This is a genomic window from Paenirhizobium cremeum, from assembly GCF_047553425.1.
Classification (GTDB): domain Bacteria; phylum Pseudomonadota; class Alphaproteobacteria; order Rhizobiales; family Rhizobiaceae; genus Allorhizobium; species Allorhizobium cremeum.
The window spans coordinates 56110-171452 of sequence record NZ_CP180218.1 but is presented as its reverse complement, the minus strand read 5'-3'; the positions used below and the strand labels follow the sequence as shown (position 1 = coordinate 171452).

General features: G+C 63.0%; 103 protein-coding genes (2 of these 103 only partly in view). 48 read left to right on the top strand and 55 right to left on the bottom strand.

Annotated features, from left to right (window positions below; genetic code table 11):
- Positions 1–759, top strand: the end of a protein-coding gene (locus tag ACLBKR_RS21050; RefSeq protein WP_113426352.1) for a cache domain-containing protein. The gene continues 1266 nt to the left of window position 1, outside the view; 759 of the gene's 2025 nt are visible here — the last part of the coding sequence; its start codon lies off the left edge, out of view; its stop codon occupies positions 757–759.
- 181 nt (positions 760–940) lie between these two features.
- Entirely contained in the window at positions 941–2596 is a 1656-nt protein-coding gene (locus ACLBKR_RS21045; RefSeq protein ID WP_112827089.1) for an OFA family MFS transporter, read from the top strand.
- A 150-nt stretch (positions 2597–2746) separates the two neighbouring features.
- Here ACLBKR_RS21045 and ACLBKR_RS21040 read toward each other — a convergent pair whose 3' ends face one another.
- From ACLBKR_RS21040 to ACLBKR_RS21030, 3 genes are read right to left on the bottom strand one after another with little or no spacing between them, the layout of a single operon-like run.
- On the bottom strand, positions 2747–3151 hold the full coding sequence (locus ACLBKR_RS21040) for a DUF2177 family protein (protein ID WP_113466229.1): 405 nt from the start codon (positions 3149–3151) through the stop codon (positions 2747–2749).
- A gap of 12 nt (positions 3152–3163) precedes the next feature.
- Positions 3164–3829, bottom strand: a complete 666-nt coding sequence (locus tag ACLBKR_RS21035) for a ChrR family anti-sigma-E factor (RefSeq protein WP_113487021.1) — start codon at positions 3827–3829, stop codon at positions 3164–3166.
- Entirely contained in the window at positions 3826–4359 is a 534-nt protein-coding gene (locus tag ACLBKR_RS21030) for a sigma-70 family RNA polymerase sigma factor (RefSeq protein WP_113442588.1), read from the bottom strand. Before ACLBKR_RS21030 ends, ACLBKR_RS21035 begins: the two co-directional genes overlap by 4 nt.
- 262 nt (positions 4360–4621) lie before the next feature.
- Between ACLBKR_RS21030 and ACLBKR_RS21025 the strand changes: the two genes are divergently transcribed.
- The 3 genes from ACLBKR_RS21025 to ACLBKR_RS21015 are packed head-to-tail and all read left to right on the top strand — an operon-like array spanning position 4622 to position 8000.
- Entirely contained in the window at positions 4622–5980 is a 1359-nt protein-coding gene (locus ACLBKR_RS21025; RefSeq protein ID WP_113487023.1) for an NAD(P)/FAD-dependent oxidoreductase, read from the top strand.
- On the top strand, positions 5977–6789 hold the full coding sequence (locus tag ACLBKR_RS21020; RefSeq protein WP_113487025.1) for a DUF1365 family protein: 813 nt from the start codon (positions 5977–5979) through the stop codon (positions 6787–6789). Before ACLBKR_RS21025 ends, ACLBKR_RS21020 begins: the two co-directional genes overlap by 4 nt.
- On the top strand, positions 6786–8000 hold the full coding sequence (locus tag ACLBKR_RS21015) for a class I SAM-dependent methyltransferase (RefSeq protein WP_414901885.1): 1215 nt from the start codon (positions 6786–6788) through the stop codon (positions 7998–8000). Before ACLBKR_RS21020 ends, ACLBKR_RS21015 begins: the two co-directional genes overlap by 4 nt.
- 5 nt (positions 8001–8005) lie before the next feature.
- Here ACLBKR_RS21015 and ACLBKR_RS21010 read toward each other — a convergent pair whose 3' ends face one another.
- From ACLBKR_RS21010 to groES, 4 genes are all read right to left on the bottom strand, one after another.
- Positions 8006–8776, bottom strand: a complete 771-nt coding sequence (locus tag ACLBKR_RS21010; protein WP_414901883.1) for an SDR family NAD(P)-dependent oxidoreductase — start codon at positions 8774–8776, stop codon at positions 8006–8008.
- A 285-nt stretch (positions 8777–9061) separates the two neighbouring features.
- Positions 9062–9289 carry a hypothetical protein gene (locus tag ACLBKR_RS21005; protein ID WP_414901881.1) on the bottom strand — a complete coding sequence of 76 codons (228 nt, stop codon included), beginning with the start codon at positions 9287–9289 and terminating at the stop codon, positions 9062–9064.
- 259 nt (positions 9290–9548) lie between these two features.
- A complete protein-coding gene (gene groL, locus ACLBKR_RS21000; protein WP_113439192.1) occupies positions 9549–11177 on the bottom strand; it encodes a chaperonin GroEL in 1629 nt (542 codons plus the stop codon).
- Between the two features lie 51 nt (positions 11178–11228).
- On the bottom strand, positions 11229–11543 hold the full coding sequence (gene groES / locus ACLBKR_RS20995) for a co-chaperone GroES (RefSeq protein WP_112827149.1): 315 nt from the start codon (positions 11541–11543) through the stop codon (positions 11229–11231).
- Between the two features lie 280 nt (positions 11544–11823).
- Between groES and ACLBKR_RS20990 the strand changes: the two genes are divergently transcribed.
- Together ACLBKR_RS20990 and ACLBKR_RS20985 are read left to right on the top strand one after the other, a co-directional pair.
- Positions 11824–12096: an usg protein gene (locus tag ACLBKR_RS20990; protein ID WP_112827080.1), complete on the top strand. Its 273-nt coding sequence runs from the start codon at positions 11824–11826 to the stop codon at positions 12094–12096.
- Between the two features lie 422 nt (positions 12097–12518).
- Positions 12519–13910 carry an NAD-dependent succinate-semialdehyde dehydrogenase gene (locus tag ACLBKR_RS20985; protein WP_113426347.1) on the top strand — a complete coding sequence of 464 codons (1392 nt, stop codon included), beginning with the start codon at positions 12519–12521 and terminating at the stop codon, positions 13908–13910.
- A gap of 132 nt (positions 13911–14042) precedes the next feature.
- On the opposite strand, the gene ACLBKR_RS20980 is transcribed toward ACLBKR_RS20985, so the two are convergent.
- Positions 14043–15968: a PhoX family protein gene (locus tag ACLBKR_RS20980; RefSeq protein WP_113339858.1), complete on the bottom strand. Its 1926-nt coding sequence runs from the start codon at positions 15966–15968 to the stop codon at positions 14043–14045.
- A 236-nt stretch (positions 15969–16204) separates the two neighbouring features.
- On the bottom strand, positions 16205–17920 hold the full coding sequence (locus ACLBKR_RS20975; RefSeq protein WP_113438332.1) for a GMC family oxidoreductase: 1716 nt from the start codon (positions 17918–17920) through the stop codon (positions 16205–16207).
- 492 nt (positions 17921–18412) lie between these two features.
- Here ACLBKR_RS20975 and ACLBKR_RS20970 point away from each other — a divergent pair, with 492 nt between their 5' ends.
- Positions 18413–19612, top strand: coding sequence for an ROK family transcriptional regulator (locus ACLBKR_RS20970; RefSeq protein WP_414901877.1), 1200 nt, complete (start codon positions 18413–18415; stop codon positions 19610–19612).
- A gap of 126 nt (positions 19613–19738) precedes the next feature.
- On the opposite strand, the gene ACLBKR_RS20965 is transcribed toward ACLBKR_RS20970, so the two are convergent.
- Genes ACLBKR_RS20965 through ACLBKR_RS20955 form a run of 3 tightly spaced genes read right to left on the bottom strand, consistent with a single transcriptional unit; the run spans position 19739 to position 22739 of the window.
- Positions 19739–20557: a carbohydrate ABC transporter permease gene (locus ACLBKR_RS20965; RefSeq protein WP_112827076.1), complete on the bottom strand. Its 819-nt coding sequence runs from the start codon at positions 20555–20557 to the stop codon at positions 19739–19741.
- On the bottom strand, positions 20554–21501 hold the full coding sequence (locus ACLBKR_RS20960; protein WP_244711346.1) for a carbohydrate ABC transporter permease: 948 nt from the start codon (positions 21499–21501) through the stop codon (positions 20554–20556). The genes ACLBKR_RS20965 and ACLBKR_RS20960 overlap by 4 nt, the downstream gene beginning before the upstream one ends.
- Entirely contained in the window at positions 21498–22739 is a 1242-nt protein-coding gene (locus tag ACLBKR_RS20955; RefSeq protein WP_112827075.1) for an extracellular solute-binding protein, read from the bottom strand. The genes ACLBKR_RS20960 and ACLBKR_RS20955 overlap by 4 nt, the downstream gene beginning before the upstream one ends.
- Positions 22740–23072: 333 nt before the next feature.
- Between ACLBKR_RS20955 and ACLBKR_RS20950 the strand changes: the two genes are divergently transcribed.
- The gene (locus ACLBKR_RS20950) at positions 23073–24203 is read left to right on the top strand and encodes a sn-glycerol-3-phosphate ABC transporter ATP-binding protein UgpC (RefSeq protein WP_112827074.1); all 1131 of its coding nucleotides are present in this window, start codon (positions 23073–23075) and stop codon (positions 24201–24203) included.
- An 82-nt stretch (positions 24204–24285) separates the two neighbouring features.
- On the top strand, positions 24286–25050 hold the full coding sequence (nagB, locus tag ACLBKR_RS20945; protein WP_113339856.1) for a glucosamine-6-phosphate deaminase: 765 nt from the start codon (positions 24286–24288) through the stop codon (positions 25048–25050).
- Positions 25051–25160: 110 nt separating this feature from the next.
- Here the strand turns inward: nagB and ACLBKR_RS20940 are convergent, their stop codons facing one another.
- The 11 genes from ACLBKR_RS20940 to ACLBKR_RS20890 form a co-directional block, all read right to left on the bottom strand.
- Positions 25161–26918, bottom strand: coding sequence for a GH116 family glycosyl hydrolase (locus ACLBKR_RS20940; RefSeq protein ID WP_113448062.1), 1758 nt, complete (start codon positions 26916–26918; stop codon positions 25161–25163).
- Positions 26919–26953: 35 nt separating this feature from the next.
- The gene (locus tag ACLBKR_RS20935) at positions 26954–27943 is read right to left on the bottom strand and encodes an ROK family protein (RefSeq protein WP_414901872.1); all 990 of its coding nucleotides are present in this window, start codon (positions 27941–27943) and stop codon (positions 26954–26956) included.
- Positions 27944–28033: 90 nt separating this feature from the next.
- Complete coding sequence (locus ACLBKR_RS20930) at positions 28034–28906, bottom strand: DMT family transporter (protein ID WP_162758878.1); 873 nt, start codon at positions 28904–28906, stop codon at positions 28034–28036.
- 443 nt (positions 28907–29349) lie between these two features.
- Positions 29350–29859, bottom strand: coding sequence for a hypothetical protein (locus tag ACLBKR_RS20925; protein ID WP_112827069.1), 510 nt, complete (start codon positions 29857–29859; stop codon positions 29350–29352).
- Positions 29852–31162: a hypothetical protein gene (locus tag ACLBKR_RS20920; protein ID WP_414902059.1), complete on the bottom strand. Its 1311-nt coding sequence runs from the start codon at positions 31160–31162 to the stop codon at positions 29852–29854. The genes ACLBKR_RS20925 and ACLBKR_RS20920 overlap by 8 nt, the downstream gene beginning before the upstream one ends.
- The gene (locus ACLBKR_RS20915) at positions 31159–31917 is read right to left on the bottom strand and encodes an ABC transporter ATP-binding protein (protein WP_414902057.1); all 759 of its coding nucleotides are present in this window, start codon (positions 31915–31917) and stop codon (positions 31159–31161) included. Before ACLBKR_RS20915 ends, ACLBKR_RS20920 begins: the two co-directional genes overlap by 4 nt.
- A complete protein-coding gene (locus ACLBKR_RS20910; RefSeq protein ID WP_113448059.1) occupies positions 31914–32966 on the bottom strand; it encodes an iron ABC transporter permease in 1053 nt (350 codons plus the stop codon). The genes ACLBKR_RS20915 and ACLBKR_RS20910 overlap by 4 nt, the downstream gene beginning before the upstream one ends.
- Before the next feature lies 1 nt (position 32967).
- On the bottom strand, positions 32968–34053 hold the full coding sequence (locus tag ACLBKR_RS20905) for an ABC transporter substrate-binding protein (protein ID WP_113339850.1): 1086 nt from the start codon (positions 34051–34053) through the stop codon (positions 32968–32970).
- Positions 34054–34343: 290 nt separating this feature from the next.
- Positions 34344–35843, bottom strand: coding sequence for an AMP-binding protein (locus tag ACLBKR_RS20900; RefSeq protein WP_113426337.1), 1500 nt, complete (start codon positions 35841–35843; stop codon positions 34344–34346).
- 30 nt (positions 35844–35873) lie between these two features.
- Positions 35874–36704 carry a p-hydroxycinnamoyl CoA hydratase/lyase gene (locus ACLBKR_RS20895; protein WP_244711362.1) on the bottom strand — a complete coding sequence of 277 codons (831 nt, stop codon included), beginning with the start codon at positions 36702–36704 and terminating at the stop codon, positions 35874–35876.
- A 91-nt stretch (positions 36705–36795) separates the two neighbouring features.
- The gene (locus tag ACLBKR_RS20890; protein WP_113466220.1) at positions 36796–38247 is read right to left on the bottom strand and encodes an aldehyde dehydrogenase; all 1452 of its coding nucleotides are present in this window, start codon (positions 38245–38247) and stop codon (positions 36796–36798) included.
- A gap of 118 nt (positions 38248–38365) precedes the next feature.
- Here ACLBKR_RS20890 and ACLBKR_RS20885 point away from each other — a divergent pair, with 118 nt between their 5' ends.
- The 5 genes from ACLBKR_RS20885 to ACLBKR_RS20865 all read left to right on the top strand — a co-directional run bounded on the left by ACLBKR_RS20885 (position 38366) and on the right by ACLBKR_RS20865 (position 43824).
- Entirely contained in the window at positions 38366–38860 is a 495-nt protein-coding gene (locus ACLBKR_RS20885; protein ID WP_112827061.1) for a MarR family winged helix-turn-helix transcriptional regulator, read from the top strand.
- Positions 38861–38904: 44 nt separating this feature from the next.
- Positions 38905–40113, top strand: a complete 1209-nt coding sequence (gene mhpT / locus ACLBKR_RS20880; protein WP_113438323.1) for a 3-(3-hydroxy-phenyl)propionate transporter MhpT — start codon at positions 38905–38907, stop codon at positions 40111–40113.
- Between the two features lie 16 nt (positions 40114–40129).
- Positions 40130–41029: an amidohydrolase family protein gene (locus ACLBKR_RS20875; RefSeq protein ID WP_414902052.1), complete on the top strand. Its 900-nt coding sequence runs from the start codon at positions 40130–40132 to the stop codon at positions 41027–41029.
- On the top strand, positions 41026–42696 hold the full coding sequence (locus ACLBKR_RS20870) for an acyl-CoA dehydrogenase family protein (protein WP_414902050.1): 1671 nt from the start codon (positions 41026–41028) through the stop codon (positions 42694–42696). The genes ACLBKR_RS20875 and ACLBKR_RS20870 overlap by 4 nt, the downstream gene beginning before the upstream one ends.
- Positions 42697–42810: 114 nt before the next feature.
- Complete coding sequence (locus ACLBKR_RS20865; RefSeq protein ID WP_113487053.1) at positions 42811–43824, top strand: aldo/keto reductase; 1014 nt, start codon at positions 42811–42813, stop codon at positions 43822–43824.
- Between the two features lie 59 nt (positions 43825–43883).
- On the opposite strand, the gene ACLBKR_RS20860 is transcribed toward ACLBKR_RS20865, so the two are convergent.
- Together ACLBKR_RS20860 and ACLBKR_RS20855 are read right to left on the bottom strand one after the other, a co-directional pair.
- Positions 43884–44789: a LysR family transcriptional regulator gene (locus ACLBKR_RS20860; RefSeq protein WP_113487055.1), complete on the bottom strand. Its 906-nt coding sequence runs from the start codon at positions 44787–44789 to the stop codon at positions 43884–43886.
- 179 nt (positions 44790–44968) lie between these two features.
- Positions 44969–45832: a MurR/RpiR family transcriptional regulator gene (locus tag ACLBKR_RS20855; RefSeq protein WP_113487057.1), complete on the bottom strand. Its 864-nt coding sequence runs from the start codon at positions 45830–45832 to the stop codon at positions 44969–44971.
- 192 nt (positions 45833–46024) lie between these two features.
- Here ACLBKR_RS20855 and ACLBKR_RS20850 point away from each other — a divergent pair, with 192 nt between their 5' ends.
- The 12 genes from ACLBKR_RS20850 to ACLBKR_RS20795 all read left to right on the top strand — a co-directional run bounded on the left by ACLBKR_RS20850 (position 46025) and on the right by ACLBKR_RS20795 (position 61401).
- Positions 46025–47113 carry a D-TA family PLP-dependent enzyme gene (locus tag ACLBKR_RS20850; RefSeq protein WP_113448053.1) on the top strand — a complete coding sequence of 363 codons (1089 nt, stop codon included), beginning with the start codon at positions 46025–46027 and terminating at the stop codon, positions 47111–47113.
- A 530-nt stretch (positions 47114–47643) separates the two neighbouring features.
- Entirely contained in the window at positions 47644–49125 is a 1482-nt protein-coding gene (locus ACLBKR_RS20845) for a M81 family metallopeptidase (protein ID WP_414902046.1), read from the top strand.
- A 65-nt stretch (positions 49126–49190) separates the two neighbouring features.
- The gene (locus ACLBKR_RS20840; protein ID WP_414902044.1) at positions 49191–50708 is read left to right on the top strand and encodes an ABC transporter substrate-binding protein; all 1518 of its coding nucleotides are present in this window, start codon (positions 49191–49193) and stop codon (positions 50706–50708) included.
- A 25-nt stretch (positions 50709–50733) separates the two neighbouring features.
- Positions 50734–51684, top strand: a complete 951-nt coding sequence (locus ACLBKR_RS20835) for an ABC transporter permease (protein ID WP_113339838.1) — start codon at positions 50734–50736, stop codon at positions 51682–51684.
- A gap of 5 nt (positions 51685–51689) precedes the next feature.
- On the top strand, positions 51690–52544 hold the full coding sequence (locus ACLBKR_RS20830; RefSeq protein WP_113426410.1) for an ABC transporter permease: 855 nt from the start codon (positions 51690–51692) through the stop codon (positions 52542–52544).
- Between the two features lie 2 nt (positions 52545–52546).
- Entirely contained in the window at positions 52547–54352 is a 1806-nt protein-coding gene (locus ACLBKR_RS20825; protein ID WP_414902042.1) for a dipeptide ABC transporter ATP-binding protein, read from the top strand.
- A gap of 49 nt (positions 54353–54401) precedes the next feature.
- Entirely contained in the window at positions 54402–54797 is a 396-nt protein-coding gene (locus ACLBKR_RS20820; RefSeq protein WP_112827049.1) for a RidA family protein, read from the top strand.
- 122 nt (positions 54798–54919) lie between these two features.
- Positions 54920–56761, top strand: a complete 1842-nt coding sequence (locus ACLBKR_RS20815) for a sensor histidine kinase (RefSeq protein ID WP_113457496.1) — start codon at positions 54920–54922, stop codon at positions 56759–56761.
- Entirely contained in the window at positions 56758–58116 is a 1359-nt protein-coding gene (locus ACLBKR_RS20810; RefSeq protein ID WP_112827047.1) for a sigma-54-dependent transcriptional regulator, read from the top strand. Before ACLBKR_RS20815 ends, ACLBKR_RS20810 begins: the two co-directional genes overlap by 4 nt.
- A gap of 239 nt (positions 58117–58355) precedes the next feature.
- Positions 58356–59291 (top strand): tripartite tricarboxylate transporter substrate-binding protein, encoded by a 936-nt coding sequence (locus tag ACLBKR_RS20805; protein ID WP_414902069.1) that lies wholly within the window; start codon positions 58356–58358, stop codon positions 59289–59291.
- A gap of 132 nt (positions 59292–59423) precedes the next feature.
- The gene (locus ACLBKR_RS20800; protein ID WP_113448049.1) at positions 59424–59885 is read left to right on the top strand and encodes a tripartite tricarboxylate transporter TctB family protein; all 462 of its coding nucleotides are present in this window, start codon (positions 59424–59426) and stop codon (positions 59883–59885) included.
- Between the two features lie 10 nt (positions 59886–59895).
- On the top strand, positions 59896–61401 hold the full coding sequence (locus ACLBKR_RS20795) for a tripartite tricarboxylate transporter permease (RefSeq protein WP_112827044.1): 1506 nt from the start codon (positions 59896–59898) through the stop codon (positions 61399–61401).
- A gap of 183 nt (positions 61402–61584) precedes the next feature.
- On the opposite strand, the gene ACLBKR_RS20790 is transcribed toward ACLBKR_RS20795, so the two are convergent.
- Together ACLBKR_RS20790 and ACLBKR_RS20785 are read right to left on the bottom strand one after the other, a co-directional pair.
- Positions 61585–62268, bottom strand: a complete 684-nt coding sequence (locus tag ACLBKR_RS20790; protein ID WP_113448048.1) for a glutathione S-transferase family protein — start codon at positions 62266–62268, stop codon at positions 61585–61587.
- Between the two features lie 6 nt (positions 62269–62274).
- Positions 62275–62991 carry a class I SAM-dependent methyltransferase gene (locus tag ACLBKR_RS20785; protein ID WP_113487063.1) on the bottom strand — a complete coding sequence of 239 codons (717 nt, stop codon included), beginning with the start codon at positions 62989–62991 and terminating at the stop codon, positions 62275–62277.
- Positions 62992–63108: 117 nt separating this feature from the next.
- Between ACLBKR_RS20785 and ACLBKR_RS20780 the strand changes: the two genes are divergently transcribed.
- On the top strand, positions 63109–63555 hold the full coding sequence (locus ACLBKR_RS20780) for an Rrf2 family transcriptional regulator (protein WP_113339830.1): 447 nt from the start codon (positions 63109–63111) through the stop codon (positions 63553–63555).
- Between the two features lie 96 nt (positions 63556–63651).
- Here ACLBKR_RS20780 and ACLBKR_RS20775 read toward each other — a convergent pair whose 3' ends face one another.
- Positions 63652–64977 carry an ATP-binding protein gene (locus ACLBKR_RS20775; RefSeq protein WP_414902037.1) on the bottom strand — a complete coding sequence of 442 codons (1326 nt, stop codon included), beginning with the start codon at positions 64975–64977 and terminating at the stop codon, positions 63652–63654.
- A 336-nt stretch (positions 64978–65313) separates the two neighbouring features.
- Between ACLBKR_RS20775 and ACLBKR_RS20770 the strand changes: the two genes are divergently transcribed.
- Complete coding sequence (locus tag ACLBKR_RS20770) at positions 65314–66162, top strand: MipA/OmpV family protein (RefSeq protein WP_414902035.1); 849 nt, start codon at positions 65314–65316, stop codon at positions 66160–66162.
- A 57-nt stretch (positions 66163–66219) separates the two neighbouring features.
- Here ACLBKR_RS20770 and ACLBKR_RS20765 read toward each other — a convergent pair whose 3' ends face one another.
- The 3 genes from ACLBKR_RS20765 to ACLBKR_RS20755 form a co-directional block, all read right to left on the bottom strand.
- Entirely contained in the window at positions 66220–66942 is a 723-nt protein-coding gene (locus ACLBKR_RS20765) for a response regulator transcription factor (protein WP_112827040.1), read from the bottom strand.
- Between the two features lie 164 nt (positions 66943–67106).
- The gene (locus tag ACLBKR_RS20760; protein ID WP_113487065.1) at positions 67107–70169 is read right to left on the bottom strand and encodes an efflux RND transporter permease subunit; all 3063 of its coding nucleotides are present in this window, start codon (positions 70167–70169) and stop codon (positions 67107–67109) included.
- The gene (locus ACLBKR_RS20755) at positions 70166–71410 is read right to left on the bottom strand and encodes an efflux RND transporter periplasmic adaptor subunit (RefSeq protein ID WP_113466210.1); all 1245 of its coding nucleotides are present in this window, start codon (positions 71408–71410) and stop codon (positions 70166–70168) included. Before ACLBKR_RS20755 ends, ACLBKR_RS20760 begins: the two co-directional genes overlap by 4 nt.
- Before the next feature lie 406 nt (positions 71411–71816).
- On the opposite strand from ACLBKR_RS20755, the gene ACLBKR_RS20750 reads away from it, so the two are divergent.
- Positions 71817–72701, top strand: a complete 885-nt coding sequence (locus tag ACLBKR_RS20750) for a hypothetical protein (protein WP_414902031.1) — start codon at positions 71817–71819, stop codon at positions 72699–72701.
- Between the two features lie 117 nt (positions 72702–72818).
- Here the strand turns inward: ACLBKR_RS20750 and ACLBKR_RS20745 are convergent, their stop codons facing one another.
- Positions 72819–73550, bottom strand: a complete 732-nt coding sequence (locus ACLBKR_RS20745; protein ID WP_414902029.1) for an SDR family oxidoreductase — start codon at positions 73548–73550, stop codon at positions 72819–72821.
- 72 nt (positions 73551–73622) lie between these two features.
- Here ACLBKR_RS20745 and ACLBKR_RS20740 point away from each other — a divergent pair, with 72 nt between their 5' ends.
- From ACLBKR_RS20740 to ACLBKR_RS20730, 3 genes are all read left to right on the top strand, one after another.
- The gene (locus ACLBKR_RS20740; protein WP_414902027.1) at positions 73623–74252 is read left to right on the top strand and encodes a TetR/AcrR family transcriptional regulator; all 630 of its coding nucleotides are present in this window, start codon (positions 73623–73625) and stop codon (positions 74250–74252) included.
- Positions 74253–74362: 110 nt separating this feature from the next.
- The gene (locus ACLBKR_RS20735) at positions 74363–75277 is read left to right on the top strand and encodes a LysR family transcriptional regulator (RefSeq protein WP_414902025.1); all 915 of its coding nucleotides are present in this window, start codon (positions 74363–74365) and stop codon (positions 75275–75277) included.
- Positions 75278–75437: 160 nt separating this feature from the next.
- The gene (locus ACLBKR_RS20730) at positions 75438–76430 is read left to right on the top strand and encodes an MBL fold metallo-hydrolase (protein WP_414902023.1); all 993 of its coding nucleotides are present in this window, start codon (positions 75438–75440) and stop codon (positions 76428–76430) included.
- A 154-nt stretch (positions 76431–76584) separates the two neighbouring features.
- Here ACLBKR_RS20730 and ACLBKR_RS20725 read toward each other — a convergent pair whose 3' ends face one another.
- Entirely contained in the window at positions 76585–77328 is a 744-nt protein-coding gene (locus ACLBKR_RS20725; protein WP_113457495.1) for a glucose 1-dehydrogenase, read from the bottom strand.
- 91 nt (positions 77329–77419) lie between these two features.
- Between ACLBKR_RS20725 and ACLBKR_RS20720 the strand changes: the two genes are divergently transcribed.
- Positions 77420–77998, top strand: a complete 579-nt coding sequence (locus tag ACLBKR_RS20720; RefSeq protein ID WP_112827032.1) for a TetR/AcrR family transcriptional regulator — start codon at positions 77420–77422, stop codon at positions 77996–77998.
- Here ACLBKR_RS20720 and ACLBKR_RS20715 read toward each other — a convergent pair.
- Genes ACLBKR_RS20715 through ACLBKR_RS20665 form a run of 11 tightly spaced genes read right to left on the bottom strand, consistent with a single transcriptional unit; the run spans position 77949 to position 92138 of the window.
- Complete coding sequence (locus ACLBKR_RS20715; RefSeq protein WP_414902020.1) at positions 77949–78737, bottom strand: 4'-phosphopantetheinyl transferase family protein; 789 nt, start codon at positions 78735–78737, stop codon at positions 77949–77951. The two genes, ACLBKR_RS20720 and ACLBKR_RS20715, sit on opposite strands and share 50 nt — an antisense overlap.
- A gap of 58 nt (positions 78738–78795) precedes the next feature.
- Positions 78796–79701, bottom strand: a complete 906-nt coding sequence (locus tag ACLBKR_RS20710) for an alpha/beta hydrolase (protein ID WP_414902018.1) — start codon at positions 79699–79701, stop codon at positions 78796–78798.
- Complete coding sequence (locus ACLBKR_RS20705; RefSeq protein ID WP_414902016.1) at positions 79694–80461, bottom strand: 2,3-dihydro-2,3-dihydroxybenzoate dehydrogenase; 768 nt, start codon at positions 80459–80461, stop codon at positions 79694–79696. The genes ACLBKR_RS20710 and ACLBKR_RS20705 overlap by 8 nt, the downstream gene beginning before the upstream one ends.
- Positions 80452–84363, bottom strand: a complete 3912-nt coding sequence (locus ACLBKR_RS20700; protein ID WP_414902014.1) for an amino acid adenylation domain-containing protein — start codon at positions 84361–84363, stop codon at positions 80452–80454. Before ACLBKR_RS20700 ends, ACLBKR_RS20705 begins: the two co-directional genes overlap by 10 nt.
- 3 nt (positions 84364–84366) lie before the next feature.
- Complete coding sequence (locus ACLBKR_RS20695) at positions 84367–84612, bottom strand: phosphopantetheine-binding protein (protein ID WP_112827027.1); 246 nt, start codon at positions 84610–84612, stop codon at positions 84367–84369.
- 3 nt (positions 84613–84615) lie between these two features.
- Positions 84616–85257 carry an isochorismatase family protein gene (locus ACLBKR_RS20690; protein ID WP_414902011.1) on the bottom strand — a complete coding sequence of 214 codons (642 nt, stop codon included), beginning with the start codon at positions 85255–85257 and terminating at the stop codon, positions 84616–84618.
- Position 85258: 1 nt separating this feature from the next.
- A complete protein-coding gene (locus tag ACLBKR_RS20685; protein ID WP_112827025.1) occupies positions 85259–86887 on the bottom strand; it encodes an AMP-binding protein in 1629 nt (542 codons plus the stop codon).
- Between the two features lies 1 nt (position 86888).
- A complete protein-coding gene (locus tag ACLBKR_RS20680) occupies positions 86889–88082 on the bottom strand; it encodes an isochorismate synthase (RefSeq protein ID WP_112827024.1) in 1194 nt (397 codons plus the stop codon).
- A gap of 54 nt (positions 88083–88136) precedes the next feature.
- The gene (locus tag ACLBKR_RS20675; protein WP_112827023.1) at positions 88137–89264 is read right to left on the bottom strand and encodes an ABC transporter substrate-binding protein; all 1128 of its coding nucleotides are present in this window, start codon (positions 89262–89264) and stop codon (positions 88137–88139) included.
- An 11-nt stretch (positions 89265–89275) separates the two neighbouring features.
- On the bottom strand, positions 89276–89971 hold the full coding sequence (locus ACLBKR_RS20670) for an O-methyltransferase (protein WP_244711391.1): 696 nt from the start codon (positions 89969–89971) through the stop codon (positions 89276–89278).
- A gap of 31 nt (positions 89972–90002) precedes the next feature.
- Positions 90003–92138, bottom strand: a complete 2136-nt coding sequence (locus tag ACLBKR_RS20665) for a TonB-dependent siderophore receptor (RefSeq protein ID WP_162759194.1) — start codon at positions 92136–92138, stop codon at positions 90003–90005.
- A gap of 184 nt (positions 92139–92322) precedes the next feature.
- Between ACLBKR_RS20665 and ACLBKR_RS20660 the strand changes: the two genes are divergently transcribed.
- On the top strand, positions 92323–93312 hold the full coding sequence (locus ACLBKR_RS20660; RefSeq protein WP_113487085.1) for a helix-turn-helix domain-containing protein: 990 nt from the start codon (positions 92323–92325) through the stop codon (positions 93310–93312).
- A gap of 254 nt (positions 93313–93566) precedes the next feature.
- Here the strand turns inward: ACLBKR_RS20660 and rnk are convergent, their stop codons facing one another.
- From rnk to glgX, 4 genes are all read right to left on the bottom strand, one after another.
- On the bottom strand, positions 93567–94007 hold the full coding sequence (gene rnk, locus ACLBKR_RS20655; protein ID WP_112827019.1) for a nucleoside diphosphate kinase regulator: 441 nt from the start codon (positions 94005–94007) through the stop codon (positions 93567–93569).
- A 334-nt stretch (positions 94008–94341) separates the two neighbouring features.
- Positions 94342–95121 carry an SDR family oxidoreductase gene (locus ACLBKR_RS20650; RefSeq protein ID WP_113339811.1) on the bottom strand — a complete coding sequence of 260 codons (780 nt, stop codon included), beginning with the start codon at positions 95119–95121 and terminating at the stop codon, positions 94342–94344.
- Between the two features lie 100 nt (positions 95122–95221).
- Positions 95222–95452 (bottom strand): hypothetical protein, encoded by a 231-nt coding sequence (locus ACLBKR_RS20645; protein WP_112827017.1) that lies wholly within the window; start codon positions 95450–95452, stop codon positions 95222–95224.
- 31 nt (positions 95453–95483) lie between these two features.
- Positions 95484–97613, bottom strand: a complete 2130-nt coding sequence (gene glgX, locus ACLBKR_RS20640; RefSeq protein ID WP_113487087.1) for a glycogen debranching protein GlgX — start codon at positions 97611–97613, stop codon at positions 95484–95486.
- Between the two features lie 164 nt (positions 97614–97777).
- On the opposite strand from glgX, the gene ACLBKR_RS20635 reads away from it, so the two are divergent.
- Positions 97778–98065 carry a hypothetical protein gene (locus tag ACLBKR_RS20635; protein WP_113339809.1) on the top strand — a complete coding sequence of 96 codons (288 nt, stop codon included), beginning with the start codon at positions 97778–97780 and terminating at the stop codon, positions 98063–98065.
- A gap of 30 nt (positions 98066–98095) precedes the next feature.
- Here ACLBKR_RS20635 and ACLBKR_RS20630 read toward each other — a convergent pair whose 3' ends face one another.
- A complete protein-coding gene (locus tag ACLBKR_RS20630; RefSeq protein ID WP_113339808.1) occupies positions 98096–98446 on the bottom strand; it encodes a hypothetical protein in 351 nt (116 codons plus the stop codon).
- A gap of 6 nt (positions 98447–98452) precedes the next feature.
- Complete coding sequence (locus ACLBKR_RS20625) at positions 98453–98668, bottom strand: hypothetical protein (protein ID WP_113339807.1); 216 nt, start codon at positions 98666–98668, stop codon at positions 98453–98455.
- 251 nt (positions 98669–98919) lie between these two features.
- Between ACLBKR_RS20625 and ACLBKR_RS20620 the strand changes: the two genes are divergently transcribed.
- Positions 98920–99219: a DUF982 domain-containing protein gene (locus tag ACLBKR_RS20620; RefSeq protein WP_112827013.1), complete on the top strand. Its 300-nt coding sequence runs from the start codon at positions 98920–98922 to the stop codon at positions 99217–99219.
- Positions 99220–99260: 41 nt separating this feature from the next.
- Here ACLBKR_RS20620 and ACLBKR_RS20615 read toward each other — a convergent pair whose 3' ends face one another.
- Positions 99261–99464 carry a hypothetical protein gene (locus tag ACLBKR_RS20615; protein WP_112827012.1) on the bottom strand — a complete coding sequence of 68 codons (204 nt, stop codon included), beginning with the start codon at positions 99462–99464 and terminating at the stop codon, positions 99261–99263.
- A gap of 777 nt (positions 99465–100241) precedes the next feature.
- Between ACLBKR_RS20615 and glgA the strand changes: the two genes are divergently transcribed.
- Together glgA and ACLBKR_RS20605 are read left to right on the top strand one after the other, a co-directional pair.
- On the top strand, positions 100242–101717 hold the full coding sequence (gene glgA / locus ACLBKR_RS20610; RefSeq protein WP_113426408.1) for a glycogen synthase GlgA: 1476 nt from the start codon (positions 100242–100244) through the stop codon (positions 101715–101717).
- 73 nt (positions 101718–101790) lie between these two features.
- A complete protein-coding gene (locus ACLBKR_RS20605) occupies positions 101791–102648 on the top strand; it encodes an SDR family oxidoreductase (RefSeq protein WP_113339929.1) in 858 nt (285 codons plus the stop codon).
- A gap of 185 nt (positions 102649–102833) precedes the next feature.
- Here the strand turns inward: ACLBKR_RS20605 and ACLBKR_RS20600 are convergent, their stop codons facing one another.
- Positions 102834–103061 carry a DUF2934 domain-containing protein gene (locus ACLBKR_RS20600; RefSeq protein ID WP_113426302.1) on the bottom strand — a complete coding sequence of 76 codons (228 nt, stop codon included), beginning with the start codon at positions 103059–103061 and terminating at the stop codon, positions 102834–102836.
- A 165-nt stretch (positions 103062–103226) separates the two neighbouring features.
- Between ACLBKR_RS20600 and ACLBKR_RS20595 the strand changes: the two genes are divergently transcribed.
- Positions 103227–103559, top strand: a complete 333-nt coding sequence (locus ACLBKR_RS20595; protein ID WP_113426301.1) for a four-helix bundle copper-binding protein — start codon at positions 103227–103229, stop codon at positions 103557–103559.
- A gap of 34 nt (positions 103560–103593) precedes the next feature.
- Here ACLBKR_RS20595 and treZ read toward each other — a convergent pair whose 3' ends face one another.
- The gene (gene treZ / locus ACLBKR_RS20590; protein WP_113490167.1) at positions 103594–105444 is read right to left on the bottom strand and encodes a malto-oligosyltrehalose trehalohydrolase; all 1851 of its coding nucleotides are present in this window, start codon (positions 105442–105444) and stop codon (positions 103594–103596) included.
- A 275-nt stretch (positions 105445–105719) separates the two neighbouring features.
- On the bottom strand, positions 105720–106283 hold the full coding sequence (locus ACLBKR_RS20585) for an MgtC/SapB family protein (protein ID WP_414902001.1): 564 nt from the start codon (positions 106281–106283) through the stop codon (positions 105720–105722).
- Between the two features lie 448 nt (positions 106284–106731).
- Here ACLBKR_RS20585 and ACLBKR_RS20580 point away from each other — a divergent pair, with 448 nt between their 5' ends.
- The 6 genes from ACLBKR_RS20580 to ACLBKR_RS20555 all read left to right on the top strand — a co-directional run bounded on the left by ACLBKR_RS20580 (position 106732) and on the right by ACLBKR_RS20555 (position 112114).
- A complete protein-coding gene (locus ACLBKR_RS20580) occupies positions 106732–107514 on the top strand; it encodes a ThuA domain-containing protein (RefSeq protein WP_414901999.1) in 783 nt (260 codons plus the stop codon).
- A 1-nt stretch (position 107515) separates the two neighbouring features.
- Positions 107516–108568 carry a Gfo/Idh/MocA family protein gene (locus ACLBKR_RS20575; protein ID WP_113448029.1) on the top strand — a complete coding sequence of 351 codons (1053 nt, stop codon included), beginning with the start codon at positions 107516–107518 and terminating at the stop codon, positions 108566–108568.
- Between the two features lie 111 nt (positions 108569–108679).
- Entirely contained in the window at positions 108680–109513 is an 834-nt protein-coding gene (locus tag ACLBKR_RS20570) for a class I SAM-dependent methyltransferase (RefSeq protein ID WP_414901997.1), read from the top strand.
- On the top strand, positions 109506–110702 hold the full coding sequence (locus ACLBKR_RS20565; protein ID WP_113339799.1) for an MFS transporter: 1197 nt from the start codon (positions 109506–109508) through the stop codon (positions 110700–110702). Before ACLBKR_RS20570 ends, ACLBKR_RS20565 begins: the two co-directional genes overlap by 8 nt.
- Positions 110686–111621: an aspartate carbamoyltransferase gene (locus tag ACLBKR_RS20560; RefSeq protein ID WP_113448028.1), complete on the top strand. Its 936-nt coding sequence runs from the start codon at positions 110686–110688 to the stop codon at positions 111619–111621. Before ACLBKR_RS20565 ends, ACLBKR_RS20560 begins: the two co-directional genes overlap by 17 nt.
- 31 nt (positions 111622–111652) lie before the next feature.
- Positions 111653–112114: a hypothetical protein gene (locus tag ACLBKR_RS20555; RefSeq protein ID WP_113448027.1), complete on the top strand. Its 462-nt coding sequence runs from the start codon at positions 111653–111655 to the stop codon at positions 112112–112114.
- A 161-nt stretch (positions 112115–112275) separates the two neighbouring features.
- Here ACLBKR_RS20555 and ACLBKR_RS20550 read toward each other — a convergent pair whose 3' ends face one another.
- Positions 112276–113175, bottom strand: a complete 900-nt coding sequence (locus tag ACLBKR_RS20550; protein ID WP_112827002.1) for a LysR family transcriptional regulator — start codon at positions 113173–113175, stop codon at positions 112276–112278.
- Positions 113176–113289: 114 nt separating this feature from the next.
- Here ACLBKR_RS20550 and ACLBKR_RS20545 point away from each other — a divergent pair, with 114 nt between their 5' ends.
- Positions 113290–114372: a 4-oxalomesaconate tautomerase gene (locus ACLBKR_RS20545; protein ID WP_113448026.1), complete on the top strand. Its 1083-nt coding sequence runs from the start codon at positions 113290–113292 to the stop codon at positions 114370–114372.
- A gap of 45 nt (positions 114373–114417) precedes the next feature.
- On the top strand, positions 114418–115343 hold the 5' portion of the coding sequence (locus ACLBKR_RS20540) for an ABC transporter substrate-binding protein (RefSeq protein WP_414901993.1). It continues 76 nt past the right edge of the window; the window shows 926 of its 1002 coding nt (coding positions 1–926); its start codon is at positions 114418–114420; the stop codon falls past the right edge of the window.

Sequence of the window (115343 nt, the reverse complement as noted above, 5' to 3'; positions counted from 1 at the left end):
CGCGTCGCCGAGCGCACGCGGGAGCTGGAACTCGCCAACCAGCAGCTCGAGGCGACCACCAAACAGCTCATCATGTCGGAGAAGCTTGCGGCAATCGGGGAAATCACCGCCGGGGTGGCGCATGAAATGAACAACCCGATTGCGGTGATGCAGGGCAATCTCGAAGTCGTTCGCAGCGTGCTGGACGACCGGGCGACGGAAGTCGCAACCGAACTTCGGCTGATCGACGAACAGATCCACCGCATGACGTTGATCGTCAACAAGCTGCTGCAATTCGCGAGGCCGGAGGAATATGCCGGCTTCCTGGAACGCCACGCCGCCGCCGAAGTCATCTCCGATTGCCTGCCGCTCGTCCAGTATCTGCTCAACAAGGCGGATATCCGGGTCGAGCGCGAGGACACCGCGACACGGCTCCTCTTGATGAACCGAACGGAGCTGCAGCAGGTGCTCGTCAACCTCATCGTCAACGCGATCCATGCGATGCCGAACGGCGGCACTCTGCGCCTCGCCAGCCGCGATGAGCAGCGCGACAGCAGGCCCGGCGTGACGATCGAGGTTTCCGACACGGGCATCGGCATGGCGCCCGATCTCATAGAACGCATCTTCGACCCGTTCTTCACGACGAAACGCAGCGAGGGAACGGGCCTCGGCCTGTCGATCAGCCAGACGCTGATCGACCGCCAGGGCGGCGCATTGTCCGTCGAAAGCACCGTCGGCGCGGGAACGACCTTCTTACTCTGGCTACCCGAAGCGGACTGATTGTCCGGACATTTTGTCCAGGCGAAGGACATTTTGTCCCCGAAAAACAACCCGCCCTACCCTTAACTCCTTGATAACAAAGGAATCGCCGGCTGGCACGGCGCTTGCTGTTTATCAATTGCCTGCGAGCCGGAAGCTTTTTCGGCCGGGCGCGGCATCGACAAGAGGGAGGAAAATTCGAATGTCTGTGACCACGGAACAACTTTCGGGCGGCTATCAAGGCGCTGGGCTGCTCGATCGCGAACGGATCATCGCCAAACCCGGCTTTAACCGCTGGCTCGTGCCGCCGGCCGCGCTCGCCATCCATCTCTGCATCGGCATGGCCTATGGCTTCTCCGTCTTCTGGCTGCCGCTCACCAAGGCGCTCGGCAGCACGCCGGACAGTTGCTCTTCCCTGACGCTTGCCGGCGCGCTGTTCACCACGGAGTGCAACTGGCGCGTTGCCGATCTCGGCTGGATCTACACGCTCTTCTTCGTTCTTCTCGGCTGTTCCGCGGCCATATGGGGCGGCTGGCTGGAGCGCGTCGGCCCGCGCAAGGCCGGTTTCGTCTCGGCCTGCTGCTGGTGCGGCGGCATCCTGATCGCCGCGCTCGGCGTCATGTTCCACCAGCTCTGGCTGATGTGGCTCGGCGCCGGCGTGATCGGCGGCATCGGGCTCGGGCTCGGCTACATCTCCCCCGTGTCCACGCTGATTAAGTGGTTTCCCGACCGTCGCGGCATGGCGACCGGCATGGCCATCATGGGCTTCGGCGGCGGCGCGATGATCGGCGCTCCGCTCGCAAACCTGCTGATGAACACCTTCAAGACGGACACCTCCGTCGGCGTGCTGCAGACCTTCGTCGTCATGGCCGCCGTCTACTTCGTCTTCATGATGGGCGGCGCCTTCGGCTACCGTATCCCGCCCGCCGGATGGCGGCCGGATGGCTGGACGCCCGCCGCCACCGGCAAGGCCATGATTACGACCCGCCATGTGCACCTGCGCGATGCGCACAAGACGCCGCAGTTCTGGCTGATCTGGGCCGTGCTCTGCCTGAATGTGTCGGCAGGCATCGGCGTGATCGGCATGGCCTCCCCCATGCTGCAGGAAATCTTTGCCGGCTCGCTGATCGGGCTTCCGGACCTCACCTTCTCCCAACTCGATGCGGCGCAGAAAACCCAGATCGCGGCAATCGCCGCCGGCTTCACCGGCCTGCTTTCGCTGTTCAACATCGGCGGCCGGTTCTTCTGGGCGTCGCTTTCCGACAAGATCGGCCGCAAGAATACCTACTTCACCTTCTTCATCCTCGGCATCCTGCTCTATGCGACCGCACCGACGCTGGCCGACATGGGCAACAAGGCGCTGTTCGTGCTCGCATTCGCCATCATCCTGTCGATGTATGGCGGCGGCTTCGCGACGATCCCGGCCTATCTCGCCGATATCTTCGGCACACAGTTCGTCGGCGCGATCCATGGACGTCTGCTGACGGCCTGGGCAACCGCCGGCATCGTCGGCCCGGTCGTGGTGAACTACATCCGCGAAGCACAGGTCGCGGCGGGCGTCGCGCCGGGGCCGGCCCTTTATTCCGGCACCATGTATATCCTCGCCGGCATGCTGGCCCTCGGTCTCGTCGCCAACCTTTTCGTCCGCCCCCTTTCGGACAAATGGTTCATGTCGGACGAGGAAGTCGCTTCCCTGCAGGCCAAATCCGCCGCGGCCTCGGCCGGCCCGACGGGCTCGTTCGGCATCGGCAAGGGCGGCCTCGACGGCAAGGCCGCGCTTGCCTGGCTGGTTGTCGGCATTCCGCTGCTCTGGGGTGTCTGGGTCACGCTGAAGAGCAGCCTGGCTCTGTTCGGCTGACGCAGAAAGGGCGGCATGTCGTTTTTTCGGACGCGCATGCCGCCGCTCTCGTTCGTCGATTGCGACGAAGCGCAGCCCCTCCGCATTTTGCGGCCTGCCTGAGAAACGACGATCCGGCCGGGGAGCGTCTCCCCGGTCATTCCTTATCCGTCATGCCTTGAGAAGCGCGACCGCCGCATAGCCGGCACCGGCAGCAACCGAGGTCAGCGCCGCGCCCCACGCCATGTCGACAAGGCTGATCTGCAGGGACCAGTTTTTCAACGTGGCCAGATTGGTCATGTCGTAGGTACCGTAGGCGATCAGGCCGAGAAGCGCGCCGTTGGCGAGCGCAGTGGCCATGCTTGCCTTGTTCAAGCCGGGCATGACGGCGAAATAGACGATACCGACGATGTAAAAGAGATAAAACAGCGCGGCCGCCGTCATGTTCGGACGATCACGCAGGATGTCGCCGATCTGCGAGCGATAAAAGGCGCCGGCGACGCGGCTCAGCCAAACATAATCGAGACCGAACAGCACAATCGCTGACGAGAGATAGGCAATCAGATAGGTACGCATGACAAGGTGTCCCTAGATCCCGAGAACAGGCTGGATAAGGCGCAAGAACCGGCTCTTGAAACGGAGCGGCGCATCCGTGACGGCAAGACAGATGCAATCCTCTTCCACCCCGGCAACCGGCTGGTGTTCGAGCATTTCGTCTGCCTCCTCGATGTCGCCGCGCCCGAAACGACCGGTGCGGTCGCTAAAGCTTCCGGAAAGCACGAGCGTCAGTTCACGCCCGCCATGGCTGTGCTCCGGCACCGGCTTGCCGGCGGGGATGCGCAACAGGCGCGCGGTCGTTTCGTCGTCCAGCGTCGGGATCAGAACGTGATGAGCGCCGCGTCCGAGGGGCTTCCATCTGAGTTCATGCGCATCTCCGCCAAGGTATGAGCGCAGCGGCGCGGGAAGGACGGCGCCGTCCAGGCGCTCGGTGGGTCGGGATATGACCGGCCTCGGGAGCACGTCCGTGTTCGTCAAGCGCTCGCGCACCTGCGCCCAGGAATCTTCCATGTCGGCCCGATCCCCCTGAAGTTCGTCCAGCATTTCTCCCGCGGCGGCCTCGAAACGGCGAAGTCTTGAACGGCATTCGGGGCAAAGTGCGAGATGCGTCGCAACGGCCAGGCTCCAGCCCTCGGCCAGTTCGCCGGTCGCATAGGCCGCGAGCAATCTGTCGCTCAAATGATGGCGGACGGTCATGACCGTTCTCCCAGGCTCTTCCGGAGTTTGGCGACCGCCATGCGGATGCGGGATTTCACCGTTCCGAGAGGCAGGCCGTACTCTTGTGCAAGTGTGGCGTGCGGCACCTCGCCGAAGAAGGAGCGCTGCACGAGTTCAAGCTGTTCGGGCGGCAGGCGCCCCATCGCCGCAAGAAGCCTGTCTGCCTCCTGCCGGTTCTGCAACTCGACATCGGCGGGCTCGATGGCGACCGGGACAAAGGCGGGATCGTCAGGATCGAATTCGGGCCGGTTCTGCTTGCGGAAGGCGGAAATCACCAGATTGCGCGCTATCGTAAAGATCCAGGCGGAAACCGCGCCTTTTTCCGGATCGAACAGGGCGGCCTTGTTCCAGACCGACATCATCGCTTCCTGCATCAATTCCTCGGCCAATTGCCTGTCCCTGATCTTCCTCATCATGTAGGTCTTCACCCTGGGCCCGAAATGGCGAAACAGTATCTCGAAGGCCGCCACATCGCGGTCGCGCGCGACGGCCTCGACAAGGCTCGACATGTCTTGCGGACTTTCATTCATAACCGTCGTGCGCGCCTTCCTCGCCGCGGTTTCGCCACCCCTCCGCGCGATTTTCCCGCCAGGGGCGGTCTGTCCAAAATGACAACGGTCGAAAGTCGGCGGAACGAGTATCGTCATGTTCCCCTCTACGCCGCACGTTCGAGCATGGATCACGTCGTCTCGAAAAATTCGCACTCCACCAATCCGACTGCGTCCTCATCACGTAATACCTGTCGAAAACCAGAGAGACGGAAGCGTTGTCATGAGCAGTCACGCCAAACAAGGGCCATTCGACAGCCGCAGGAAGATTGCCGTGATCGGCTCCGGCATCTCCGGACTTTCCGCGGCATGGCTTCTTTCGCGCACCGCAGATGTTACCCTCTACGATCGGGAGGCCCGCCCCGGCGGACATTCGAACACCGTCGAGGTCGCGGGCCCCGATGGAACCGTTGCGGTGGACACCGGCTTTATTGTCTACAACGAACGGAACTACCCCAATCTTGCCGCCCTCTTCCGGGAACTCGATGTGCCGACGCAAGAGTCGGACATGTCCTTTTCCGCGTCTCTCGATAACGGCTCCTTCGAATATTCCGGATCGGGAATCTCGGGGCTGCTCGGCAAGAGGATCAACGTGCTGCGCCCGCGCTTCTGGTCGATGGTGAAGGATATCCTGCGCTTCTACCGGGAGGCGCCCCTTATGCTCGACCGCCCGGAAACCGGCGGCATGACGCTCGGCGAATTTCTGGAACGGGAAAACTACAGCCGGCGCTTCGTCGAAGACCATCTTTTGCCCATGGGGGCCGCGATCTGGTCGACGAAGGCCAGCGACATGCGGGCATATCCGCTCGAGGCCTTTCTGCGCTTCTTCGTCAATCACGGCCTCCTGCTTCTGAAGGATCGGCCGAAATGGCGGACGGTCCGGGGCGGAAGCCGCGAATATGTGAAGCGCATGCTGGATGATTTTCGCGGCGAGATACGCCTCGGCTCGCCGGTCGCCGACGTGCGTCGCGACGATCTCGGCGCGACGGTGGTGTGTGCCGACGGACAATCGGACCGCTTCAACCATGTCGTGATCGCCACGCATGCCGATCAGGCGCTCGCGATGTTGTCGGACGCCGATGAACGGGAACGTCGCATTCTCGGTGCATTCGACTACACGCAGAATATCGCCGTTCTTCATTCCGATCCCGGCCTGATGCCGAGACGCAGGTCGGTCTGGGCAAGCTGGAATTACCTTTCAGGGACCGGTCGCGACGAGAGCAGGGCATTGAGCGTGACCTACTGGATGAACCGCCTTCAAAACCTCGACCCACGCCTGCCGCTCTTTCTGACGCTCAATCCCCCGAAAGAGATCGAGGAGGAAAAATTCCACCATACGATAGGCTACACGCACCCTCTTTTCGACGCCAAGGCCATCGCCGCGCAGAAGCAACTCTGGCAATTGCAGGGCCGTCGTCACACATGGTTCTGCGGCGCGCATTTCGGCAGCGGTTTCCATGAAGATGGCCTGCAATCCGGCCTTGCCGTCGCCGAACAGCTTGGCGGCGCGCGCAGGCCCTGGACGGTGGAGGATGAATCGGGTCGCATATTCCTCGACGAGCAGCGGATGGCGGCGGAATGAACCAGGCATCCGCGCTCTTCTTCGGTTCAGTCGTGCACTCTCGCCACCGGCCTGCGGAGCACAGCCTCCGCTACCGGGTGTTTTCGCTGCTGATCGATCTCGACGAGATCGAAACGCTCGGCCGGAGCCTCAGGCTGTTCGGCTATAACAGGCGCGCCGTCTTCAGTTTTCACGATGCCGACCACGGCCTTGGCGACACCGGCGGCCTTCGACGCTGGATCGAGGAAAATCTTCGTCAGGCAGGAATAACAGCCAGCGGCATTCGAATTGCGGTGCTCTGTTATCCCAGGATACTGGGATATGTCTTCAACCCGCTCACCGTCTATTTCTGCCGCTCGTCCGACGGCACGTTGCAGGCCATTCTCTACGAGGTATGCAACACGTTCCATGAGCGGCATACCTATGTGATCCCGGTGTGTGAAGGCCGTGCAGGCAATGACGGCTCGGTCCGCCATGACTGCGCCAAGCAGATGTATGTCTCGCCATTCGTGCCGATGAATTGCCGCTATCGGTTCCGCATCATGCCGCCCGATGAGACCGTGCTCGTCTCGATCAACGAATACGACAGCGAAGGCGCCTTGCTGCACGCCTCCTTCGCCGGCAGGCGTGCGCCTCTCACGGATGGAATGCTTCTGAGAGCCTTCGCGACCTACCCTCTCATGACCTTGAAGGTGACGGCGGCAATCCACTGGGAAGCCTTCAAACTCTGGCTGAAGGGCATACCCGTTCACCGTCATCGCCGGTCGGACGAGCGCGTAGCACGCACCATCGTCAAACCCGACACCCGCACGGGGGGAGAGCGAATATGAGTCACGCAGACGGCACCACGCGGCTGATGCCGGGTCGCAGCCAGGCGCTCTGGCAACGTATGATCCGTGGCTGGGCGAACCGCATCTCCCGCGGAAGGCTGACAATCGTCTTTCCGGATGGTGACGAGTTTCACACATCGGGCCCGGAGCCGGGCCCGGCGGCGACCATGCGGCTCAACAATGCGCGGCCGGTCTGGAAGCTGATCGCCGGCGGCAGCCTCGGCTTCTCGCAAGCCTATCTGGACGGCGGCTGGGAAAGTCCCGATGTGGCGGCGCTGCTCGAATTGGCAATCGTCAATGAAGACCGGTTAAGCGAAATATTGTCACCGAGCGTCCTTAGCCGCTGGTTTGCGCGCTTCCGCCACGCGCTGAGGGCCAATACCCGCGCCGGCAGCCGACGGAACATCGCTTTCCACTACGACCTCGGCAACGACTTCTATGCGTTATGGCTCGACCCGACGATGACCTATTCCTCCGCGCTTTTTTCGTCGGAGAACCAGACGCTGGAGGAGGCGCAGGTTGCAAAATACCGTCGGATCATCGACGCGCTCGAGATCTCACCGACCGACCACGTCCTGGAAATCGGCTGCGGCTGGGGCGGCTTCGCAGAACAGGCCATCCGTCAAACCGGCTGCCGGGTGACAGGATTGACGCTCTCGAGGGAGCAGGCCGAATTCTCGCGCCGGCGCCTGGCCCTTGCGGGACTTGGCGGAAATGCCGACATTCGCCTCGAGGACTATCGCGACGTCCAGGGACGGTTTTCAAAGATTGTTTCCATCGAGATGTTCGAGGCCGTGGGCGAAGAGAACTGGCCGGTCTATTTCCGTCGCATTCGCGACCTTCTTGCGGATGGCGGGAAGGCCATGGTGCAGGTCATCACCATCGATGAGGCGCGTTTCGACCGCTATCGCCGCAATGCGGACTTCATCCAGACCTTCATTTTCCCGGGGGGAATGCTGCCATCCGTTACCGCTTTCGAGCGTTGCGCCCGGCAGGCAGGTCTGACCGTCGAGGACCGGCTGCGTTTTGGTGGCGACTACGAACGGACGCTGCTCGCCTGGGATCGCGCCTTCGACACCCACTGGCCACGCATCCAGCCGCTCGGCTTCGATGAACGCTTCCGGCGAATGTGGCACTACTATCTGAATTACTGCGCCGCAGGTTTTCGAACGGGCAGGCTCGATGTCGTGCAGTTCACATTGGGGCGCTGAAAGGCTCAAGTCTTTCGAAGCATCCTGCCCGTCACGGCGAAGAAAAGCGGATAGGGCAAAATCCGAAGCAGCTTGAGCAGAAGAACCATGCGCCGGGGAAAGGCGATTTCGAACCTGCCGGCTTTCAGCCCGCTGACGATCCGCTTCGCAGCCTCCTCCGCCGAGATGATGAACGGCATGGGAAAGTCGTTGACGTCGGTCAGCGGTGTCCGGACGAAGCCGGGATTGACGACACGGATGTCCACACCCCTTTGCCGCAATTCCGGATACATTCCTTCCGCGAGCGTCATCAGCGCGGATTTCGTTGCGCCGTAAAAGGCACCACCCGGCAATCCGGCATATCCCGAAACGGAGCCGACAAGCGCAATCCTGCCGGAACCTCTTGCGACCATGACCTCGATGGCGGCTTCCAGGCAATGACTGGTTCCGACCAGATTCAAATCTATCAGGCGGCGGAAAGTCTCGCTGTCGTACCGGCTGGGTGTATCCCGCACATATGTGCCGGCGACGAATACGGCAAGCGCAATCGGCCCCATCGCCTCTTCGATCGAGGCAACCGTCTCATGCACGGCCTGGCGATTGCGGATATCGAGCGGGAAGCTCCGGATCGCACCTTCCGACCGGCGCGCAAGCTCTTCCAATTCTTCGGAACGCCGGGCAGACGCAGCGACGCGATAACCGGTCCGCGACAGTTCAAGCGCAAGGGCCCGGCCGATGCCGGAACTTGCGCCAACGATCCAGGCGAGCTTTTGAGCGTTCTGTTCTCTCCGAGCCACGACTTGCCACCCTCCAGGAACCGGTTCAGCCACATCAGTCGCTGCATGCCTATCTACGCAACGAACGGTCCTCCGGATCGCATCGGACATCTCACGTCGCGGAAAAGGAGAGGCGGAAACGGCATTCGCCCCGCCGAGTGGGCAGGGGTGCTGCGCAATCGCGGCCATGTGTGCAGGGACCGTGCGCGCAAGGCTTCGACGGAAGGGGATTTCAGGAGATGCGACCGGTCATCCGCTTGACAAGGCGCGGTGGCAAAACCGTTCCCCTTGGCCGGGAACGAAGGCTCAGGAAAAGGAGCCTCCCGCGCCGGGCGTGTGCAATCGGGTGCCGGCCAACCTGGCCTCAATCCCCGAAACGAGGTCGGTTTCGCTGTCGGCGCCGTTCTGGAAAAGCCCGATAAGCGTCGTCGCCAACTCGACCGGATCGATGTTTGGAACATCGACATAACGGTCGTAGACGTTCTGGAGTCGTTTCAAATCCTCAGGAGAAAGTATGGCGTCATTCGGCAACATGCTGAACCCTCCCACCGAAAACCTATCACGGCAAACCGGGCGCCGAAACCCTCAGACTTGATGGATTACGCCACATTGCAGGCGACAACTTTCCCCGCGAAACAGCAATCCCTGCATTGCTTCCACGGATGAGGGTTTGCGGATTTTCCGCTTTCTCATGCTTCGGCTTTCTCCGGAGCCGGAGCGGCGGACCGCATTCGCCGGCCTGGAGGGAAGGCCCGCCCCGCGAGGGTCGGGCGGGCCTTCGGTCGCGACGGCCTTAGAAATCCATGCCGGCGCCGGCGGGCATGGCCGGAGCGGCTTCCTTCTTGGGCTTCTCGGCGATCATGGCTTCCGTCGTCACCAGAAGACCGGCGACGGAGGCCGCATCCTGCAGCGCGGTGCGGACGACCTTGACCGGGTCGATCACGCCCTGAAGGTAAAGGTCGCCATATTCACCGGTCTGAGCGTTCCAGCCATAGGAAAACTCGGACTTCTCGCGCAGTTTGCCAACGATGACCGAACCTTCGGCGCCGGCGTTCTCGGCAATCTGGCGGACAGGCGCCTCAATCGCCCGGCGTACGATATCGACGCCGACACGCTGATCGTCATTGGCGGTCTTGAGACCGTCGAGTGCCTTGACGGCGCGCAAGAGGGCGACACCCCCGCCCGGCAGGATGCCTTCCTCGACGGCGGCGCGGGTGGCATGCAGCGCATCGTCCACCCGGTCCTTCTTTTCCTTCACTTCGATTTCAGTCGCACCGCCGACGCGGATGACGGCAACGCCGCCAGCGAGCTTGGCAAGACGTTCCTGCAGCTTTTCGCGGTCGTAGTCGGAGGTGGTTTCCTCGATCTGCGCACGGATTTGCGCCGTGCGTCCCTCGATCTCGGCCTTGGAACCGGCGCCGTCGATGATGGTGGTGTTTTCCTTCTCGATGGCAACCTTCTTGGCGCGGCCGAGCATGTTCAACGTCACATTCTCGAGCTTGATGCCGAGGTCCTCGGAGATGACGGTGCCGCCGGTCAGGATGGCGATGTCTTCCAGCATGGCCTTGCGGCGGTCGCCGAAGCCCGGAGCCTTGACGGCAGCGATCTTGAGGCCGCCGCGCAGCTTGTTGACGACGAGCGTTGCAAGGGCTTCGCCTTCGACGTCTTCAGCAATGATGAGGAGCGGCTTGCCGGACTGAACGACGGCTTCGAGAACCGGCAGCATGGCCTGCAGGTTAGACAGCTTCTTCTCGTGGATCAGGACATAGGGGTCCTCGAGTTCGACGCGCATCTTCTCCTGATTGGTGACGAAATAGGGCGAGAGATAGCCGCGGTCGAACTGCATGCCTTCGACGACTTCGAGTTCGGTTTCGGCGGTCTTGGCTTCCTCGACGGTGATGACGCCTTCGTTGCCGACCTTCTGCATGGCTTCGGCGAGATAGCGGCCGATTTCGGCATCACCATTGGCCGAGATCGTGCCGACCTGGGCAATCTCGGAATTGCTGGTGATCTTGCGGGCATTGGCCTTGAGTTCCCCGACCACGGCGTCAACGGCGAGATCGATGCCGCGCTTCAGGTCCATCGGGTTCATTCCGGAAGCGACGGCCTTGGCGCCCTCCTTGACGATGGCCTGGGCAAGAACGGTTGCGGTGGTGGTGCCGTCACCGGCGAGGTCATTGGTCTTGGAGGCGACTTCGCGCAGCATCTGCGCGCCCATGTTCTCGAACTTGTCTTCCAGTTCGATTTCCTTGGCGACGGAAACGCCGTCCTTGGTGATGCGCGGAGCGCCGAACGATTTGTCGATCACGACATTGCGGCCCTTCGGCCCGAGGGTGACCTTTACGGCATTGGCCAGCACATCGACCCCGCGCAGCATGCGTTCACGGGCATCGCTGTGGAACTTGACTTCTTTTGCAGCCATTTTTTCACTCCTTAGTTAGGCAGATCTAATTTGACTGATGACGCGAGGGCCTCAGGCGGCCTTCTTCTGATCGGCCTGGGCTTCGATGATGCCCATGACATCGCTTTCCTTCATAATCAGTAGGTCTTCCCCGTTGATCTTGATCTCGGTGCCAGACCACTTGCCGAAGAGAATGCGATCGCCGACCCGGACGTCGAGGGCCTGGATCTGGCCGGCATCGTTGCGCGCGCCGGGACCTACGGCGACAACCTCGCCTTCCTGCGGTTTTTCCTTGGCAGTGTCGGGAATGATGATGCCGCCCTTGGTCTTTTCTTCCGATTCGACCCGGCGGACGAGAATGCGATCATGAAGCGGTCGGAACGACATGTTTTCCTCCATGGACAAACAATGATGACGTTGTTCCCCCAATGCCGGACCGGATGACCAGTCCGGGCGGGTACAAAACCTCGATCGAGCGTTTTGCGCGTAAAATCTGGTTTTGCATTTTTTCGTTTTCAAGAGGCGAAAAAGAAAAAATCAGCACTCATCAATTCTTGCTGCTAACATACTGGAAAGAAACAATAAACCGTCTTCCATCGTTGAAAAATCCGTTGATCGTCCGGCAGTTTTCCGGCAGCCTTCAACTGTCACACAACGGAGATAAAGCATGCAATTTTCATCGGATCTGGAGCGCCAGTTGAACGGTTACGGTCTGACGACGGCGCATATTCTCTATCGTATTCCCGATTTCGAATCCGTACTGCAGAGCTATGTCTGGCAGGATTACGACCTGGCGCCGGATTTCCCCGAAATGCATCGGTTCCTGGAGTTCTGGCGGTCCAATCTCGATGGACCGCTGCATTCCGTGCGCTATACCCATCAGCGACTGATCGGACCGAACGAATGGCGCCGCGTCGAGGGTGAGTTCAAGCTGCACTGAAGGCCGAGGGCGCCATTATCCTTTCCCCATTCGCGGAGCGTGGCTTTGCGGCCGGCGCTCCCGTAACGGCGAAGCCCCGAAACCATGGCCGATATCGAGGCGCATCGGCGCCGGCCGGCCCCGGCTGTCGCGATGTTGCGACACAGGCCGAACCTATATCCCGCGCTCTACTGACGGCCGGCCAACCTGCCATCTATATGAAAGCCAGCTCCAGCCAAATCAAGGAGTTGCATTGGCCGTCAAGAGCAGGATCGCAGCCATCCGCGATGCCTCCCCTCCGTCTTCCACGGACGAGAGGTCAGGAATATGCAGCGCCTTGAGACGCTTCATAGAACGCCTGTCGCGCGCTTTCACCCTTCGATCCTTCTCCCGCTTTCCCGGCCGGTGGTTTTACGGATTAATCTCATGAAAGGTGATCCATCATGGCCTACGCCACAATCAATCCCTACACGGGCGAAACCCTGAAGACATTTCCCGACGCCACCGATGACGAAGTCCGCGACGCCATCGGCAAGGCGCACGACGCCTTTCTCTCCTGGAAGGAAGCGCCGTTTGCCGAACGCGGCCGCATTCTTCAGAAGGCGGCCGATCTCCTGCGCCGGAACAGCGACGCCTATGCGAGACTGCTGACGCTCGAGATGGGCAAGCTTTTCACCGAAGCGAAGGCCGAGGTCGAGCTTTCCGCCAGGATCTTCGAATACTATGTCCGCAATGCCGAGGAACTGCTCAAGCCGGAAAAGCTGCCCGTGCTCGATCCGGCCGAGGGAGAAGCGGTCCTCGTTCACGAACCGCTGGGCGTCCTTCTCGCGATCGAGCCGTGGAATTTCCCCTACTACCAGATCGCCCGCATCATCGCGCCGCAGCTTTCGGCGGGAAACACCGTCCTGCTGAAACACGCCTCGAACGTGCCGCAGAGCGCCGCAGCCTTCGAAGGGCTGATGAAGGAAGCCGGACTTCCCGAGGGCGCTTTCCGCAACCTTTACGCGACGCGTTCCCAGATCGAGCTCATCCTCAATGACGACCGGGTGCATGGCGTGGCGCTGACGGGCTCGGAAGGCGCGGGGTCCGTTGTCGCCGCGCAGGCCGGCAAGGCCCTGAAGAAATCGACGCTGGAGCTTGGCGGCGCCGACGCCTTCGTGGTGCTGGCGGACGCCGATCTCGAAAAGACCGTCAGGTGGGGCGTCTTCGGCCGGCATTGGAACGGCGGCCAGGTCTGCGTTTCCTCAAAGCGCATGATTATCGTCGACAAGGTCTATGACGAGTTCCTCACTCGATACCGCGAAGGCGTGGCCGGCCTCGTCGCCGGCGATCCCTTCGCTCCCGAAACGACACTTGCGCCGCTTTCGTCGCAGGGCGCCGCGGACGAAGTGAAGGAGAAGATCCGCGAGGCCGTCAGATTGGGTGCAAAGGCCGAGGAAGTCGGCCCGCCCGTGCCCAATCGGGGCGCGTTTGTGCAGCCCACCATCCTCACCGATCTCGCCGAGGACAACCCGGCCCGCTATTGGGAATTCTTCGGACCGGTCTCGATGCTGTTCCGGGCACGGGACGAAGCCGATGCGGTGCGTATCGCCAACGATTCGCCTTTCGGCCTCGGCGGCTCCGTCTTCACCTCCAATCCGGCGCATGGTGCGGAAGTCGCCCGGAAGATCTCGACCGGCATGGTCTTCGTCAACCACCCGACCAAGGTGGAAGCCGACCTGCCATTCGGCGGCATCAGGCGTTCCGGCTACGGCCGGGAGTTGATCGGACTGGGGCTGAAGGAATTCGTCAATCACAAGCTGATCGGCGTGGTCGATATCGACGCACGCTTCTGAGACATGCGCCGGCCCTTCCCCATGGAAGGAGGAGCCGAGCGCGGGCAGGCCTGGACAAGCGCGTTTGCGCGACACCGGAAATGGAAGGGGCGCCGAAACCGGCGCCCCCGACTTTATCAAGACACCTGGCGATCAACCGACCAACGCATTGTCGTTGCGCTTGATCGCAATCACCGTCGAGCGCGGCAGCTTGCCTTCGCCGTCCGGGAACGGGGCATCGGGGTGCTGGATGCCGACGAAGTGGGTGCGCTTGTCGGCAGACCAGGTCTGGCCCGTCACTTCCGCACCCTTCGGCGCGGTCAGGAAGCGTTCGATGCGACCGGTGGCCGGATCGCCGGCGAGCATCTGGTTGTTGCCCTGGCCAAGGAACTCGCCTTCATTGGTGTCTTCGCCATCGGTCTGGATCCAAAGAAGACCGGTGCTGTCGAACATCATGCCATCGGGCGAGTTGAACATGTTGCCGGAGTTGATGTTGGAGGAACCGGCATAGGCATCGCCCTTGTGAACGTCCGGATTGCCGGCCATGACGAACAGGTCCCACTTGAACTTGCCGTCGGCATGATCGTCGTTTTCCGGATACCAGCGGATGATCTGGCCGTATTCGTTCTTCTCGCGCGGGTTGGCGGCGTTGAGCGCCATGACGTCGCCGCCGGCGTTCGTCCGCATCTTGCCGTCCTTGAGAACGGCGCGGTTCGAGTTGTTGGTCAGCGCGCAATAAGCCTCGATGGCAACCGGGTTGATCGCCACCCATTCCGGGCGGTCCATCGTCGTGGCGCCGACCTTGGAGGCGGCCTGGCGGGTGAAGACGCAGATTTCGTCCATCTTCATACCGGTGGTTTCCGGCGTCAGAGCCAGCCATTCGCCGGTGCCGTCGTCGGCGAACTTGGCGACGTAGAGCGTGCCCTCGTCGAGCAGCTTCGAGGTATCGCCGCCCGGAACGTAGATGCCGTTCGAGACATACTTGTAAAGGAATTCGCCACGCTCGTCATCGCCCATATAGACGACCACGCGGCCATCGCGCGCGACCACCACGGCGGCGTTTTCATGCTTGATGCGGCCGAGCGCGGTGCGCTTGACCGGGGTCGAGGAGGCATCCGACGGATCGATCTCGACGACATAGCCGGCGCGGCGCGGTTCGTTCGGGTTCTTGGCCACATCGAAGCGCTCATCGAACTTCTCATAGGCATAACGCGTCTCGGCGGCGATGCCGTAGCGCTTGTAGTCGTCAGGCATCTTGAACTCGGCATTGGTGGTGCCGAAATAGCCGTTGAAGTTTTCCTCGCAGGTCAGGTAGGTGCCCCACGGCGTACGGCCGGCGCCGCAGTTGTTGAAGGTCCCGAGACAGTCGGTGCCGTTCGGATCGGCTGCGGTCTTGATGAGGTCAGAGCCGGCGGCGGGGCCGGAAAGCTTCATCGGCGTGTTGTGGTGGATGCGGCGGTTGAACGGGCTATCGAGCACGATTTCCCAGCCATTTTCACCCTCGGCCACTTCCATGACCGTCACGCCCTGCATGTTCTGCAGGATGCGCACTTCGTCCGCATTCTCCGGATTGCCCTTTTCACGATGCGGCAGGTTGATCTCGGGGTTCACATATTCGTGGTTGACGGCGATGATCTGATGGCCGCCGACAACGAAAAGTTCCATTCCGTCAGTGTTTTCGCCGAAAACCTTGTCGGAATGCTCGACCGCCACACCCTTGACCGGGTCGACGTCCGGAACGTTGGAGAACAGCGGCTGGCCCCACTTTGCAAGCGGCTTCCAGCTATAACCTTCCGGAACGTGGATGGTGTTGTCGGTCGCGGCCGGCACCGGCTTGAACGGGAAGCGCGAAGCGGCGGCTTCCTGTGCCTCGGCCGAGGTGGACGACATCAGGTTGGCGGCAGTGCCGAGCGTGCCCATGGCGGCGGCGGCCGAACCGAGGGCCAGAACACCGCCGAGGAAGCCGCGGCGAGAAAGAGCCGATTCGACGACGCGGTCGAAATCGGTTTCGGCCGGCGGCGGATTTTGCAGCTCGTCCCATTCGTCCCAGGACAATTTACTGGTGTCGATATTAGCCATAGCGCTTCTCCTTTGTTGCGTCTTGAAACAGGTCCAACAGAGGCTCTATCGCTGCAAGATCACAGAGATATGACTGAAAAAGACGATCGTCGCGGCGGCCGAACGGACCCGGCAGACGGCGGTTCGATGAAGACTTCGAGGCAGCACCCCGAACCAGCCCGATCTGCGGAACAGGTATAAGGCCGGCAACGTCGGCCAGGGCAAAAAGCCGAGAGCGGACAGGCGACCGCTCTGCCTCAGCCGGCCCTCAGTTGCGCGCTCAGATGATCGGCCAGTCTGATCGCAAAGGCGACGATCATCAGGGTGGGATTGGCATGGCCGCTGGTCGGGAAGACGGAACCGCCGGCGACATAGAGGTTGGGCAGCGCGTGGACCTTGCAGTTCCTGTCGACGACACCGGTCTTCGGGTCGTTCGACATCCGTGTCGTGCCGAGCGTATGCGCCATGTCGATGATGACGATATCTTCAGGCCGGCGTTCGCGCGCCCATTCCTCCAGCGTGGGAGCGGGTAGTCCCTGGCTTACAAGCGCTGCGCGCGAGAGTTCGGCGATCCGCAGCAGCGTATGCCGCTCGGCCGCGTTGATGCGCCAGTCCACCCTTGCGAGAGGCGTGCCGAACCGGTCCTTCCGCGAACTGAGGCTGATCCTGCTTTGGGGATTGGGCATCTGCTCGCAAATGGCTTCGATGCGCAGGCCGGAAAGCTTGTGGGGCAAGCCGCGGCTCTGGAATTCGTCTGCGACCATGTTCGGCGACAGCCGGATCGCGGCATTGATGACGAGGTCCTTGACGGCCTGGGGCGTGCGGTGGTCCGACAGGACCCTCATGCCGATCCCCCTCGCAAGAAACCCCGATCCCGTCACCACCGACAACAGGTCGCGGCTGATGTTCGCGCTTTTCCAGCGCAACAGTTTTTTCAGCGCGTCCCACGGATCGTCGGGCGCCCGTTCCGTCGAGAAATAGACCGCGGCGTTGAGCAGTTGTTCCTGTTCCTGCACGCGCTCGGTCAGTGCCAGCCCATGCATGAACATATGCGAACGGCTCTTGTGGTGAACCCCGAAGAAGCCGAAAAGCTTAGCAGGCACGGCCATGTCATCGGCCGAGAAACGGCCGACACGCGCGGCGGCATGATCTATCAGATAGCGTCCCACCACATCGTAGCGATTGCCGATACCGTTGGTGTGAACGTCGTTGGATGCCAAGAGCAGGCGGGCGTTTTCAATGCCGCTTGCGGCAAGGACGCAGAGCTTCGCTTCGATGCGCGCGCGCCTGCCCTCCATGCTGGCGACGTCGAGATACGAAAAATGCGTCCCCTCGGCGTTCAGGCCGACATGCGTCACGGATGCATCGAGCAGAATGCGGACATTGGCGGGCCGCCGCGCCATCACCTCGCTGCCGAAACGCATGACGTCGAGCTTGTCGACGCGGGAACGGGCGAATTGCCAATAGAAGGAATGCAGCCCCTCCGCATCGAACCGTCGGGGCGGCGCCTTGGGGCTCAGGTTCAGAACCTCTGTCGCGCGTAGCAGGTAAGGCGCGATCTCACCGTGATCGACCGGCCAACCGGAATAAGGGACCCAGGGGCGCGGCTTGAAGTCGATGGCATCGAAGGGGGCCGATTTGCCGGCCCATGCATGCGTCGATCCGCCGAGGGCCCGACATCGGACCCCGAAGGGCTGGACCTGCGGAGACCAGAACTGGGCTTGAGAGCCGTGGAATTCTATCCGTTTTTTCACCTGCGCTTCCGACTGAAGCTCGCCGATGTTCTCGACCGCATTGAGTTCAGCATGCTGTGCGGTTTCCACTTCGAGCCCGCTTTCGACGACGAGCACCTTCCTGCCCGTAGCCGCGCATTCGCTGGCGATCGTCAGGCCCACGGGACCGGCGCCCACGATCACGAGATCCGCCGCGATCGTGGAGCTCTCATCAAGATCCGCCAGACGTTCGATTTTCATGGGATGCCAGCTTCCCTTACGCACACAGCACACACGCTTTACCCAGGCTGGATCAGACCGGTTATTGCCGGCGTTTTCAATTCTCAGGAGGGCTGAGACCGATGCCTCCGGCCCATATAATCAGACAGTCCACCCCCTTCATAAGACGATATTGACACGACAAACCTGCCTCGCCGGGCCATTGCCCGAACGAGTTTACCCACCGGGGATGGACGGGGATCTTCCACGTCTCATCCAACGACAGGAAGGAAGACCTGTCACTCGCCGACAGGATTTTTCGGAGCGGAAAGCGCCCTGCGGATGGAAAAGGATGCCCGCAGCATCCCGCGCCGGGGAGAGGGCGCCGATTGCGCCATCCGCCTGTGAATAGATCAAATTCCGCGTAGGGATTAAGTTCGTCAGGTCGGCGAACGCTTTCAAAAGCTTCCCGCTTGAGGTAATCATTCCGAGCATCGTTCGCAGCCCGTTCACAACCCAAGAGGCCCGCCGCCCATGAATCTCAGAGCGCCCCCCGCGCCCGTTCTGCGACAGATCTCCGTTCGCGCGGCCATGGATATCCTTCTCAACGAGGGCCCGACCTCGCGCGCCACGCTCGCCAAGAAAACCGGACTTTCCAAGCAGACCATGTCGGAGGTCATCCGCACCCTGGAGGAATCCGGCTGGGTGCGCGTCAAGGGTGTCGTGAGCGGCAAGGTCGGGCGAAGCGCCATCACATATGAAGTCGCCCCCGATGGCGGCTACGCGCTCGGCGTCGACATCGGCGCCAACACTGTTCGCCTGGCGCTGGTCAGCCTCACGGGCACCATCGTCCATGAAATCGAACATGCCACCGGCGGCAAGACGGGCCTTGCCCAGTTCGAACAGGTGCATGACCTCGTCGAGGCCGGGCTTGCGCGTTCCAATATACGGCCGGAGAAAATGCTCTTCGCCGCAGTCGCCACCCCCGGCGTGGTCGATCCGGAGACGGGCCATCTGGCGCTCGCCCCCAACATGGGCGACGTCGGCAGCCTCGATGTGGTGAGGGGGCTGCGACAGGCGCTGGGTTGCGACGTGACGATCGAGAACGACGTCAATGCCGCAATGATCGGCGAAGCCTGGAAGGGCTGCTCCACCGGCATCGACAGCGGCGCATTCATTTCGCTCGGAACCGGCATCGGCCTCGGCATGATGATTAACGGCAAGCTCATAAGAGGAGCCCGGGGCGCGGCGGGCGAAATCTCCTATCTTCCTTTCGGCGCCGATCCTTATGCGGCCGACAGCCTCGAGCGCGGCGCCCTGGAATGCGCAATCGGCGCCCGCGGAATCGTCGAGCGCCACAAGGCTGCCGGCGGCCTCGGCACATCGGTGCGCGAGGTGCTGGAGCGGGCCGAAGCCGGCGAGACACCCGCACTGGCAACGATCCGCGAGACGGCCCGCCTCGCAGCGCTGCTCGTCGTCTCGGTCGATGCGATGATCGATCCGGAAAAGATCGTGCTCGGCGGCAATGTCGGCCGCCATCCGCTGATGGTAAAGCTCATCCGCGAGGCCCTGCCGGCCTGCACGCGCCGGCCGATCGCGGTCGAGGCAAGCCTGCTCGGTTCGCGCGCCACCCTGATCGGCGCCGTCGCCATTGCCCTCAACCACCTGCACAACAGCCTCTTTTCGCCGCAGGACCTGCCGAGCGAAATGCGCCTGCCGCAGCAGCATCCGTAGTCGCGGACGCGACTGCCGCGACAGAGCCTGCACCGGCGGGAGGCACTCTCCGCAAAAGAAAACGCCGGCTGGCGAAGCTCTCGCCAACCGGCGTTTCCGTCGTCCTTCCTTGGGAGGAAAGCTCGGTTATTCCTTCGTCGCACCCGCCATAATGCCGCCCATCAGCAGTCTCTGCAGCGCCGAGAAGACGACCAGCACCGGCAGCACGGAAAGGACGGACATCGACAGCAACCGGGGCCAGTCGATGCCGAAACGGCCGACCGAATTGGCGATCGCCATCTGCACCGTCCACATGTCCTGGTCGTTGACGATCAGGAATGGCCAGAGATAGTCGTTCCAGCGCCAGACCAGGTTGAAGGCCATCAGCGTCCCGATCGCGGGAATGGACAGTGGAACGATGATCCGCAGGAGGATGCGCCATTCCGGCGTGCCGTCGAGACGGGCGGCCTCGAGCAGGCTGTCGGGGATGTTGACGATATACTGCCGCATCAGGAAGACGCCGGTCGGCGTCGCGGCCGGTGCGATAATCAGACCGGCCAGCGTGTTGAGAAGGCCGAGGTCCCGCAGCACCAGGAAGACCGGAATGAGCACGATCTGCAGCGGCACCATCAGCGATGACATAATCAGCATGAAGAGTACGGTGTCGCCCTTGAAGCGGAACTTGGCCAGCGCATAGCCGGCCATGACGCTGATGGTCACGGACAGCATGGCGGAGAGAATGGCGACGATCGCCGAATTCTGGAAAAACAGCAGGAAGCGCGCCTTCGAGATTGCATTTGCAAAGTTCTCGAAAGTCGGGTTCACCGGCAACAGCGTCGGCGGCCACTGGAAAATCTCAGCCTGCGGCTTGAGAGCCGACAAAAGCAACCAGCCCGGCGGCAGCATGAAGACGAGGAGGACCAGCGCGACGAGCGTCAGGCGAAGGGGGGAATAGGGAGAGCTCATTCCTTGCTCCTCGAAACGCGCAACTGCACGATGGTCAGCGTAATCAGGATGATGAACAGAACCGCCGACTGGGCAGCGGCGATGCCGGCCTGCATCGGTTTCTGGAATGCGGTCTCGTAGATCGTCTGGATGAGATAGACGGTCGCCTTGCCCGGGCCGCCGCCGGTGAGAGAGACGACAAGTTCATAGACCTTGAAAGCCTCGATACAGGACAGCACCACAACCACGGCCATGGTGGGCTTCAGCAGCGGCAGGGTGATGTGGGTGAACTGCCGCCATTTCGGCGTGCCGTCAATCGAGGCTGCCTCGTAGTAATCCGGCGAGATCGCGGTCAGGCCCGAAAGGAAGATCATCATGTTCACGCCCGCCTGCCACCAGATCCAGGCGACCATGACGGCAATCTGCGCCATGGTATCCTGCTCGAGCCACGGAACCGGCGCGATCTCGACAAGCGACAGCAGGTAATTGACAAGGCCGTTGTTCAAGCCGAACAGCCAGCGCCAGGTGACGCCGATGATGAGAAGGCTAATCATCGAGGGAAAGAAGACGACGGTCCTGACAAAGGAGAAAAGCCTCGTCTGCGGCTGCAGCAGAAGCGCAAGTCCAAGCGAAAAGGCGATGTTCAGCGGCACGGCGCAGACCACGAAGACCACCGTCTTGAACAGCGACGTCCTGAATTCGCCGTTTCCGAGCAGGCTGACGAAGTTGTCGAAGCCGACGAAGGTCGGCAACGTCTGGGGTACCTGCGGCAGGACCACGACCCCGCGCTTGAAAAAGGCCATGACGAGGCCTTGCGCCAGGGGGTAGAGCGTGAAGGCGACGAGCAGCGCCACCGTCGGCAGCATCAGGAGATAAGGCCAGGCGAAGCGAAAGGCCGCCTTGGCCGGGGATGCGGCGGACGGGCTTGCGCCCGTCCCCGCTGCCTGGGTGACGACCGCACTCACCGGCCAGCCTCGATAGCTTCCTGCGCGGCCTGGCGGATCTGCTTGACGGCCTCGGCCGTGCTGATCTGACCGGCGACGGCCTGCGTCACGGCCGGCTTGATGACGGCCCAGACCGGCTGCATTTCCGGCCATGCCTGGTCGGTCGCGGCATAGGCCGGGCTGGCGTCAAGCTCGGACTGCATGGTCTTGACCGCGGCGGAGGCCGCCTCGTTGCCATATTCGACCTTGGCGGCCTTCAGGTTCGCCGGAATGACGCCGAAGGTCTTGGCATAATCCGCCTGCACGTCCGCAGAGGTGATCCACTTGATGAAATCCACCGCTTCCTTGAGGTTCGGGCTGGTATTGAAGGCGACCAGATAATCGCCGCCGTAGATCGACGAGCGCACTGTGCCCGCCGGTGTCGGGCCGGCCTGCCAGGCAAAGCCCGCCTTGCCTGCAAGCGTCGGGATCTGCCAGCTGCCGGACATATAGGCGACCGCCTGTCCTCCGACGAAGAGTTCCTTCGGATTGTCAGAGCTTGCACCGGTCCACAAGCCTGGCGGCATGGCGTCCTTGGTGATGGCGATGAAGTCGTCGAGGCTCTTTTCCCACTTGGCATCGTCCATAACGACCTGGATCGGCTCCTTCTCGGAGAAGATGTGGTTGCCATACTGGAACTGGTGAACGATGAAGCGGCTTGCCGACACGTCCCAGACCAGCGGATAGCGCGTGCCGGATTTTTCGGCGACTTCCTTGATCTTCGGAATGAATTCTTCCCAGGTCCAGCCCTTGTCCTGGGCCGGGATCTCGACGCCGGCCTTCTTGAAGGCGTCGACGTTGAGGAAGATACCGGTCGAGGTCACGTTCAGCGGCGCGGCGATGACCTTGTCGCCGAGACGGGCTCCATCGGCCCAGCCCTTGACGAAGTCGTTGATCCATTCCGGCCCGATCTCCTTGTTGAGGTCGGCGAGGAACGGCCGGATGACCGGCTCCATGGACGATGTCAGAGACAGGTCAGGCATGATGCCGGAGGCCGCATACTGCTGGAATTTCTGCAGCATGCCGTCATAGGGCGTGATCTGCAGATCGAAGGTCGTGTCCGGATGCGATGCGGTGTACTTGTCGAGAATGGTACGCAGCGCGGCTTCCTGGCTGTCGTCCTCGACGTACCAGACGAGCTTGAGTTCCGCCGCCGCAGCGCCGGACAGCGACATGAGCGTTGCCAGCGCTGCCGCGCCGGTGAGTTTCAGGACATTCATCACGTTCCCCTTTCATCTGCCCGACCATGGCCGGTGCGATGTTCTTGTTTGGCACCCGGCGCGACAAGCAGGTCGAGCCGGAATTCGACGAAAATAATTTGTTCGGTACCAAGACGAATTAAATATGCCTTTCGTTTGGAGTCAAGCCGAATCCTCGGAAAGTCAGCCACACGCGCGTTTCACCGCCTTTGCGGTTGATATCTTCTCGGGTCGATCAATAAAATATGTTCGTTACCTTGACGAACTATAATGAATTGGTCACACTGGCGACGAATTGGGCTTATAGGGTTCCGCGCGAAGGTGACGCCCTTCCGGGCGAAAGAGGACGAAACAATGGCGGGTCTGACATTGACAGGGGTGGTCAAGCTTTATGGCACCCATCCGGTTATCCACGGCATCGATCTCGACGTGAAGGACGGAGAATTCGTCGTCCTGGTCGGTCCGTCCGGCTGCGGCAAGTCCACTCTTCTCCGTTCGATTGCCGGTCTTGAGGCGACAAGCGCCGGCACCATCCGCATCGGCGAGGACGACGTTACCCGCCTGCCCCCCGGCGACCGCGGCATTGCCATGGTGTTTCAGTCCTATGCGCTCTACCCGCACATGACCGTGCGCAAGAACCTGTCGTTCGGACTTGAGAACCTCAAGATGAGCCGGGAGGAAATCGACGCGCGCGTTGCAGAGGCGGCGCGGATGCTGGCGATCGAGCCGCTGCTCGACCGGCGGCCGAAGCAGCTCTCGGGTGGCCAGCGGCAGCGCGTGGCAATCGGCCGGGCCATCGTGCGCCAGCCGAAGATCTTCCTTTTCGACGAGCCGCTCTCCAATCTCGATGCCGCCTTGCGCGTGCAGACCCGTGGCGAAATCAGCAGGCTGCACAAGCGGCTCGGCTCCACCATGATCTACGTGACCCACGACCAGATCGAGGCCATGACCATGGCCGACCGCATCGCCGTGCTGAATGGCGGCCGGCTGGAGCAGTTCGGCGCGCCGCTCGAGCTTTTCGATTATCCCGCCAACAAATTCGTCGCCGGCTTCATCGGTTCGCCCCGGATGAATTTCTTCGAGGGGACCATTCTCGACGCCCAGTCGGAGCGCGTGACCGTGGACGTTCCCGGATTCGGCGCGCTCTCGCTGCCGGTCGAAGGGGCCTCCGGAAAAGTCGGCGAGAAAGCGACGCTGGGCGCGCGGCCCAATCATTTCCAGTTGCGCCGCACAGCATCGGGCGAAGGCCATGCCGTGCGCTTCGAGACGAACTATGCCGAAAGCGTCGGCACGGAAACCTATGTCTATGGAAAGCTGGAGGGCAACGAGGCGGATGTGGTGCTGCACCTTCCCGACCATGTGCCGGCCCAGGAGGGCGACATTCTGGAACTGGTGATCGAGTCGGCCCGCCTGCACCTCTTTCATGCCGAAACGGGCGTATCGTTTCCCAAGCGGCGCGCCGACGGCACCCGCGTCGCCGCCTGAAGCCTTTAGGCCCGAACCTTCTCGAACGACCGGCCGCCTGACGGGCGGACGGCATGATCCACCCTGCCTTCACGAGAAAACCATGCAGACCAACAGCGCCCGCCTGCCTGCCAGACGTTCCGGCGTCACGGTGGCTCCCGATGCGAGGGAAGCCGCGCGGCTTGTCGCAGCCCGCATCGTCGCGTTCATGAAGGAAAAGCCCGATGCCGTACTGGGGCTTGCCACCGGCGCCACGATGGAACCGGTCTATGCGGAGCTGGTTGCAGCCTATCGCGCCGGCAACGTCAGCTTCGCATCGGCCTCAACCTTCAATCTCGACGAATATGTCGGCCTGGCGAGCGAGCATCCGGCCGCTTATCGATCGACGATGAACCGGCTGCTGTTCGACCATGTCGATATCGACAAGACGCGTACCCATGTGCCCGATGGTCATGCAAGCGATCCTTCCGCCGCCGCTGCGCGCTACGAAGCCGCCATCGCCGCGACCGGGCCGATCGACCTGCAGTTGCTCGGGATAGGCCGCAACGGCCATATCGGGTTCAACGAACCCGGCTCCCCCCTCGACAGCCGCACCCGCGTCGTGGAGTTGCATTCCTCCACGCTCGATGCCAACCGCGCCTTCTTTCCCGATGGGAGAATGCCCCATTTCGCCATTACCATGGGAATCGCGACAATCCTCCAGGCCCGCCGCATCCTGCTGCTCGCAACGGGTCCGGCCAAGCGCGACGCCGTTGTACGGGCGCATGCGGGCGGTTTCGACATCGATTGCCCTGCATCGGCGCTCAGCGGCCACGCAAACGTCGAGTGGATCGTTGACGCCGAGGCGGCCGCCGGCCTGTCCGGCTAAGCGGTAGCGCTCGCCTTTAACACCGCCCAAAAAGAGAAGCGATCCCCGCTCTTTCGAACGGGGATCGCTTCAGCGTGTCCGCAAAGCCCGAACCTGGGACCGGCGGCCGTCTATTCGACGACCGCTCCCTTGGCGATCGCCGCCTCGATCGCCTCCCTGTATTCGAGAATTGCGGCCGCATGCATGCCCGTCCATCCCTGCAGCAGGGACCCTCGACCGAAAGGCGGGGCAAAATATTCGACGGAACCGATCCACCCGTTTTCAAGGCATGTCTTCCACCATCGCAGCATCGGATAATCCCAACCGTCAAGGCCGAAACGAAGCCGCTGCTCGGCATAGAGGCCGGAGAGATACGGCCAGTCGGAGCCGTTGTGATAACGATAGGCGAAAGCCGACTTGGCGCGTGTATCCGCAACGCGCTTGAACGGCGGCCATGCGCACATCACCCCCCAGTCGCCATAGGGCTGGCGGTCGTTGTTACGGGTCTCGAGAAGCGCCTGCACGTGCCCCAGAACCGTTCGGGCACGCTCTGCCGGGACCGCGTCGAAGCGCAACAGGGTGAGGCTATCGAGCGTGAGGTGATCCTCGACGAAATCGCCCTTGATCCCGTAATCGGCATACCAGCCCGAAGGCTGGAGCAGCGCGCCGTCGAGCGAATTGCGCGCCTGGACGGCGAGTTCCGAAGCCTCCTGCGCCACGGAGGCGTCGCAGGTCGCGCCATGGCGCGCGATCACGTCCAGCGCACCGATCCACAAGCCGACGTCGTAGGACACATAGCCGTGCCGATAGACATTGTCGGCCCAGTCCCGGTCGTGTCGCGGCTTGACCGGCAGGCCGGTTCCATGGCTGTCGAAGCCGATGTAACGACGGAAGATTGCCTCGACGACCGGCCAGTGCCTTCGCATGACGTCCGTATCGCCGGTGGTGCAGATATAGTCGCCGATGGTGAGGACAAAGAATAGCGGGCTATCGAAATGATCGCTCCACCAGTCCGTCGGGCGCAGATGCTCCATGCGATATTCCGGCGCGGTGGTTCGGTATTTCTCCCATTCGAGCCCCTGTGCGGGACCGGTCAGAATGACGCCGCTCGGCGCCTCGCCATCCGGCTGGATGCCGGTCGCCAGAAGGTCGATCTGCTCGCGCACCGCATCCGGTTCAAGGAAAAGCAGGGCCTGGAGCGTCCAGTAGCCGTCACGGTAGTAGGTCCGGGTCGGCGCGCTGTAGGCCTGGCCGGCGGCAAGGCCTAAAAACCGGCCGTCTTCGGCTCGCCGGATCGAAGAGAGGGAGGCATGGGCGCTCTGGAGCGCCATGCTGCGCAGCAGGGGCGGCGCCGACGGCAGCAGATCGCATCGTTCGACATGCGCCTGGCACTCGGCGACGATCTGTTCGGTGGTGAGCGACAGGCCACGCTCGGCCTCTTCCATGCCCGCGCCGACGGCGACGGCTATGACGCCATCCCCCCGGTCCTCGACGATCGTCACGCCCCAGGGCGTTTTGGCAATGCGCCGCCTGCCGCGGTGAACCACCTTTTCAGGCCGCACCAGCGAACCCCACCATGCGCAGCGCCGCGCCGGCTGCACAGAGCGCAGCACACTGTTGGTCAGCACCAGAACGGGCTGGGACTGAGCGACATGGAGACCCTGCCGATCCGCGCTCAGGCGATTGGGGGCATAGACGAACGGGCTGGTCCAGGGTTCCAGGAAGATATTGGCCATCCGGCCACAGCCCCAGAGCGAGACTTCCAGCCTGCCCTCGGGATAGAAGTCACCTTGCAGTCTCGGCGCCATGAAGGCGAGTTGGAGGGCCTCGCGGCTCGCCACCTGTCCGTCCGGTCTTGCTTTAGCGAGAGGCTGTTTCGTCTCGGTCATTGCTGTTTCCTTCCGTGCGATTGGCGAAAGCCGGGTTAGGCCGGGCGACGGTGCGCGTCCCCGGTGAGATGCAGGCCAAGCATGACGGCGCCGATCATGCCCGCCTGGGAACCGAACCGGCTTGGCTCGATACGGCAGTCGAAAGGCAGAAGCGGCCGCAAATAAGTCTTCAGCAGATCGAAGAAGCGGGCCTGGCTGCCAATGCCGCCACCGATGACCGTCAGCGTGGGATCGATCAGGCTATGGATGGCGGCTATGCCGACAGAGGCCGTCCGCGCGATATCGTCGATCACGCCTTCGGCCTCGCGGTCGCCCTGGGCGGCCTTCTCGAAAATGTCGGCAACCGTCTCGCCGTTTTCGGAATAGCGGCGGCGGATGCCGAGGGTGCCGACCTCATCCTCGAACAGGCCGTTCACGGATTTCGGCGCACGCGCATGGGGCTCCGCCCCCACCGGAAGATAACCGATCTCCCCTGCCCGGCCGAATTCGCCGCGGATCAGTTCTCCGGACAGGACGAGACCCATGCCGACGCCTGTGCCGAAGGAGACGAAGGCAAGCGACCGCTCTCCGCGACCGGCGCCGGCGCTGGCCTCGGCATAGGCCGCGAGATTGACGTCGTTCTCGACGATGACGGGACAAGGCAGCCGCTCGGCCATCAATGCGGCCAGCGGGCGCCCCTCCGGCAGCTCCAGATTGGGCGAAAGCGAAGCAAGGCCGGTGCTGGGCGAAACGGCGCCGGGTACGCCAATGACCACCTGCCGGACGTCCGAGACGGCAATACCTGCCCTGGCGGCCAGATCTTGCACGAGACGCGCCATCTGGGCCAGAACCGGGGCTCCCTGTCCATGCGCAGTCGGTTCGTTGAGGGTCGCCAGAACCTCGCCGCTTCCATCCGCAATGCCGCCAAGGATCTTCGTGCCGCCAAGGTCGATGCCGACCACATGGCTTCCGTCCGCAGGGCGACGGGCATTGGCCGCCAGCGACAGGGCATTCTCGGAGGCGGCAGGCGTCGAAATGGCTGACACAGCACTGTCCTTATATTTGTTCGGCATGTTGACGAATTTATTATGCGGCGAGCGATATCGGTGTCAAGGACGATACTGTCGGCGAGGGATCTATTCGCCGAGTGCCGTCGCTTCCGATTGCGCAGTTGAGGTTTCCTTCGCCAGGCGGCGCTCGCGATACCAGATGAACAGACCCGACGCGATGAGGATAGCAGCGCCCGCAAAGGTCCACATGGTCGGAACGTCGCCGAAGATCACGTAGCCGAGGAGCAGAACGGCGAGGAACTGGAAATATTGCAGCGGCGCCAGGAAGGACGCCGGCGCATAGCGATGCGCATGGATGTAGAAATAATGGCTGAGGGCCCCGAAAAAACCCGCGCCGATCAATGCAGCCCAAAGGCGCGGCTCGCCCGGCGAGACCCAGACGAAAGGCATGAGCGGCGTCAGGATCGCCGCCGGCAACCCCGCCATAATCAAGAGCATGCTGCCCGGGGAATCCGTTCCAGCCAGACGCCGCGTCATGATGCTGTAGCTCGCACCGACCAGCACCGACAGCAGAATGATGCCGAACGCCGGTTCGAAGCTGCCCGGCGTCGGCCGCGTGATGACCAGAACGCCAAGAAAGCCGACGAGGATCGCGCCCCAGCGGTAGCGTCCGACGGTCTCCCCGAGAAACACCACCGAGAGCAGCGTGACAAAGATCGGCCCCATGAACTGGATCGACAGCGTCTGGGCGATCTGCAGGTAGCTCAGCGCCAGAAAGTTCAGGCCCGTGCAGACGATCTGCACCGAAGCGCGCGCCAGTTGCAGCCTGGGGCTCGCCGTTCTCCAGGCCGAAGGCGTGTTCCAGGGATTGAAGACGACGGCCACCAGCGCGAAGTGAATGGCGAAGCGAAACCACACGACCTCGATGGCCGGAAGATCCTGCGAAGCGATCTTGGCGCAACTGTCGAGAAAGGCGAACAGGGTGACTGCGATCAGCATGTATGCCGCCGCCCTGGCCTTGTTTGTGGGGAATGCGGTCGCGGATTGACCCATCTGTCGGTTGGCGGTGGCCGGCGATGCCATGTCTGCCCTCGAAAACGAATTGCACTATCGTCTTCTATAGCAGCGAAATAAACATTCGTCACCATGACGAACTATTAATTTGCGACGTGAACGCCGGATAAAAAACGGAAGCTTGGCTCCCGTGGGCACAGCAAGGCCGAGGGGTCCGCAAACCCTCGTTACGGACCTTAATAACGACCGCTTGTCGGTTAATGGCGAAACTTCCGGCGCGCGCCGCACGCCGATCTTCGTTGCGGGGTCGTCCGCCGGATCGCCCGTGCCACGGCAACAAAGATAAGCGCTGACCGCGCGATCCGGCGGCATGGCCGGCTGCCTCCGCTTTGCAACGGGCAGTTTGCCCGGTCTAAGGCCGGAACCCGTCAGTACAGGCTGACGGCGTAAACCTCTTGCGGAGCAAGCGGCAGCAAACGGTAGGCCATCTCGGCCTTCAATTCCTCGTGACGGGCAATCTCATCGGGCGTCTTGTCCTTCTTGGCGCCGAGGGTGACGAATTCTTCCTTCACATGGCCGGGCCGGATCACAGCCTGTACCGTGCGGCCGCGATAGCTGAAGCGGAACACGTAGGGTCCGGGCGGGTCGGTGATGACGTCCTTGCCGCCGATCGACTTGTCGACGGTCAACCGCCCCTCGGTGAGCGCCCGGGTCACCATTTCCAGCGCATCGCGTCCGCCGGGGCCGGAAAAGGCGGTCACGATCGTCACCTCGCGCCGTTCCAAGGGCGTGTCGGACAGCAGCGGAAACGCCGCCTGCATGGCTTTGAGCGCATGAGCCACGCCGCCCGGAAAGCCGCCGCCGTGATAGGCGTTGATGCTGTCGAAGGTGAAGCTGATCGGGTGGCCGTTGTCGAGCACGGTAATGGCATTAGACATCTGCAAGGGCTTTCAGGTTGGGAACGAAGCGGTCGAGGAAACGGGTCGTGGCCGGCATGAAATGCGAGCCGTGATGGAACATCGGGTCGAGCGAGGAAAGGATCATCGTTCCCTTCGTCGAAACCCTGTCCTCGTAGAGGATCGCCCGGCCCTCGCCGTCACGGGCGAGCACCGTGGCGCCGTCCGGCGGAACAAACCAGCCATGCAGGTGCCAGGTCGCTTCCCGGTCGCCGATGTCGGCCATCAGCGGATGGCGGGCCGCAGCTTCGGTGACGCGCACGCCGAGATCGGCTGCCGGATCGAGCCACCACCACCAGTTCGTCGGAGTGCCGGTGAAGTCGACATGCGGCAGCCAAAGGTCGGACCGGCTCTCGCCGAGCGCGACCACAGTACCGCCCGCCGCCAGATGACGGGCAAGCACGGCTTTCTGCGCGATCATGCGCTGCACCGGCGTGCGGCAGGGAACCCACAGAATATCGTCGGGGCGCAGGATATCGGCGAGTTGTTCGGGCGCGCAGATCACGTCGAACGCTTCGGTATAGCGCGGTCCTTCCAGGCTGCGGATATGGTAGTAGGTACCACAGGACGGTGCGACAATGCGCCTCCCGGTCCGGCTCGACATGCGCATGCCGCCGTAGGTTTCGGGCTCGGCAAGCAATTCTTCGGCCGCCGACGATGACGACGCGGTCGGCCAAGGGTCGAGGCAGGCGCCGCCAAGGGTCCAGTCAATCATGCGGCGCGTCAGCTCGCCCGAAAGGTTCCATTCCAGCCCCATGGAACCGAGATCGTTGCCGGCATGGGAAAAGATGCGTCCGCCCCCAGGCCGGTCCCAGACCCAATCGACCGGCACCTTCGCCGACCCCAGACCGTTCACCGCCACGGCGCCTTCCGGCAGCGGATTGCAGCCCCGGCCGTAAAAGCCCGCCACGCCCTTGTTGGTCTCGAGCTTCGAAAGGTCGATGCCGGAAAACAACGGATGCGGGTTGACGGAGGAAAGGTCGAAATCGGCGCGCTTCGGCGCCTCGATCGGCCGGTACTGGGCCATGCCGTCGACCAGCGGCCGCACCATATGGCCGTTGAAAAACCAGCGTCCGCCGGCGTCGAGGAAGGCGGCAAGCACGTCGCGCATCAGGACCATGGCATTCTGGTCGAGCTGGTTGCCGGTAATCAGGCCCCTGTGGGCCAGAAGCATATCCGCCGTCAGCGCCGACTGCTCGACGATCGTCACCACGCCCTCGGCTGCGGCCGCCTTCACCGTCTCAGACGGGTCATCGTAGGCGGATTTCAGATAGATCGTGGTCATGCTGCCTCTATTCCGGCGAAGGCGGGCAGGATCGCCCGGCGCGTCTCGCCCGTCGGTCCGGTGACGTCCACCCAGCGCATCGCCACGCCGTAGAGTTCGGACAGCTTGTCGGGCTCGATCATGTCGGCGACGGTACCGTGGATTTCGCGCCCGCCGGGCATCATCAGCAACACGTCGTCGGCCGCCGCCAGCGCATGGTTGGGGTCGTGGGTGGTGAACAGGATCGCCTTGTCGCGGCGAAGCCTGAGCGTGTTCAAGAGTTCCAGCGTGCGCGACTGGTTGCCGAGATCGAGCGCAGAGGTCGGTTCGTCGAAGACCAGAGCCGGCGATCCGGTGGCGATGGCACGGGCGATCAGCACCATCTGCCGCTGGCCGCCGGACATGCGGTCGTAGCGAAGCTCGGCCAGATGGCAGGCGCCGACCTCGACCAGCGCCTCCTCGGCCGCCGCGCGGTCGTCCGCCGAGGGCTGGCCGAACAGGCCGAGCCTGGCCGCCCGACCCATGATGACCACGTCGAGGCCGGAAAGCTTGGCCTGCGAGGCGCCGTGCTGCGGCACGTAGCCGGCAATTTTCGGGGCGCTGCGGCGACCCTTCGCCAGCGGCTGGAAACCGAGCAGGGCGCGCAGCAGCGTGGTCTTGCCGCGACCATTGGGGCCGAGTACCGCCATGGAACGGCCGACCGGCACGGTGAAACTGATGCCGGAAAACAGGGTGCGGGCGCCGAAGGAAACGGAAGCGTCTTCAAGACCGATCATGTGCGGTTCGTCTCCTTGAAGTGACGGCGCAGCAGGTAGCCGAACACCGGCGCGCCGACCAGCGCAGTCAGGACGCCAAGCGGGATCTCGGCCGCCGTCAGCGTGCGCGCCATGGTGTCGATCAACGTCAGATAGGCGGCGCCCAGCAGGGCCGAGGCCGGGATCAGCGCACGGTGATCCTCGCCAACCAGGATGCGCGCAGCATGCGGCACGACAAGGCCGATCCAGCCGATGATACCGGCCACCGCCACCGAGGTTCCGGTCATCAGCGAAATGGCGATGAAGATGTACCAGCGCTCGCGGTCGGGATTGACGCCGAGCGAACGGGCCTCCTGCTCCTCGAGCGCCAGAAGGTTGAGCCGGTAGCGCAACAGCCAGACGGCAAGAAGACCAAGCCCCATGCCCGGCACGGCGAGCCACAGCCGGGGCCAGGTGGCGGTCGAGAAGGACCCCATCAGCCAGTAGACGATGGCGGGCAGCGAGGTATTGGGATCGGCGACGAACTGCACCACGGAGACCAGCGCGGCAAACAGCGCGCCGACGATCATGCCGGCCAGGATCACGGTGATGACCTCGGTGCGGCCATTGATGCGGGCAAGAAGCCCGACCAGAACCAACGCCGACAGGCCGAGAATGAAGGCCATTCCAAGCAGGACGAAACCGGAATAGCCGAACAGGATGGCGAGCGCGCCGCCGAAGGCGGCGCCCTGGCTGATGCCGAGCACCTGCGGCGAGACCAGCGGATTGCGGAACACGCCCTGTAGCGCCGCCCCGCCAACGGCGAGCGCTGCACCCGACAGCGCCGCCAGAAGCACGCGCGGCAATCGCACGAGCAGCACGATGCGCTCGTCCATCTGGGTCGGCACGGCATCCGGGTTCAGGATCGCCGCCAGCAGGATCTCGCCGATGCGCGTCACATCGACGGAAAAGCGTCCGGCCCCGATCGAAAACAGCATGGCGGCGGCGAGCGCCAGCCCCATGAGCCCGAACGCGCCAATCCTGAAGCCGATCCGGCTTCGGCGCCTGCTCTCCGTCGCCGCCATCGCCATCTTACTTCGCCTTGAACTGGGCGTAGTTCGTGGCGTCGCCCTGCATGCCGATCCACAGGATGCCGTCGATGTCCTCGTCGGTCAGGTCGTAGTCGTAGAGCGTCTTGTAGGCTTTTTTCATCTCGCCGCGCAGGTCGTACTGGAAGATGTCCGGATGCAGGAGATTGGCGAGCCACATCCAGGTCAGCGGGCTTTCCTGGTTCGGCGGGTCCCAGCGATAACCGCCGAGCGGCATCTTGTAGACGCGCTTTTCCTGGGCGGCCTTGGTCAGCGACAGGATCGGGTCGTCATAGATCCGCTCGACGCCGAGCTTGGCCTCGAAGCTATTGAGGAGGATGACGTCCGGGTTCCACTCGGCGATCTGCTCGGGACTGATCGTCGTGCCCTGGCCTTCAACCTTGGCGGAAGCCGATGTGGCGCCGACCAGATTGATATAAAAGGCGTTGTAGTTGCCCTTGTCGCCGGACGCGGTCAGCCCCTCGAGCGCGCGGCCGAGATAAAGCACCTTCGGCTTCTTCTCCGCCGGAATGTCCTTCGACTTCGCGGCCATTTCGGCGGCCACCTGATCGCGCCAGCCGTTAATCATATCGGCGCGCTCGGGCTTGCCCATCGCGGTCGCCACCATGGCCTGGTACTGCTTGGTCTTTTCCTCCGTGCCGTAGGAAATCAGCAGCGCGGTGAGGCCGGCATTGACGATCGGGTCGACCAGGTCGGGGCCGCGATCGGCCCACTGGATCACCAGTTCCGGATTGGTGGCCGCAAGTTCCTCGACGTTCGGAATGAAGTTCGGCGCGGTGATGTCTGAGGGGATGTCCTTGGCCTCGGGGAAGATCCTGCCGAGCACGCCCTCGACGATCGCCGACTTGGCGGTCGGGTTCATGCCGACGAGCTTCGAGGTACCGCCGTCCATGGCGATGATGGTCGAGGCCATCGGGATCGGGATCGAGGCGATGCGCTCGGCCGGCTTTGCCAGCGTCACGGTGCGCTTTTCATGGTCGATGATGGTGATCGGTTCCGCCAATGAAATGACCGGTTGCGTAACAACGAGCGCAAGAGCGATCGCCAGCTCGTTCCGTCTGGAAAACATGAAACTGTCCCTCAAAATTTAGTGCTATATCTCCATCCTAAATATGATTGATAGTGTCAAGTTTTTTGGAATCTTTGTGTGTCGTGAGGACATCGGGGCGTCCCACAGGGGATACGGCATGCCACGGATCGGCGCCGGTTCCGTGCCGGCATCCGGGTGCGACTCCGACAAGAGATCGGCTTCCCGGTGCTTGCGTCAGCCCCGGCGATCGATCTTCCCGGCTTTTGCGGTCGCAATCGTTCGGTCGAGAGAAGAGCGTTGCCTTGCCAGGGCGAAGGCAACGCCTCGCATCAGAGTTCCACAAGCGCCTCGCGGCGCAGCACGTGTTTCATCACCTTTCCGGAGCCGGTCCGGGGCAGGCTGGTGACGAAGCGAAACTCCTTCGGCACCTTGTAGCGGGCGATCAGCGACTGGCAATGCCGTGCGAGTTCCTCAGGGTCGGGCCGCCGATCCGGGGCCATGACCACATAGGCTCGTCCGACCTCGCCCCAGCGCTCGTCTGGAATGCCGATGACCGCCACCTCGCGGACGCCGGGATGTTCGGCAAGCGCTGCCTCTATCTCGACCGGGTAGACGTTCTCGCCGCCGGAGATGAACATGTCCTTGCGACGGTCCACGATCGAGATGAAACCGTCCTCGTCGCGGCGTCCGACATCGCCGGTTCGAATCCAGCCATCCGCCGTGAAGCTGCGCTGCCGTTCTTCCGGCCGGTTCCAGTAGCCGGTGACGACATTGAGCCCGAAGACCAGGATCTCCCCCGGAGACCCGTCCGGCACGTCGCGGTCGTCTTCATCCACCAGCCTTATGGCTGTCAGCGGTCCCGCAAGGCCGACCGCGCCCGCCTTGGCGCGCAGAAGCTCCTGCGACAGGGGCATGCCGAGAGTGGTCCCGGTTTCGGTCATGCCGTAGCCGTCGACCATGCGCACGCCGTGATCGAGCCACCAGCGGATATGGGCCGGCGGGTTCGGCGCGCCCCCGGTGAAGAGCGCCTTGAGCCTGCTCCACCGTTCGGGCGCGAAGTTCGACGCATGGCGAAGGGCTTCCGCCATCTGGGGCACGCAGAAATAATGCGTGACGCCGAAATCGGGATTGCCCAGCCGCTCATTGGTCAGTTCGGGATCGAAGCCGGGCGAGACGATGAAGGTGCCGCCGCGCAGCATCGGCGGCCAGATCTGCGTGACGATACCGATGACATGGAACATGGGGCTGTCGCAGAGGAACACGCAACCTGTGTCCACCTCGCCCAGGATGTTGAAGTTCACCGCGGTCGCCAGCAGAAACTGCGAGGTCAGCAGCGCACCCTTCGGCACGCCTGAGGTGCCGGAGGTATAGAGAATGATGCAGGTGTCGTGACCGGAGTGCGGCGTGCATCGCGCTCCCGGCTCAGCGACCGCGACCTCGGAGGCGAAATTGCGAAAGCTCTTCGCGCGGCAGCCGGGCGGCAGTTCCGGGATATCCTCGTCGGTATAGAGGATCGACGGCGTGCAGTCCCTCAGCAACTGCCCGAGTTCCTGCTGCGACAGGCGCCAGTTGAGCGGAACGAAGATCGCGCCGAGCCGCATCAGCGCCTGCTGCAGGATGACCTGATGCACGTTGTTGCGGGCAAGCACAGCCACCCGGTCGCCCTTCACGATGCCTTCGGCGCCCAGCACGGTCACGGCGCGCTGGATATCCGTGTCAAGTTCCCGGTAGGTCCACTGCCGATTGCCGGCAAGATCGACGCAGGCCGTCGCCGCCGGCCGGAGGCGCGCGTGAAGCGCCACCGGATCGGGTGAAATGAAGTCCAGCATTTTTCCTCCTCCCTTTCTCCTCCTCGGGCTTCAGCGAACCTTGCGGTCCTTGTCATAGGCCCCAAGGCCCGGCTTGTAGGATTTTTCGTCGATGAACTGACGAATGCCCTCCTTGCGTCCCTCGTTGTCGAAGGAGTTTGCAGCCTCCTGGGCGCGGACGAGATAATCCTCCGCCTCGTCATAGGTCATCACGCCGACGCGGCGGATGGCGTCCTTGGTGGCCTTGAGCGCGACCGGGTTCTTTGCGCGCAGGATCTTCGCCACCTCGCTCACCCGATCCTTGAGCTGGGCAAGCGGCACGCTTTCGTTGACGAGGCCCCACTCGGCAGCCGTCTTTCCGTCGATCGGCTCACCCAGCAGCGCATGATACATGGCCTTGCGGAAGGGCAGCAACTCCACGGCGACCTTGGTCGCTCCGCCGCCCGGCAGGATGCCCCAGTTGATTTCCGAGAGGCCGAACTTCGCTTCATCCGCCGCGAATGCGAGATCGCAGGCAAAGAGCGGACCGTAGCCGCCGCCGAAGCACCAGCCGTTGACCATGGCGATGGTCGGCTTCTGGTACCAGCGCAGCCGGCGCCACCAGCCGTAGCTTTCCCGCTGTGACCGGCGGACCCCCTTGAGCCCTTCGGCCTCCGTTTCCCGGAAATATTCCTTGAGATCCATGCCGGCCGTCCAGGCAGCCCCCTCCCCGGTCAGCACCAGCACGGCGACATCGGAACGGAACTCGAGTTCGTCGAGCACCTCCATCATCGCCCGGTTGAGCGTCGGGCTCATCGCATTGCGTTTGTCGGGACGGTTGAAGCGTACCCATGCGATGCCATCGATGACATCAAATGCGACAGTATCGGTATCGTTGGCCATGTGGCCCTCCTTGGAAATGCATCAATTGGAGCGGGCCGGCGCAGCGTGTCGCCGGCTTCTGATCTTGGCGGCGGGCGCTGTTCCCGTCCCGTCAGAGCGGGAAGTGGCCCGGCTGTGTCTCGACGGTGATCCAGCGCAATTCGGTGAACTCGGCGATACCCGCCTTGCCGCCGAAGCGGCCATACCCGGAGGCCTTGGTCCCGCCGAAAGGCATCTGCGCCTCGTCATGCACGGTCGGGCCATTCACATGGCAGATGCCCGAGCGGATGCGGCGCGCGACCGACAGCGCGCGCGACGTATCGCGGCTGAAGACGGCGGCCGAGAGGCCGTATTCGCTGTCATTGGCAAGACGCACCGCGTCGTCCTCGTCCCTGGCGCGGAGTATGGCGACAACGGGACCAAAGCTCTCCTCGGAATAGAGGCGCATGTCGGAGGTGACCTTGTCGACCACCTGTGCAGGCAAAAGCACGCCATCGGCTGCGCCTGCGCCGGTGACGGTGGCACCCTTGGAAACGGCGTCGGCGATCAGCGCTTCGACTTTTTCAACCGTGCGGGCATCGACTACGGCGCCCAGCGGAGCCTTGCCGTCGCGGGGGTCGCCGGCCTTCAGCGCCTTGGCGCGTTCCGTGAACTTCGCCACGAACTCTTCCGCCACGTCGGGAACGACGATGATGCGTTCGGTCGACATGCAGATCTGGCCCTGGTTGAAGAAGGCCCCGAAGATCGCGGCCTTTACCGCCTCGTCGACATCGGCATCCTTCAGCACGAGAAGAGGAGCCTTGCCGCCGAGTTCGAGCAGGACGGGTTTCAACTGCCGGGCGGCGCGTTCCGCGATGATGCGTCCGACATTGGTCGAGCCGGTGAAGTTGATCCGGCGGATATCGGGGTGATCGATCAAGGCGCCGACGATCTCGGCTGCGTCTTCCGGCGCATTGGTCACAAGGCTGACGACGCCGGCCGGAAGACCGCCCTCCTCCAGCGCTTCGACGATCAGCGCATGGGTGCGCGGGCAGATTTCCGATGCCTTGAAGACGACGCTGTTGCCGCAGGCGAGCGGCGTAGCAATGGCGCGCACACCGAGAATGACCGGCGCGTTCCACGGCGCGATGCCGAGCACGACACCGGCCGGCTCGCGGATCGCCATGGACAGGCAGCCCGGCTTGTCGGAGGGGATCACTTCGCCGGAAACCTGCGTTGTGAGGGCCGCGGCCTCGCGCAGCGTGGAGGAAGCGAGCATGACGTTGAACCGTGCCCAGGCGACCGTCGCTCCGATTTCCGAGGCCATGGCGGCAACGAAGGCGTCGCCCTTGGCTGCCAGCGCATCGGCGGCCTTCAAAAGGATGGCGCGGCGCGCATTGGGACCGAGAGCCGCCCAGGCGGGGAACGCCGCCGCTGCCGCATCGGCCGCCGCAACGGCATCCGCGACGGTGGCTGCCACAGCCTCGCTCGCAACCTCGCCCGTGACGGGATTGAGACGCCGGAAGGTCCGGCCGGTGGTGGCGGCGCGTTCCGCCCCTGCGATACGCATGGAAACAAAAGTCATCTGGCTCCTCCCAGAGCGACCCGGCAGCGGTTACGATCTGCCGGCGGGTTAACCGCTATCCGACATAGCGGATTGACTGCTATGTCGCATAGCATTATGGATATTGCAAGAGGACATCGTGAAGGACGACGAAATGCCACTGGAAATGCCGAAGCGAGAAGAGGACGTCGAGGCTTCGATCGGCCGGCTGGAGGATCTGGTCGGCTATCACCTGCGCCGTGCGTCGGTCTTCGACCTGCAGGGCGCCGTCTCGGCGCTGGAGCCGGCCAACACGCGGCCGGTGCCGATGAGCGTGCTGCTCAGCATCGTCGAGATGCCCGGCATCAGTTCGGCCGATATCTGTCGCGCGCTCGGCATGCAGCGCGCCAATATCGTCTCGATCCTGGCCGATCTCGAGGAACGCGGGCTTTTCCTGCGTGAGGCGGATTCGTCCGACCAGCGAATCCAGCGTCTTTTCCCGACCCGCCGCGGCGAGGAGGAAGCCGCCCGATGGCTGGCGCTGATCGCCGACCATGAGCGCAACATGCTTTGCCGCCTGAGCGCGGCTGAACAGAAGGAACTTCGCCGGCTTCTGGCGAAGATCTGGCAGGAGGATGGGCCGAAGCAGGGCTAGGCTCTAAACCGCGGGGGAGAGGCCCCGCTTTCTGGGAGGAAGTAATGCAAACCAATATCGACCACCGCTCCGGCGGGCGGCGAGCGCTTTCGCTTGCCTTTCTCGCGGCCGTCATCGAAGGCTTCGACCTTCAGGCCGCCGGTGTCGCCGTGCCCAAGCTCGCGCCGGCTTTCGGGCTGACCCCGCAACAAATCGGGTTCTTCTTTTCGGCCGCAACGTTCGGCCTGATCTTCGGGGCGCTCGCCGGCGGCCGCATTGCCGACGGATGGGGAAGGCGCACCGGTCTCGTGCTTTCGCTCGTGACCTTCGGCATCTTTTCCGTTGCAACGGCCTTCGTCTCCAGCTTCGAACAGCTCGTCGTCATGCGCTTCCTGACCGGTGTGGGTCTCGGCGGCGCCTTGCCGAACCTCGTGAACATTGCGGCGGAATCGACCGATCCGGCGCGGCGCGGGCGGGCCGTCGCGATCATGTATGCCGGCGTGCCGCTCGGCGGCGCTGTCGCAAGCGGGGTGGCCATGCTCGGCCTGCATGGCGACGACTGGCACTCGATTTTCGTCGTCGGCGGTGTCATGCCTCTCATTCTCGCACCGTTCATCCATACCCTGCTGCCGCCGCTGCGGGTGCAGAAGAGCGAAGTGAAAACCGTCTCGGGCGCCGTATCGCGCATCTTCGCGCCGCAGACGCTCATCACCACGACGGCGCTCTGGGTGTCCTTCTTCCTCGGGCTGCTGGTGGTCTACCTGCTCCTGAACTGGATGCCGCAACTCCTCGTCGCCCGCGGTCTTGCCCGCAACGAGGCTTCGTTCGTGCAGATCCTGTTCAATCTCGGCGGCGTGGTCGGCAGCCTCATCGGCGGACGCATGCTCGACCAGAAGAACCCGGTCATGCCGGTTGCCCTCGGCTTTGCCGCGGCAGCGGGTGCCCTTCTCATGCTCGGCCTGCTGCCGGCCAATCTCGGCCTGACGCTTGTCGCCGGGGCGCTGGTGGGCGGTGCCATCCTCTGCGTACAGGCCATTCTCTACGGCGTGGCGCCGCAATGCTACCCCTTCGAGATCCGCGGCACGGGCGTCGGCGTTGCGGTCGCGGTCGGACGGCTGGGCTCGATTGCGGGGCCCCTGCTCGCGGGCTTCCTGGTGGCCGGCGGCAGCACACCCTCCGACGTGATGTTCGCTCTCGTGCCGATCACGCTTCTGGCCGGCCTGACGACGGTTCTGCTGCTGGTGCGCCGTGGGCGCAGCCTGCAGATGGCCTGACGGAGAGGGCAGCCGCATGCTCGACCTCTCGACGCTTCGGGCCATCGATTTTCACACCCACGCCGAGGAGCCCTGCGGCTGCCACGCCGACGACGGCTATGACGATCTGCAGGCTGCCATGGCGCGCTATTTCCGCGCGCCGTGGCAGCATCCCCCGACCGTCGACGAGACGGCGGTCCATTACCGGGAGCAGAACATCGCTGCCGTGATTTTTCCCGTCGATGCCGAACGCGAGACCGGCTATCGGCGCTATGCCAACGAGGAGGTCGCGGAGGCGGCCTCCCGACATCCCGACATCCTGATCCCCTTCGCCTCGATCGATCCGGCCCGCGGCCGCATGGGCGCAAGGGAGGCGCGACGCCTCGTCGCCGATTTCGGCATCCGGGGCTTCAAGTTCCATCCGACCATGCAGGGCTTCTATCCCAATGACCGGATGTGCTGGCCGCTCTACGAGGCGATTGCGGAGGCGGGCGTTCCGGCGCTCTTCCACACCGGCCAGACCGGCGTCGGGTCGGGCATGAGGGGCGGCAACGGAATGCGGCTGAAATATTCCAATCCGATGTATCTCGACGACGTGGCCGTCGATTTCCCCGACATGCCGATCGTCATGGCCCATCCCTCTTTTCCCTGGCAGGAAGAGGCGCTCGCCGTCGCCGTGCACAAGCCCAATGTCTGGATCGACCTGTCGGGCTGGCGACCGCGTTATTTCCCGCCGATCCTCATCCAATACGCCAACACCCTGCTGAAGGAGCGCATGCTCTTCGGCTCCGACTGGCCGATGATTGCACCGGAAGGCTGGCTCGAGGAATTTGCCGGCCTGCCGATCCGGGACGCCGTCCGCCCGAAGATCCTCAAGGAAAATGCCATGCGGCTGCTCGGCCTGCCGTCTGCCGATGAGAGAAGAGAAAACCCATGATCTCCTTCGAAGCACCCGTCGAGACCATCCTTTTTTCGCTGCGGCATGTCGCCGGGGCCGGGCGAATTCCAGCCTGGGACGACGATCTCGTGCAGGAGGTTATCAGGCAGTTTTCCCGACTGGCCGAGGGCGTCGTTGCGCCGGCCGATGAAGCCGCCGATCGTGAGGGTTGCCGGCTCGTGGATGGGCGCGTGCATATGCCGGAAGGATTGGTCGCGGCCTATGCCGCGTTCGCCGAACAGGGCTGGCCGGGACTTTCCATTCCGGAAGAGGCGGGCGGCCAGGGCATGCCGGCGCCTGTTCTCGGGGCCGTGACGGAGATTTTCGCCGGGGCGAGCCATGCGCTGCAGATGATTGCCGGCCTCGTTCCCGGCGCCTCGCGAACGCTTGTCGATTATGGCACACCCGATCAGCAGGAGCGCTGGCTGCCGCGTCTCGCCTCGGGCGAGTGGCTGGCCACCATGGCGCTGACGGAACCCGGCGCCGGTTCCGACCTCTCGGGCATCCGGACCCGTGGCGAACAGGGACCAGATGGCTGGCGCATCTCGGGCGAGAAGATCTTCATTTCCGGCGGTGATCAGGATCTGACACCGCGTATCCTCCATCTCGTGCTCGCCCGCACGCAAGGTGCCGCGGGCAGCACACGCGGGCTCAGCCTGTTTCTCGTTCCCTCCCATGACGATGCCGGCGCAAGGCTGCCGGTGACGGTGACGCGGATCGAGGAGAAGATGGGCCTGCATGGCTCGCCGACCTGCCAGATGCTGTTCGATGGCGCACCGGCCGAGCTTGTCGGCAATGAGGGTGAAGGGTTGAAGGCCATGTTCACCATGATGAACCACGCCCGCCTCGACGTTGCCTTGCAGGGGGTTGCCCATGCTACCCGCGCGACGCGGATCGCGACCGAATATGCCCGGGGCCGGCGGCAGGGGAAAATCGCCGGCGAGACGGGTTCGGCGATGCTCGCGAGCCACCCGGACGTGCAGCGGATGCTCGATGAGGCCGAGGCCATCGCGATAGCGGGACGCGCGCTTTGCCATGTCGCCCTGGTCGAACTGGAGTTGCAGGAGGCGCCCGAACTCGTCGATTTCCTCACGCCCGTCTGCAAGTTCGCCTGCACCGAGGGTGGCGTCGCCGCCGCCAATCTCGCGATCCAGGTGCTGGGCGGATACGGCTATCTGCGGGAATACCGGGTCGAGCAGATCCTGCGCGATGTCCGCATCACCGCGATCTACGAGGGTGCGAACGGTATCCACGCGCTTACGCTGGCGACACGGCTGTTGCGCCACGACGGCGGGAACGCCGCGAACGCATTTGCGCGGTTTGTGAGCTCCGCCGGCGCCGATGACGCGCTGTCCTTGTGGCAGCAGGCGCGCACGCGCATGCTTGCCGCGGAAGACCCGGCGCCGGCGGCCGATGCCTTCATGCGATTGACCGTCGAGACGGCCTATGCGGCCATCTGGCGCCGCCTGGCCAAAGTTGCCGATCATGCCCCGGACCCCACCCGGCTCCGCGCTCTGGCCGCACGTCAGGCGATGTTCCTTCCGTCATCGCTGCGGCACAAGGCCGAGATTATCGCCATGATATTGGAGAGGGATGGAGCCGCTTCTGGCTTTGACCCGAAGGCGGAAGGTTACCGCCTGCACGGGATGCTCGCAGCTGACTTGTGAATTGTCTTCCAAAGTTCTGAGATCAGCGTCCGGCTACTGCCGATTGCCCGCGGGGCCTATTTTGAATTCCGACACCGAACGCTGGGTTCGGGATGAAAACGGAAGGCTCCTGCAATGACACTCAAGGATATTCTGCACAGCAAACTCGGTTTTGGCGCTGCCCCGCTCGGCAACATGTTTCGCGATATTCCCGAGGAGGAAGCGCTCGCAACCGTCGAGGCCGCATGGAACGACGGCATCCGCTACTACGACAACGCGCCGTTTTATGGCGCAGGTCTCGCCGAAATCCGCATGGGAAGAGCGCTCGCCGGCAAGCCTCGCGACCAGTATGTGGTCAGCACGAAGGTCGGCCGCCTGATCCTCGACGAGATCGAGGATGTCAGCGCCCGCGATCTCGGAGAGAAGGGCGACGTCTTCAAATATGGCCTCCCCAACAAGATCGTCAACGACTACACCGAGGATGCCACCTACCGCTCGATCGAGGACAGCCTGAAGCGCCTCAAGACCGACTATATCGATATCGTCTGGGTGCATGACATCGCCCAGGATTTCTACGGCGATGAATGGCTCGGCAAATTCGAGGAGGCCAGAAAAGGCGCGTTCCGCGCCCTCGACCGGATGCGCGACGAAGGCGTAATCAAGGCCTGGGGCCTTGGCGTCAACAAGGTCGAGCCGATCGAGTTGCTGCTGGCGCTGGATGAGCCCCGGCCGGACGGTTTCCTGCTGGCCGGGCGGTATTCGCTCCTCGATCACGACCGCGCCCTGCAGCGCGTCATGCCGACGGTGGCAGAACGTGGTCTGGGGATCGTGGTGGGAGGCCCCTACAGTTCAGGCGCACTGGTCGGCGGTCCGAACTTCGAATATGCGCCGGCGACGCCGGAGATCCTCGCCAAGGTCGCCGCGATCAAGGCGATCGCCGATCGCCACGGCATCTCGATGAAGGCTGCGGGCCTGCAGTTTGCGCTTGCCCACCCGGCGGTTGCCGCAGTCATCCCGGGCGCCAGCCGTCCGGCCCGGATCGCCGAGGATGGCGCCGCCCTGCGCGAGGCCATTCCGGCCGGTTTCTGGCGTGAACTGCGCGATGGCGGTCTCGTCAATCCGGCAGCCCCGCTCCCGATCGAAGACTGAACCAAGCCATCAAAGCTCCTGCCGGCCGAGACGCCATAGCGCCTCGGTCGGCTTGGTTTTTAATGCGGCTGCAGAAATTTCTGCATGCGCGGTACGGCGAAATCCAGAAACGCGCGCACGCGAGCGGGGAGGAATTGCGATCCGCGATAAAGGGCGTGAACCTCGTCCACGACGCCGATATCGCTGTCGGCAAGAAGCTCGACAAGTTCTCCGCGCTCGATCGGCCCGCGCAGATGATAATCGGCAAGGCGGATGATCCCGACGCCGGCAATCGCCATCCGCCGTAATGTATCGCCATTGTTGACCAGCAGCGACCCGCTCAGCATGCGCTCCACGATCCGCCCGCCTTCGCGCATCGGCCAGACGGGCATCGCGCGACGGAAATTGAACCCAAGGCAATTGTGATGGACGAGTTCTTCCGGCGTTGTCGGCGTGCCGTGGCGTTCAAGATAGGCGGGCGATGCCACGATGCACCGCTTGGTCTCGCCGAGCTTGCGCGCCATCAGGTTGGAGTCGGGAAGCTTGCCGACGCGGATCGCGATATCCGTGCGGTCGAGATAGAGATCGATCACTTCGTCCGAGAGCGAAAGATCGACGATCACCTTGGGATAGGCCTCGAAAAACGCCGGCAGGATGGGTTCCAGCGCGGTGGTGCCGAAGCTCACCGAGGAGGTGATGCGGACGATCCCTTCGGGCTCTGCTCCTCCGTGTGCGATCTGCTGCTCGGTCTCGTCGAGTTGGGCGAGCAGCGCCTGGCTGCGCTCATAATAGAACTGTCCTTCTTCGGTCAGCGCCAGCCTGCGGGTCGAACGTTCTATGAGTCGAACGCCAAGCCTCGCCTCCAGACGGGCGATCAGCTTGGATACCGTCGACGGCGTCATCAGCATAAGCCGCGCAGCCTCGGAAAAGCTCCCCGCCTCCACGACCCGAACGAATACCATCATTTCGCCTGCGCGGTTGTCCATGCCGAACCTGTGATCTGATTTCACCGAACCGGGCCCGTTCTATCATGTCCACAGGCTTCCGTCCGCAATATGTGAACCGGACGATCAAATGCGGTGAATGCGAGCCTGATCCACCATGCGTCCTTTGTGCGATCCAGGCCAGAAGGGGCAATCGCCCTTGGGAGAAGCCGGTTCTACACTCAGTCGCCGAGAAGCTGCCGGTCGTCGCCGTCGCGATTGCGCACCAGCTCTTCCTTGATCGGACGCAGCGATTTCAGCGCCCTGTTGCGGTCGGCATAGGCGACCATGTTCGCCAGGATGTCGATCGCCGCAAGATAGGCGTAGCGCGTCGAGGTCGGGCGAAAGATGTTCTTGCCCTCCGGCATCTCGATGGCGATCACGAGGTCTGCGGCATTCGCCACCGGCGAGCCGCCCTGGGTCATCACGATTGTCGGGATCGCGTGCTGGCGCAACAGCTCCAGGCAATGGACGAGCCCCATGTCGCGGCCGGTGAACGACGAGCCGAAGACGACCGTTCCGGGCTGCGCGGCGGCCGAGATCATCAGGTTCATGCCATGGTCGTTCGACGAATTGATCCGGCAGCCGAGCCGGAACAGACGATTGTGCAGCTCGTTGACGATCATCGCCGAATTGCCGCTGGAACCGAAGGCCTGGATGAATTCGGCCCCTCGCAGCATCTGCGCCGCCTTTTCGATCGCCCTGAGGTCGAGCTGGCGATGCACTTCGAAAAGAGCGTTCTGCGCCTTCGAGACGATATCGCTGGCGACCTCTTCGGCGGTCGCCGTCGGCGCCTCGGGCTTCAGGTAACGCAGCCCGACATAGGCCATCTTGGCAAGCTGCACCTTGAAGTCGGAATAGCCCTGGCAACCCAGCCGGCGGCAGAAACGGGTAACCGTCGGCGGGGACACCCCCGCGCGTTCCGCCAGTTCGATGATCGACGAATTGACGACGAAATCCACATTCTCCAGGGCAAACTGCGCCAGTTTTGTCTCGAGGCCCGAAAGCCTGCCGTCTTCGTCGGAAAGGGCGTGAAACAGGTCCATCCGGTCTTCTCCTTCAGCGGCATGGGAGAAAAATCATCCATCGGTGAAAATGAATTTCACCATAACGCAATCTGATAGCATAATGCGGACAGGCATCAATGAAACTTGCCATTCCCGTGAAAATAAAAGTAACCTCCCTCGCGCCGCAGTCACTTCATCCGGCGGCGCATCCTGCCCCAACGAGGTCCCATCATGAACTATCCGTGGCCGGAACCCGGCACGCCGCTCGAACAGGTCGCAACGCCCATGCCCGTCATCGACGAGGACCGGCTCGCCGCAAACATCGCCAGGGTGCAGACCTATTGCGACACGCACGGCAAGGCTTTCCGCCCGCATATCAAGACACACAAGATCGCAGCCATCGCCCGCCAGCAGGTGGAAGCCGGCGCAGTCGGCCTCAACTGCCAGAAGGTGACGGAAGCGGAAGTCTTTGCCGATGCGGGTTTTGACGACATCCTGATTACCTACAACATCCTTGGACCGGCCAAGCTCGTCCGCCTGAAAGCGCTGAATGCCCGCGTCACGAAACTCGCCGTGGTCGCCGACAGCGAAACGACGGTCGCCGGTCTCGCCTCGGCCTTCGACGCCGACAGACCGCTTTCCGTTCTGGTCGAATGCGACACGGGCGGAAAGCGCTGCGGCGTGCAGACGCCGGAAGCGGCGGTGGCGCTTGCGGAAAGGATCGCAGCCGCGCCCAGCCTGCGCTTCGGCGGGATCATGACCTATCCCTCCATCGGCGGCGCCGCGCAGGTCGAGGCTTTCATGGCCCGGACGATGGCGCTGCTCGCCGAAAAAGGCATGGAATGCCCGGTCCGCTCCAGCGGTGGATCGCCGGACCTTTTTTCCGCCCATCTGGTGCCATCGGCGAGCGAACATCGCGCCGGCACCTATGTCTACAACGACCGCAGCATGGTGCGCGCCGGCCATTGCACGGAAGATGACCTCGCCATGTACATTCTCGCGACCGTCGTTTCCCGCCCGGCTCCGGATCGCGCCGTGTTGGACAGCGGCTCGAAGGCGCTGACTTCCGATCTGCTCGGCTTTTCGGATTACGGTTCGATCGTCGGCTTCGAGGGCGCCCGTATCGTCTCGCTCTCGGAAGAACATGCCGTCGTGGATATTTCCGGCTGCACCAGGCCGTTCGCGGAAATCGGCGCGATGGTGAAGGTCGTGCCGAACCATACCTGCGTCGTCACCAACCTCTTCGACCGCATGGTCTTCCATCGCAACGGCATCGTCACGCGGGTCGAAAATGTCGATGCGCGGGGTACCGTCTGGTAAGCCGGCTATCCGGAAATTTTTCGTGGTTATCAAGCGACGGCCATCGACCGCACCGGGGCAACCGTCGCAGCACGATGAAAAAAGGGCGCCCCTGGACGGCGCCCTTTTTCATGGCGGCTTCGGCGCGTCAGGCTGACGTTGCGCGGCGCAACCCTGCGGAAATTCTTGATTCCCAAATACATTGTCGGCCCTTCGGCCCGTGCGCTCCATCTTCACCTGATGGCCTCAGGTGAAAATTCTTCCTCGTTTTCGACATTAAAGAAAATAAATTACAGAAATTTGGCGATATCTGGAAAATATATTGACTTCTCACGGATCTGACGCATTATGAAGAAAATAAATTACACCGAAACGGTGAATGGGTGAACTGAGGAAGACTGGCAATCAGACGATCCGAGAGCGCTGAGACTGTCGCCCCGGCGGCTTTTGCGGAAGCGGCTCCGGCAAACTTCAAACCAGGAAAACATGGCGACGGCATCCAGGCCAGCTTTATGGCGGCCTATGGGCCGACGTGTATTCGGAAAGCAGACATGCGCATTTTCACTGCCTCGCTGGCAACTGAAACGAACACCTTCTCCCCCGTGCCGACGGATATGAACGCCTTCAAGGCCGCGTTTTATGCCGGACCGGGCGAGCATCCGGATACGCCGACCCTTTGTTCCTCGGTTGTCCCGATCCTGCGCCGCCGCGGCAAGGCTGAGGGTTTCACGGTCATCGAAGGCACGTCCTGCTGGGCGGAGCCTGCAGGCCTCATCCAGCGGCAGACCTACGAGACGCTGCGCGACCAGATCCTTGCCGAACTGAAGGCGGCCATGCCCGTCGACGGCGTCGTGCTCGGCCTGCATGGCGCAATGGCCGCGCAAGGCTATGACGATCCGGAAGGCGATCTGCTCTCCCGCGTCCGCGACATGGTCGGACCCGACGTTCTGATTGCCGCCGAATTCGATCCGCACAGCCATCTGACGGCGCTGCGCGTCGCCAATCTCGACATCATGGCCGCTTTCCTCGAATTTCCGCATACGGATTTCGAACAGCGCGGCGAGCATGTCGTCGAGCTGGCGCTCCGGGCGCTGCGCGGCGAAATCAGGCCGGTGATCTCCACCTTCGACTGCCGGATGATTACCATCTTCCCGACCAGCCGCGAGCCGATGCGTTCCTTCGTCGACCGCATGCAGGCGATGGAAGGCAAGGACGGCATCCTGTCCGCCTCCGTCATCCACGGCTTCATGGCCGGCGACCTGCCCGACATGGGCACGCGCATCGTCGTCGTCACCGACAACGACAAGGCAAAGGGCGATGAACTGGCGGCAAGGCTCGGGCGTGAGCTCTACAGCCTGCGAAAGACCACCGCGATGCCGATGTTCGATACCGAGGCCGGTCTCGACAAGGCGATTGCGGTTCGTGCCGCGCATCCGGAAAAGCCGGTGACGATCGCCGATGTCTGGGACAATCCCGGCGGTGGCGTGGCGGGCGACGCGACCCATATCCTGCGCCGCATGCTGGAGCGCGGCATGGATGATTTCGCCGTCGCGACCATCTGGGACCCGATTGCGGTCAGCTTCTGCCATGCGGCCGGCGAAGGCGCTGAAATTGCCTTGCGCGTCGGTGGCAAATCGAGCCCCGAAGGCGGAGAACCGCTCGACCTGCGCAGCACCGTGCAGAAGGTTTTCGATACCGGCTGGCAGAGTTTCCGCAACTCCCGCGTGACGCTCGGCAGTGCCGCGGTTATCCGCCCGGTCGGCACCCATATCGACATCGTGCTGATTACCAGCCGGACCCAGACCTACGAGCCCGACATTTTCTCCAACCAGGGCATCGATTTCTCGGGCAAGTCTTATCTGCTCATCAAGTCGACCAACCATTTTTATGCGGGCTTCCAGCCGATCTCCTCCGAGATCGTCTATATCGCCGCGCCGACGTCCTATCCAACCGATCCCGCAACGACGCCCTATCGCAAGGCGAGCCTTGAGCTCTGGCCGCGCGTTGCGGACCCGTTGGGGCTCGACGGCTGAATTCTCGGTCGGAAGGAAAGCCGGCCGAAATCTTTGACTGAACCGAACGCAACAAGGGGAAGACCATGAAAAAGAGTGCGCTTGTTCTCACAACGCTGGCAGCGCTTGCCAGCACTGCCAGCCTGGCATTCGCGCAGGGCGGCGACGGCATTCTGACCGTCGCGACGATCGGTGAACCGCCGACGCTGGACGTCATGCAGACGCCGACCGACATCGTTCTGACCATCGACCAGCACATTTTCGAGACACTCTATACCTACGATGCGGAATGGAAGTCCGTTCCCCTGCTCGCCGCCGGCATGCCTGAGATTTCCGAGGATGGCCTGGCCTACAGGATCCCGCTGCGCGAGGGCGTGAAGTTCCACGACGGCAGCGATTTCGATGCCAAGGACGTCACCGCCTCGCTGAAGCGCTGGATGGCGATCAACTCCAAGGGCAAGCAGGTGGCCGGCATCGTCGACAGCCTGACGGAAGACGGCGACCATGCCGTCGTCATCAAGCTGAAGTCCCGTTACGCGCCGCTCCTCGCCACGCTCTCCCAGGCTTCCGTCATCCTGCCGTCGGAAAAGGTCGCGGACACGCTGACCGAATTCGTCGGCACAGGCCCCTATGCCCTGAAGGAGCGCAAGCCCGACCAGTATACCCAGCTCGTCCGCTTCGACGGCTACAAGTCGCCCGAGGGAACGCCGAGCAATTATGCCGGCAAGCGCGAGGCAATCGCCGGGGAAATCCGCTTCGTCCCGGTTCCCGACGCCAATACCCGTGTCGAAGGGCTCATCTCCGGCCAGTTCGATTATGCCGACTCCCTGCCGGTCAGCGCCTATGAGCGCGTCGAAAAGAGCGGCGTTGCCAAGCCCGTCATCTTCAAGAACGCCGGCTGGGCTTCGATGAACATGAACATGAAGGAAGGCCTGCTCGTCAAAAAGCAGCTCCGTCAGGCCGTGCAGGCAGCGCTCAATGCCAACGACATGATGATGGCCGCCTTCTCCGACGACCGCTTTTTCAGCGTCGACGCCTCGATCTTCCCCGAGGGTTCCTTCTGGCACACCGAGGCCGGCGTCGCCCGTTACGGCGAAGGCGATCCGGAAACGGCCGCCAAGCTCTTGAAGGAAGCCGGCTATGACGGCACGCCGCTGCGCCTGATGACCAGCCGCCAGTACGAATTCCACTACAAGATCGGCGAAGTGGCCAAGGCCTATCTCGAAGCCGCCGGCTTCAAGGTCGACCTGCAGGTCGTCGACTGGGCAACGCTCACCACCCGCCGCGCCGATCCGAAGGAATGGGACATCTTCATCACCCACTCCAACTTCCCGGGCGACCCGACCACGATCAACACCATCACCGACACCTATCCGGGCTGGTACGTATCCGAGCAGAAGGCGAAGGCCGTCGCGGCCTACATGGACGCCACGACCGACGATGCCAAGAAAAAGGCCTGGGAAGGCATCCAGACGGTGATCTACGATGATGCACCGCTCTATAAGGTCGGCAACTTCAATGCCGTTTCCGGCGTTGCCGACGGCGTTTCCGGCTACGAGCCGACTTACTGGCCGCATTTCTGGAACGTGAGCCCGAAGAAGTAAGGCTGAAAGAGACTGGGAACCGACTATGGCAAGGATCGCACTGGCGCTGCTGAAACGGCTGGGGGGCATGGCAATCGTGCTCGCCCTGGTCGTAACGGTGGTCTTCATCATCGTCCGCGTCACGCCCGGCGATCCTGCCGCCGTCATGCTGGGGTCGGATGCGACCCCGGAAGACGTTGCGCAACTGCGCAGCAGGATGGGGCTCGATGCGCCGATGATCGTCCAATATGGCCAGTTCGTCCTCGGCATATTGCAGGGCGATCTGGGCCAGTCGATCTTCCTTGACCAGCCGGTCACGACGGCGCTTGCCGCACGTGCCGAGCCGACCTTCTTCCTCACTCTCTTCTCGATCCTGATCGCGGTCGCGATCGCGCTGCCGGTCGGCATCTTGTCGGCCGTCAAGCGCGGCACGATCTTCGACCAGATCGTCGTGACGCTGACCATGGTCGCGGCAAGCGTGCCGAGCTTCTGGCTCGGCCTGATGCTGATCCAGTTCTTTGCCGTCGGCCAGGGCTGGTTCCCCGCCTCCGGTTATGGCGGGCCGGAAACGCCGTTCCTCGAACGCCTGCACCACCTCGTGCTGCCGGCCGTGGCGCTCGGCATCGTCAACTCGGCCCTCATCACCCGTTTTACCCGCGCCGCGATGCTCGATGTGCTGGGCGACGACTACGTCCGCACCGCCCGCGCCAAGGGCGCCGGCGAAGGCCGTGTCGTCCTCAAGCACGCATTGAAGAACGCGATGATCCCGATCATCACCGTCATCGGCCTGTCGATCGCCATGCTGGTCGCGGGCGCCGTCGTCACCGAAACCGTCTTCGGCCTGCCGGGAGTCGGCAATCTCGTCGTCTCGGCCGTGCTGCGCCGCGACTACCCCGTCATTCAGGGCGCGCTCCTCGTCGTTGCCGCTATTTACGTGCTCATCAACTTCATCGTCGACATGCTCTATATTCTCGTTGATCCGCGGGTGCGCCTATGACCACGATGGCCGCCGTTTCCATGCCCTTCGCTTCGGGCCTGCGCCGCCTGTTCGGCAATCGCGCCATGCTCGTCGGCGCCATCATCCTCACGGTCGTCGTTCTGGCCGCGATCCTCGCGCCCTGGATTGCGCCCTATGCGCCGAACAAGCTGTCCATCGTCAACAAGCTCAAGCCGCCGTCGATGACGAACGTCTTCGGCACGGATGAATTCGGCCGCGACATCTTCTCCCGCGCCATCTTTGCCGGCCGCATCTCGCTTCTCGTCAGCCTCGGCGTCGTCGCCATCTCCACCGTGCTCGGCGTGATCCTCGGCGTTGCCGCCGGCTTCTTCCGCAGCCTCGATGCGCCGATCTCGCGCCTGCTCGACGCCATGATGTCCTTTCCCGACATCCTGCTTGCCATCGCGCTGGTCGCAGCGCTCGGCCCGTCGCTCTCCACCGTCATCCTGGCGCTCGGCATAACCTATGCGCCGCGTCTTGCCCGCATCGTGCGCGGCTCGACGCTGGTGCTGCGCGAACTGCCCTATATCGAAGCGGCCGTCGCCATGGGCCTGCCCACCTGGCAGATCCTCGCGCGCCACGTCCTGCTCAATCTTGCCTCCCCCATCCTCGTGCAATCGACCTTCGTCTTCGCCTCCGCGATGCTGGCGGAAGCGAGCCTCTCCTTCCTCGGCGTCGGCGTTTCCACCGACATGCCGACCTGGGGCACGATGCTGGCGTCTGGCCGCGAATACATGAACAACGCCCCTTGGCTGATGGTGTTTCCGGGGCTGGCCATCGTCTTCTCCGTCCTCTCCCTGCAATTGCTGGGCGACGGCCTGCGCGATCTCGTCGATCCGCGCCTCGCCAAGGAAAGCTGACCATGACCGATACCACCACAACCGCTCGGCCGGTGCTTTCGGTCGAGAACCTGACGACCTCGTTCAAGACGGCGGAAGGCTGGAAGGCCGTCATCCGCGATATCAGCCTGCATGTGGATGCCGGCGAAACCGTCGCCATCGTCGGTGAGAGCGGTTCGGGCAAGAGCGTCACTGCGCTGTCGACGATGCGGCTTCTGCCGCCGGGCCGCTCGCGCTCGCAGGGCCGCATCCTGCTCGAAGGCAGAAATCTGCTTGAGGCCAGCGAAGCGGAAATGCGCTCGGTGCGCGGCGGCGCAATCGGCATGATCTTCCAGGAGCCGATGACCTCGCTCAACCCGGTCTTCACCATCGGCAACCAGATCGCCGAAGCCCTGGTGCTTCACCGCGACATGTCGTGGAAGGAGGCGGAAGCCGAAACGTTGCGACTGATGGAGCGTGTCCGCATTCCCGCGGCGAAAACCCGTCTGCACGAATATCCGCACAAGTTTTCCGGCGGCATGCGCCAGCGCGTGATGATCGCCATGGCGCTTGCCTGCCGCCCGAAGCTCCTGATCGCCGACGAGCCGACAACCGCCCTCGACGTGACGATCCAGGCCGAAATCCTCCACCTCCTGCGCGAACTGCAGCGGGAGGAAAACATGGGCGTGCTGTTCATCACCCACGACATGGGCGTCGTGGCCGAAATCGCCGACCGCACCGTGGTGATGTTCCGTGGCGACATGATCGAGACCGGCAAGACCGCCGAGATCTTTGCCGCACCCAAGGCCGTCTATACCAGGTCGCTGCTCGCATCGATCCCCCGCCTCGGCACGATGGGCGCGGCGGCTGCGCCGAAGCGTTTCCCCGAAGTCGATGCGTCCACGGGCGAAGCCGTCGACGGCCGCGAGATGACGCCGGTCGCGCAGACCGCCGAACCGATCCTGAAGGTCGACAATCTCACCGTTCGCTTCGACCTGCCGAATGGCCGTGTCCACGCGGTGGAGAATGTCTCCTTCGATCTTCGTCCGGGCGAGACCCTGTCGCTGGTCGGCGAGAGCGGCTGCGGCAAGTCGACGACCGGCCGTGCCATCATCCGGCTTCTCACGCCGTCCGCCGGCTCGATCGTCATCGACGGGAAGGACGTGACCAGGGCCGGCATGGGTGAATTGCGGACCATGCGGCGCACCTCGCAGATGATCTTCCAGGACCCGTTCGCCTCGCTGAACCCCCGCATCACGGTCGGCTCCGCCATCGCCGAACCCATGCTCGCCCACGGCCTGCTGAGCCGCAGGAATGCCAAAGAGCGCGTCGCGGAACTCCTGGAGCAGGTCGGCCTTTCGGCTGCGATGGCCGACCGCCATCCGCACGAATTTTCCGGCGGCCAGCGCCAGCGCATCTCGATTGCCCGCGCGCTTGCGCTCAACCCGAAATTCATCGTCGCCGACGAGGCGGTCTCCGCGCTCGACGTCTCGGTCAAGGCGCAGGTCTCCAACCTGCTGCTCGACCTGCAGGAAAAGCACGGCCTCGCCTATCTCTTCATTTCCCACGATATGGCCGTGGTGGAGCGGATGAGCCATCGGGTGGCGGTGATGTTCCTCGGCGAGATCGTCGAAATCGGCCCGCGGGCAGCGATCTTCGACAATCCGCAGCACCCCTATACGCGCCGGCTGATCTCGGCCGTGCCGATCCCCGATCCGTCGCGCCGCGGGCGGACCCCGCCGCCGCTGACCGAAGAGATCAAGAGCCCGGTGCGGCCCTTCGATTACGTCGCGCCGAAGCGGAGCTATCGCGAAGTATCGCCCGGCCATTTCGTGCAGGACGCGCACTGAAAAACCTAGAGACCCCGCACCCACTGCACCGGAACAGAAAGACGAACTCATGAGCTGCAAGAAACTCATCCGTTACGACATTGCCGACCCTCAGGCCGGCGGCCAGCGCCGCCCCTTCGCCAAGGCCGTCCGCGCCGGCGATTTCGTCTATGTGTCGGGCCAGGTTCCGACCGTCGACGGCGAGGTCGTCGTCGGCAATATCGCCGTCCAGACCGAACAGGTGATCGAGAACATCAAATCGGTTCTGGCGCTCGCCGACTGCACGCTCGACCATGTGGTCAAGGTCAATGTCTGGCTCGACGATGCCCGCGATTTCTCGAGCTTCAACGCCGTCTTCCAGAAGCACTTCATCGATCATCCTCCGGCACGTTCCACCGTTCAGTCGCCCATGATGGTCGACGTCAAGGTCGAGATGGACGTCGTCGCCTACAAGCCGCTGGATTGATCCGGTCAGACGGCCCAAAATGCGAGAGCGTCGTGCAACGACGCCTTGTCCGGCGACACCCGGCACGACGATCCTGCACACTCCGCGAGCGCTGCTGCTTGGAATGAAGGCTGCAATCTGCGATGCTGGCCGGCCAATCGCCGTCGGCGGTTTCGCAGTCAGTGGAGGAGACGCTGAGACACGCACATCGAAGCCTTGTGTTGCTGGCGGCGCTGCTGCTTACCGCGGCCGTGGCGGTTATCGGCTGGGGCCTGCCCTTCGTCACGCTCCGCTTCATGAACGAAGCCTCGCTGCAGGCCGGCAGCGCGCTGAGGCTCGCCGTGTCTGCGCTGTCGGGCCAGCTCAAGCGCTATGAGCCCCTGCCGGCGCTGATCGCCGATCACGACGACATCAAGGAACTGCTGACCCGGCCCGCCGACCAGGGGCTCAGGATGGCGGCCAATGTCTATCTCCGGGAAATCAACGCGCTGCTCAGATCCTCCGACATCTATGTGATGACGATGGATGGCGAAACGATCGCCGCGAGCAATTACGACGATCCGGCCACCTTCATCGGACAGAACTTCAGCTACCGCCCCTATTTCCAGGATGCGGCGCAGGGCCGCCAGGCGCGTTTCTATGCGCTGGGCACGACCTCGGCGAAGCGGGGCTATTATTTCGCCTCGCCTGTCAGTGTCGCAGGATCGATCAGGGGCGTCATCGTCTTCAAGGTCGATATCGACGCGATCGAGGACTCCTGGCGCGGCGGTGAATACAAGATCATCGTCAACGACCCCGAAGGCATCATCTTCATGTCGGGCAGCCCGGCCTGGCTCTATTCCAGCGTCCTTCCGCTGACCCGGGAGCGGCTGGCGCGGACCGCGCAATCGCGGCGCTATTCCGACGCCGTGCTCAGGGAATTGCCGATTGAGCGCTCCCGTCTCGCAAGCCATGCACTGATGCGGATCGCCGAGCCGGACGGCGCCCGCGAATATCTGGCGCTCTCGCAATATGTCGCGGAAGCCGACTGGACCGTGAACGTGCTGATGGACACCGGCTCCGTCCATTCCCAGGCCCGCACCGCAATCGCCGCACTCGTGCTTCTCATCTGTGTCGCAGGCCTCGCCGGCGGTGTGCTGATCCAGCGCCGCGCACGGCTCAACGAGCGCATCGAGATGGAAAGCCGCGCCAAGGCCGAGCTCGAACGCCGCGTCGAAGAGCGCACGGCCGACCTTGCCCGCGTCAACCTCGAACTGCGCAAGACGCAGGCTGACCTCATCCAGGCCGGCAAGCTCGCAGGGCTCGGCCAGATGTCGGCAGCCCTGAGCCATGAATTCAACCAGCCGCTCGCCGCCGCAAAGACCTATGCCGACAGCGCGGCCCTGCTGCTCGACCGGGAGCGCTATGACGATGCGCGCGGCAATCTCGCGCGCATATCGAGCCTGATCGACCGCATGGCCTCGATCAGCCGGCATCTGAGGAACTTCGCCCGCAAGCCGAACGAGAAGCTCGCCCCGGTATCGGTCGAAGAGGTGCTCCTCGATACGCTGGAAATCGTCTCCGCCCGTCTGGCGACGGCCCGGGCCGAGGTCGTGAGCGATCTCGGCAGCCCGCCGCCCGTCGTGCGCGCCGGCTCGGTCCGCCTGCAGCAGGTGCTGGTCAACATCATTTCCAACGCCGCCGATGCGGTGGAAGGGCTCGACGACCGGCGCATCCACGTCAACGCCCGCCGCGAGGGCGAGCGCGTGGTGGTCGAGGTTCGCGATCACGGTCCCGGCGTGCAGCCGGCCATCGCCGAGCGCATCTTCGACCCCTTCTTCACCACCAAGGGCGTCGGCAAGGGTCTCGGTCTCGGCCTGTCCATCTCCTACAACATCGTCAAGGATTTCGGCGGCAACCTGACGGTTTCCAATCACCCCGAAGGCGGCGCCGTGTTCCGCATCGAACTCGATGCCGCTGCCGCGCAGCAAGAGGCCGCCGAATGAGCGAGGCGCATATCCTGCTCGTCGACGACGAAGAGGACCTGCGCGTGTCCACCGCCCAGGCCCTCGAACTGCACGACCTGAAGGTAGAGACCTTTTCCGCCGCCGAGGATCTTCTCGCACATGTGAACCCGGGCTTTGCCGGGGTGGTCATCAGCGATATCCGCATGGCGGGCATGGACGGCATGACGCTGCTCCAGCGCGTCCGCGAGATCGACCACGACATACCCGTCATCCTGATTACGGGTCATGGCGACGTGCAGCTCGCGGTCAAGGCGATGCGCGAGGGCGCCTATGATTTCATCGAGAAGCCCTTCGCGATGCCGGTGCTCGCCACGACGATCGGCCGTGCGCTCGATCGCCGCGAACTGGTGCTGGAAAACCGCAGGCTGCGCGCCGCCGCCGGCAAGCGTGACGATATCGAGGCCCGGCTGCCGGGCCGCACCGCCGTCATGGTCGAGCTTCGCCACCGGCTCCGCGCCATCGGCGCAAGCGACGCCGACACGCTTATCATCGGCGATACCGGAGTCGGCAAGGAGGTGGTGGCCCGCGCGCTGCACGATGTCAGCAGCCGGGCGAGCCGTCCCTTCATCGCCATCAATTGCGCAGCCCTGCCGGAGACCCTGATCGAGAGCGAACTGTTCGGCCATGAGGCCGGCGCCTTTCCCGGCGCGCTGCGTGCCCGCTACGGCAAGTTCGAGCATGGCCGCGGCGGCACGATCCTGCTCGACGAGATCGGCTCGATGCCGATAGATCTGCAGGCGAAGTTCCTGCGCGTTCTGCAGGAACGGACCATCACCCGGCTCGGCTCCAACGAGGCGGTGCCGCTCGACGTCCGCTTCATCGCCACCAGCAAGGTCGATCTCGAGGAGGCCGTGGCGAACGGCGCCTTCCGCGCCGACCTTTTCTACCGGCTCAACGTCGCAACGCTGCGCGTGCCCGCGCTCGCACAGCGCCGGCAGGACATCCCCCTGCTCTTTTTCCAGCTCGTCCGCGAAGCCTGGGGACGCTATGGCCGCGAGCCGGTCGATATCCCGCCCGAGGTCGTCACCGAGATTTCCGAACGAGAATGGCCCGGCAATGTCCGCGAGCTGCGCAACGCCGCCGACCGTTTCGTGCTCGGCCTGCCCATGCACGAAGCCATCCCCGACGGTGTCGGGGAACGCGCCGGCACCCGCCTCGCCGACAAGGTCGGCTCATATGAGCGACAGCTGATTGCGAACGCCATCGCCGCCCATGGCGGCAGCCTCAGGCCCGTCTACGAGCAGCTCGGCATTTCCCGAAAGACGCTTTACGAGAAGATGCAGAAATACGGCCTCGGCAAGCGTCTCGCCAACGGCGAAATCGCCGACGACTGAGCGGATGGGTGGAAATCCACCCACGCCCCCACTGCCTTGGGAGGGATTCCACCCATGGTGCGCCGCAAAACTTTTGTAAGCATATCATTTCGGACATGCGTCAGGTTGTTGCTGCGGTGCGAGCCGTGAAAAACCCGTTTTCAGCGCCGGCTTTGGAGGAGCTTTGCCGGCGACTGGACCTGATGACGGGAGGATCGTCCATGATATCGAAATCGCTTTTTGCCGCCACCGCCCTTGCTATGACGCTGCTCGCCGGCGCCGCCCACGCGGAATATCCCGAGCGCACCATCACCATGGTCGTTCCCTTCGCCGCGGGCGGCCCGACCGACACCGTGGCCCGCCTCGTCGCCGAATCCATGTCCAAGGATCTCGGCCAGCAGGTGATCGTCGAGAATGTCGGCGGGGCCGGCGGCACGCTCGGAGCGGGCCGCGTCGCCACCTCCGACCCCGACGGCTACACCCTTCTGCTGCACCATATCGGCATGGCGACATCGGCCACGCTTTATCGCAATCTCGCCTATGACACCCTGAACGCCTTCGATTATGTCGGCCTCGTCACCGAGGTTCCGATGACCATCGTCGCCCGCAAGGATCTCGAGCCGACGGACCTCAAGGGCCTGATCGACTACGTCAAGGCCAATGCCGACAAGGTGACCGTCGCCAATGCCGGCATCGGCGCGGCCTCGCATCTCTGCGGCATGCTGTTCATGAGCGCGATCGAAACGCCGCTCGTCACCGTCCCCTACAAGGGCACCGGTCCAGCCATGACCGACCTGCTCGGCGGCCAGGTGGACATCATGTGCGACCAGACGACCAACACCACCAAGCAGATCCAGGGCGGCACGATCAAGGCTTATGCCGTGACGTCGCCTGCGCGGCTCGACATCTTCCCCGACCTGCCGACGGCAGCCGAGGGTGGGCTCAAGGACTTCCAGGTCGGGATCTGGCATGGCGTCTACGCCCCGAAGGGCACGCCGAAGGAGACGGTCGACAAGCTCAGCGCCTCGCTCAAGAAGGCACTGAAGGACGAGAATGTCGCCGCCCGCTTCAAGGAACTCGGCACGGCGCCCTCACCCGAGGCCGATGCCACGCCCGAAGCGCTGAAGGCCAAGCTCGAAAGCGAGATCGCCCGCTGGAAGCCGATCATCGAAGCGGCCGGCCAATACGCGGACTGAGCCTCGCGGCCTTCGCCTGCATCCCCTCCCCCGGCGCAAGGCACCGGGGGAGGGGCTCGCCTGGATAAAACATCGACCCGCCGGCCATCGTCCCACACAGGCCGACCGCCGGGGGCAACTGCCGGGGACATCATGAACAATCCAACTTTCGATCGCACCAACCTCATCAGCGGGCTGGTTTTCATCGGCGTCGGCCTCTTCTTCACCATCCAGTCGCTGGGGCTGGAGATCGGCACCTCCTTCCGCATGGGACCGGGTTATTTCCCGCTGCTACTGGCGGTGCTGCTCATCCTTCTCGGACTGGTGATCCTCATCCAGTCCTTCCGCAAGCAGGGCGAGCCGATCGGCCCGATCGCCTGGCGCGGCATGCTTTTCATCCTGCCGGCGCCGGTCATCTTCGGCCTGACGGTGCGCGGCCTGGGTTTCGTGCCTTCGCTCTTCCTCTGCGCCTTCTTTGCCTGTTTCGCGTCGCATCGGATGAACGTGATGTGGGCTCTGATCCTGTCGCTCTGCATTACGGTCTTCTCGGTCGCAGTCTTCAGCTACGCGCTTGGACTGCCCTTCGAGCGCTTCGGCCCGTGGACACGCTTCTAGGAGGCTTGCGATGGAACTCTTCGACAATCTCGTTCTCGGCTTCGCCACCGCCGCAACCTGGCAAAACCTGCTCTTCTGCCTGATCGGCGTGCTGCTCGGCACGCTGATCGGCGTGCTCCCCGGCATCGGCGCCACGGCGACCATCGCCATGCTGCTGCCGATCACCTTCCAGCTTTCGCCCGTCTCCTCGCTCATCATGCTCGCCGGCATCTATTACGGCGCGCAATATGGCGGCTCGACCACGGCGATCCTCATCAACATGCCCGGAGAATCCTCCTCGGCGGTGACGGCGATCGACGGCTACCAGATGGCGCGCAAGGGTCGCGCCGGCGCGGCGCTGGCCACGGCCGCGCTCGGCTCTTTCTTCGCCGGCACGGTCTCGACCTTCCTGGTGGCGATCTTCGCCCCGCCGCTCACCGCAGTTGCGCTGCAGTTCGGTTCTGCCGAATATTTCTCGCTGATGGTCGTCGGCCTTGTCATGTCGGTCGCGCTCGCCCACGGCTCGATCGTCAAGGCGCTCGCCATGCTGATCCTCGGCCTGCTGCTGGGCCTGGTCGGCAACGACATCTTCGAGGGCACGCCGCGCTTCACGCTCGGCATCGTCGATTTCGCCGACGGGCTCAACTTCGTCGCGGTCGCGGTCGGCGTCTTCGGCATCGCCGAGATCCTGCGCAATCTCGAAAACGAGAAGTCGCGCTCGGTGCTGATGAGCCGGGTCGAAGGCCTCATGCCGACGCGGGAGGATTTCCGGCGCATGGCGGGGCCCGTCTTGCGCGGCACCGGCATCGGCTCGATCCTCGGCGTACTGCCCGGTGGCGGCGCCATCCTCGCCGCCTTCGCCTCCTATACGGTGGAGAAACGGCTGTCGCGCAATCCGAAGGAGTTCGGCCAGGGCGCCATCGAGGGCGTTGCCGGGCCGGAATCGGCCAACAACGCCGGCGCCCAGACCTCCTTCATCCCGCTTCTGACCCTCGGCATTCCCGCCAATCCGGTCATGGCGCTGATGATCGGCGCGATGATTATCCAGGGCATCGTCCCCGGGCCGAACGTCGCAACCGAACAACCGAGCCTGTTCTGGGGCATCATCGCCTCGATGTGGATCGGCAACCTGATGCTCGTCGTGCTGAACCTGCCGCTGATCGGCCTCTGGGTCCGGCTCCTGAAAGTGCCCTATTACGTGCTCTTTCCCATCATCATGGCCTTCTGTTCCATCGGCGTCTATAGCGTGAAGTCCAACGTCTTCGACCTCTATTCGGTCGCCTTCTTCGGCTTCATCGGCTATGTCCTGGTCAAGCTTCGCTGCGAACCTGCGCCGCTGCTGCTCGGCTTCGTGCTCGGCCCGCTGCTCGAGGAACACCTGCGCCGCGCCATGATCTTCTCGCGCGGCGACCCGACGACCTTCGTCACCCGCCCGATCAGCGCCGGCCTGCTTCTCCTCGCAACCCTCGTGCTCATCGTGGTCTTCATGCCGAACGTGCGGGCCAAGCGCGAGGAGGTATTCCAGGACGAGGAGTGAGCCTTCAGGCTTACTCGGAGAACGAGGCTGCCCCCCAGCCATCGGGACGCCGGTCGTCTGTCCGGACAACCGGCGTCCTGCTGCGGCATACCGGAGAACTCGTCTTACCGCGCGGATGGCTCGGAACCGTCGATCTCTGAGCTTCTGCGATTTTCGCAGACCTCAACCGGTCCGAAGCGCCGTTCAGGCGAAAATTTCCGTCTGCTCCATCAGACCGTATGCCTTGGCCCGCTGTTCCTCGGGATAGGGCGGCCGTGTGGCGCTGGGGCGTAGGCTGAAACGGTCGAACCACTGCTGCAGATCGATGCATCCGGGCGGGATTGGCACCGCATAGAAGTCGTTGGCGTATTGCAGCGTTGCAATCGCGACGCAGTCAGCGATAGTGACCCGCTCCCCGGCAAGGAACAGGCTTCCGGTCATCATTCTGTCGATTTCGCGCAGCCGAGCGAAATACCTGCCTGCGCAGATTTCGGCGACCTCCCGGCTTGAGCGCACCACACCGTGTCCGAGGCGGCTGCCGTGACGCGCCCAGAGCGCGAAAAATGTCAGCGCCTCGTCGAACATATGCATGAACTGGCGGACCTGAGCCCTCTCTGCCGGAGTGTTCCCGCGCATGTCCGGCTCCGGGACACGGTCTTCGATGTATTCGAGGATCGCCAGCGACTGTCCGATGACGGTGCCGTCGGCATCCCGAAGGATCGGCAGAGACCCCATGGGGGTGAGGGTCTTGACCTCGGGCGGGGGCACGCCGGCGAATTTGTCAGGCGCTTCGTATATCGTCACGGCCACATCTTTCGGCCGCTTCTCGGCCAGATAGATGTTCAGCCTTTGCGGATAGGGGCCGAAGGCGAAGTTGAAGAGCTCCATCGGCGATCACCCGGTCTCTTTTCCAGTTGCCTGCGTCATCGAACCGGAAGCGGTCATGACCCAGCCGCGAAACGAAAAGGCGGCATAAAACAGCGCCGGTTCCCGGAAGCCCGCCTGCCGAAAGCATTCTTCTTCCTCATCCGGCGAGAGGAGCGGCAGCCGCTCTGCCATCGCTCTTCCAGATGCTTCGGCCTTTCTGGGGTCCGGGTTTACGCCTCCGGCGAAGGCCGCAGACCGCGCCAGCCAGGCTTCCGCCTGACCGTCGACATTCGCGTGATGGGCCGCGACAAAGACACCGCCCGGCTTCAGACGCTCGCGGATTTCCCGAAGGGTCTGAAGCCGCTCGCCTTTGTCGAGGAAGTGCAAGGTAAGAAGGCAGGCTGCTCCGTCGAAGGGACCGGAAGGCGCGTCAACGGCCGTACCGAGAATGAGATCTACCCGCCCGGCGCAGGCCGAGGTCGTATCTCGGGCAATCTCCAACATGGCCGGGGACGGATCGACGCCGGTAAATCGCCAGGCCGGTCGTGCCCGCGCCATTTCCCGTATCTCCAGCCCGCCGCCAGCGCCGACGACCAGCATATGCGCAGCATCGGGCGCCTGTTCCGCGAGAAGCAGCGTCGTCATTTTGTGCAGGTCTGCGAGACCGGGCACCTTGCCTGGCGTTTCGCGGACGTAGGCGCTCACGGAGGCCGGGTTCAGGAAAGTGCTGAGATTGCCGTTCATGATGCGCCCTCTTATGTATCAGATGAAGATGCATAACATGCGCTGGTATCACGCATCAACAACTGTTACATGACTTCACGACATAGCGAGAGGAGACCGCGTCGGCGGAGGCAGGCGATGAACAAGGACACGAGGCTATCGGACGTACTGCATGTGCTCCTGCATCTGGCGCAGACCGAGGCGCCGTTGACCTCGGAGGTTCTGGCGGTCAGCATGGGCACCAATCCCGCGGTGTTTCGCAGGACTATGGCCGGCTTGCGCAGGGCGGGCTACGTCACGTCCGGCAAAGGGCATGGCGGCGGCTGGCGCCTGGCCCGGCCCCTCAAGGAGATCTCGTTGCTTGCCGTCTACGAAGCGCTAGACCGGCCCACGCTCTTTGCCATCGGTTCTCGCAGCAGGCATCCGGATTGCATGATCGAGAAGAGCGTGAATGCGGCTCTCTCCGATACGATGCTGCGCGCCGAAAGCCTGCTCCTGGAGCGGTTTGGAACGGTCACCCTGGATCAGTTGATGCCGCAGCGTTCAAAGGCTCCGTCGGAAGATTGCGGAAAAAAGGTCCTGTGATCTGAACTCTTCAAACCCCGCCGTTTCGGTCAGAGTTTCCGGTGCATTTTCCGGCTGGAAGGAGCGAACGTAAGAGCCGGTGAACGCAGCGGTCGGTTAGCCGGAGGGTAGTTCCAGGCGAACATGCAGCCCGTGGGGCTGCCGGTCCAGAAGTTGCAGACGACCGCCATGGGCCTGAACGATCTCGGCCACGATCGGCAGGCCGAGCCCGAAGCCGTCATTCGGTCCATTTCGGGCGGCATCGGCCTTGAAAAAGGGCTCCAGCACCCGCTCCTTGTCCTGGCCGGAAATGCCCGGGCCGTCGTCCGATATGTCGATCGCCACGCCGTCCCTTTCCTGCTGGAGCTCGACCGAAACCGAACGACCGAACTTCGTGGCGTTGTCGCAGAGATTGGTTATCGCACGGGTCAGGGCGAGCGGCCGGCAATTGACCGTGAGCCGGTTCGGGCCCCGGTACTCGACATTGAAGCCGACATCGGCAAACTCATTGCAGACGGTCTGGACAAGGCTGGCTATGTCCGTCCGCTCGATGCTCTCCTGGCGGTGATTGTCGCGAAGATAGTCCAGGCTCTCGGTCAGCAGGCCGTCGATGCGACCGATATCCGACAGCATTGCATCCCGGGAGGCGCCTTCCGGCAAGTTTTCCGCGCGCATCCTCAGCCGGGTGAGCGGTGTTCGCAGATCGTGGCTGATCCCCCTCAGCATCCGGGTCCGCGATTCCATCATCACGGATATGCGGTTGTGCATGCTGTTCAGCGCCTTCGCGACGACAACGATTTCCCTGCTGCCGCGCTCCTCGAAAATCGGAGCGTCGTTGCTGAGGTCCGCATTGCCAGCCGCATGCGCGATGCGGCGCAGCGGAAGCAGGATCGACCAGATGGCGAATGAGGAGAAAAGGAACACCAGCGTGAGGATCGCCACGACATAATAGGTCCCCTGGCCGATGAAATCGGTAATCAGCAAGATGTCGTCGGTCGCAACGGTCGAAACAATCATCGACGTATCGTCGACCTGCATGGCAACCACGCGTCTGTCACCGAGAAACGTACGCCAGCCTCCGAGCGGAACTGTCCAGTCATCCGGCGGGAAGAGCCATTCGACGACCCTGTCGGAGAGGCGCTCCCCTTCGGACGCTCCGGCAAATTGCATGCTCAATAACAGCGGCTCGAGCGTCATGTCCCAGCCGGAACGCCGGGCGGCCTCGACAATGGCCTCCCGCTCGGTCGGTGTCGCGACCGCCAGAATATCGGCCACCGCGCGGAGCCGGTCGGCAAGTTGCTCGATGTCGGGCGTATGGTAGTCGTCGCGGAGCCAGCGCTCGACGATGGGTGCGGCCGTGACGACGATCAGAAGCGCCAGAACCACGATCACGGCAATCTGCGCGTGGATCGTCCTGAGGGTGAAGAGCAGGCGCATTTTCATGAAGGCTCCATCCGACTGTCCCCGAGCTGCCACGCTTTTCCCTGATCCGCGGAACTGCGTCGGCCCTTTCTTTTTTCTGCAATTCCGGACGCAGCACCGCGACGCACCTCCAGTGGAACTGCTTTAGCACAGGCAGAGCATATCGGCTTTGCCGGAAATATTACGTTTCATGTCCACCCTCCCGCCCGCGGCCGTCACTCATGGCAAGAGCCGCGCAACAAACCGCAACATAATGACACCCCGCAGAAGCCGCTCCTGTGAAAACTGGTGGTGTCAAACCTCTCGCCTGTCGGCCACCCCAACCTCAGGCTGAATAACCCCAATTCTGGAGCAAACATGTTTCTCGTCCGACAGAACCACCTGCGCGTTTCGTCCTTCGCGCTCTCTACCGCCCTGGGCATAACGGGAATGGCAGCAGGCGCGTTTGCCGCAGATCCCTCCGAGCCGGAGCCGCCGCAGGACATGGCATTCGACAACGCCCGCATGACCAACGAGCCGGTGAAGCCCGACTGGAGCCTTATTGTCGGCGGAGGGGGGATATACGAGCCGGAATACGAGGGCAGCGATGAGTTCAAGATCAGCCCCGTGCCCTTCGTGGTGTTCACCTATGGCGAATGGCTCGAAATCGACCCGAGCGGAGTGACCGTGACCCCCCTTCGCTACGGAGACTTCGCCCTGTCTGCCAATGTCGGCTATGAACCCGGCCGGGACGACAGCGATCATGCCGACCTGCGCGGCTTGGGCGATATCGACTTTGCCGCGACGCTCGGGGCGAAGGCGAGCTATGAATGGGGGCCGGTGGAATTCTATGCCGCCGTCGACCAGACGCTCGGCGGAAGCGAAAGCCTCATCGGCACGGTCGGCATCGGATATTCGGCACCGGTGACGGAACGGCTCATCCTGGAGGCGAATGCCGAAGCCATTCTTGCAAACGACAAACACATGGAAGCCTATTTTGGCGTGAACGCGGCCCAGTCCGCAGCCTCGGGCTTGCCCCAGTACAAGGCCGAAGCAGGCCTCAAGCGCGTCGAAGTTTCCGTCGCCGCGACGTATCTCTTGAGCGAGAACTGGCTGATCCGCGGTCAGGCGGGCCTCGGCATCCTGACCGGCGATGCCGCCGACAGCCCGATCGTCAAGGAAAAGCTCCAGCCATCCGCGCAACTTTTCCTCGGATACAAGTTCTGACGATCGGCATGCCAGGACTGCGCTGTGGCCGGGAGCCCCGCTCCCGGCCATTTTCGTTCATACCTCCTCGACCGCCGCCGTGAATGTGTAGCCTCCGAGCCTCACGGTCTGCAGCAGCGCCGGCTCGCGTGGGTCGACCTCGATCTTCTGGCGCAGACGGCTGATATGGACATCGATGCTGCGCTCGATCGGTCCGGCAAGTCCGGCATGGGTGAGCGACAGCAGTTCCTCGCGGGTGATGACCCGCCCCGGATTGCGGCAGAAGGCCAAAAGCAGATCGAACTCGGTGGTGGTGAGCGCCACACGGGCATTGCTTGGATCGTGCAACTGGCGACGAAGCGGGTCGATCTGCCACCCGTCAAACCGCAGTTTGCGCTGGCTGTTCGTCGAAACCAGGCCGTAGGAGGCGCGTCTCAGAAGGCTTCGCACACGGGCGACGACTTCCCTCGGACTGAAGGGCTTGGTGACATAGTCATCGGCGCCGACTTCGAGGCCGACGATCCTGTCGACCTCTTCGCCGAGCGCCGTCAGCAGAATGATCGGAGTGGTCTTTTCGGCGCGAATTCTCCGGCAGAGCGTCAGGCCATCCTCGCCGGGCAGCATGACGTCGAGAATAATCAGGTCGAAGCTATTGTTGCGCAGAAGCGATTGCATGACATGACCGTCCTCGGCGACCGTCGGTGTCATGCCGTTCTCCCGCATCGTCATGGCAAGAAGCTTGCCGATTTCGGGATCGTCCTCGACGATCAATATCTGTGCGTTTGCCGCTGATGGCTGCATGTCTGACTCCCTCGACTGTCATTACAGCATGCATTCCACGAATGCGTCCATTGTTTCGGTTCGTTACGTTTTGTTGCGACGCATCCACGGAAGAAGGGGCCGGGCCACGCAGGCCCGACCCCTTCCCGTTTGCATTGCCTGCAATCGGCTGCGCGCTTAGCGCCTTAGGCATCGGCCGGCTGGAGGAACGGCCTGACGCTTCGGGCAATGCGATCGCCAAGATTGGAGACAATGAGATGGAGCGAGGGAATGACGATCAGCGACAACAGCGTGGATACGAGCAGTCCGCCAATCACCGCGATTGCCATCGGAGAGCGGAATTCTCCTCCGTCTCCCATCCCGAGGGCGGAAGGCACCATGCCACCCGCCATGGCGAGCGTGGTCATGATAATCGGCCTCACTCTTTCGCTGCAGGCTTCGACGATGGCCTCGAACCGAGGCAAGCCATGGGCCTCCCGCTCAATAGCGAAATCCAGCAGCATGATCGCATTCTTCGTGACGATGCCCATCAGCATCAGGATGCCGATGACAACCGGCAAGGACATGGCATTGCCGGTGAACAGAAGACCCGCCGCAACGCCGCCGATTGAAAGCGGGAGCGATGCAAGAATGGTCCAGGGTGCGAGCAGGCTGCCGAACAGCAGGATCAGGACGACCAGAACCAGCATGATCCCCGATCCCATGGCAACGGCGAAGCTCTCGAAAACGCTGCCCTCGGTGTCGGAATCGCCCGTTGCCTGGATGCGCACCCCATCGGGAAGGTTCTTGACGCTTTCGAGCTGCAAGAGCCGCTCCATGCCTTGTCCTGACGTCGTGCCGGAGGCCATATCGGCACCGATCTCAACGAGGCGGCTGCGATCCGAACGTTCGATTGCGGAAACCGTCTCGTCGAAACTGGCGTTCACGACCGCCGTCAGCGGTATGCGCGTTCCATCCGCACTCGCGACCGTCAGCAGTTCCAGCCTGCCGAGATCGTCGCGCGACTGCCGGTCGATGACGACGCGGATGGGGATCTGTCGGGCGCCGTCGAGCAGGCTTGGCAGACGGCTATCGCTGTCGCCGACGGTCGATACCCGAATGAGGTCGGCGATCTCGGTGGGGGAGACACCGAGCATGGCCGCCTTGTCGGACTGCACCTTGAAGCGGAGTTCCGGCCGCATCGCGGCATTCTCCGCCGCCGGCCCGATGAACATGGGGTCCGTCGCCATTTCGGTGACGATCCTGTCGGCGGCAGCCTGCACCTTGGCGCCGTCGGTCCCGAGCACGGCGAACGACATGTCGCGCCCGCCGCGGCTGTTCAGGAAGCGGAACTTGATATCCGTCATGGAGGCGAGCCGGTTTTCCATGTCGGCCTCGATCTCGAAGGATGACCGCGAACGCTCCGACTTGTGCGTGAGATCGATCAGCACGGTGGCATAGCGAACGTCCTGCTGACCCGACATGCTGGAGCCCGCCTGGACAAATACGCCCTCAACCTCCTCGAAGCCGAAGATACGGCGGGACACGTCGTCGGAGACAGCACGGGTCTCCATGAGGGTCGCACCCGGCGGAAGCTCGATGGTCAAGGTCAGCTGGCCGGTATCCTCCTCCGGCAGGAAGGCCGTTGGAACCGACAGCAGCGCCACCATGGCAAGGGCAAAGGATGCAACCGCGGCTCCGACGGTCATCCATCGCCAGCGCAGACTGAACCGAAGCAGCCGCTCATATGTCGCGACAAAGAATCCCTTGGGCGCCTCGACCGGAGGACTTCCTGTCATGAAATACGCCGCCAGAATAGGGGTGATAAGCCGCGCCACCAACAGGGAAAAGAAGACGGCAATGGCAACCGTCAGGCCGAACTCGCGGAAATACAGACCGACGACGCCGCTCATCATTCCCACCGGCGCGAAGACGGCGATGATCGTGGCCGAAATCGCAATGACCGCCAGACCGATTTCGTCGGAAGCATCGAGAGCGGCCCGATAGGCCGATTTACCCATGTTGCGGTGACGCACGACATTCTCGATTTCGACAATGGCGTCATCGACCAGAATACCTGTGACCAGGGTGATTGCCAGAAGACTGAGAATGTTCAGCGAGAAGCCGAGAAACTCCAGCGCGAAAAAGGTGGGAATGATGGACAGGGGAAGGGCCACCGCGGCAACGACCGTCGCGCGCCAATCCCTGAGAAACAGGAACACGACGACGATGGAAAGGATCGCGCCTTCGACAAGCGTGTGCATCGCCGAACTGTAGTTGCCGGCTGTATAGGCGACATTGTCGTTTACGAGGCGGAACCCGACCTCGACATGGGCAGCCTGGAGGTCTGCGACGGCGGCCGCAACCGCGGCCGCAACGGAAACGTCGCTGGCCCCTTGAGTGCGGTAGACGGAGAAACCGACGACATCGCTGCCATCGAGCGTCGCGAAGGATCGAGCTTCCGCAATGCTGTCCTCCACCTGGCCGAGGTCTCCCAGGCGGACCGATGCGTCGGAGGAAAGGGCAATGCGCTGATCCGCAAGATCGGAAACGGTTCTGGCCGCGGCCATCGTCGTCAGCGCCTGCTCGCGGCCGCTGACGTCGCTGCGACCGCCCGAGGCGTCCACCTGGGACTGAAAAAGGGTGTCGTTGACCGTCTTCGCGGAAAGGGAGAGTGCATGAAGCCTGTCGGCATTGAGCTCGATACGGATTTCGCGATCGGCGCCGCCGACCCGGTCGATGCGTCCGACCCCGGGCAGACCCTGAAGATGCCGGGAGACCACATCGTCCACGAACCAGGAGAGTTCAGCAACGGTCATGTTCCGGCTGGCGACCGCGTAGGTCACCACAGACTGCCCCTCCTCCTCGACCCGTTCAATGATGGGTTCGTCGATGGTTGGCGGCAGATCGGCACGCACCCTGGCAAGTGCATCGCGCACATCGACCATCGCCTGGTCGGGCGTAACCTTGCCCACTTCGAACTCGACCGAGGTGACCGAGCGGCCCTGGTCGATCGTCGACTTGAGCTCTTTCAGCCCCGGCAGGGAAGCGACCGCATCCTCCACCAGCCGCGTAACCTCCGTTTCCAGTTCGGTCGGCGTTGCCCCGGACTGTTCTATGGTGACTTTGACAAGAGGCGTGACGATGGTCGGGAAATAGGTCACCGGCAGGCGCGAGAAACTGTAGAGGCCCACGACCGTCAGGATGACGAACAACAGGATGGAAGGCAGCGGTTTGCGGATTGCCCAGGCCGACAGATTGGCGTTCATCGACGAACTCCTTCCGCATCGGCCGGTACGACGACTTCCGACAGCTCGCGCGGCACACCGCCCTCGACCGAGGCAAGCACGGGGGTCACACGATCGCGATCCCTGAGGAAGCCGCCTGCCTTCAGCACGACCATCTCGCCATCGCCGAGACCGTCCAGGATTTCGACGAGATTGTCCCGCTGCACGCCCACCTTGACGTTGCGCACCGAGACAAGATCGTTCCTGACGACGTAGACGCTGCTTATCCCGCCGGCGCTTTTGACGGCCGTTCCCGGCAGCAGAACATTGGATCGCGTCCCGGTATCGACCTCGCCGCGGGCATAGGCGCCCGGGACCAGCCACTCATCGCTGTCGAGTTCGATCCTGACCGAACCGCTCCTCGTCTTCGGTTCCAGCCGCGCGGCGGTCAGTCTCACCGTGCCGGACACCGGCACATCGAGGCCGGGCACGGCAATCCGGGCCGCCATGCCTTCCTTCAGCCGAACGAAATTGCCGTCCGTCACCTCCGCCACAAACTCGATCGCGCCGTCGCGCGCTATGGTAAAAAGAGGGTCGTCTGAACTGGACGGCACGGCGCCGAGGCGGGCGCGGCGATCGAGTACGACGCCGGCGCTCGGTGCCCGGAGGGTACAGCGCTCCAGCGTCAGCTCGATCTCGCGTCGCTCGCTCGCTATGATCCGCTCATCCGCTTCGGCCAGAGCAAGCGACTGGCGGGCCAGAGCGAGTTCGGCGACCGCGCGGTCATAGGCGTTCTGGTGCTCCTCCAGCGTCTGATCCGAGACGGCTCCCTTGGGCTGAAGGGAGCGGCTTCGCTCAAGCTTCTTCCAAGCCTCCCGCTCGCTCACCAGAGTGATGTCGACCTTGCTTCTTTCCGCGGCGATGGCCACCTTGGCGCGCTGCATGCTGACGGCATTCTTGTCCAGCGCCAACAGGGTATCGGCGGCATCGAGAAGCGCCAGAGGCTTGCCGGCCTCCACCCGCTCACCGACCTCGACCAGAATCTGTTTGATCTCCCGCCCCTCCAGAGAGGAATGGACCTGGATTTCCTCGCGCGCGGCGAGCGTACCGACCACAGCGATCTGCTCTGTCACCGGCGCCTCGCGGGCGACGACCACCGTCACCGGCATTTGCTCTACCGCCCCTGCCGACGCTGCATTCGTACCGGCGACAGCAAAGCAGGCAACCGCGGCGCCGATGGTTCGCCAGGCAACAAGCCGACCCGGCCACGTTTTCCCATGCATGAAACGACCTCTTCGTTGGCCTGCGGAAAAATCACGAGCCGCAGACGATCTCAAACCCGACCCTAAAGATCAGGCCGGGGAATGGCGTTTCATCCTGTTGCTATTTGTTGCGGGCACTTCCCGGGAAAAATACCGGGACATCGGCTTCTGCATGAAGGCGTTCGTGTAGAAGGATGCCGGTGGAAACCGGTTCCATCAGCCGCGGCGGATGTTCCGATGCGACGACGATCATTCGATGAGGGCGGTCCGGGTCACTTTGACGTCATCATCCTCTGGCTAGCTGCCCACTTCGAGGCAATGAGGATCTGACGTGCAAACCCGACTGTGCCTGACCTGTGACGACACCGCTGCCGGATATCTGAAGGCAGTCCATGCGACCTCCTCGCCCCGGCCGGAGATCGTTCCTTTGTCTGCCCGGCTGATCCGCGCGCCGATCGCCTCGGCGCAACCGAAGCACGGCCTTCCTCCGGGAGGCGGGAAGACTTTGCTTCCTCCCGCTGTCGAGCCCGACATCGCGGGCGTCTTCTCTCGATTGGGTGAGGTCGAGCGCTGCGAGTTCTACATCGATCCGGACCCCAACAGCCAGCTTCTGATGACGCTGCTGCTCACCCGGGCGCTTGCCGCCGGCATCGAGCACCGCAGGCTTTTTCTCGTGCATGCGCCTGCTCGATGGGGCCAGGTGGACGCCAGCACCCCACCTGAGCGAGTAGCATCGCCGACACAGGCGGAGGAACGGCATCTGAGCGCGGCGGCGTCTTTTTGGTCAGCCTATTGCGCCCCTACGCCGGAGGCCTGGCTTGGCCTGCGGCACCAGGATATGGCTCTTTTCCCGTTTCTGGAAAACGCAAGGGACGCGCTGCTGGACGACCTGCCTCGACGGGATACGGGGCTCGGAGCATGCGAAAGGCTGGCGCTTGAGACCATCGGCATCGAGGGCGCCAAGGTGAACGAGTTGTTCGGCGCGTTTTACCGGGAGCCGGCAAGGCTCATCGACCTGCCGCAGATCGTCTCCCTGCTCGGCTCGCTGGCGTCCGGCGCGGCTCCGCTCATTGATGGGTTGGAAGGGCGCCTCGGCGCTGACGACGTCCTCGAGGACGCCGATGCGTGTGACAGGTTTCGAGAGAGCCGCGTGCGGTTGACGGATGTCGGCCATAAAATCCTCGCCGGCGAACTGGATTTCGTCAAAACGCACGGCATCGACCGCTGGTGGGGCGGAACACGCCTGACGGGACGTAAATGCTGGCGATGGGATCACCGGACACGATCGCTCGCGCATCCAGCGGAAGACTAGACGGCGGACGCGCCTTCGCCGGGTTGGCGTCTCGCAGCGGAGGGGAGGCTGTTTTCCGCGGCGGTGGCAGCGAGCTGCATCATGTGGGCCGGCAGTGCCAGCCCACATGAACCATCGTCACCAGGCGACGGGACCGTCCGGCGCCACAAACCGGCCGGAGACGGCGTCGGCACCGAGCAATGCGTACTCGACAGGCAGGCGTGCGCCTTCCTCGGGCGTCATGAAGCCATTGCCGCCCGTCAGATCCGTCTTCACATAACCCGGTGCGACCGAGTTGACGACGATGGGGGTGTTCTTCAGCTCTGCCGCCATTTGCACCGTCAGCATGTTGAGCGCCGCCTTGGAGGCGTTGTAGCCCATCAGCCGGGCCTCGTAATAGGGAGACGTCGGATCGCCATTGACGGCCAACGATCCAAGGGTCGTGGACAGGTTGACGATGCGTCCGGCCTTCGATCGGCGCAGCAGCGGCAGCATGGCCTGCGTCACGGCAAGCGTGCCGAGGAAGTTCGTCTCCATCAGCCTTCGCGCCGCAGCAACCGTTGCGACGGTCGGCGGTCCGTCTTCGGCGTCGACGACGCCGGCATTGTTCACGAGGATGTCGAGCCGGCCATGTCTTGAGGAAATCGCGGCGGCGGCGGCTGTGATCGTCGCCTCGTTGTTGAGATCGACCTCGATAGCTTCCACCGCCAGTCCCGCCTGAACCAGCTCGCCGGCGGCAGCCTGTCCGCGTTGCAGGTCGCGGGCACCCATCAGCACGGTCACACCGGCCTTTGCGAGTTGCCGCGCGATTTCAAGCCCAATGCCTTTGTTGGCACCTGTCACAAGCGCAATTCTATTCGTATCAGTCATCGCATGTCCTTCGGATATTGGCGAAACACGCCGCTCAATATATGAAGGATCATTCGTTTTCGGGATTCGCATATGGATGTATCGCCGCCTCGCCATCTGAAGGCCCGCAAAAAGCCGCGTCAGACGCGCGCAATGTCGACGGTCGACGCCATTTTCGAGGCGACCATTCAGGTTTTGATCGGCGAGGGAACGCACCGGCTGACCACCACGCGCGTGGCCGAGCGCGCCGGTGTTTCGGTCGGCACCATGTATCAGTATTTTCCGCACAAGCAGGCTCTGCTCTACGCGCTCAACGAGCGTTATCTCGACCGACTGGCGGAGCGTGTGGAAAAGGCCTGCCTCGCACAACACGGCAAGTCGACGAAGGCGATGATAGAGGCGCTCGTCACCACCTACTGGGAGGCAAAGACCGAGCGAAGCGACGTGACCCGCGCGCTCTACAGCTCTGCGGTCGAACTGGACAACGAAGCGCTGATCGAGGCTTTCGCCAGACGCATGGACGCGGCGACCATAGCCATGCTGCAGAGCGCTCCGACCGCGAATTATGCCGATATCGACCTCGTGAACGTGACGCTGCTGTCTGTCATTTTCGGAACCGTCAGGAACGTTTTCGAACGCAACCTGCCCGCGCCGGAACAGATCGCAATCCGCAAACAGCTCATCGTCATGTGCCTTGCCTATCTCGATATGTCCGGCGGGTAGCCGAGTGCGCTTGCAAGGCGCCGGGACGCATCCTAACAGAAATCAACATTCGGCTCGATCTGAGGTGTCGCAGCATTCGCTGCGGAGCCGTCAAGGCTGAGGAGGCACTGATGCTTCGCGACATGAGCGATACTTTGGCGTTTATCGAGGTGGTCCAGCGAGGAAGTTTTACGGCTGCGGCAGACAGCCTGAGGACGTCCAAGGCGCGCCTGAGCAAGAAGGTTCAGGACCTGGAGCAAAGGCTGGGGGTGAAGCTCCTCCATCGCACGACGCGCAATATCCGTCTGACGGAGGCGGGCTCCATCTATTTCGAGCGTTGCCAGGAACTCGCCCGCCTTATCGGCGACGCCGAGAGCGCCGTCGAACAAGTGCACGGCAAGCCCTCCGGATGGTTGAGAGTGACCGCACCCCACTGGTTGGTCACCAAGGCTATCGCCCCGCTGCTGGTCGGCTTTCGGGAAGCCTATCCCGAGGTCAGGCTCCAGCTGCTGCTCGACCACGAAGTAAAAAACATCGTGCACGAGGACATCGATGTGGCATGCCGCCTCTGGAACGGTCAGATGCCGGATTCCAACCTCGCCGCTCGTCGCCTGGCCGATCTTCAGACAGGTCTCTACGCTTCCAGGCGGTATCTCGAACGGCATGGAGTTCCACAACACCCATCGCAATTGAAAGACCATGATTGCCTCGTGACCCAATTGTTTTATGGCCGCCCCTACCACTCATGGCCACTTGCGACAGAGGGCGAGGTTGTCGATTATCCGATCAATCCGGCGATCGTTGCGACAGATCCGGAAGCATTGTTCGAATTCCTGGTCAGAGGACAAGGGATCCAGCTTACCAATCCTTACCTGGTTCAAGCGGCGGTCGTGTCCGGCGAGGTCGTGCGCATTCTCCCCGAATGGTCCGGGCCCAGCGCCACGTTGTACGCCGTGAGAGCCGGCGGCCGTGTCCAGCCCCTCAAGGTGAGGGCGTTTATCGACTATCTGGCGGAGCATCTCGAGGAGACATTGCAGGCACAATGAGACGGACAGCCGTGCCCTGCCGATTGTAGCCAGATTCTTGACAGCGCGATCCGACTTGGCGACCTAATCACACGGGCCGCTCCAGCCTACTTTCCTTCCGCAAGCGCCGCATCGTTCATTATTGAACTTTTTCGCGGCGGAAATCGATGAAGGAATTGTCATGGACAACATTACAAGACGAAACGTCCTCAAGGCGGCTTCTGCCCTGGCGACCGTCGCCGCCGTTACGGGCGCCCCCTCCCTCACCCTCGCGGCTGCTCCGAAGCAGGGCTTTCAGGCGCCCGGCTTCTACAGGATGGCGCTCGGCGATCTCGAAATTACGGCACTGCTGGACGGCACTCTGCCCCTTCCGCTTCCCGAGATGTACCGTGGCGTCACCGCTCAGGATGCCGCCGAACTGCTGCGCGCGGCTTTCCGCGACATCCCGACGGATACCTCCGTCAACGCCTTCCTGGTCAACGACGGAAAGCGTCTCGTAATGATCGACGCCGGAACCGGGGCCTATCTGGGCAAGGAGGTCGGACATCTGGCGTCCAATCTCGAAGCGTCGGGTTACAGCGCCGCGCAGATCGACCATATCATCCTGACCCATGTCCATACCGACCATTCCGGCGGTCTGGTCCGCGATGGAAAAGTGGTCTTCGAAAACGCAACCGTGCATGTTCCCGAGCGGGAACTGGATTTCTGGTTGAAGACGCCGGCGGATGCGCGACCTGCGGGCCTGAACCAGCAATTGTTCAAGGAAGCGGAAGAGTGTTTGCGCCCATACCTGCAGCGCGGCAAGGTCGAAAGCTTCAAGGACGATCAGGAGGTCATCGCGGGTTTCCGTTCGATCCTGCGCCCCGGACATACCCCCGGCCATAGCTCCATCGTGGTCGAGAGTGGCGGCAAGAAGCTGGTGTTCTGGGGGGATATCACCCACGGCGACATCGTTCAGTTCAAGCAGCCGGAGGTGACGATCGAGTTCGATGTCGACCGCCCCAGCGCGGTAAAGTCCCGCAAACAGGCTTTCGCCGAAGCGATAGCGGAAGGATATCTTGTCGCCGGCGCCCACATCGCGTTCCCCGGCATCGGCAACGTCCTGCAGGATGGCCAGCAATTTGACTGGATGCCGGTGAACTATTCCGATGGAGAAGCCGGGGTTATCAAGTAAACCTCGGCAAGGCCCCGGTTTCGCCCGACACGATCGGCGGCCACCGTGAAAATTCCAGCGTGAAAATTCCGCCGCGAAACTCCGACGCTTACGAGGGAGTTTCGCGGCGAACCCGTTCGAAGGTTTCGCGAGGTCACGAGACCGCTATGCCTTTTCAGACCGCCACGAAGCCGCCATCGACAAACAGCTCCTCCCCGCCGACGAAACTGCTTTCGTCCGATGCCAGAAACAGAACCGCCTTGGCGATCTCCTCGGTCTCGGCGAGCCTGCCGAACGGAATGGCCTGCTGCATCCATTCCTCGGCACCGGCATTGTTGCGAAGATAGGTCTTCATGGCCGGTGTCTGAACCATGCCGGGGGAAACGACGTTCACACGAATGCCCCGGCTCTTGAGATCGGTCGTCCATGTTCGAGCGAAGGAGCGGATCGCCGCCTTCGTGGCACTGTAGACGGACAGGTTTGCGAAGCCCTTGGCTCCCGCCCCCGACCCGGCCAGCACGACGGCGCCACCGGCAGACATCAGCGGCAGAGCCTTTTGAACGGTGAAGACCGTGCCCTTGACGTTGATGCCGAAGACACGGTCGAAATGATCCTCTTCAATGGCGCCGATCGGCGCGGACTCGGACACGCCGGCATTGGCGAAGACCACATCGACACGGCCGTGGTCACGCTTGACCTGCGCATAAAGCCTGTCGAGCGCTGCAGGCTCGCTGACATCGCCCTGAACGCCAACGGCACCGTTGCCGATTTCCTCAAGCGCCTCGTCCAGGCGTTCCTGCCGCCGTCCCGTGACATAGACATGGGCGCCTTCCGCGGCGAACAACCTGGCTGTCGTCAGCCCTATGCCGTCCGTTCCGCCCGTGATCACCACGACCTTGTCCTCAAATCGTTTCGTCATGCCGTTCGCTCGCTTTCGCATTAAGTGGAAGATTGCTCCATTTACTATATGGAGATAAACTCCACTTACAAGTGACAGTGAGGCAGATTTTTTGGCTGAGGAGACCCCATTGCGCGCCGATGCGCAGCTGAACAAGGCAAGAATCCTTGCCGCAGCCGAAGAAGTCTTCATGGAGCGGGGCGCGGGCGTTTCGCTGGATGAGGTCGCAAAGCGCGCCGGGGTCGGGATCGCGACGCTTTATCGCCGCTTCCCGACGCGGGAAGACTTGCTCGCCGCAGCCTATAGCGCCCGATTCCTGGCTTTCGCCGAGGCGAGCCGCGTCCGGGCAGGCGCTCTCGAACCCTTGAACGCCCTGCGCGCCTACCTCGAGGAACTCGTCCGGTATTCGAATGTCTATCGCGGTTTTGCGGCGTCTCTCGGGACGGTTCTGCAGATCGGAACGCCCGGCTGCCGCGCAACCAGCGAGGAAGGTTCCCGACTTCTGCATACGGCGCAGGAGGCGGGCGCCGTTCGGCCAGATATCAGCTTTAACGACATAGTCTGCGTGGCGACCGCGATATCGCTCGCGACCGAGCACGACAGTTCGCCGGAAGCGCGCATCGCACATCTGGTGAGTATATTCATCGATGGGATCGTCGAGCGCCAGGTCTCCCACGATCGCCGGCGATAACGTCCAGGGACACCCGTTCCGCGCTCCGCACCGCAAGCGCGAGCCGATATCCGGCGCAGGGCAGAAACTCGAAAAATCGCCAGATGCCGGAATTGCCTGACACGCCGGGATCACCTTCCTGCGGCAGGAACGTCGCGCGCAGAGGATCGAGCTGGAAGGCGGGAGAGTCGAGACGTCCGGAGAGGCCTTCCCCGGTTGCCTTGAGATAGGCCTCCTTCAGTGTCCAGAGTCGGAAGAATATCGAGCGGTATTCAAGGCCCTCAGCTTTCGCAAGCATTGCGCGTTCGCCTGGCGCGAACCGTGCGGCCACAGCCGGGGGTACGTCGCCGTCGCTCGCCTCGACATCGACGCCGACGGGTACGCCCGCTATCGCGCAGGCGACCAGGCCGCGGGTGTGCGAGATATTGAAGTGAAGCCGCGGTCGACGATGAACGGCCGCAAACGCCGGTTTGCCGGTGGGACCGGTCTCGAATGCCCACGCCCTCGGATCGCCGCCGAGGGCTTCGCTCAGCATCAGGCGCAGCAGCGCGTGGGCGGCAACGTAGGCGGCCCTGTCCGCGCGATGGCGAAAGCGCGTTGCCCGGTCCTGTTCAAAAGCGCTCAGAAGCCCGGACCACCTTTCGATCGGCTGCGTTTCGATATCCTCGGTCCGCAGCCACCGCAGCCGCACGCTCCCCGGATCAAGCGGGGTCGCCGAAGGCGGGCTGTCTTTGCCGATGTGTCCTGCCGTTCGGCGCAAGCGACCCGCCTCCCCTTCCGCTGCCGGCATCGCGGGCGCCCCTTGCACAAACGGCCGTTCAATCGCCTTCGTGAAAGGCAAACCGCAGGGCGCGCGGCAGGCAGGTGATGAGCGAGCTCGAATGCTCGCCGCCGTCCTCGATATCGCAGCGCACGGTCACGCCGTCGCCATAGGCCTCCCCGATGTGCTCGGAAAAGGCCCGTACATTGCCGATCATCGCCCGCCGGCGGCGAAGAGACGTATAAGAGGCGTTCGCCGCGAGGTCGGCCTGCCAGGGGGCCGGCTCCTCTTCCCATTGGCCGACCGTCAGATAGGCCCGAAAGCGGCCGTCGAAGGACGCTTTCCGACCGGCGAGACGGCCAAGCATCGCCTCACGCCCCCACCAGATGGAGGGACTGACCGCCAGGAATGCCCGGAAAGATTGCGGCCGCTGACAGAGCCAGTCGAGCACGAGATATCCGGCAAGCGAATGGCCGAGCAGGGCGGACAGATCTTCCCGGACGGGAAAGGTCGACCGGATGAAGGGCTTCAGCCGGTTTTCGACGAAATCGATAAAGGCCGCCTGCCCGCCGTGGCAGGTGCTCGCCTGCCATCCGGCATCGTCGATTTCGGGAGGACCGCGGGTGAAATCCTCGTAGCGGCGGTCGAGATCATAGTCCGGGCCGTCCGGGTAGCCGATGCCGACCACGACCGCCGGACGGATGCCGCTCGCCTTCGGACGACGCGAGAGCCGTCGCAGCGTCTCCACGACAAGAAGGAAATCGGCGTTCGCATCCAGCAGGTAGAGGACCGGAAAGCCGCCGGGCGGAGGCTCCACCGCCGGCACATGGACATAGATCTCATGGTTCCGGCCATCGGCGCCCGGCAACGGAAAATGCTCGCAATCCGGAACGAAGAGGCTTCTCGCGGCAAGCGCGCCATTTTCGAGCGCCTGGAAGCGCATGTTTTTCTTGTTTTCAGCCACGCAGCGTCGCGCCTCCATCCACATAGAGATCGGCCATGGTGATGTGCCCGGCCTGGTCGGAAAGAAGAAACAGCACCGCGTTTGCGATATCCTCGGGCATGGCGAGTTTCTTCAGCGGAATGCCGGTCCGATAGCTTGCGAGATCGCCCTCGATGACCCGCTCCTGCGAGGCCGGCGTGGTCCACATGCCGGTCTGCATCGGCGTGAGCGTCGAGCCGGGTGCAACGACGTTGCAGCGGACGCCGTGCTCGGCCACTTCCAGACCGAGGCACCGGACGAACATGGTGGCCGCCGCCTTCGAGGCGGCATAGGCCGCCATGTTCTTCCGCGGAATGCCGGCCGCATTCGACCCGACGACGACAATGGAACCCTGCCTGCGTTCCGCCATGCGGGCGGCGAGCGCCTGGCATACGAAAAAGGCGCCGTGGCAGTTGACGTCGAAAACCCGGCGCCAGACGTCACCCTTAAGATCGGCAACGGGCGTCGTATCGAGGATGCCGGCGACGTTCACGCCGAAGTCGAAACCGCCCATCTCCGTCTCCGCCTCGGCAATCACGCGCTGCACGGCACGCTCGTCGCTGATGTCGAGCGCCGAACCCCGCACCGGACCTTCCGCAGCGCTCCAGGTCGGTTCAGCCTGTCTGTCCGTCGCGAAAACCCTTACTCCCGATGCGACCAGTCCATCGACCACGGCACGGCCGATCCCCCCGGCCGCGCCGGTCACGAACGCCGCCTTGCCTGCCAGTCCCGTCAATTGCATCCGCGATCCTCCCGCGCCGCCATTTCCGCGGCAAGAAGCGGTGCGACCGCCTCCACCGCCGCCGCCGCCGTCAGCTCCGCATGGATGAACGGCACCCGGTACTCCCTCACCGCTCCCGCATAAGCTCGCCAATCCGCCGGCGAGAGCGGCCTTTTCCCGGAAGGCGCTGCGGCCACATGCAGAATTGTACCGGGATAGGTTTCGTGAACATGAGCGCGCACGAGGCGGTTGTTGCCACACACCACCCGCACGATGCCGTCGAAGGCCGACTCCGGCAGCGCTGCGAACGGGCTTTCCTCACGACGGAGAAAATCCGCGACCGCATCCCGTGTCATGGGCAGGTCGGCAAGCCGGTCGGGGTCATGGCCTGCGATGGCGAGAAGCGCCTTCAGTCCGGCGTCGGGACCCGGGTCCGGCTCGTTGCGCCAGCAGTCCGCCGGATAGGAATCGAGCATGACGAGGCATCCGACGGTATGGCCCGAGCGGACGAGCGCGTTTGCGACCGCATGGGCGATGATACCTCCGACCGACCAGCCGCAAAGATGCACCGGCCGGGCACCCGCCACCTCCGCTATGCGTCGGGCATAGGCGCGCGCCATGGCCTCGAGGCTTTCCGGTTCGGGATGGCCGGGATCGAGTGCATCGGCCTGGATACCCCAGACCGCACGTTCGGCGGCAAGTGCGCGCGCGTAGCCGCCATAGCACCAGGCAATGCCGCCGGCGGGGTGGATCATGAAGAGCGGCGGCGCGTCGTTGTCGGTGGCGTTGAGCCTGATGAGCGGCTGCAATCCGTTGTCGGCCGCCCTCACCTCGCCGTCGAGGTGGGCGGCAAGCCGCCTCACCGTCGGGTGGCGGAACAGGGTACCGAGCCCGATATCGCGACCGAAGAGGCGACCGAGCTGTTGCACCGCGCGCACCGCCAGCAGCGAATGGCCGCCGATAGCGAAGAAGTCGTCGTCGCGGCTGATCGGTTCATCGGGTTCCAGGAGGGTGGCGAAGAGATCCGCAACGATCTGCTCGGAGCCGGGCAGCGGAGGTTCGCCCTGCCCCGCGGAAAAGTGCGGTGCCGGCAGCGCCTTGCGGTCGAGCTTGCCATTGGCGGAGAGCGGCATGGCGGGAAGGTGGACGAGCACCGCCGGCACCATGTAGTCGGGCAGGAGGTTCTCCAGATGCCGGCGCAATGCCGCCTCCTCGACCGCGGGCGAGGCAACGTAGTAACCGACGATCCGCTTGTCCGCCCCCGCCCGATGCAGGATCACGACGGACTGGGTGACGTGCGGATGGGAGAGGATGGCGGCCTCGATCTCGCCGAGTTCGATCCTGAGGCCGCGCAGCTTGATCTGGTTGTCGAGCCTGCCGAGATAGTCGATGGCGCCGTCCGGTCGCAGCCGCGCCATGTCGCCCGTATCATACATCCGCTCGCCAGCATGGAAGGGGTCCGGCACGAAACGTTCGGCCGTGAGGTCTGCTCGCCCGACATATTCACGGGCAAGCTGCACTCCGGCGATATAGAGCCGTCCTGCGACACCCGGCGGCACCGGCCGCAGGCGGGCGTCGAGGACGTAGAGACGGGTGTTCCAGACGGGCAGGCCGATCGGGACGGGATTGGAACGATCGTCGGCAGACGCCGCCCAGTAGCTGACGTCGACCGCGGCCTCGGTCGGGCCGTAGAGATTGTGGAGTTCGGCGGAAATCTCCCTATGAAAGCGGTCCCGCAGATCCGCCGTCAGTTCCTCGCCGCTTGCGAAGACGCGCCGCAGCGAAAGGCCCTGCGCCTTGGGTTCCGAGAGGAAGGCCGAAAGCATCGACGGCACGAAATGCGCGGTCGTCACGCCGTTCTCCCGGATGAGGCGTGCAAGCCATTCGGGGTCCTTGTGCGCCTCCGGCGGCGCCATCACCAGGGTCCCGCCCGCAAAGAAGGAGAGGAAGAATTCCCAGACTGAAACGTCGAAGGTCATCGGCGTCTTCTGCAGGATGACGTCATCGGTCGAAAATCCATAATGCTCCTTCATCCATTCCAGCCGGTTGACGATCGCGCGGTGTTCGACAAGCACCCCTTTCGGCTCGCCGGTCGAGCCCGAGGTGAAGATCACATAGGCCGCATCACGGGGATCGACGGCCGGCAACAGATCGCTGGATGGCTCGCTTGTCCAGGCGGAAGGGGCAAGCACCGGCACATCTCCCAGCACTGCGCCCTCGGGCGCGAGCGCGAGGACCGGCATGCCGCGGGCGAGCATGCGTTCGATCCGCTCGGCCGGATGGGAAAGATCGACGGGCATGTAGGCGGCGCCACTCCGCAGGATGGCGACGAGCCCGATCAGGAGTTCCGATGAGCGCGGCAATGCCATGGCGACCCGACGGTCGGGACCGGCTCCGGCTGCGATCAATTGCCGGGCGAGTGCTGCCGAGCGGCAGTCCAGTTCGGCGTAGCTCAGGCTTTCGCCGTCGAAACGAAGCGCCTCACGCCCGGCATGCCGGGTGAAGGCTCTTTCGATCACCTCCACGAGCGTTAGGGGCTCCACCGCATGGCCGGTGTCGTTCAGCGTTCCGATCAGCCATGCGGCTTCGGCGTCCGTCACCGTCGGGACATCGGCAAGCGTTCCGTCGGCGAGTGCGGTTTCGACCGCCCGGTCGAGAAAGTGCAGGAAGCGTTCCGCATGCGCACGGACCTCCGCCATGCCGTAGAGGTCCGGATTGGCGTCGATCTCGACCGACAGGTTCGCCCGCATAGGGTCGCCACGGAAGGAGAAGGTGATGTCGTCGACGGGGCCGGTTCCGAGCCGCTCCACAGTGACCGTGGCGCCGTCGAGCCTCAGATCCTCCTCGTAGGGCAGCACGTTGACCAGCGGACCGAACAGCCGCCGCTGGCCACCGCCGAGGCCGAGATCGCGACGGACATGCTCATGGCGATAGCGCCCGTGGCGACGCGCCGCCGCAAGCGTCGCGGCGGCCGCGGCGAGCCAGTCACCGAGGCGCCGGTCCTCGTCGATCTTCAGGCGCACCGGCAGAATGTTCATCAGCATCAGCGGCACGCGCGCCGCCGGCGAACCGAAACGCCCCATGAAAGTCGCGCCGACCGTCACATCCTGCTGCCCGACGAAACGGGCGTAATAGGCCGCTACCAGGGCGGTCGCAATGTCGCTCCAACCCGTTTTCAGAGCGATCGACAGATCGCGCAGCCGGTCAGACAGCGCCACCGGCACGGGCTGCGTCTCATGATGATAGCTGTGGGCGGTGAGAGCCTGTCCCGGCTTGATGCCGGCCACCTCCGGCATGTCCCTCAGGGCGTCGGTCCAGAAGCTGCGATCCTCGGCATATTGCGGCGAGCGCCCGTAAAGCCGGTCCTGCTCCAGCGCGATCTCGAGGGGGGAAAGCGCCGGGCCTGCGTCCGCCGCGCCACGGTTATAAAGCTCGGCCACCCGCGAGAGGACGAGATGGACAGCAAAACCGTCGGCGATGACGTGGTGAAGCCGCACATACCACCAGAAGCGGTTTTCGCCGAACCGATAGAGCCGGAAGAGGGCCGGGCTCTGCCGGGCGAGATCGAGCGGCGTTTCCATGTCGCGCCGGATATCGCTGCGGGCGACGGCGGCCGGATCGGCCTCTTGCGATAGGTCGACGATCGAAAGCGGCGGCTCCGCGCTGGCCTCGACGATCTGCCGGTTGTCGTCAAGAATGCGTAGCGACAGGCTTCCGGCTTCCGCATGGACCTTTCCGACGGCACGGGTGAACCGCTCGACGTCGAGCGCGCCGCAGATCTCCATCACCTGGCCCGTGTTGAAGACGGGATTTTCCGGATCGAGGGCCTGGGCAAACCACAATCCGCGTTGGGCCTCGCCGAGCGGATGGACTTCCGGAGCGGCGGAGTTGTCGGAACGCACGATATCGGCCGAGGATGCCATGGCTCAGGTCCTTTCCATGTCCTGCTGCCGCGCGACGACGGCCCACCAGCCGGCGAGCGTGACGTCGGCTGCGAGTTGGGAGAAGTCGAGCTTGAGGCCCTTCTGTTCCCAGGAGAGGACGAGCGCCATCGCCCTCATGGAGTCGAGCCCGAGGTCCATCAGATTGTCGGCGTCGCCGATCTCGGAAGCATCGACATGGATCATCCGGGCGATGTCCCGGCGAAGCGTCTCCATGGTGAAATCGGTCATGGCTTATGCTCCCCCGATCTCTTGAAGCGCACGGGTAAGCCCAAGCGGCACCGCAAACGTGCTTGCGGCATAGGCGAGCGCCATATCGTGCTTCTCGCGGGAGAAATCCGCGAGGCAATCGGCGACGAGGAAGGGCTCGATGTCCCGCTGGAAGGCATCGGCAGCGGTCAGCGTGCAGCCGATATGGGCGTAGACGCCGCAGATGAGCAACTGGCCCCTGCCCCGAACGCGCATCAGATGGGCGAGATTGCTGTGCTGGAAGGCGCTGTAGCGGTGCTTGACCAGCACCGTGTCCCCCTCCTCGGGTGTAAGGCGCGCGTCGATGTGCTGGTGCTCCGGCGCGCTCGTCATGCCGGGTCCCCAGAGGTCGGCCTGAAGCCCGCGGTCGCGCCGGTCCTGATTGCCGTTCTGTGCCGTGTAGAAGACCGGAATGCCCTTGGCACGGCAGGCGCGCCCGAGAGCCCGGATGTTCTCGACCACCGGCGCGATCGGTGCAGCATCGGCGGCAAAGGCGCCGATGAAGTAGTTCTGCATGTCGTGGATCAGCAGCGCGGCGCGCTGCGGCTCGAGCCGCCACGGCGCACGCGCGGTCGGAAGCTCGTCGTCGCGGGGAAGGTCGTAAGGCGCAATCCTCGGCAGTCCCATCTTACGCCTCCTCTTTCTCGCGCAGCAGAAGTGCGTCCCGCAGTCGCTGGCGCAGCACCTTGCGGCTCACCTTTCCGACCGCCGTGGTCTCGAAGCTCTCGGCAAAGACGATCTGGTCGGGCACCTTGAACTCCGCGAGCCCGCGCCCCCGGATGAAAGCCTTGAGATCGGCGGTGGCGGGCTTCGGCCCGTTCGGAATGACGAAGGCGCAGCTGCGCTCGCCGAGATAGGGATCGGGGATCGCCACCACCGCCGCATCGAACACGCCCGGATGGGCGAGCAGGTGATCCTCGATCTCCTCGGCGGAAATCTTCTCGCCGGCGCGGTTGATGTGGTCGCCGGCACGGCCTTCGACGACGAGGTATCCCTCGGGCGTCATGCGCACGATGTCGCCGGTCCTGTAGTAACCGTCTTCGGTGAAGGCCCGCTGATTGGCGGAGGGATCGTTGTGATAGGCGCGGATCGTATAGGGTCCGCGGGTGAGGAGGAGACCCCGCTCCCCCGCCGGCACCGGCTGCCCCATGTCATCGACGATCAGGATCTCGTCGTCGGGGCTGATTGGCCGCCCCTGGGTTTCCGTCACCAGATCCTCCGGATCGTCGAGCCGGGTATAATTGACAAGACCTTCGGCCATGCCGAAGACCTGCTGCAGCCTGCATCGAAGCGTCGAGGAGACCCGCCGCGCGGCCTCCGGCGCAAACTTGGCGCCACCGACCTGCAGCACGTCGAGGCTGGATATGTCGAAGGCCGTCCGCCCCGCGGCCTGCATCCAGAGCAACGCCAGCGGCGGTACCAGCCCCGTCATCGTCACCCGCTCCGTCTCTATCCACTGGAACGCCGTCTCGGGGCTCGGCGACGGGCACATGACGATACGCGCGCCGGCATATATCGCGCCGAAGACGCCCGGCGAGCTCATCGGAAAGTTGTGGGCGACCGGCAGGCTGGCCATGAAGACGGTGTCGGGGGTCATCCCGCAGATCTCCGCGCTTGCCCGGAAGCTGTAGATATAGTCGTCGTGCGTGCGCGGGATGAGCTTGGAAAGCCCGGTGCTGCCACCGGAAATCTGCAGGAAGGCGACGCTGTCGGGACGCGGCTCGTCCGGAAGCGCCATTTCACCCGCGGGCAGGTCGTCGAGCCCTTGCAACTCCTCCGCCTCTCCGACCACGAAGACGTGGCGGAGCGCCGTTACCTGCTGTCTAACCTTGCGTGCGAGCTCGCGGTAGTCGAAGCCGCCATGCCGGTCCGCGAGAATGTAGCCGACCGCTTCGGCCCGGCGGAGAAAATGGGTGATCTCCGCCTCCCTGTGCGCCGGAAGCGAAAACACCGGAATGAGGCCGGCGCGGAAGAGGCCGAAAACGACGGAAAGAAAGGCCGCGCAATTCGGCAGTTGCACCACCACCCGGTCTCCGGGCGCAAGGCCCGCGGCGATCAGTCCGCGGGCGATCCGTTCGGCCCGCTCGAACAGTTCGCGGTAAGTCCACCGCCCGTCGGTGCCGACGACGGCGAGGTTTTCCGGATAGGCGGCCGCCGTCCTTCTCAGCACCCCGAACATGGTTTCGCCACGCCAGTAGCCTTTTTCCCGATAGCGGTCGGCAAGATGTTGCGGCCAGGTCTGTCGAAGCGGGAGCATCTCACGCCTCTCCGATCTGCGCGGCGGAAAGGCCGAAGGCTTCCAGCATGGCGGAGAACTTGTGGGCGGTCTCGGCCAGTTCTCCTTCCGGAGTAGAGCCCGGCACGATCCCCGCGCCGGCATAGAGGCGGGCATGCCGGCCCTCGATCTCGGCGCAGCGGATCGAAACATACCAGCGGCCGTCGCCGGAAGAATCGCACCAGCCGACCGCGCCCGCGTAGAAACCGCGGTCGTAGCCCTCGAGATCGCGGATGACCGCATCGGCTTCTCTGCGCGGCATGCCGCAAACCGCCGGCGTCGGATGCAGGAGCGCCGCCAGCTCGATACTCGACGTTCCGATATCCTTCAGCACGCCTTTGATCCGCGTGCCGAGATGCCACATGCTGCGCGTGGCCTTGAGCGTCACCCCCTCCGGCGCGGCGAGCTCCGTGCATAGAGGGGAAAGTACGTCCATGATCTGCTCGACCACCAGCGCATGCTCGCGCCGATCCTTCTCCGAGCGCAGCAGCGTATCGGCCGCTTCGCGGTCGCCGGCAGGGTCGGGTCTGCGCCGTGCCGAGCCTGCGAGCGGGTGGGAGAAGACGCGCGATCCCCGTCGCTCGACAAGGAGTTCGGGCGTCGCCCCGACAAGGAAGCGAGGGGTCCCGTCCCGTGGCGGCAGCGGCGTCGCAAACGTCACGACGGCGTCGTCCGCCGCGAGCCTGGCAATGAGAGCGGGAACGGCGATGTCGTTTCCGACGGTGATCCTGAGGCTGCGCGACAGGACGATCTTGCGCAGGCTGTCAGGCGCCTCGCAAAGCCGAGCAAGCCCGCGGGCGACGGCCGCCGAGAAGGCGTCTGGCGACGGGTCCGCCGTCACCTGCATGCCATGGGCATGGGTCTCGATATGGCCGGCCGGCGCGGCGAATTCGTGGCGTCCCATGACCCGGAGCACCTTTTCCGGATGAAGGAGATGGGTCGATGCCTCGCGGGCATAGGGGATTGCGCCGACCAGAATATCGGGACCGGCCGGATTTTCCTCGAAATGGCGCCGGACGCGGCCTGCCAGATCGGCGATGGCACCGCCCGGCAGCTCCCGCGCGACGCCGTAGGCAAGCAGGGTCTCGTCGCCAGACCGGAGCACGTAGGACGGCCGGTTCGCCGGGAAGACCCGATCTTCGGGCAGTACGTCATTCAAGGTCGACGGATGGACCATAGCGGACTCCTGTGTCTGGGTTTCCTACCGACGAACGCCGTGGCGTCCGGCGGGTCATTTCGTCCAGTAGGTGCCTTCGAGCGGCACAGCGGTGTGGGCGTTTAAAACCTGGAGAGCCTCTGCGGCATCGAATTCGCCAAAGGCCTGCGGATAGCACCATGCGGCGATCAGTTGCATGGCCAGGAGGTCAAAGCCGGGCGCCAGCAATTGCGACGACATGCCGTGGACACGGCCGGATGAGACCGCCGGGAGGCTCGAAAAGCCGGGCCGCGAAAGCAGCCTTGCAAGCGAGGCATTCGTCGTGCCGGTGTCGTAGGACGGGCCGATCAGCAGGCCGTTGCGCTTTTCCATGTAGGGACCGCCAGTCGCGACATAGACTTCCGGGCCGGAAGAGATCACGTGCTCCGCACTCACCTGCCCGAACGGCCGCCCCTTCAGGATGTCGCCGACATTCCGCAGCTTGAGGAGGGCGAGCACCCTGCCAAAGTTTTCCGTTCCCGGAGAATTGCAGCAGGCCTCTGTCTCCGAGGCGTGCGTCTCCATGAAAACGGAGGGCGATCCGGCCGCGGCAACCGCGTCCACGCGCGCCACCAGCCTGGCGATTTCCCCGTCGCGGAAGTCGGCAAAGGCGTCTGCCGTGGTCTCGTTCCCCGTCAACCGGCCGAGCAGGCGAATGCTGTCGCCGGTATGGGCGAGCGGATCGAGCGTGAAGTCCACATAGGCGACGGGTATGCCGAGCGCTTCGAGCTGTGCGATCTGTTCCGGGGCAACGTGTGAATAGAGCGAAAGCACGACCAGATCCGGCTTCGCCGCGACGATTTCCTCCACCGCAAGGTTCTGTTGATTGCTGGCAATCTTCGGCAGCCCGTCGATCTGCGGAAAGCGCGCGCGATAGGTCCGGTAGAGATCTTCGCCGATCCGCGCCACATCGTGCGGCCAGGCCGCGACAAGCGCCGGGGCCTCCTTGCCCGTGAACGAGAGGGCGATGATGATGCGGGGATCATCGACGGCCAGCCTGCGGGCAGGCTGCTCCAGGTGGATTTCGCGACCCTTCAGGTCGGTCGCAACGATCTCGGCCTCTGCGGCGTAAGCCGACAGCAGCGTGAAGAGCATGGCTGCGAGCAATGCGGCCAGACGATGGATCGCTCTCGGCCACACGGCAGCATGTCTCGGTCCGGTCATGGCGACGGCCCTCAGGCGGCCACGCCTGCTACCGCCGCCCGTTCGACGGCGCGCGGTCGCGGGCGAATGAAGGTCATGCCGTCACCGAGCGGCACGAGCGACATGTCCACCCGATCGTCGGACTGGATCTTCAGGTTGAGGTCTCGAAGCGCCACCGTTTCCGGGCGCATATCCTCGGGGTCGGCCACCGAGCGTCCCCAGAACATGTTGTCGAAGCAGATCAGGCCGCCCGGCCGCACGAGCTTCAGGCAAAGCTCGTAATAGGCGTCATAACTTTCCTTGTCGGCATCGATAAAGGCAAAGTCGAAGCCGGCGCCACCCTCCTCCGCCAGTATCCCCTCGAGGGTCTGCGTGGCATCCCCGAGCCGCAGGTCGATGCGGTCGTCGACACCGGCCTCCTGCCAGTAGGATCTCGCGATCGCTGTCCATTCCTCGCTGGCGTCGCAAGCGACGAGCATGCCGTCCTCCGGCAGGACGTCCGCGACGCACAGGGCGCTATATCCGGTAAACGTGCCGATTTCGAGCACACGCCTTGCTCCTATGCTCCGGGCGAGAAGCGCGAGCAACTGTCCGGCGGCGGGGGTGGTCATCATGTGACCTTCGGCAAGCGCCAGCGTCTGCTCCCGCAACCGCCTGAGGAGCGGCGTCTGGCGCGTGCCGCAATCGATGACGTACTGGCGGATCTGCTGGTCCGAGATCTTCGGCATTCTGCTCTCCATTCTCGTTCTTGTTTGCCGCTTACCACTTGTATTTCAGCGTGGCGTATACGGTGCGGGTGCTGCCATAGAAGCATGCGATCGTCGAACTGCAGCTCGACACGTATTCCTTGTTGAAGATGTTGCTCGCGCTCACGTTCAGGCTCAGCCCGGCGAGATCGGGATTGCGGCGGCCAAAATCATAGTCGAGGGCCGCGTCGAACAGCGTGAAGGCGGAGACCTTGAAGCTGTTGGCCTCGTCGCCGTAAGTCGAGCCGACATAACGCACGCCGGCGCCGAGTCCGAGGCCTTCGAACGCTCCGTCCTGGACGCTGTAATGGACCCAGAGCGATGCCGTGTCCTCAGGCACGGCATAGGGACGGTTGCCGACATAGGCAGCCGTCGCGTTCTCGGTCATCTCCGCGTCCATATGGGTATAGGCCGCGGTGACATCCCAGCCGGCGTCGAATGCCAGCTTGGCCTCGAGTTCCACACCCGTCGTCGTCACCTCAGCAACCTGCAGGTAGTAGCCGGAATGAGCGGCATCCGAGGTCGTCATGTTGGACTGCACGAGGCGATAGACCGAGGCCGCGAGATAGCTGTCCGAGCCTTCCGGCTGGTATTTGACGCCAGCTTCGATCTGCCGGCCTTCGACGGGATCGAGGGTAACGCCGCCGGCCGCACTATAGCCGAGCCCGCTTGGCGGCTCGAACGAGGTGGCATAGCTCACATAGGGCGCAATGCCCGAATCGAAGAGATAGGCCGCCCCGACCCTGCCGGTGAAGGCGTCGCCGTCCTGCTCCGCCGAGGTGGTGACGTCGGTTGCGAGCGTCGTCGTGTCGGTCTTTATGTCGTAGCTGTCGTAGCGTCCGCCGAACGTCACGTTGAGCTTGCCGAACTCGATCTGGTCCTGTGCATAAAGGCCGGTCTGGTTCGTCAACTGTCGCGTGTCCGAGGTGAAGGCCGGGACGGCGATCGCCCCGCCATAAACCGGATTGAGGTAATTGATCGACGAGGCCGACCCCGTCCCCATCAACCGGTCGGCATCGGCATATTGATAGTCGAGGCCGAAGAGCAGCGTGTGGGCAAACGGCCCGGTGTCAAAATCGGCCTGGAGCTGGTTGTCGACGACGAAGGTGTCGACATCTTCCTCGAGATGCGAGGCGAGCCGGGTAATCGTGGTGCCGCTCATCGAGCGCGCGCTGAGGCCGATATGCTCGCTATCGACATGCATGTAGCGCAGGTTCTGCCTGAAGGTCAGGGTGTCGTTGAATTCATGCTCGAACTCGTAGCCGAGGCGCGTCGTGCGGCGCTCGAAGCTGTCGAAGTCCGGATCGCCGACGTTGAAGTCGTAGGGAATGTCCGGATAGCTGCCGTTCGCATAGGCGGTGCCGGCCGCCGGCATGCCGGCCGGATAGGCGCTGGCCGGATCGTCGGAATAGTTGAACAGAAAAGTGAGGCTGGTGCCCTCCTCCGGTTTGACCATGAGCGAGGGAGAGACCGAGAGCCGCTTCGAGGTCACGTCTTCCATATTGGTCTCGTTGTAGCGGCCAGAGGCCGTCAGCCGGTAGAAGAAGACGTCGCTTCCGGCGACGGGACCGCTGAGATCGAGCGTTCCCTTGACATAACGGTCGGTGCCGACCGTCAGCCCGGTCTCGTGATAGGGCTCCTCGGTCGGATGTTTCGAGACGAGATTGACGAAGCCTCCGGGCGCGATCTGTCCGTAGAGCACCGAGGACGGCCCGCGCACGACGTCGATGCGCTCGACGTCGAAGAGCTCGACGGTCGGCTGCGAGAAGGAAAGCCCGCGCTGCAGGCGCAGGCCGTCGAGATAGCCGATGAAATTCTGGTAGTTGGCCATACCCATGCCGCGCACGGGCACGATGTCGTAGCGGTCGTTGTTGCGGATGTCGGGCGTGACGCCCGGCGTGTAACGCAGGGCCTGAGCCGCCGTCACGGCACCCTGCTGTTCGAACTGCGCCTTCGTCACCACCGAGACCGCCTGCGGCGTCTTGATGAGGGGCGTGCCCGTCTTCGTCGCGGAGCGCGCGCTCTTGGCGAAGAAGGTATCGCCGCTTTTGTCTGTCTGGTCCCCATCCTGGGTGACCACGATTTCCTTGAGAACGGTCGAATCCTGAGCCGCCGCCGCACATGCGGCCAGAACTGCCAGAATGCTCACCGATCCGCTGAACGCAGTTTGCACAACCCGAACTTTCACAAGGCCCCCGCGATTTTCGAATTAATATGATTGCATTACTCATGTTTTCTATATAGCAAGGACCTGTGCCGACCAATGCCGAGGTCTTTTGCGCACCGCAAAATTTCTTTTGCGAATTCGAAACCCATCCTTCCTGGAGGGCGTCATGGGAGACATCATCCGGGCCGGCGACTTCATCGACCGCGTGCGGCGGCAAAATCGAACCATCTCGATGGTCGAAAACGACCCCGGAACCGATTCCTCGATCATGCGCGGGCGGTTCTTCGACATCGAGCTTCGGCGCGGGCTCAGCGTGCACGTCTCGGACGTCGTCAGTCTCTGCGACCTGACCGCCGAAACCGAAATCAGGCCTCACCTGTCGATCAAATTCTTCTTCGAGGGAAAGGTCGATGCTGAGATCGGCAACCGGCGCCTGCCTTCTCCGCAGCGGGTGCCGCCCTCCTCGCGCTGGATCCCGGCGGCCTGCATGCTCGCCAATCGCCAGGGGGAACGTTTCCGCAATCACACCAGCGTCGGCAACCACATCCGCAAGCTGAAGATCAGGATCGAGCCGGAATGGCTGGCGGCCGGCGACATGTTCGCGGATTGCACCGCCGGCGCGATCGAGCGCTTTGCCCGTTCCGAGTTCGAACTGCTGTCATGGCAACCGACGCCCGCGCTCCTGAAACTGGCCAACCGAATCATGTCGCCGCCCGAAGAGGAAACGTGCCTCCGCCGCCTCTTCCTCGAAGCCCAGACCCTCACCGTCATTCACGAGTGCTTCAAGCTGCTTGCCGGCAGCAATGCGGCCATTGCAGCGCCGTCTTCGGCGCTGCGGGCATCGGAAGAAAGAAAACTCGACGAGGCGGAAGACTATATTCTCGGCTGCACGGGCCGGCTGCCGTCCGCCGAGGAGATCGCCGCCCATCTGTCGGTCGGCGTCAACACGCTGCACCGCTTGATCCGGCTCGGTCGAGGCACTGCCACGGCAAGCTTCGTTCGCACGACGAAGCTCAGGCAGGCTCGGCTCGCCATCGAGAGCGAAGGCATGCAGATCGCCCGCGCTGCCTATCTCGCCGGCTATTCGAGCCCCGCGAATTTCTCCACCGCCTTCCGGCGCGAATTCGGCGTTCCGCCGAAAGCCTTGCGCGGCTAGAGCAATTCCAGCAAAAGTGGGAACCGGTTTCGCGTCCGGAATTGCGTGAAACCAAAGAGATAGAGCATTGGAGGCGATTCCGTTTTCGCCGGAAATGCTCTAGTCCTCCGCCAAAACGCGCGAACGGTCTTGGGGAACGCTTTCCCCCGTTTCCCCCGCTTCGTTCCGGTTCAAGCAGAGACGCGCGCCCTCACGTATCGACGCGCGGCGGGGATGCGATAAAGGATCAGCCTCAGGCAGCGGACGGACCCGGATCATCGTGCCACCGCGTGAACGGCTTTCACAAAGCTCGGCTCCAAGGGGCCCACCTGTTCGACATGGAGGCGATGGACACGACCGTCCCGCGCCGTCCAGTCGATGGACTGGCCGGCGGACAGACCGATCAGCGCCGCACCGATAGGCGTGAGGATGGAAATCCTGCCGGCGGCGATATCCGCTTCGCCCGGAAACACCAGCGTGACAGTGCGGTCTTCACCAAGATCGCTGGTAAAGCGGAGGGTGGAACCCATACGCACCACATCGCGGCCGATCTTGTCATCCTGCACGATGCGGGCACGGTCGAGTTCCGCCAGCAGTTCCTCGGAGACTTCGGGATTGCGCGAAGCGTGGGCCTCCGCCAGACGCGACAGCCTCTCGTAGTCAGACCTGGTGACGATGATAGCAGGTTTGCGATGCAGCTTCTTTTCGGGAGCCATTGTTCATTGTCCTGTACAAAAACGCAGCAGGACGCTGGGCGCGCCGCTGTCATTCGAAAATTTTCAAGGGATTGTCGCTTCGTAGCTCAGATTCCCGACTGACGGGAAGCTACCGATGCCCCACGACCGGGTCGCGACGCGACCGGGCCGGGGGTCACATGCCTGCGATAAGGCACACCCGTTGAAGGGCTATATGGAAGCGCTCGGTCGACATGCCCCAAACATGGGTGCGACAGGGGTGGAAGTCAAGCAAGGCTGTCCCGGGCGCTATACCGCCCCAGGCGACGAGCCGCGCCAATTGCGACCTCACCGCACAACGCGACCTCGCTATGCTTCAGCGTAGAAGCCCCTGTCCGCCGTCCACCCATATCGGAGTGCCGGTGATGTGGCGCGCGCCCTCGCCCGCAAGGAAGGCGATGACGTCCGCGACATCCTCCGCCCTGCCGGGGCGTCCCCCGGTGATCGGAACCTGTCCCTCCGGCCATATCACCGGTATCGCGGTTTCGTCTTCGCCGCGCAGCGCGGTATTGTCGTTGATGTTCGTATCGATCTCGCCGGGGCAGACCGCGTTGATGCGTATTTTATGCCTTGCGAGTTCCAGCGCCAGCTGCTGCACCATCGCCATCTGACCCGCCTTCGTCGCGGAATAGGCGGTCGCGCCGGGTGTGGTGAATGTCCGCGTGCCGTTGATCGAGGAAATCACGACGACCGAGCCGCCGCCAGCCGCCTTCAGATAGGGCACGCTATGATGAAGGGTGAGATAGGTTCCGCGCAGATTGACAGCCATGGTCTGGTCCCACTCATGGGGCTGCAGATCCTCTATCGGCGCCCAGGTGCCGTTGATACCGGCATTGGCCACCACCACGTCCAGCCGCCCGAACCTCTCTGCGACCTGGGAAACCGCAAGCCGCATCTCCTCGTCTATGGAAATGTCGGCCACGACGTCAAAGGCACTGGCGCCCTCTTCCGTCAGTTCCCTGGCGACGGCCAGAATCTCCTGCCGGTTTCGACCCAGCGCGGCAACGGCGAAGCCGTCGCGGGAGAGGCGCCGGGCGGCGGCCCTGCCGATGCCCGATCCGGCTCCCGTCACCAATGCCACCTTGCCAGCCTCCATGCCTTTTCTCCCGGTTTGTTCGACAGCCGAACGGGGACCTTCTCCCCGCCAAGGCGTGTACAGGTCTTTCAGAGCCGTTGCGGCCTTTGCCCGACATGCCTCAGGTCTGCAGGATACCGCCCATCCCCAGCACGTGTTTCGCCATATGGTTTCCCGCCGTCTGGACCCTGAAAACGATCTTGCCCTTGAGGCGAAGCTCACGGGCCCTCCTCATCCGCAGCGCCTCCACCGCCAGATGGCAGCTTGGATAGGTATCGTGCTGCACGCCGTCGATGAGCATCGCCCAGCCGTTCTCGTCGGCGACGATCTCGTAAAATTCCTCGCGTTCCATGGCGCCCTCCCTGACAAGCAACAAACGTTTGCTAACCCGTCCGGGTTCCTGCCTCCGCTTCGATTTTCCGGTCGGGCGAACGGAAGAGGGCCAGACTTCGCGGCCAAAGCTTGAAGCCCGTTCCGGCGCGGGCAAGAACGGGCTCTTCGGGAAAAAGCGCGTCCGTGGAGAACGCCAGCTGCCAGCTCTCGCCCCGGACCGGCGGAATGACGAAATCCACCGGGGCATCGCTCGGATTGAAGAGGATGAGGACATCCGGCCAGGCCCCCTCGGCGGCATCGAGATCATCTCGATGGAGATGAACGCCGAGCGTCATGCCGAAGCTTTCCTGCCAATGCTCCGGCAGTTGCTCCCCTCCTCCCGCATTGACCCAGGTAATGGCTGTGCCGTCGCGCCAGTCGTCGCGACGAAGCAGGGGCTGTGCCCGGCGCATGGCGATCAATCGACTTACGGCCTCGGTCAATCGCTTGCCCGAGGCGGGCATCTCCTCCCAATGCAGCCAGCTCAGCTCATTGTCCTGGCAGTAGGCGTTGTTGTTCCCCATCTGGCTGCGGCCGAACTCGTCGCCGGCCGGAAACATCGGCGTGCCGTGAGACAATAGCAGCGTGGCCATGAAGTTCAGCCTCTGGCGTTCGCGCACGGCGTTTATCGACTCGTCGTCCGTCGGGCCTTCGGCACCGTAATTATAGCTGCGATTGTCATTGTGACCGTCGTTGTTGTTTTCGCCGTTCGCCTCGTTGTGCTTGCCGTCATAGGAAACGAGGTCGTGCAGCGTGAAGCCATCATGCGCGGTGATGAAATTGACGCTCGCCCAGATACGCCGGCCCCGCTGGTTGTAGAGATCGCCGGAGCCGAGCACGCGGGTGGCGAAGTCGGGGGCTGTATGAGGAGTGTTTTTCCAGTAGTCCCGAAGCGTATCGCGATACTTGTCGTTCCACTCCGCCCAGCCAGGCGGGAAGCCCCCGACCTGGTAACCGCCCGGACCGATATCCCATGGCTCGCCCACGAGCTTCACCCGGGACAGCACGGGATCCTGGGTCACGGCATCGAAAAATCCGCCGCGCTGGTCGAAGCCCTCGGGCTCCCGGCCCAGGATGGTTCCGAGATCGAAGCGAAAGCCATCGACATGCAGGCATTCGACCCAGTACCGCAGCGAGTCCATCACCATCTGCAGCACACGGGGATGGGAGGTGTTCAGCGTATTCCCGGTGCCGGTATCGTTGATGTAATAGCGGTGCTCGCTGGGCAGGGTGCGATAATAGGAGAAATTGTCGATTCCCCTAAACGACAGTGTCGGCCCAAGCTCATTGCCTTCCGCTGTATGATTGTAGACCACATCCAGAATGACCTCGATATTGGCATCGTGGAATGCCCGTACCATGTCCCGGAAACCCGCAAGGCCACGCGGACCGTAATAGCGCGGAGCCAGCGAAAAGAAGCCGAGCGTGTTGTAGCCCCAATAGTTCCGCAGCCCCTTGTCCAGGAGATAGGATTCGTCGGGAAAGGCATGGACCGGAAGCAGTTCGACCGAGGTAACGCCGAGGCTTTTGACATAATCGACCACGGCGTCATGGGCCATTCCTTCGAAGGTACCGCGCAGTTCGGGCGGCACGGCCGGATGAAGCTGGGTAAAGCCCTTCACATGCGTCTCGTAGAAGATCGTCTGTGACCAGGGAATGTTCGGCTTCCTGTCTCCCGCCCATGTCCAGCCGGAGGGATCGATCACCCGGCATTTCGGCATTCCCGCTGCATTGTCGCGTTTGTCGAAGCTGAGGTCCTTGTCCGGGCTTTCGGTATCGTAACCGAAATGCGCGGCCGACCAGGCGATATCCCCAACAAGCTCCCGCGCATAGGGATCGAGCAGGAGCTTGTTGGGATTGAACCGATGGCCGCCGGCCGGGTCATAAGATCCGTGCACCCGGAAGCCATAAAGGGCATCCGGTTTCAGTCCCGGCACATAGCCATGCCAGATTTCGTGGGTGTATTCGGGCAGGTCCAGCCGCTGGACCTCGTGCTGACCTGTTTCGTCGAACAGGCAGAGTTCCACGCGCTCGGCATGGGCCGAAAAAAGGGCGAAATTCACGCCCTCTCCATCGAAATTCGCGCCGAGCGTTTCCCAGTTTCCGGCGACGATGTGTCTGGAAGTCGTTTCGTTGTTCATGCGGCACACGCTCCTTCGGGGACAACCGCAACAAGAAGACCTCACCGAGGGATTGGTTCCCCGTCGATCGATGGCGCCGGCGTTGCGGCGACCGAAAGGGAACCCGAAACTTTGCCGATGTGTTGGACAGCAAAGATCGAAATCACCGAGAACAGGAGGTTTCCATGAGCAGCACCACCGCCGCCACTGGCCATGACGAGATCCGCAAATGTGCGGGGAACCGGCTCGCATTTCTTCGCCAGGACAAAACGGAAAACGGCAAGACCGGTCGCTTCAAGAAATTCATCGAACGCCAGAGGCCGCCCCCGTTGCCGATCGTCTGGGCTGAGTGCGGCCTTTCCCTGTCGCGCATAGAGAAATGGGGTCTCGGCAGACCGGATGTCTCGCTCGTCGAGACGCGGCCACCTTCTCCCGCCGGATTCTTCAGGCTGGTGAGACCCAGGCTCGATTGAGGCTCCCGCGCGCAAGCGCCGTTCAGCGGGTCAACCCGCGATGGGCCCGTGAGCCGGACGATGTCCGGCAGCAATCACCCCGCGACGCATGTCACCGGCCAGAACACCGCGAGGGCCTTCCGGGGAAAACCGACCGCTATCATCGCGAATGACTGTGAAGAGCTTCTCATTGCGAAATGCCGAAGCCATATCGGTCTGCACACCCTCGGCCGGCTTTGCGTTCACATCCGGAAAGTCAAGCTCGGCCTCCTGCGCAACGATCCTGGCGTCGCCGCTGGAGTGGGCGCGGACCACGATTTCCTCCTGATAGGGATTGTTCTGCCAACGAGGATCGCCGACGGGCGCGGAAGGAACCAGACGGTAGATGTTCAATTCGGACATGGCGTGTCACTCCCCGTGCTCTGCAGGATCGTGGTTGATGTCCCAGTCCTTCGGCGGGCGTTTGGTACCCGGCGGCCATTTATGGACGGTTGCATCCTCGGAGCCGGTAATAACTGTAGGCTTGGCGCTCGCGACGCCATCGTTTTTGCCTCCGGCCTGGGCCGGTGCGAACTGGCCCTCGATGTCCTTCCGCTTCTGCTTCGCATGCGTATTGCTGGTCATGGAGCGTCTCCTTTCCTCGATGAAAGAAACGGAAAGAAGGACGCGAAGGTTCCCCTCTGGACTGGATGGCCGAAAAGAGCGGGATTGCCCGAACCATTCCGCGCCAGCCGTGGCGCGAGACGGTTCCGCGGCGATCGCATGCGCGGGCCTGAAGGTGAACCCCGGAATCGCGGCGCGCGTGACGTGAATGGTAAGGAACAATCAGCGCATTCCTCCGTTATGTGCCGACAGGGAGGCGCGAGGATCAGGAAATGCAGACCAGAAACGCCACGTGGTCATCATGGGTCACAGTCAGATTTCAGCAAAACGACGTTAGAACGCTCGCCTCGCCGCAGGAGGCACTGGAGCTGTTGGAAAAGGCATGGCCTCTGCCCGGCGGGCCTCAACACCGCAGCGCCGTCAATGCGTGCAGGGGGGCTCTCGGCAAGATGACCCCGCTCGCCATAGCGCGGGAGAGCTTTCTTTCAGCCTGTGGGGAGGCCGGAATGGCATGCGCCGTCAGAGCGGCAAGTCCTCCCGTCTACAGAACGCATCATGATCTCTTGCTTTGAACGGCAAGGTAAAAAGCAGGAAAGCGCAAAGTCCTCAGCCTTCAGTTCCTGAGCATGGCGAGGAGCATTTCCTCGTCGCGAATGCCATGCTGGTATAGGTCCATGAGCTGGACCGCGGCTTCCTTCGCGGCATCGCTGTCCGCAGGCAGATTGAAGCGGGCGCAGGCGCGGTCGAAAATTCCCTGGACCCGAGCGAGTTCGTCCGGGCTTAGACTCCCGCTTTTCCGAAAGAATGTGTCCGACATCTGCCTGAACCCGATGACGTAGTTTGCGCATACTGCGCCAGGGTTTCCTTCCCGTCAAATTCCCTCATCCGTCGGCAGCAACACTTCTGGTCAAGCGTCGTCAAGCCGAATGCCGAAACCTCACCGGGCAGCGGCAGACAAGGCCGACAAGCGCGGGGGATATGACGATGGATTCCGAATTGCAGCACGCAATCGATGTCGGCCGAGCGGCCCATGCGGGTCAAGCTGGCCGACCTCTACGACAATCTCATGCAGGTGGCACGCGCCGGCGGAGAGCCGGAAATCGCCGGCGATATCTCTCCTGCCGGTCCATCGTCCCGGCGCTCCATCCGCTCCCGGCCGCCAGTTCCCGCGGGGGCGCCCACGGCTGCCTCAAAATTCGGAACAAAGCGATTTCGGCTTCGTTGTGTTGTCAGGTTTTCCGGGGAGGATGTCTTGGTCGCCAAAGCCGTCAGACCGTCGATTTCAGCACTAAAGCCCTTTCGATGGTCATCCGCCAACGTCCAGGCATCTCCTTCGCCGCAAATCGATTTCGAAGCAATTCATGACCTCGCATTGACAAAACGGCGCGCATAAAGCGCGGCGCCGGCAACACGGCCGCGCGGCTAACGCGTGCGCCTTTCGCTTTTCGACAGGGATGACAGAGAGAACGGCAGGATGGCGTCGCTTGAGAACCTCATGACAATGGAAATGCCGAGCCGCGCCGGAAAACGGGCCGTGGCAACCGACGTTACGGCGCGGACCGCGAGGAGCGGTAAAGTAAACACTCCGGATCGCATTCGCGTGCTGTCTTCCGCATCAGAGGTCTTTCCCCTCGTCAAGACGGGCGGCATGGCGGATGTGGTGGGGGCCCTGCCCAAGGCGCTGTCGCCACACGGGGTCGAAACACGAACGCTTATCCCCGGCTATCCCGGCGTACTTGCCGCTTGCCGGGATCTCGTCTCCGTTCTCGATCTTCCCCTGCTTGGAGAAGACGCCCGGGTGCTGCAAGGTCGCCACGAAGGCCTTGACCTTCTGATCCTCGATTGTCCGGCACTCTACCGTCGCGGCGGTGGGCCCTATCTCGACGAGAGCGGCACGGACCATCACGACAACTGGAAGCGCTTTGCCGCCCTCTCGCTGGCAACGGCCCGGATCGCCGCCGACGGCATCGAAGGCTGGCGTCCGGACATCACGCATCTGCACGACTGGCAGACGGCGCTTGCCATCTGTTACATGCGCAGCATGGGATTGGCCGTTCCAGCCGTTCTCACCATTCACAATCTCGCCTTTCAGGGACAATTCTCCACCGAGGTGTTCCATGCTCTCGGCCTGCCGGCCTCCCTTCTGGATGTAAACTGCCTCGAATACTACGGCGACATCAGCTTCCTGAAGGGCGGGATAGCCCTTAGCGATGCCGTGACGACCGTCTCGCCGACCTATGCCCGCGAAATCATGACCGAGGGGCTCGGCATGGGGATGGAGGGTATCCTTTTCACGCGCAAGGAAGCCTTGCGCGGCATCCTCAACGGCATCGACCAGACAATTTGGGACCCCGCGCAGGATCCCCATATTCCGGCAGGCTACGACACGCGCACGCTTGCAAGGCGCCGGGAAAACCGGCGCACGGTCGAACGACAATTCGGGCTGATCGAAAACGACCGCCCGATCGTCTCCGTGGTCAGCCGCCTGACCTGGCAGAAGGGCATAGACCTCTTGGCGCCCGTCGTTCCCGGCATCGTCGACCGCGGCGCGAAACTCGTCATCTTCGGGGAGGGCGATCCCGCCATCGCCTATCCGCTCCTGGAACAGGCACGGCAATATCCCGGCCAGGTGGTCATGCATATCGGATACAGCGAGCCCGGGGCCCACCTGCTGCATGCCGGCAGCGACATCATCCTCCAACCCTCCCGTTTCGAACCCTGCGGACTGACCCAGCTCTATGCGTTGCGATATGGGGCGATCCCCGTGGTCGCGCGAACGGGCGGGCTGGCAGAAACGATCATCGATGCGAACGAAGCGGCGATGGAGGCCCGGGTCGCCACCGGTTTTCAGTTCCAGCCGGGATCGATCGAAGACCTCTATCATGCGCTCGACAGGGCGCTGGCCGCCTTCGACCGTCCCGTATTCTGGCGGCGGCTGCAGTCGCAGGCGATGAAGGCGGATTTCGGCTGGGGCCGCAGCGCAGGACGATATGCAGAGCTCTACCGGGAGCTCGTCACCGCAAATACGAACCGTATTTCCACTGGCGCGCTCGACCGGGGTTCCCTCTGAAAAACCAAAAGCTTGCCGGAACTTCCGGGGCCGGTTTGCGGTTTGAACATCTATGAAACGGAAGGAGCATCCGATGACCAATTATCCCACGCCTCCCTTTTCGCCGCAGCAGCAACCGATGCCAGGGACGACGGCCGCCATGGACCCCATGCCGGATCACGGCGAGAAAAGCTATCGGGGGGCCGGCAGGCTGCGCGGCCTGCGCGCGGTCATAACCGGCGGCGACAGCGGCATCGGCCGGGCCGTCGCAATCGCCTATGCCCGCGAAGGCGCCGATCTTCTGATCTCCTATTTGAACGAGCATGAGGATGCGGAGGAAACGGCGAAATGGGTGCGGGATGCCGGCCGAAAATGCGTCACGGTCCCCGGCGACATCCAGTCTTCGGCCCATTGCCGGGACATCGTCGAACGCGCGGTTCGGGAACTCGGCGGGCTCGACATTCTCGTCAACAATGCCGCGCATCAGGCTTCGTTTTCCGATATCGGCGAGATTTCGGACGAGGAGTGGGAACTGACCTTCCGGGTCAATCTCCATGCGATGTTCTACCTCGCCAAGGCGGCGGTTCCCCATATGAAGGCTGGAGGCGCCATCATCAATACGGCCTCGATCAATTCCGACGCCCCCAATCCGTCGCTGCTCGCTTATGCAACGAGCAAAGGCGCGATCCAGAACTTCACCGCTGGCCTCGCGCAGATGCTTGCGAACCGGGAAATCCGGGTCAATGCCGTGGCGCCCGGTCCGATCTGGACACCGCTCATACCATCGACCCTGCCGGAAAAGGCGGTTCGCGACTTCGGGCTTCAGGTTCCGATGAAGCGGCCCGGCCAGCCGGCGGAGCTTCAAACCGCCTATGTCATGCTCGCCGATCCGTTCTCGAGCTTTCTGTCCGGCGCCACGATCGCCGTGACCGGCGGCAAGCCGATCCTTTAGAAAAGCCCTGCCATGGCGTCGCGGCGATGCGCCGCTCGCCGGCACGACAAGCCGGGAACGCGAGCGGAAGACCGAACCGGCGTTCCGGATAAAGCGCCTTCAGCCGGAGTGTACAGGCTGAAGACGCTCTTCCTGCCCATCGCGGCCCAGGCCGCCGCATGGAAAATCGTCCCGGGGCGACGTCTTCAGGCTGTTTTGGACGGACGGACCGACCTGGACTTCACTTTCGGGGCGGCTGCGCTTGCGCCTGCGTCATCCGCCTGTTCGCCGGCCTCAGAGATGGCCGACGCCTGCTCAAGCTCCGCGCTGGCGTCGTGCCAGTGCCGTTCGTGATGGCCGTCGATCCGCCCCTCCGCCTCCCACAACTCGTAGGCACGCTGGCGAATCCGTTCTTCCCTGCTCCGCTCGTCCATGTGGTTTCTCCCGATGTTCAAAACGAGTGTCTAACTCGCGCCCCGGCGGAGAGTTCCAGTATCCCTCCCCTTCCCCGGATTATTTGCGCCGCATGGAGAGGCAAAAGGGAACGGTTCCGCATCCATGCCGTTAGGTCACGCAACCAACTGACGGAGGAAAACCTCGTGAAACATATTTCACCCGAGATGAAAACCTGCATCGATCATTGTCTGGCGTGCTACCGCGAGTGCCTTTCGACAGCGATGGGGCATTGCCTGGAAACCGGCGGCAGGCATACCGAACCGTCCCATTTCCGTTTGATATCCGCCTGCGCGGAAATATGCCGCACGGCCGCCCATTTCATGCTGATCGGTTCGCAGCACCACAGGCATGTCTGCCGCGAATGCGCGGAAATCTGCGAGGAATGCGCTCGCGACTGCGAAGCGATCGGCGATATGCAGAGCTGCGTGGACGCATGCCGCCGCTGCGCCGAGAGCTGCCGGAAAATGGCTGCATAATTATCCCGCAACGAGACAGTGGCGAGTCCGGCGGCTATTGCGGCTGGAGCCTCGCCGCGGCAAAGACGACGGTATAGCCGGGCAGACGGCAATCCCGCGTGCCGATGTCGACCGAAAGATCGGCGGGATATCGATGGAAAACATTCCCGGTCACCGGCGCGCAGGACAGCAGATCCCCGGTCAGGTTCGCCCGCAGTTCAATCCGGCAATCCCCCGCTGTCCAGTCGATGGCGACGACACCGTCGACCGCGTCCAGACTTCGCCCCGAAACCTCTGCGAAGCCTTCGATGAAGGGCCAGATCAGGAGCCTGCGTTTCTGCAGGAGATCCGCAATGAACTTTCGGTGACGCCGCCCGTCCTCGCTGTCCGCCTCTTCCCAGACCAGCTTCGACATCCGGAATGTCGCCGAAAGATTGGGATCCGGCACGTCGCGATCCCTTATCTCCTGGAAATTCGCCGCCTCGCGCAGCCTGTTGTCCCTTTCGGCCGCATGGTTCTCCTCGGGATGATCGCAGAAAAAGCAGAACGGCTGGCGGGAACCGAATTCGTCGCCCATGAACATCAGGGGAATCTGCGGGCTGAGGAAGAGGATCGCCGACAGGGCGTCGACCAGCTGGCCGTCTGCCAGGCTGCGCAGTCTGTCTCCCTTGAGACGATTGCCCACCTGATCGTGGTTCTGCAGGAAATTGACGAAGGAGATCGGCGGAAGATGCCCACTCGGCTCGCCGCTCGGCCGTCCCTTGTATGACGGCCGGGGCTCCCCCTGATAGACGAAACCCTCCGCGAGCGCCCTTCGCATCCTGTTCCAGCGGTCGTCGGCAAAGTCCGCGAAATGGCCAATCGTTTCGCCCGTCGCGATGACATGGGCGACATGGTGAAAGTCGTCGTTCCACTCCGCCCGGTAGAGCGGGCCACGTCCCTCCGAATCCTCCAGGGGTCCGGTGACGTTGCGCGGATCCTCGATGACGAGATGGACAAGTCGATCGGGAAACTCCTGCCGCACCCTTTCGCCGATCTCGTCGAGGAGCGGTTTCCTGTCTCCCGCCCCGGCCAGATAATCCGCCGCATCGAACCTCAGTCCATCGAAGAAGAACTCTTCGAGCCAGTATAGCGCATTCTGGACGACGAATTCCCGTGCTTCCGGCAGATCGAAATTAAGCGAAGGGCCCCAGGGTGTCCCGCCTTCCTTAAAAAACGCGGGAGCATAAAGCGGCATGTAATTTCCGAACACGCCGAGATGATTGTACACCACATCGAGGAAGACCATCATTCCAAGGCCGTGCGCATAATCGATCAGTCGCTTCAGATCGTCCGGGGGACCGTAATCGGGATGGGGAGCGTAGAGAAGCACGCCGTCATAGCCCCAGCCCCGCGCCCCGCTGAAGGCAGCCAGAGGCATGATTTCGATGGCGGTGATCCCGATTTCCGCGAGGTCCTTGAGCTTGCCGATTGCCGCCTCGTAGGTTCCCTCCGGCGTAAAAGCCCCCACATGCAATTCGTAGATGACCGCCTCGTGCCAGGGACGGCCCCGCCACTCGGCATTCTGCCAGGTAAACGATGTCGGATCGACGATCAGCGAGGGACCGTGAACATCCCGCTGCTGTTGTCGCGAGGCGGGATCGGGAACCATCCGCCCGTCCGGCAGAATGAACTGATAGGGATCGCCGACCGAAACCCCGTCCGCCCATAATTCATACCAGCCGTCCCCCGTCGGGGACATCGGCGCATCGTTGCCATGGAGCTTCAGCCCGACCTCCTCCACCTTTGGGGCCCATAACCGGAACCGCACCTGACCGGTGCCGACGAACTCGGCGCCCCATTTGCGAAACAGGAGCCGTTCCGTGGACCCCGTGAGCGAAGTGTTGCTGGCCGGGATTTCGTTCATTGCCGCCTCCGCAATCGTCTGCAAGGCTTGAACTCCGTAACCGGCACAGCGGTTCCGCCGCAGCTATTTTCCTCCCGATGCGGGTCTCCGGGCGAACGCGGCCCGACATTGCAAGCTTCCGCTCTCACTGAGAGACGCTGTGACGGATTTCGATCCCGGCGAACCTTCAAATTCAAAGCGCAGGAAAGACGACAGGACGACGAGAGATGACCTGACCTCAGATCCATCGGCTTGTTTTCGAAGATGTCGTGTTCTGCCCGCCCACGTGGGAAGCGTCACGGAAAAGGATGCGGGTCCTTGCCTGTCTGCTTGCCCTGGTCGGAAGACGTGTCCCCGCCTTCCCGAAATTTCAGGCCTACCTCCAGACGGCGGAGAAGCCAGAGAACGATGACGGCGAAGACGGTGGTGACGACCGCGATCTGCCAGAGGCCGAGCCCGGCAGCCAGACCGATTGTGCCGGCAAGCCACATGCCGGCGCCGGTGGTCAGCCCTTTCACCTCACCGCGGGCAAAAACGATGGTGCCCGCAGCCAGAAAGGCCACCCCGCTGGTCAGGCTTTCAATCAGGCGCAGCGGATCGATCCTGATCGCATCCGACTGGAAGGTCGAAAGATAGGTTATCTCTATGCCCGAAATCGCCAGCGCCGCGGCGGAAAGGCAGATGAGGATATGGGTGCGCAATCCCGCCGGCCGCTGCTGCCACTCCCGTTCGATACCGACGACGGCACCGCAAATCAGGGCAATCAGAAGGCGCAGCGTCACCGCCCCCATGGAGAGATGGGTTTCGTGGGCGAAATCGGCGAGGATCGTTTCCATGGTCTCCACAACGTCCGTGGCCACGCCTTGTTCCTGCCTTGCCGAAAAACGGCCGGAGCGCTTCCGGGGATGGGCCCGCCGCCCACGGCAAGCGAGCATTCGGCGGACGCCGCCGGAACCAAAGCGGTTTCAGGCTGTTATCTTGGCCAGATATCCACGCTCTCGGAAGGAGACATACATGACGAGGAGGCTGCCTGCCGCGCCTGCGGCGACTGTCGCGCCGGCCGGGGCGGTCCGGACACAAGGTCCATGTCGCGACGATGCCGCCGTCCGATCGTGAGCGATTTGCCTGCCAGCGACCGGCCAATGCGGAGCAACCCCAGTGAACCCAGGCCGGCACCCCGGCACAGATCCTCCTGCCCACGGTTTCGATAAAGACCGAAAGGCGCTGCGTCGCAGCGTCCTGGCGAGCGTGGCTTCAACGGCTCTCGCCCTCGAAGCCGGGCAATCAGCAAACCGGAGACCAGTGACGATGATTAGAACAATCGTGTGGGGCGAAAACATTCACGAACACCTCAACGAGACGGTCGGCCGCATCTATCCTGACGGCATGCACACGACGATTGCGGAAGCGCTCCGGCGCGACGAGGCGATTGCCGCATCGACGGCAACCCTTCAGGAGCCTGAACACGGACTGCCTGCCCACCGTCTCGACGAAACGGATGTCCTGATCTGGTGGGGACACCGGGATCATGGAGCCGTATCGGACGAGGTGGTGGAGCAGATTGCGCGCCGCGTTTATGAAGGAATGGGCCTCATCGTTCTTCATTCCGGCCATTTCTGCAAACCCTTCAAGCGGCTGATGGGCACGCCGTGCGCACTGAGATGGCGCGAGGCCGGAGAGCGGGAACGCATATGGACCGTCAATCCCGGACACCCCATCGCCTCCGGCATTCCCGACAATTTCGTGCTGGAGAACGAGGAGATGTATGGCGAGTTCTTTTCTGTCCCGGAACCGCTGGAGACCGTCTTCATTTCCTGGTTCGCCGGCGGAGAGGTGTTTCGCTCCGGCCTCACCTGGCGGCGCGGGGCCGGCAACATCTTCTACTTCCGTCCCGGACACGAAACCTATCCGACCTTTCATGACGCAACCGTACAGAAGGTAATCCGCAACGCGGTTCACTGGGCCTGCAATCCCCAGCCCGCGCCGATCCAATGCCACGAGGCGCCCAACGTGCCGGTCGACAGCGCACCCGAACCCATTTCCGAACGAGGCCCGAAGTTGCACCAGGCCGGCGAGGCAGGGTATCGCTGACATGGAACCCGTTCGTCTTCTGGTTCTTGGAACAGGCGGCATGGCCGACAGGCATGCCATGAACTTCTCGACCATTCCCGGTGTCAAGCTGGTCGGCGCCGTCGATATCGACCTTGCGAAGGTGCGTGCCTTCGCAGTCCGCCACGGCATTGCGAACAGCTTCACCTCCCTTGAAGAAGCCATCGAATGGGGACAGTTCGACGCTGCCACCAACGTCACGCCCGACCGCGTGCATTATCCGACGACGCTTCGGCTCCTGAAGGCCGGCAAGCACGTGATGTGTGAGAAGCCGCTTGCCGAAACATATGCGCAGGCCTCCGAAATGGCGGCTGCGGCGGAGGCTTCGAGTCTGGTCAACATGGTCAACCTGACTTACCGCAATGTCGCGCAGGTTCAAAAAGCGCGGCAGATGGTGCTTGCGGGCGAGATCGGGACGGTCCGGCATATCGAGGCGTCCTATCTGCAAAGCTGGCTTGTATCGAGGGCCTGGGGCGACTGGTCGACCGAAACCCAGTGGCTCTGGCGGCTTTCGACCAAACACGGCTCCAACGGCGTCCTGGGCGATGTCGGCATTCATATTCTCGACTTCGCAGCCTATGGCGCCGCAACCGATATCGACCACATCTTTGCCCGGTTAAAAACCTATGAAAAGGCGCCCGGCAACCGTATCGGGGAATATGAACTCGACGCCAATGACAGTTTCACCATGACGGCGGAATTCGCCAACGGTGCGATTGGCGTCATTCACGCGAGCCGCTGGGCAACGGGGCATCTGAACGAACTCAGGCTGCGCATGCATGGCGACAAGGGGGCGCTTGAGGTGATCCACAGGGTGGATGCCTCCAGGCTTAGGGCCTGCCTGCAGGAAGACGTGGAACTTGCCGTCTGGCGGGAGATCGACGTCGATCCCGTTGCGACGAATTATGAGAAGTTCGTCGCTGCGATCCGAGACGGCAGAGTGCAGGAGCCGAGTTTCCGCCATGCCGCCGAACTCCAGAAGGTCCTCGACCTCGCCATGCTGGCGGAGATCGAACGCCGTGAACTGCCGCTTTGACCGGAGCCACGGCTTTGCGAGAAAGACCGTGGGATCTCAAACGCTGTGAAATCGCATTCCCAAAAACAAACCTGAACAGGTGAAATCTTTCGGGAACATTCGGTGGTTGCAATGGTTGGACTCATCTTCGGATGGAGGACAAAACCGATGCACAACCGACAATATACTGATCTGGCGAAAACCGCCTGGAATGAAGTAGCCCCGATTCATTGGAGGCAATCGCACGCGCTTCCCAAAGAGATGGAAGACCCGTCGAAATTGTTTTTGACGCCGATCCACCAGGAAGAGCTTCGCCGAATCGGCGTCGAGGGAGCAGCCGTCGCGCAATTCAACTGCAATAACGGGCGCGAACTGGTTTCAATAGCCCGTCTAGGCGCTGCAAAGACCGTCGGCTTCGATATATCGGAAGAGTTCATCAGCCAAGCGGCTGTCTTCGCCAGGGCTGCCGGCGTTCAAAGCGAGTTCGTCGTCTCGGACATTTATGAGATCCCGGCTGACTACGACGGACAATTCGACGTCGTCGTCGTCACCGCCGGGGCACTGTGCTTCATGCCTGATTTGCAACAGTATTTCAGCGTTGCAAAGAGACTGCTGAAGCCAGGGGGCTATCTCAGCATCTACGAGTCTCATCCCATTACGGAAATGTTCCTCAAGGATCGGAACCGGGGAAGCGCGCCGCTCGAAATCGTTCGTTCCTACTTCGATGACAAACCGCTGCGACACACCAGCGGCCTCGATTACGTCGGTGGAACGACCTACGACGCGCAGGAGATCTACTATTTTCACTACAAGCTCGACGATGTCATCATGGCGGCACTGGGCCTCGGCTTTCGCCTCGACCTTTTCCGTGAAACCGGCGAGGACATTTCTCAAGCCTTCCGCAGCCTGGAAAACAGTGAGTTGAAGCCTCCGCTCAGCTACCTTCTGGCTCTCCGCAATGACTGAGGCAGCGTCCGAACGGGCAATTCCCGCACTGATAGGAGCAGTCGCGGCGTATTCAGTCGCCCTTGGCGCCGTCTATGCCGCATTGGCAATCGCCCTTAAAGAGGGCGGCCACACATCCTCGGCTATCGCTGTGAGCGCGGCCATGACGCCACTTGGGCTCTTGACCTCGGCAGCCATTCTCTCTCGCGCCAGCCGTGGATCGATCTTCAATTGGCTGTTCGCAGGGATCGTCGGAACGGCCGTTACGATGCTGCTTCACAGCATTTTCACGTTCTATCCAGCCTGGCTGGTCCTGCGCTTCCTGCTCGGTTTTACAGCCAACATTCTCTTCTTGTTCGGCGAAAGTGCATTGATGATGGTCCTGGGCGACCGCAACAGGGGTAAAATACTCGGCGCCTATAACGGGCTCGTCACACTCGGATACGCCACCGGACCCTTTCTCGTTGCGGCCCTTTCGGGCGTTGGCCCGATGGGAGCGGTCGCCATCTGCAGTATGATCGTATTATGTGCGGTCATCCCTGTTACGTGGGCAAAAACCGAACTGAGTTTCCCGTTACCGGCCCGAGAAAAAACCACCGGCTTTCTGCCGCTGTTTGCGGTGGCACCCGCTCTCTTCATTGCATCGTCGGCGACAGCGATCTTTGACAATGGCTTTCTTGCCCTGTTTCCGGCCTATGGCATTGACTCCGGGTTATCGAGCCAGCACGCCCTTTTCTTGCTGGGGGTCGCCCTCGTGGGAGCGACCGTTCTGCAATGGCCGATAGGCGCTCTGTGCGATCGAATAGGTGCCGAACGGGTTCTTCGCCTGGCGGCCGCGACAACCGTCGCAACCATGCTTGCCCTTCCCTTAGGCATTCGCTTACCCGCCCTCGCTCCGGTTCTTCTCTTCCTCGCCGGAGGAGGCGCCTTCGGCGCCTATTCGGCTGTTCTGGTTCTGGTCAGCCAGCGTTTCGATGGACATTCGCTTATCCGGGCAAAGGCGCTTCTTTCGATGATGTGGGGCATCGGCAGCTTTATAGGAGTGCCCGTCATTGGCGCGTCCATGGATTTCATCGATCTTCACGCCTTCGGGCCGGCAGTCGTCTGGCCGTTCATAGTGGCAATCACCCTTCTCCTTGTTCGAAACCGCGGAACGTTCCCGAGACCGGAGCGTCAGCCGATGGAGGAACGACATGCTCACCAGAAATAAGCCCTATCACCTTCTGTCTGCCCACGATCTGAGCAGGGAGGATCTCTCAGATATTGGCGAGAGGAGCAGGTATTATCGGGAACGTGTAAGGACACGGGCGATCCCACAGATGTTGGTCGGTCGAATCGTTGCCACGCTCTTTTTCCAGCCAAGCACGCGCACGCGTCTGAGCTTTGAAGCCGCGACACAAAGACTGGGCGGGACATGCGTGGGCTTCTCCGATCCGAACGTGACGAAGGCTGGTGGAGAGTGGCGCGAGAGCATGGCTGACACGGCGCGTGTTCTGAATGGTTATGCCGACGCTGTGGTCATCCGTCACAACGAGGTCGGTGCTGTGGACCTCCACGCTCAAGAAAGCGCCATACCCGTCATAAATGGTGGTGACGGCCGGGGAATCCGCGCTGAACACCCGACGCAGGCGCTTATCGATCTCCTTAGTATGGAAGATGATTTTGGCGCTATCGATGGACTTAAAATCCTGATCGTTGGCCATGTTAATCAACGATGCGTACACTCTCTCCTTATTTTCCTGACGAAATTTCTGGATGTAAGTGTCTTTCTTCTTACCGACGACGACGAACATCTTTCCGATGCGGAAGAACGGGAACTGCGTTCCCATGGCCTTACTTTTCAATATGTCGCAGCGTTAGAAGACGCTATCCGACGCGTGGATGTGATCTACGTTATAGGGACGAAGAGCCCATGCGAGGTCGCTGGCAAGCTGGTCCTGCGACCCGAGATCCTGCAACGGTCAGCTCCCCATGTTCGGATTTATCATCCCCTACCTCGCGGCATTGAGCTGCCGACCGAGGTCGACGCCTCTCGCAAAGCCGCTTATTTCCGCCAGGTCGCAAATGGCGTGCCCGTTCGGATGGCGATCTTGGAGCGCCTGTTAAACGGATCACACCAGGGGCTCTAAACCTTCTTCAGCGAAAAGAGGAGGACAAGAAATGAGCTACAGAATTGCGATTGAGATTACGCGTCAAGCCGGCGCTCTGCCGGAGGATCTCATTGTCCGGAGCTACCGATACAGCCAATACGGAGCTGTCGCGTTCATTCTGAACGGCGTGACGCCAACGGAAATAAACGTGATTCTCGATCCCATCGTGCCGACATTGCCTTTAGGCATACCGGGCGTGAGATACATAGACATCAAGGCACGAGCGGTTGTTTGCGAGATCGTCCTCGCATCCGGGGCGGTGATTGCAATATCGCCAACCTTCGGGGAAATGGTGGCTCAAGCTCTTCCCCTCCTGAACCAGGACGGTCCAAGACTGATCCAGAGGTCTGCATATCTGGAACGAGCACCTCGACACTCCATCCGCGCAACTTCGGCGGCAAGACCGTGGTATGCGCGGGAGAGGCGAGAATGGACCTCCGGCAGTCGCCTTCAAGGGGCTGCTCGACCCTGATTTACGCATCGAAAGCGACGTCCACCACCGGCATCGCCTTTCCCGTGGCCATCTTCCTTAAATAAAAACAGGGCGAGACGTGAGGCGGAGCTTGAGGTCAATGACGACCGCGAGTGGCCTGTGAAGCGTTCGACCTGACGCTGTCGGCTCCCTCATGCGTCTCAATCGCCTCCCCATACATCTATCAGCATCTTGAGAAACCGCTCTGCCGCCGGGGACAAGGTGCCGCCGCGGCGGCGAACCACGCCGATGGTGCGCGATATCTCCGGATTGCGGATGGGGCGGGTGACCAGAAACGGATGATCTTCCCGCGGGGTTGCCATTTGGGGAAGCACCGAAATGCCGAGGCCTGCCTCGACCAGTCCGAGGGAGGTGGACAGATGGGTTACCTCGTAGAACCAGCGCAGCTTGATATTCGATTTCGCCAGGGCCGCGTCGAGCAGGGTTCTGTTGCCGCTCGATCGATGAACGGTAATCAGATGGTAGGGCTCAAGCTCCGCCCATCCGACCGTAGACTTGGCGGCGAGCGGGTGATCCCTGCGTGCAGCCAGCACAAACGGATCTTCCACGAGCCGATCGAACACCAGATCCGGGTCCGATGTGCCCATGATATTGATGCCGAACTCCACCTCCCCTCGCGCCACCGCTTGAAGACCGTCGGTCGCCGGCAAGTCGAGGATACGAAAGCGGATGTTCGGATACTCCGCATTGAACTGGCGGATAACGGTCGGCAGGAAATAGAACGCCGCGGTGGGCAGGCATGCGATCGTCACCAGTCCGCCTCGATTGGGTCCGACGTCACGGACCGCAAAAAGCGAACCGTCGAACTCCTCCAGCATGCGCCTGACGAGCGGCACGAGCTCGGTACCGAGAGCTGTCGCGGACACATGCCTGGTTGTCCGTTCCAGGAGCGGCGCCCCTATGACCTGCTCGAGTTTCTGAATGCGGCGGCTCAGCGCCGGCTGTGACAGATGCAGAGCGTCGGCCGCGCGATGAAAGCTCTCCAGTTCCACGACGCTGAGGAAGGCTCGAAGATCGAGTATCTCGCAATTAATGCTCATCTTGCATCAATCCTCCGATTCTTAGCATTTCACAAATAAACGCTTCTTCCGATAATTGGATCAAACGGCGCCAATTGATACGGCGATGACATAATTTCAACGGAAGCACAAGCGATGAACGACCTGCTCGCGATCCCTTGCGTACTGATGAGAGGCGGCACCTCGAAGGGACCGTTCTTCCTCGCACGCGATCTTCCCGCCGATACTCGTGAGCGCGACAGGATCCTGCTCTCGGTAATGGGTTCGGGCCATCCGCTGCAGATCGACGGCATTGGCGGCGGCAACCCCGTCACGAGCAAGGTGGCCATTGTCGGGCCGCCGAGTATTCCCGGCGCCGATGTCGACTATCTCTTTGCGCAGGTGCGCGTCGATCAACAGATCGTCGATACTTCCCCGAACTGCGGCAACATGCTGGCTGCGGTTGGCCCCTTTGCCATCGAAGCCGGGCTTGTCCCCGCACGCAGGGGAACGACGCTCGTTCGGATCTACAACGTCAACACCGGCAAGCTGATCGACGCCGAAGTTCCCACTCCGGACGGCGTCGTCTCCTATCTCGGCGATGCTGCAATTGACGGCGTTCCAGGCCGTGCAGCACCGATCGCATTGACATTCATGGATGCCGCGGGAGCGCGGACAGGCCAGCTTTTTCCGACCGGCAAGCCGGTGGACGTGATCGATGGCGTGGCTGTCACCTGCATCGACTGTGCGATGCCGATGATGCTGATCGAGGCTGCCGCGATCGGCGCAAGTGGCTTCGAGACAGCGGCCGAACTCAATGCCGACAGGCAATTGCTGGAACGGCTCGAAACGCTGCGCATCGCGGCCGGCGAGCGGATGGGCCTCGGCGACGTGCGCAATCAGGTGACCCCGAAGCCCGTCCTCATATCGAGGCCGAACTCAGGCGGTGACATCAATGTGCGCTATTTCATGCCGCATCAATGCCATCCCTCGCTTGCGACGACCGGCGCCGTCGGGATCGCGACCGCCTGCATCACCGACGGCACGGTTGCTTCCCTTCTTGTCGGCGCCCGCAAACCGCCATTGGTGCTTTCCATCGAGCACCCCAGCGGCCAACTGAATGTCAAGCTTCATGAAAGAGACGGCAAGATCGTTGCCGGGATACTGCGGACAGCCAGGCGGCTGTTCGACGGACAAGTCTTCGCAAAACCTGTCACGCAACTGGGTTGTGCGGCATAATAACCGTGGTTGCCGGGAGGGCACCACCAACAGGAGGAGAATATCATGCGTAAATTCATGCTCGCCCTCGCGGCAACAGTCGCTTTTGCCGGTTCCGCCTTCGCGGACCCCGTCCGCATCAGTGTCGGCTCTTACAACCTGAACAATCTGCCTTTCCCGGTCGCCCAGGGTCTCGGCCTTTATGAGAAGGAAGGCCTGGACGTGACCGTCGAGAACTTCGCATCGGGTGGCTCGAAGACGCTTCAGGCGCTTGTGGCCGGCTCGACGGATATTGCAGTCGGCTTCTATGACCACACGATCCAGATGCAGTCGCAGAACAAGGCCGTCGTCGCCTTCGTGCAGCTCGCCCGCAACTCCGGGCTCGTGCTGGCCGGCGGCAAGGGCAGCGCATTCGATCCGGCCAAGCCGCAGACGATCAAGGGCGCAAAGATCGGCATCACCTCGCCGGGCTCGTCTTCCGACTTCTTCGTCCGCTACTATCTTCAGCGCAACGGCCTGTCGGCAAACGACGTCTCCCTGATCGGCGTCGGCTCCGGCTCGGCGGCGGTCGCCGCACTCGAACAGGGCAAGGTCGACCTCCTGGTCAACTACGACCCTGCGGCAACCTTCATCGAGGCCAAGGGCGTCGGCAAGATCCTGATCGACGGACGCAGCGACGAAGGCGCCAAAGCGATCTACGGCGGCATCTATCCGACCTCCGTTCTCTACGCGACACAGAGCTACATCGACGACAATCCCGAGACTGTCCAGAAGGTCACGAATGCGACCGTCAAGGCGCTCGAATGGATGAACAGCCACTCCGCCGAAGAGATCGTCGACAAGCTGCCGAAGGAGTTCATCTCCGGGGATCGCGATACCTACATCAAGGCGGTCGAGAACGCGAAGGCGATCTTTTCCAAGGACGGGCGTATCGACGAGGAAGACATCAAGACGCCGCTCGCCGTCCTGAAGAGTTTCAACGAAAAAGTCGC

Coding starts and splice junctions, on each gene's coding strand:
- ACLBKR_RS20545 (WP_113448026.1), top strand. CDS start 113,290: ATGAACGACCTGCTCGCGATCCCTTGCGTACTGATGAGAGGCGGCACC.
- ACLBKR_RS20825 (WP_414902042.1), top strand. CDS start 52,547: ATGACCGATACCACCACAACCGCTCGGCCGGTGCTTTCGGTCGAGAAC.
- ACLBKR_RS21015 (WP_414901885.1), top strand. CDS start 6,786: ATGAGTCACGCAGACGGCACCACGCGGCTGATGCCGGGTCGCAGCCAG.
- ACLBKR_RS21030 (WP_113442588.1), bottom strand. CDS start 4,359: ATGTCGAGCCTTGTCGAGGCCGTCGCGCGCGACCGCGATGTGGCGGCC.
- ACLBKR_RS20615 (WP_112827012.1), bottom strand. CDS start 99,464: ATGTCGGACACATTCTTTCGGAAAAGCGGGAGTCTAAGCCCGGACGAA.
- ACLBKR_RS20730 (WP_414902023.1), top strand. CDS start 75,438: ATGGACAACATTACAAGACGAAACGTCCTCAAGGCGGCTTCTGCCCTG.
- ACLBKR_RS20955 (WP_112827075.1), bottom strand. CDS start 22,739: ATGAATGTCCTGAAACTCACCGGCGCGGCAGCGCTGGCAACGCTCATG.
- ACLBKR_RS20570 (WP_414901997.1), top strand. CDS start 108,680: ATGGTTGGACTCATCTTCGGATGGAGGACAAAACCGATGCACAACCGA.
- ACLBKR_RS20830 (WP_113426410.1), top strand. CDS start 51,690: ATGGCCGCCGTTTCCATGCCCTTCGCTTCGGGCCTGCGCCGCCTGTTC.
- ACLBKR_RS20840 (WP_414902044.1), top strand. CDS start 49,191: ATGAAAAAGAGTGCGCTTGTTCTCACAACGCTGGCAGCGCTTGCCAGC.
- ACLBKR_RS20805 (WP_414902069.1), top strand. CDS start 58,356: ATGACGCTGCTCGCCGGCGCCGCCCACGCGGAATATCCCGAGCGCACC.
- ACLBKR_RS21040 (WP_113466229.1), bottom strand. CDS start 3,151: ATGCGTACCTATCTGATTGCCTATCTCTCGTCAGCGATTGTGCTGTTC.
- ACLBKR_RS20860 (WP_113487055.1), bottom strand. CDS start 44,789: ATGGACAACCGCGCAGGCGAAATGATGGTATTCGTTCGGGTCGTGGAG.
- ACLBKR_RS20850 (WP_113448053.1), top strand. CDS start 46,025: ATGAACTATCCGTGGCCGGAACCCGGCACGCCGCTCGAACAGGTCGCA.
- ACLBKR_RS20820 (WP_112827049.1), top strand. CDS start 54,402: ATGAGCTGCAAGAAACTCATCCGTTACGACATTGCCGACCCTCAGGCC.
- ACLBKR_RS20790 (WP_113448048.1), bottom strand. CDS start 62,268: ATGGAGCTCTTCAACTTCGCCTTCGGCCCCTATCCGCAAAGGCTGAAC.
- rnk (WP_112827019.1), bottom strand. CDS start 94,007: ATGGCTCCCGAAAAGAAGCTGCATCGCAAACCTGCTATCATCGTCACC.
- ACLBKR_RS20865 (WP_113487053.1), top strand. CDS start 42,811: ATGACACTCAAGGATATTCTGCACAGCAAACTCGGTTTTGGCGCTGCC.
- ACLBKR_RS20990 (WP_112827080.1), top strand. CDS start 11,824: ATGCAATTTTCATCGGATCTGGAGCGCCAGTTGAACGGTTACGGTCTG.
- ACLBKR_RS20555 (WP_113448027.1), top strand. CDS start 111,653: ATGAGCTACAGAATTGCGATTGAGATTACGCGTCAAGCCGGCGCTCTG.
- ACLBKR_RS21020 (WP_113487025.1), top strand. CDS start 5,977: ATGAACCAGGCATCCGCGCTCTTCTTCGGTTCAGTCGTGCACTCTCGC.
- ACLBKR_RS20690 (WP_414902011.1), bottom strand. CDS start 85,257: ATGGGACTGCCGAGGATTGCGCCTTACGACCTTCCCCGCGACGACGAG.
- groES (WP_112827149.1), bottom strand. CDS start 11,543: ATGTCGTTCCGACCGCTTCATGATCGCATTCTCGTCCGCCGGGTCGAA.
- ACLBKR_RS20780 (WP_113339830.1), top strand. CDS start 63,109: ATGAACAAGGACACGAGGCTATCGGACGTACTGCATGTGCTCCTGCAT.
- ACLBKR_RS20765 (WP_112827040.1), bottom strand. CDS start 66,942: ATGCAGCCATCAGCGGCAAACGCACAGATATTGATCGTCGAGGACGAT.
- ACLBKR_RS20625 (WP_113339807.1), bottom strand. CDS start 98,668: ATGACCAGCAATACGCATGCGAAGCAGAAGCGGAAGGACATCGAGGGC.
- treZ (WP_113490167.1), bottom strand. CDS start 105,444: ATGAACGAAATCCCGGCCAGCAACACTTCGCTCACGGGGTCCACGGAA.
- ACLBKR_RS20700 (WP_414902014.1), bottom strand. CDS start 84,363: ATGGCATCCTCGGCCGATATCGTGCGTTCCGACAACTCCGCCGCTCCG.
- ACLBKR_RS20950 (WP_112827074.1), top strand. CDS start 23,073: ATGGCGGGTCTGACATTGACAGGGGTGGTCAAGCTTTATGGCACCCAT.
- ACLBKR_RS20650 (WP_113339811.1), bottom strand. CDS start 95,121: ATGGAGGCTGGCAAGGTGGCATTGGTGACGGGAGCCGGATCGGGCATC.
- glgX (WP_113487087.1), bottom strand. CDS start 97,613: ATGAACAACGAAACGACTTCCAGACACATCGTCGCCGGAAACTGGGAA.
- ACLBKR_RS20580 (WP_414901999.1), top strand. CDS start 106,732: ATGATTAGAACAATCGTGTGGGGCGAAAACATTCACGAACACCTCAAC.
- ACLBKR_RS20940 (WP_113448062.1), bottom strand. CDS start 26,918: ATGACCGAGACGAAACAGCCTCTCGCTAAAGCAAGACCGGACGGACAG.
- ACLBKR_RS20785 (WP_113487063.1), bottom strand. CDS start 62,991: ATGAACGGCAATCTCAGCACTTTCCTGAACCCGGCCTCCGTGAGCGCC.
- ACLBKR_RS20910 (WP_113448059.1), bottom strand. CDS start 32,966: ATGGCGATGGCGGCGACGGAGAGCAGGCGCCGAAGCCGGATCGGCTTC.
- ACLBKR_RS20875 (WP_414902052.1), top strand. CDS start 40,130: ATGCTCGACCTCTCGACGCTTCGGGCCATCGATTTTCACACCCACGCC.
- ACLBKR_RS20800 (WP_113448049.1), top strand. CDS start 59,424: ATGAACAATCCAACTTTCGATCGCACCAACCTCATCAGCGGGCTGGTT.
- ACLBKR_RS20635 (WP_113339809.1), top strand. CDS start 97,778: ATGAGCAGCACCACCGCCGCCACTGGCCATGACGAGATCCGCAAATGT.
- ACLBKR_RS20870 (WP_414902050.1), top strand. CDS start 41,026: ATGATCTCCTTCGAAGCACCCGTCGAGACCATCCTTTTTTCGCTGCGG.
- groL (WP_113439192.1), bottom strand. CDS start 11,177: ATGGCTGCAAAAGAAGTCAAGTTCCACAGCGATGCCCGTGAACGCATG.
- ACLBKR_RS20735 (WP_414902025.1), top strand. CDS start 74,363: ATGCTTCGCGACATGAGCGATACTTTGGCGTTTATCGAGGTGGTCCAG.
- ACLBKR_RS20900 (WP_113426337.1), bottom strand. CDS start 35,843: ATGCTGGACTTCATTTCACCCGATCCGGTGGCGCTTCACGCGCGCCTC.
- ACLBKR_RS20605 (WP_113339929.1), top strand. CDS start 101,791: ATGACCAATTATCCCACGCCTCCCTTTTCGCCGCAGCAGCAACCGATG.
- ACLBKR_RS21035 (WP_113487021.1), bottom strand. CDS start 3,829: ATGACCGTCCGCCATCATTTGAGCGACAGATTGCTCGCGGCCTATGCG.
- ACLBKR_RS20705 (WP_414902016.1), bottom strand. CDS start 80,461: ATGCAATTGACGGGACTGGCAGGCAAGGCGGCGTTCGTGACCGGCGCG.
- ACLBKR_RS20980 (WP_113339858.1), bottom strand. CDS start 15,968: ATGGCTAATATCGACACCAGTAAATTGTCCTGGGACGAATGGGACGAG.
- ACLBKR_RS20855 (WP_113487057.1), bottom strand. CDS start 45,832: ATGGACCTGTTTCACGCCCTTTCCGACGAAGACGGCAGGCTTTCGGGC.
- ACLBKR_RS21045 (WP_112827089.1), top strand. CDS start 941: ATGTCTGTGACCACGGAACAACTTTCGGGCGGCTATCAAGGCGCTGGG.
- ACLBKR_RS20770 (WP_414902035.1), top strand. CDS start 65,314: ATGTTTCTCGTCCGACAGAACCACCTGCGCGTTTCGTCCTTCGCGCTC.
- ACLBKR_RS20985 (WP_113426347.1), top strand. CDS start 12,519: ATGGCCTACGCCACAATCAATCCCTACACGGGCGAAACCCTGAAGACA.
- ACLBKR_RS20965 (WP_112827076.1), bottom strand. CDS start 20,557: ATGAGCTCTCCCTATTCCCCCCTTCGCCTGACGCTCGTCGCGCTGGTC.
- ACLBKR_RS20915 (WP_414902057.1), bottom strand. CDS start 31,917: ATGATCGGTCTTGAAGACGCTTCCGTTTCCTTCGGCGCCCGCACCCTG.
- ACLBKR_RS20550 (WP_112827002.1), bottom strand. CDS start 113,175: ATGAGCATTAATTGCGAGATACTCGATCTTCGAGCCTTCCTCAGCGTC.
- nagB (WP_113339856.1), top strand. CDS start 24,286: ATGCAGACCAACAGCGCCCGCCTGCCTGCCAGACGTTCCGGCGTCACG.
- ACLBKR_RS20775 (WP_414902037.1), bottom strand. CDS start 64,977: ATGAAAATGCGCCTGCTCTTCACCCTCAGGACGATCCACGCGCAGATT.
- ACLBKR_RS20745 (WP_414902029.1), bottom strand. CDS start 73,550: ATGACTGATACGAATAGAATTGCGCTTGTGACAGGTGCCAACAAAGGC.
- ACLBKR_RS20600 (WP_113426302.1), bottom strand. CDS start 103,061: ATGGACGAGCGGAGCAGGGAAGAACGGATTCGCCAGCGTGCCTACGAG.
- ACLBKR_RS20970 (WP_414901877.1), top strand. CDS start 18,413: ATGAATCTCAGAGCGCCCCCCGCGCCCGTTCTGCGACAGATCTCCGTT.
- ACLBKR_RS20895 (WP_244711362.1), bottom strand. CDS start 36,704: ATGGCCAACGATACCGATACTGTCGCATTTGATGTCATCGATGGCATC.
- ACLBKR_RS20560 (WP_113448028.1), top strand. CDS start 110,686: ATGCTCACCAGAAATAAGCCCTATCACCTTCTGTCTGCCCACGATCTG.
- ACLBKR_RS20835 (WP_113339838.1), top strand. CDS start 50,734: ATGGCAAGGATCGCACTGGCGCTGCTGAAACGGCTGGGGGGCATGGCA.
- ACLBKR_RS20845 (WP_414902046.1), top strand. CDS start 47,644: ATGCGCATTTTCACTGCCTCGCTGGCAACTGAAACGAACACCTTCTCC.
- ACLBKR_RS20660 (WP_113487085.1), top strand. CDS start 92,323: ATGGGAGACATCATCCGGGCCGGCGACTTCATCGACCGCGTGCGGCGG.
- ACLBKR_RS20670 (WP_244711391.1), bottom strand. CDS start 89,971: ATGCCGAAGATCTCGGACCAGCAGATCCGCCAGTACGTCATCGATTGC.
- ACLBKR_RS20815 (WP_113457496.1), top strand. CDS start 54,920: ATGCTGGCCGGCCAATCGCCGTCGGCGGTTTCGCAGTCAGTGGAGGAG.
- ACLBKR_RS20810 (WP_112827047.1), top strand. CDS start 56,758: ATGAGCGAGGCGCATATCCTGCTCGTCGACGACGAAGAGGACCTGCGC.
- ACLBKR_RS20795 (WP_112827044.1), top strand. CDS start 59,896: ATGGAACTCTTCGACAATCTCGTTCTCGGCTTCGCCACCGCCGCAACC.
- ACLBKR_RS20890 (WP_113466220.1), bottom strand. CDS start 38,247: ATGACTTTTGTTTCCATGCGTATCGCAGGGGCGGAACGCGCCGCCACC.
- ACLBKR_RS20740 (WP_414902027.1), top strand. CDS start 73,623: ATGGATGTATCGCCGCCTCGCCATCTGAAGGCCCGCAAAAAGCCGCGT.
- ACLBKR_RS20920 (WP_414902059.1), bottom strand. CDS start 31,162: ATGACCACGATCTATCTGAAATCCGCCTACGATGACCCGTCTGAGACG.
- ACLBKR_RS20975 (WP_113438332.1), bottom strand. CDS start 17,920: ATGAAAATCGAACGTCTGGCGGATCTTGATGAGAGCTCCACGATCGCG.
- ACLBKR_RS20685 (WP_112827025.1), bottom strand. CDS start 86,887: ATGCTCCCGCTTCGACAGACCTGGCCGCAACATCTTGCCGACCGCTAT.
- ACLBKR_RS20575 (WP_113448029.1), top strand. CDS start 107,516: ATGGAACCCGTTCGTCTTCTGGTTCTTGGAACAGGCGGCATGGCCGAC.
- ACLBKR_RS20675 (WP_112827023.1), bottom strand. CDS start 89,264: ATGACCGGACCGAGACATGCTGCCGTGTGGCCGAGAGCGATCCATCGT.
- ACLBKR_RS20565 (WP_113339799.1), top strand. CDS start 109,506: ATGACTGAGGCAGCGTCCGAACGGGCAATTCCCGCACTGATAGGAGCA.
- ACLBKR_RS20760 (WP_113487065.1), bottom strand. CDS start 70,169: ATGAACGCCAATCTGTCGGCCTGGGCAATCCGCAAACCGCTGCCTTCC.
- ACLBKR_RS20645 (WP_112827017.1), bottom strand. CDS start 95,452: ATGGAACGCGAGGAATTTTACGAGATCGTCGCCGACGAGAACGGCTGG.
- ACLBKR_RS21025 (WP_113487023.1), top strand. CDS start 4,622: ATGAGCAGTCACGCCAAACAAGGGCCATTCGACAGCCGCAGGAAGATT.
- ACLBKR_RS20725 (WP_113457495.1), bottom strand. CDS start 77,328: ATGACGAAACGATTTGAGGACAAGGTCGTGGTGATCACGGGCGGAACG.
- ACLBKR_RS20755 (WP_113466210.1), bottom strand. CDS start 71,410: ATGCATGGGAAAACGTGGCCGGGTCGGCTTGTTGCCTGGCGAACCATC.
- ACLBKR_RS20680 (WP_112827024.1), bottom strand. CDS start 88,082: ATGGTCCATCCGTCGACCTTGAATGACGTACTGCCCGAAGATCGGGTC.
- ACLBKR_RS20905 (WP_113339850.1), bottom strand. CDS start 34,053: ATGTTTTCCAGACGGAACGAGCTGGCGATCGCTCTTGCGCTCGTTGTT.
- mhpT (WP_113438323.1), top strand. CDS start 38,905: ATGCAAACCAATATCGACCACCGCTCCGGCGGGCGGCGAGCGCTTTCG.
- ACLBKR_RS20620 (WP_112827013.1), top strand. CDS start 98,920: ATGCAGACCAGAAACGCCACGTGGTCATCATGGGTCACAGTCAGATTT.
- ACLBKR_RS20930 (WP_162758878.1), bottom strand. CDS start 28,906: ATGCTGATCGCAGTCACCCTGTTCGCCTTTCTCGACAGTTGCGCCAAG.
- ACLBKR_RS21005 (WP_414901881.1), bottom strand. CDS start 9,289: ATGTTGCCGAATGACGCCATACTTTCTCCTGAGGATTTGAAACGACTC.
- ACLBKR_RS20925 (WP_112827069.1), bottom strand. CDS start 29,859: ATGTCTAATGCCATTACCGTGCTCGACAACGGCCACCCGATCAGCTTC.
- ACLBKR_RS20695 (WP_112827027.1), bottom strand. CDS start 84,612: ATGACCGATTTCACCATGGAGACGCTTCGCCGGGACATCGCCCGGATG.
- ACLBKR_RS20630 (WP_113339808.1), bottom strand. CDS start 98,446: ATGTCCGAATTGAACATCTACCGTCTGGTTCCTTCCGCGCCCGTCGGC.